General features: G+C 63.0%; 88 protein-coding genes, 2 pseudogenes and 1 riboswitch (1 of these 91 running past the window's edge). Of the genes and pseudogenes, 35 read left to right on the top strand and 55 right to left on the bottom strand.

Annotated elements, in window-relative coordinates; genetic code table 11:
- On the bottom strand, positions 1-360 hold the 5' end (the start) of the coding sequence (locus BBX50_RS02365; protein WP_065773714.1) for a sterol desaturase family protein. 558 nt of this gene lie to the left of the window's left edge; only the first 360 of its 918 coding nucleotides appear in the window; its start codon is at positions 358-360; its stop codon lies off the left edge, out of view.
- Positions 361-792: 432 nt separating this feature from the next.
- Between BBX50_RS02365 and BBX50_RS02360 the strand changes: the two genes are divergently transcribed.
- Complete coding sequence (locus tag BBX50_RS02360; protein ID WP_065773713.1) at positions 793-996, top strand: hypothetical protein; 204 nt, start codon at positions 793-795, stop codon at positions 994-996.
- Positions 997-1126: 130 nt separating this feature from the next.
- Here the strand turns inward: BBX50_RS02360 and BBX50_RS02355 are convergent, their stop codons facing one another.
- On the bottom strand, positions 1127-1789 hold the full coding sequence (locus tag BBX50_RS02355) for a sulfite oxidase-like oxidoreductase (protein WP_065773712.1): 663 nt from the start codon (positions 1787-1789) through the stop codon (positions 1127-1129).
- 89 nt (positions 1790-1878) lie between these two features.
- Entirely contained in the window at positions 1879-2634 is a 756-nt protein-coding gene (locus BBX50_RS02350) for an IclR family transcriptional regulator (protein ID WP_065773711.1), read from the bottom strand.
- Positions 2635-2811: 177 nt separating this feature from the next.
- Here BBX50_RS02350 and BBX50_RS02345 point away from each other — a divergent pair, with 177 nt between their 5' ends.
- From BBX50_RS02345 to pcaF, 3 genes are read left to right on the top strand one after another with little or no spacing between them, the layout of a single operon-like run.
- Positions 2812-3672 carry a CoA transferase subunit A gene (locus BBX50_RS02345; protein ID WP_065773710.1) on the top strand — a complete coding sequence of 287 codons (861 nt, stop codon included), beginning with the start codon at positions 2812-2814 and terminating at the stop codon, positions 3670-3672.
- Between the two features lie 10 nt (positions 3673-3682).
- Positions 3683-4465: a CoA-transferase subunit beta gene (locus tag BBX50_RS02340; protein ID WP_065773709.1), complete on the top strand. Its 783-nt coding sequence runs from the start codon at positions 3683-3685 to the stop codon at positions 4463-4465.
- A complete protein-coding gene (pcaF, locus tag BBX50_RS02335) occupies positions 4465-5670 on the top strand; it encodes a 3-oxoadipyl-CoA thiolase (RefSeq protein WP_065773708.1) in 1206 nt (401 codons plus the stop codon). The genes BBX50_RS02340 and pcaF overlap by 1 nt, the downstream gene beginning before the upstream one ends.
- 294 nt (positions 5671-5964) lie before the next feature.
- On the opposite strand, the gene BBX50_RS02330 is transcribed toward pcaF, so the two are convergent.
- From BBX50_RS02330 to BBX50_RS02240, 20 genes and pseudogenes are all read right to left on the bottom strand, one after another.
- On the bottom strand, positions 5965-7977 hold the full coding sequence (locus tag BBX50_RS02330) for a beta-galactosidase (protein ID WP_065773707.1): 2013 nt from the start codon (positions 7975-7977) through the stop codon (positions 5965-5967).
- A gap of 125 nt (positions 7978-8102) precedes the next feature.
- Positions 8103-9137 carry a LacI family DNA-binding transcriptional regulator gene (locus BBX50_RS02325; protein ID WP_065773706.1) on the bottom strand — a complete coding sequence of 345 codons (1035 nt, stop codon included), beginning with the start codon at positions 9135-9137 and terminating at the stop codon, positions 8103-8105.
- 29 nt (positions 9138-9166) lie between these two features.
- A complete protein-coding gene (locus tag BBX50_RS02320) occupies positions 9167-10873 on the bottom strand; it encodes a trehalase family glycosidase (RefSeq protein WP_065773705.1) in 1707 nt (568 codons plus the stop codon).
- Between the two features lie 4 nt (positions 10874-10877).
- Positions 10878-11690: a carbohydrate ABC transporter permease gene (locus BBX50_RS02315; protein WP_065773704.1), complete on the bottom strand. Its 813-nt coding sequence runs from the start codon at positions 11688-11690 to the stop codon at positions 10878-10880.
- A complete protein-coding gene (locus BBX50_RS02310; RefSeq protein WP_244513258.1) occupies positions 11683-12636 on the bottom strand; it encodes a sugar ABC transporter permease in 954 nt (317 codons plus the stop codon). The genes BBX50_RS02315 and BBX50_RS02310 overlap by 8 nt, the downstream gene beginning before the upstream one ends.
- 23 nt (positions 12637-12659) lie before the next feature.
- On the bottom strand, positions 12660-13889 hold the full coding sequence (locus BBX50_RS02305) for a sugar ABC transporter substrate-binding protein (RefSeq protein ID WP_065773702.1): 1230 nt from the start codon (positions 13887-13889) through the stop codon (positions 12660-12662).
- A pseudogene (gene ugpC / locus BBX50_RS02300) lies at positions 13882-15058 on the bottom strand (sn-glycerol-3-phosphate ABC transporter ATP-binding protein UgpC). Before ugpC ends, BBX50_RS02305 begins: the two are co-directional and overlap by 8 nt.
- Before the next feature lie 253 nt (positions 15059-15311).
- Complete coding sequence (locus BBX50_RS02295; protein ID WP_065773700.1) at positions 15312-18350, bottom strand: aminotransferase class III-fold pyridoxal phosphate-dependent enzyme; 3039 nt, start codon at positions 18348-18350, stop codon at positions 15312-15314.
- A 17-nt stretch (positions 18351-18367) separates the two neighbouring features.
- Complete coding sequence (locus BBX50_RS02290) at positions 18368-19054, bottom strand: SDR family oxidoreductase (RefSeq protein ID WP_065773699.1); 687 nt, start codon at positions 19052-19054, stop codon at positions 18368-18370.
- Positions 19035-20690 carry an amino acid ABC transporter permease gene (locus BBX50_RS02285; protein ID WP_065773698.1) on the bottom strand — a complete coding sequence of 552 codons (1656 nt, stop codon included), beginning with the start codon at positions 20688-20690 and terminating at the stop codon, positions 19035-19037. The genes BBX50_RS02290 and BBX50_RS02285 overlap by 20 nt, the downstream gene beginning before the upstream one ends.
- Positions 20691-20771: 81 nt before the next feature.
- Entirely contained in the window at positions 20772-21518 is a 747-nt protein-coding gene (locus tag BBX50_RS02280; protein WP_065773697.1) for a transporter substrate-binding domain-containing protein, read from the bottom strand.
- Between the two features lie 19 nt (positions 21519-21537).
- The gene (locus BBX50_RS02275) at positions 21538-22611 is read right to left on the bottom strand and encodes a LacI family DNA-binding transcriptional regulator (protein ID WP_065773696.1); all 1074 of its coding nucleotides are present in this window, start codon (positions 22609-22611) and stop codon (positions 21538-21540) included.
- 151 nt (positions 22612-22762) lie between these two features.
- Complete coding sequence (locus BBX50_RS29140) at positions 22763-23458, bottom strand: DUF930 domain-containing protein (protein ID WP_083225821.1); 696 nt, start codon at positions 23456-23458, stop codon at positions 22763-22765.
- A 182-nt stretch (positions 23459-23640) separates the two neighbouring features.
- Positions 23641-26499 carry a DNA translocase FtsK gene (locus tag BBX50_RS02265; protein ID WP_065773695.1) on the bottom strand — a complete coding sequence of 953 codons (2859 nt, stop codon included), beginning with the start codon at positions 26497-26499 and terminating at the stop codon, positions 23641-23643.
- A gap of 336 nt (positions 26500-26835) precedes the next feature.
- Positions 26836-27906 (bottom strand): plasmid partitioning protein RepB, encoded by a 1071-nt coding sequence (gene repB / locus BBX50_RS02260; protein WP_065773792.1) that lies wholly within the window; start codon positions 27904-27906, stop codon positions 26836-26838.
- Positions 27907-27911: 5 nt separating this feature from the next.
- A complete protein-coding gene (gene repA / locus BBX50_RS02255) occupies positions 27912-29171 on the bottom strand; it encodes a plasmid partitioning protein RepA (protein ID WP_244513257.1) in 1260 nt (419 codons plus the stop codon).
- Positions 29172-29421: 250 nt separating this feature from the next.
- Positions 29422-29898 carry an amidohydrolase gene (locus BBX50_RS30375; protein WP_162493763.1) on the bottom strand — a complete coding sequence of 159 codons (477 nt, stop codon included), beginning with the start codon at positions 29896-29898 and terminating at the stop codon, positions 29422-29424.
- A 3-nt stretch (positions 29899-29901) separates the two neighbouring features.
- Positions 29902-30266 (bottom strand): annotated as a pseudogene (locus BBX50_RS02250) (ABC transporter permease); the annotation flags it as partial.
- Positions 30263-31207, bottom strand: a complete 945-nt coding sequence (locus BBX50_RS02245; protein WP_065773694.1) for an ABC transporter permease — start codon at positions 31205-31207, stop codon at positions 30263-30265. The gene BBX50_RS02245 and the pseudogene BBX50_RS02250, both read right to left, overlap by 4 nt.
- A gap of 220 nt (positions 31208-31427) precedes the next feature.
- Positions 31428-34769, bottom strand: coding sequence for an adenylate/guanylate cyclase domain-containing protein (locus BBX50_RS02240; protein ID WP_065773693.1), 3342 nt, complete (start codon positions 34767-34769; stop codon positions 31428-31430).
- Between the two features lie 100 nt (positions 34770-34869).
- On the opposite strand from BBX50_RS02240, the gene BBX50_RS02235 reads away from it, so the two are divergent.
- Together BBX50_RS02235 and BBX50_RS02230 are read left to right on the top strand one after the other, a co-directional pair.
- Positions 34870-35232 (top strand): hypothetical protein, encoded by a 363-nt coding sequence (locus BBX50_RS02235; RefSeq protein WP_065773692.1) that lies wholly within the window; start codon positions 34870-34872, stop codon positions 35230-35232.
- A 37-nt stretch (positions 35233-35269) separates the two neighbouring features.
- On the top strand, positions 35270-36565 hold the full coding sequence (locus BBX50_RS02230) for a cytochrome P450 (protein ID WP_161490898.1): 1296 nt from the start codon (positions 35270-35272) through the stop codon (positions 36563-36565).
- 42 nt (positions 36566-36607) lie between these two features.
- Here the strand turns inward: BBX50_RS02230 and BBX50_RS02225 are convergent, their stop codons facing one another.
- From BBX50_RS02225 to BBX50_RS02215, 3 genes are all read right to left on the bottom strand, one after another.
- The gene (locus tag BBX50_RS02225; RefSeq protein ID WP_065773690.1) at positions 36608-37510 is read right to left on the bottom strand and encodes a LysR family transcriptional regulator; all 903 of its coding nucleotides are present in this window, start codon (positions 37508-37510) and stop codon (positions 36608-36610) included.
- Between the two features lie 129 nt (positions 37511-37639).
- Positions 37640-38374 (bottom strand): type II toxin-antitoxin system Phd/YefM family antitoxin, encoded by a 735-nt coding sequence (locus BBX50_RS02220; RefSeq protein ID WP_244513256.1) that lies wholly within the window; start codon positions 38372-38374, stop codon positions 37640-37642.
- A 131-nt stretch (positions 38375-38505) separates the two neighbouring features.
- Complete coding sequence (locus BBX50_RS02215; RefSeq protein ID WP_065773689.1) at positions 38506-38892, bottom strand: hypothetical protein; 387 nt, start codon at positions 38890-38892, stop codon at positions 38506-38508.
- Positions 38893-39308: 416 nt separating this feature from the next.
- Here BBX50_RS02215 and BBX50_RS02210 point away from each other — a divergent pair, with 416 nt between their 5' ends.
- From BBX50_RS02210 to BBX50_RS02185, 6 genes are all read left to right on the top strand, one after another.
- Positions 39309-39620, top strand: coding sequence for a YtcA family lipoprotein (locus tag BBX50_RS02210; protein WP_083213507.1), 312 nt, complete (start codon positions 39309-39311; stop codon positions 39618-39620).
- Positions 39617-40681 carry a multidrug transporter subunit MdtN gene (gene mdtN / locus BBX50_RS02205; protein ID WP_065773688.1) on the top strand — a complete coding sequence of 355 codons (1065 nt, stop codon included), beginning with the start codon at positions 39617-39619 and terminating at the stop codon, positions 40679-40681. The genes BBX50_RS02210 and mdtN overlap by 4 nt, the downstream gene beginning before the upstream one ends.
- Complete coding sequence (locus BBX50_RS02200) at positions 40659-42794, top strand: FUSC family protein (protein WP_065773687.1); 2136 nt, start codon at positions 40659-40661, stop codon at positions 42792-42794. The genes mdtN and BBX50_RS02200 overlap by 23 nt, the downstream gene beginning before the upstream one ends.
- Positions 42775-44304 carry a TolC family protein gene (locus tag BBX50_RS02195; protein WP_161490897.1) on the top strand — a complete coding sequence of 510 codons (1530 nt, stop codon included), beginning with the start codon at positions 42775-42777 and terminating at the stop codon, positions 44302-44304. The genes BBX50_RS02200 and BBX50_RS02195 overlap by 20 nt, the downstream gene beginning before the upstream one ends.
- A 323-nt stretch (positions 44305-44627) precedes the next feature.
- Positions 44628-45845 (top strand): SfnB family sulfur acquisition oxidoreductase, encoded by a 1218-nt coding sequence (locus tag BBX50_RS02190; protein ID WP_065773686.1) that lies wholly within the window; start codon positions 44628-44630, stop codon positions 45843-45845.
- Positions 45846-45923: 78 nt separating this feature from the next.
- Positions 45924-47321 carry an LLM class flavin-dependent oxidoreductase gene (locus tag BBX50_RS02185; protein ID WP_065773685.1) on the top strand — a complete coding sequence of 466 codons (1398 nt, stop codon included), beginning with the start codon at positions 45924-45926 and terminating at the stop codon, positions 47319-47321.
- A gap of 87 nt (positions 47322-47408) precedes the next feature.
- Here the strand turns inward: BBX50_RS02185 and BBX50_RS02180 are convergent, their stop codons facing one another.
- The 8 genes from BBX50_RS02180 to BBX50_RS02145 all read right to left on the bottom strand — a co-directional run bounded on the left by BBX50_RS02180 (position 47409) and on the right by BBX50_RS02145 (position 56117).
- Positions 47409-48635 carry an acyl-CoA dehydrogenase family protein gene (locus BBX50_RS02180; RefSeq protein ID WP_065773684.1) on the bottom strand — a complete coding sequence of 409 codons (1227 nt, stop codon included), beginning with the start codon at positions 48633-48635 and terminating at the stop codon, positions 47409-47411.
- Positions 48636-48757: 122 nt separating this feature from the next.
- On the bottom strand, positions 48758-49216 hold the full coding sequence (locus BBX50_RS02175) for an Rrf2 family transcriptional regulator (protein ID WP_065773683.1): 459 nt from the start codon (positions 49214-49216) through the stop codon (positions 48758-48760).
- Between the two features lie 314 nt (positions 49217-49530).
- Positions 49531-50226 (bottom strand): urea ABC transporter ATP-binding subunit UrtE, encoded by a 696-nt coding sequence (urtE, locus tag BBX50_RS02170; protein WP_065773682.1) that lies wholly within the window; start codon positions 50224-50226, stop codon positions 49531-49533.
- 133 nt (positions 50227-50359) lie between these two features.
- Positions 50360-51124, bottom strand: a complete 765-nt coding sequence (urtD, locus tag BBX50_RS02165) for an urea ABC transporter ATP-binding protein UrtD (protein ID WP_065773681.1) — start codon at positions 51122-51124, stop codon at positions 50360-50362.
- A gap of 5 nt (positions 51125-51129) precedes the next feature.
- Positions 51130-52290 carry an urea ABC transporter permease subunit UrtC gene (gene urtC / locus BBX50_RS02160; RefSeq protein WP_065773680.1) on the bottom strand — a complete coding sequence of 387 codons (1161 nt, stop codon included), beginning with the start codon at positions 52288-52290 and terminating at the stop codon, positions 51130-51132.
- A complete protein-coding gene (gene urtB / locus BBX50_RS02155) occupies positions 52287-53903 on the bottom strand; it encodes an urea ABC transporter permease subunit UrtB (protein ID WP_065773679.1) in 1617 nt (538 codons plus the stop codon). The genes urtC and urtB overlap by 4 nt, the downstream gene beginning before the upstream one ends.
- A gap of 287 nt (positions 53904-54190) precedes the next feature.
- Complete coding sequence (gene urtA / locus BBX50_RS02150) at positions 54191-55483, bottom strand: urea ABC transporter substrate-binding protein (RefSeq protein ID WP_065773678.1); 1293 nt, start codon at positions 55481-55483, stop codon at positions 54191-54193.
- A gap of 184 nt (positions 55484-55667) precedes the next feature.
- Positions 55668-56117 (bottom strand): helix-turn-helix domain-containing protein, encoded by a 450-nt coding sequence (locus BBX50_RS02145; protein ID WP_065773677.1) that lies wholly within the window; start codon positions 56115-56117, stop codon positions 55668-55670.
- A gap of 104 nt (positions 56118-56221) precedes the next feature.
- On the opposite strand from BBX50_RS02145, the gene BBX50_RS02140 reads away from it, so the two are divergent.
- Both BBX50_RS02140 and BBX50_RS02135 read left to right on the top strand, forming a co-directional pair.
- On the top strand, positions 56222-57496 hold the full coding sequence (locus BBX50_RS02140; RefSeq protein WP_065773676.1) for an MFS transporter: 1275 nt from the start codon (positions 56222-56224) through the stop codon (positions 57494-57496).
- Positions 57497-57726: 230 nt separating this feature from the next.
- Positions 57727-59022 carry an adenylate/guanylate cyclase domain-containing protein gene (locus tag BBX50_RS02135; RefSeq protein WP_065773675.1) on the top strand — a complete coding sequence of 432 codons (1296 nt, stop codon included), beginning with the start codon at positions 57727-57729 and terminating at the stop codon, positions 59020-59022.
- 69 nt (positions 59023-59091) lie between these two features.
- Here the strand turns inward: BBX50_RS02135 and BBX50_RS02130 are convergent, their stop codons facing one another.
- Both BBX50_RS02130 and BBX50_RS02125 read right to left on the bottom strand, forming a co-directional pair.
- A complete protein-coding gene (locus BBX50_RS02130) occupies positions 59092-61029 on the bottom strand; it encodes a DUF5054 domain-containing protein (protein ID WP_065773787.1) in 1938 nt (645 codons plus the stop codon).
- Positions 61030-61040: 11 nt separating this feature from the next.
- The gene (locus tag BBX50_RS02125) at positions 61041-62081 is read right to left on the bottom strand and encodes a LacI family DNA-binding transcriptional regulator (RefSeq protein WP_065773674.1); all 1041 of its coding nucleotides are present in this window, start codon (positions 62079-62081) and stop codon (positions 61041-61043) included.
- A gap of 228 nt (positions 62082-62309) precedes the next feature.
- Between BBX50_RS02125 and BBX50_RS02120 the strand changes: the two genes are divergently transcribed.
- The 7 genes from BBX50_RS02120 to BBX50_RS02090 all read left to right on the top strand — a co-directional run bounded on the left by BBX50_RS02120 (position 62310) and on the right by BBX50_RS02090 (position 72558).
- On the top strand, positions 62310-63671 hold the full coding sequence (locus BBX50_RS02120; RefSeq protein ID WP_065773673.1) for an extracellular solute-binding protein: 1362 nt from the start codon (positions 62310-62312) through the stop codon (positions 63669-63671).
- 122 nt (positions 63672-63793) lie between these two features.
- Positions 63794-64702 carry a sugar ABC transporter permease gene (locus BBX50_RS02115; protein WP_065773672.1) on the top strand — a complete coding sequence of 303 codons (909 nt, stop codon included), beginning with the start codon at positions 63794-63796 and terminating at the stop codon, positions 64700-64702.
- The gene (locus BBX50_RS02110; RefSeq protein ID WP_065773786.1) at positions 64702-65532 is read left to right on the top strand and encodes a carbohydrate ABC transporter permease; all 831 of its coding nucleotides are present in this window, start codon (positions 64702-64704) and stop codon (positions 65530-65532) included. The genes BBX50_RS02115 and BBX50_RS02110 overlap by 1 nt, the downstream gene beginning before the upstream one ends.
- A gap of 13 nt (positions 65533-65545) precedes the next feature.
- Positions 65546-66649: an ABC transporter ATP-binding protein gene (locus BBX50_RS02105; RefSeq protein ID WP_065773671.1), complete on the top strand. Its 1104-nt coding sequence runs from the start codon at positions 65546-65548 to the stop codon at positions 66647-66649.
- A gap of 7 nt (positions 66650-66656) precedes the next feature.
- Positions 66657-68060 carry a CehA/McbA family metallohydrolase gene (locus BBX50_RS02100; RefSeq protein WP_065773670.1) on the top strand — a complete coding sequence of 468 codons (1404 nt, stop codon included), beginning with the start codon at positions 66657-66659 and terminating at the stop codon, positions 68058-68060.
- Between the two features lie 192 nt (positions 68061-68252).
- Positions 68253-71642 (top strand): ATP-binding protein, encoded by a 3390-nt coding sequence (locus BBX50_RS02095; protein WP_065773669.1) that lies wholly within the window; start codon positions 68253-68255, stop codon positions 71640-71642.
- Positions 71629-72558, top strand: coding sequence for a response regulator transcription factor (locus tag BBX50_RS02090; RefSeq protein WP_065773668.1), 930 nt, complete (start codon positions 71629-71631; stop codon positions 72556-72558). Before BBX50_RS02095 ends, BBX50_RS02090 begins: the two co-directional genes overlap by 14 nt.
- 154 nt (positions 72559-72712) lie before the next feature.
- Here BBX50_RS02090 and BBX50_RS02085 read toward each other — a convergent pair whose 3' ends face one another.
- The gene (locus BBX50_RS02085; protein ID WP_065773785.1) at positions 72713-73615 is read right to left on the bottom strand and encodes a hypothetical protein; all 903 of its coding nucleotides are present in this window, start codon (positions 73613-73615) and stop codon (positions 72713-72715) included.
- Positions 73616-74131: 516 nt separating this feature from the next.
- On the opposite strand from BBX50_RS02085, the gene BBX50_RS02080 reads away from it, so the two are divergent.
- Entirely contained in the window at positions 74132-74635 is a 504-nt protein-coding gene (locus BBX50_RS02080; protein WP_065773667.1) for a hypothetical protein, read from the top strand.
- A 67-nt stretch (positions 74636-74702) separates the two neighbouring features.
- On the opposite strand, the gene BBX50_RS02075 is transcribed toward BBX50_RS02080, so the two are convergent.
- On the bottom strand, positions 74703-75314 hold the full coding sequence (locus BBX50_RS02075; RefSeq protein ID WP_065773666.1) for a glutathione S-transferase family protein: 612 nt from the start codon (positions 75312-75314) through the stop codon (positions 74703-74705).
- A gap of 93 nt (positions 75315-75407) precedes the next feature.
- Here BBX50_RS02075 and BBX50_RS02070 point away from each other — a divergent pair, with 93 nt between their 5' ends.
- Positions 75408-76127: a YafY family protein gene (locus BBX50_RS02070; RefSeq protein WP_065773665.1), complete on the top strand. Its 720-nt coding sequence runs from the start codon at positions 75408-75410 to the stop codon at positions 76125-76127.
- Between the two features lie 77 nt (positions 76128-76204).
- Here the strand turns inward: BBX50_RS02070 and BBX50_RS02065 are convergent, their stop codons facing one another.
- Positions 76205-77530 carry a dicarboxylate/amino acid:cation symporter gene (locus BBX50_RS02065; RefSeq protein ID WP_065773664.1) on the bottom strand — a complete coding sequence of 442 codons (1326 nt, stop codon included), beginning with the start codon at positions 77528-77530 and terminating at the stop codon, positions 76205-76207.
- A gap of 243 nt (positions 77531-77773) precedes the next feature.
- Between BBX50_RS02065 and BBX50_RS02060 the strand changes: the two genes are divergently transcribed.
- The 3 genes from BBX50_RS02060 (at position 77774) to thiC (ending at position 83131) form a co-directional block, all read left to right on the top strand.
- Positions 77774-79624: an ATP-binding protein gene (locus BBX50_RS02060; protein WP_244513263.1), complete on the top strand. Its 1851-nt coding sequence runs from the start codon at positions 77774-77776 to the stop codon at positions 79622-79624.
- A gap of 3 nt (positions 79625-79627) precedes the next feature.
- Positions 79628-80992, top strand: coding sequence for a sigma-54 dependent transcriptional regulator (locus BBX50_RS02055; protein ID WP_065773662.1), 1365 nt, complete (start codon positions 79628-79630; stop codon positions 80990-80992).
- A gap of 96 nt (positions 80993-81088) precedes the next feature.
- A riboswitch (TPP riboswitch) is annotated at positions 81089-81217 on the top strand.
- Between the two features lie 90 nt (positions 81218-81307).
- Positions 81308-83131: a phosphomethylpyrimidine synthase ThiC gene (gene thiC / locus BBX50_RS02050; protein ID WP_065773661.1), complete on the top strand. Its 1824-nt coding sequence runs from the start codon at positions 81308-81310 to the stop codon at positions 83129-83131.
- Between the two features lie 1111 nt (positions 83132-84242).
- On the opposite strand, the gene BBX50_RS02040 is transcribed toward thiC, so the two are convergent.
- Genes BBX50_RS02040 through BBX50_RS02030 form a run of 3 tightly spaced genes read right to left on the bottom strand, consistent with a single transcriptional unit; the run spans position 84243 to position 87895 of the window.
- Positions 84243-85481 (bottom strand): Zn-dependent hydrolase, encoded by a 1239-nt coding sequence (locus BBX50_RS02040; RefSeq protein WP_139108411.1) that lies wholly within the window; start codon positions 85479-85481, stop codon positions 84243-84245.
- 29 nt (positions 85482-85510) lie between these two features.
- Positions 85511-86686 carry a M20 aminoacylase family protein gene (locus BBX50_RS02035; RefSeq protein WP_065773659.1) on the bottom strand — a complete coding sequence of 392 codons (1176 nt, stop codon included), beginning with the start codon at positions 86684-86686 and terminating at the stop codon, positions 85511-85513.
- Positions 86687-86689: 3 nt separating this feature from the next.
- Entirely contained in the window at positions 86690-87895 is a 1206-nt protein-coding gene (locus BBX50_RS02030; protein ID WP_065773658.1) for a diaminopropionate ammonia-lyase, read from the bottom strand.
- A gap of 159 nt (positions 87896-88054) precedes the next feature.
- Here BBX50_RS02030 and BBX50_RS02025 point away from each other — a divergent pair, with 159 nt between their 5' ends.
- Positions 88055-88549 (top strand): Lrp/AsnC family transcriptional regulator, encoded by a 495-nt coding sequence (locus tag BBX50_RS02025; RefSeq protein WP_065773657.1) that lies wholly within the window; start codon positions 88055-88057, stop codon positions 88547-88549.
- A 12-nt stretch (positions 88550-88561) separates the two neighbouring features.
- Here the strand turns inward: BBX50_RS02025 and BBX50_RS02020 are convergent, their stop codons facing one another.
- Both BBX50_RS02020 and BBX50_RS02015 read right to left on the bottom strand, forming a co-directional pair.
- Positions 88562-89368, bottom strand: coding sequence for a zf-HC2 domain-containing protein (locus tag BBX50_RS02020; protein WP_065773656.1), 807 nt, complete (start codon positions 89366-89368; stop codon positions 88562-88564).
- Positions 89365-89907: an RNA polymerase sigma factor gene (locus BBX50_RS02015; RefSeq protein WP_065773655.1), complete on the bottom strand. Its 543-nt coding sequence runs from the start codon at positions 89905-89907 to the stop codon at positions 89365-89367. Before BBX50_RS02015 ends, BBX50_RS02020 begins: the two co-directional genes overlap by 4 nt.
- Positions 89908-90065: 158 nt before the next feature.
- Between BBX50_RS02015 and BBX50_RS02010 the strand changes: the two genes are divergently transcribed.
- The gene (locus tag BBX50_RS02010; RefSeq protein ID WP_244513254.1) at positions 90066-91457 is read left to right on the top strand and encodes a S8 family serine peptidase; all 1392 of its coding nucleotides are present in this window, start codon (positions 90066-90068) and stop codon (positions 91455-91457) included.
- Positions 91458-91571: 114 nt separating this feature from the next.
- Here the strand turns inward: BBX50_RS02010 and BBX50_RS02005 are convergent, their stop codons facing one another.
- Together BBX50_RS02005 and BBX50_RS02000 are read right to left on the bottom strand one after the other, a co-directional pair.
- On the bottom strand, positions 91572-92744 hold the full coding sequence (locus BBX50_RS02005) for a glycerate kinase (protein ID WP_065773653.1): 1173 nt from the start codon (positions 92742-92744) through the stop codon (positions 91572-91574).
- A 172-nt stretch (positions 92745-92916) separates the two neighbouring features.
- The gene (locus BBX50_RS02000; RefSeq protein ID WP_244513253.1) at positions 92917-94395 is read right to left on the bottom strand and encodes an SLC13 family permease; all 1479 of its coding nucleotides are present in this window, start codon (positions 94393-94395) and stop codon (positions 92917-92919) included.
- A 258-nt stretch (positions 94396-94653) separates the two neighbouring features.
- On the opposite strand from BBX50_RS02000, the gene BBX50_RS01995 reads away from it, so the two are divergent.
- Positions 94654-95103, top strand: a complete 450-nt coding sequence (locus BBX50_RS01995) for a pyridoxamine 5'-phosphate oxidase family protein (RefSeq protein WP_065773652.1) — start codon at positions 94654-94656, stop codon at positions 95101-95103.
- Between the two features lie 56 nt (positions 95104-95159).
- On the opposite strand, the gene BBX50_RS01990 is transcribed toward BBX50_RS01995, so the two are convergent.
- The 6 genes from BBX50_RS01990 to BBX50_RS01965 form a co-directional block, all read right to left on the bottom strand.
- Positions 95160-96404, bottom strand: coding sequence for a Gfo/Idh/MocA family oxidoreductase (locus tag BBX50_RS01990; protein WP_065773651.1), 1245 nt, complete (start codon positions 96402-96404; stop codon positions 95160-95162).
- 84 nt (positions 96405-96488) lie between these two features.
- The gene (locus BBX50_RS01985) at positions 96489-97505 is read right to left on the bottom strand and encodes a LacI family DNA-binding transcriptional regulator (RefSeq protein ID WP_065773650.1); all 1017 of its coding nucleotides are present in this window, start codon (positions 97503-97505) and stop codon (positions 96489-96491) included.
- Positions 97502-98458: an ABC transporter permease gene (locus BBX50_RS01980; protein ID WP_065773649.1), complete on the bottom strand. Its 957-nt coding sequence runs from the start codon at positions 98456-98458 to the stop codon at positions 97502-97504. The genes BBX50_RS01985 and BBX50_RS01980 overlap by 4 nt, the downstream gene beginning before the upstream one ends.
- Positions 98455-99444 (bottom strand): ABC transporter permease, encoded by a 990-nt coding sequence (locus tag BBX50_RS01975; protein WP_065773648.1) that lies wholly within the window; start codon positions 99442-99444, stop codon positions 98455-98457. The genes BBX50_RS01980 and BBX50_RS01975 overlap by 4 nt, the downstream gene beginning before the upstream one ends.
- On the bottom strand, positions 99444-100949 hold the full coding sequence (locus BBX50_RS01970; protein ID WP_065773647.1) for a sugar ABC transporter ATP-binding protein: 1506 nt from the start codon (positions 100947-100949) through the stop codon (positions 99444-99446). Before BBX50_RS01970 ends, BBX50_RS01975 begins: the two co-directional genes overlap by 1 nt.
- 164 nt (positions 100950-101113) lie before the next feature.
- A complete protein-coding gene (locus tag BBX50_RS01965; RefSeq protein WP_065773782.1) occupies positions 101114-102139 on the bottom strand; it encodes an ABC transporter substrate-binding protein in 1026 nt (341 codons plus the stop codon).
- 451 nt (positions 102140-102590) lie between these two features.
- Between BBX50_RS01965 and BBX50_RS01960 the strand changes: the two genes are divergently transcribed.
- From BBX50_RS01960 to BBX50_RS01935, 6 genes are all read left to right on the top strand, one after another.
- Positions 102591-103409, top strand: coding sequence for a DUF3100 domain-containing protein (locus BBX50_RS01960; protein WP_065773646.1), 819 nt, complete (start codon positions 102591-102593; stop codon positions 103407-103409).
- Between the two features lie 14 nt (positions 103410-103423).
- Positions 103424-103939 carry a hypothetical protein gene (locus BBX50_RS01955; protein ID WP_065773645.1) on the top strand — a complete coding sequence of 172 codons (516 nt, stop codon included), beginning with the start codon at positions 103424-103426 and terminating at the stop codon, positions 103937-103939.
- A gap of 118 nt (positions 103940-104057) precedes the next feature.
- The gene (locus BBX50_RS01950) at positions 104058-105215 is read left to right on the top strand and encodes a M20 aminoacylase family protein (protein ID WP_065773644.1); all 1158 of its coding nucleotides are present in this window, start codon (positions 104058-104060) and stop codon (positions 105213-105215) included.
- A 24-nt stretch (positions 105216-105239) separates the two neighbouring features.
- The gene (locus BBX50_RS01945) at positions 105240-106157 is read left to right on the top strand and encodes a LysR family transcriptional regulator (RefSeq protein ID WP_244513252.1); all 918 of its coding nucleotides are present in this window, start codon (positions 105240-105242) and stop codon (positions 106155-106157) included.
- A 203-nt stretch (positions 106158-106360) separates the two neighbouring features.
- Positions 106361-107254: an NAD(P)-dependent oxidoreductase gene (locus BBX50_RS01940; protein WP_065773643.1), complete on the top strand. Its 894-nt coding sequence runs from the start codon at positions 106361-106363 to the stop codon at positions 107252-107254.
- A 33-nt stretch (positions 107255-107287) separates the two neighbouring features.
- A complete protein-coding gene (locus tag BBX50_RS01935; RefSeq protein ID WP_244513262.1) occupies positions 107288-108814 on the top strand; it encodes an aldehyde dehydrogenase family protein in 1527 nt (508 codons plus the stop codon).
- Positions 108815-108893: 79 nt separating this feature from the next.
- Here the strand turns inward: BBX50_RS01935 and BBX50_RS01930 are convergent, their stop codons facing one another.
- From BBX50_RS01930 to BBX50_RS01920, 3 genes are all read right to left on the bottom strand, one after another.
- Positions 108894-111200: a TonB-dependent siderophore receptor gene (locus tag BBX50_RS01930; RefSeq protein ID WP_065773641.1), complete on the bottom strand. Its 2307-nt coding sequence runs from the start codon at positions 111198-111200 to the stop codon at positions 108894-108896.
- A gap of 615 nt (positions 111201-111815) precedes the next feature.
- Positions 111816-112775, bottom strand: a complete 960-nt coding sequence (locus BBX50_RS01925; RefSeq protein WP_065773640.1) for a 3'-5' exonuclease — start codon at positions 112773-112775, stop codon at positions 111816-111818.
- A gap of 332 nt (positions 112776-113107) precedes the next feature.
- Positions 113108-115009 carry a methyl-accepting chemotaxis protein gene (locus BBX50_RS01920; RefSeq protein ID WP_065773639.1) on the bottom strand — a complete coding sequence of 634 codons (1902 nt, stop codon included), beginning with the start codon at positions 115007-115009 and terminating at the stop codon, positions 113108-113110.
- Positions 115010-115343 lie beyond the last annotated feature (334 nt).

The following is a 115343-nucleotide window of genomic DNA, read 5'->3' as shown; positions in this document are numbered from 1 at the left end:
CGGCCATTCCGAAGGCCAGAGACCGAACTTCAAGGCGGCGAGCGGCTGCAGAATGTTGGCGGCGTACATGGGGAAAACCGCAGCGATGAGGCCCGCCAATTGCAGCAATCCCTTTGTCGCAAGGGTATGCCCGATATCGTTCGCGGTCTCGCCGTCGGATAGAAGCCAGCTTCTCTCGTAGGGAATGTAGCGCTCAAGGACAAACAGCACGAACACGGCCGCAGCATAGACGGCCGCGAAGACGCTCATCGGATGCCCGCTCGCAAACGCGAAAGAAGAGCCCAGAAGCCCGGAGAAAAACACAAGCGGCCAGGACAGGTAGCGAAGCATCTGCTTCAGCAGGCTTCCGTTCCTCGACATGGCGCTTCTGTGCTCAAATACCATCAACGACGCTCCATCCACTCCAGCAATTCTCGGCACGTTCGGGCGCGTCCATCGCTGACCCGCCCATCGGAGCAGGCATCCAGGCGATAGCCTTGCTCGGCCCATTCGTCCCATCTGCCGTGCCGGTACATGTGCCGGATCTCGGCACATGTACGCGGCGTTCCTTCACTTATCCGCCCATCACGACAGGGATCGTACAGTGGCTGCACGCTCCGCTGCGGTGTGTCCGCAATCCACAATCCTTGCTCATCGGCATCACCCGGAGCCACACCAAACAGCAACAGCCACATCGGCAAAACAGCCAGTCTCATCGACAACGTCCTTGTTTGAAACGTTGCGACGACTTTTGCGAAAGATGGGTTGCACAAGCATTGCAGGAGACCGGAGGATGCAATCAGACAGGCGCAGATGCAACCACCCATTGATCATGGCGCCGAAGGCACGCGCTATGCCGATGTCAGAGGCCTGATGATCGGTGAAATGGTTCGGCTTGCCTTGCGAATGGTGGTCGATACACGCAGCGAAGAGGCCCTTTCACCCGTGATGCGCTTGATGCTGGAAAGCACATTCGCCCGAACGGTCGACATCATCGCCGATACGCTTCACGCGTAACACGACGGACCATCCATTCAGTCCGCTGTCGCGCTCTTTGGCGTTACCAGTTGGCGGGCCTGCAATCGTTGCTGGCGCCACCGGAGCATTGACCTGGACGCACACGTACCGCTCGGCGGAGAAACAGCGGTCAGTCGCCCGAATAGCGCTCTTCGCGCCAGGGATCACCGCGCATGTGGTAACCGTTCCGCTCCCAGAAACCGCGCATGTCGCCAACGCGAAAATCGATGCGCGTCAACCACTTGGCGCTCTTCCAGAGATAAAGGTGCGGAACGACGAGGCGCATCGGACCGCCGTGAGTGCGACTGATCGGCTGCCCTTCCCAGTCGGTCGCCAGGATCGCATCCTCGGAGGCGAAATCAGCAAGCGGCATATTGGTGCTATAGCCGTCATAGCTTGTCAGCATCACATGGCTCGCCTCAGGCTTCGGCATCACTTGATCGAGCAGGTCGCGGGTCGCGACCCCCTGCCAGCGGTTGTCGTAGCGCGACCATGTGGTGACGCAATGCATGTCGGAAAGACGGTCGCTTTGCGGCAGCGCCTTAAAGGCCGTCCAGTCGAGCGACAAGGGATGCTCAATGTGGCCGGTGATATCGAGCCGCCAAGTCTCCGTACGGACCACCGGCTGCTGGCCGAGGTCGAGCACCGGCCAGTCCTTGACCAGATGCTGTCCGGGCGGCAGGCGTTCTTCTTCGGGCCGGGTTATCTTCCCCGTGAGAAACTTGCCGTCAGCGGCCCAGCGCCGCTTCGTCGTCGTCAGCTTGATTTCCGGCGGATGCGTGTCGTCGGTCATGATGCTCTACTCCCCAGCCCGAATTCACTCGCCAAGCGAAAATAAGAAGGGCGCCGATCCAGAACGTCAAGCGCTGGAGCAAGAAGTTGCTATCTCAGGACCTGACGCAAGGCGGCTTGCGTTTCCTTGAGCAGCGGCAGATAGCGCGCCACCATATCTGCGGCCGCCACATGGGCCGCCGGAGCGCCGATGTTGAGCGCCGCGACGATCCGGCCGCGGTCGTTTTCGAGCGGAACGGCAATCGAACAGAGGCCAAGCTCCAGTTCCTGATCGATGAGCGCATAGCCCTGGTCGCGCACGCGGCGGAACTCGGCAACCAGGTCATCCGGGTCGGTTTTCGTATAGGGCGTGTTCGCCTTCAGGTTCGATCGCGCCAGGATCGCGCGGGCCTCCTGTTCCGGCAACGCCGCCAGCCACACCCGCCCCATGGAGGCGCAATAGGCTGGCAGACGCGAGCCGGTCGTCAGGTTGATCGACATCACCCGTTTTTGCGAGGCGCGAGCGATGTAGACGATTTCTGTGCCGTCGAGCACCGAGGCTGACGCGCTTTGGCCGGCGCGTTCCGAAAGCTGGTCGAGATAGGGCTGGATGATCGTCGGCAACGGCGTGGCCGAGAGATAGGCGTGGCCGAGCCTCAGGATCTTCGGTGTCAACGCGAAGAATTTGCCATCGTAGTCGGCGTAACCAAGCTCGGAAAGCGTCAGAAGGGAGCGCCTGACCGTCGCCCGGTCGAGCCCGGTGATCTTCGATGCCTCGGCAATCGACAGCTTCGGACGCGTTTCGTCGAAGGCTTCGATCACCGTCAGCCCTCTCGCAAATCCACTGACGAAATCGGTCTCTCGCATCGCCGCCTCCGCAAATCTATCCGAACAATTTTGTGCGATATACGAACAAAAGTCAAATACCGCACAAAATATTTGACCCGTCTCTCCGATCGGCGCTTATTGGCATGCGGAAGAGCAAGCCGCCCCGCCGCCCGTCAGGCCGCAGGCGCCAACAAACAGCAGACGAAGAGAGGAAACATGGCGAAGATCGTTTCGCTCGCCGAGGCCGTCGGCGACAATGTCAGGGATGGCGACACCGTCGCCATGGAAGGCTTCACCCATCTGATCCCCTATGCCGCGGGCCATGAGGTCATCCGCCAGGGCCGCAAGGATCTCTATCTCGTGCGCATGACGCCCGACATTCTCTACGACCAGCTGATCGGCGTGGGGGCGGCGCGTGGCATGAAGTTCTCCTGGGGCGGCAATCCGGGCGTCGGCTCGCTGCACCGCTTCCGCGATGCGGTCGAAAACCAGTGGCCGCGCCCGCTCGAAATCGAGGAACATTCCCATGCGGCGATGGCCAACGCCTATGAGGCGGGTGCCGCCAACCTGCCGTTTGCGACACTGCGCGGTTACATCGGCGCCGACCTGCCGAAGGTGAACCCCAACATCAAGTCGGTGACCTGCCCCTTTACCGGCGAGGTGCTCGCCGCGGTGCCGGCAATCCGCCCGGATGTGACGATCATTCACGCGCAACGCGCCGACCGGCAGGGCAATGTCCTGATCGAAGGCATCGTCGGCGTGCAGAAGGAAGCGGTTCTCGCTGCCAAGCGTTCGATCGTCACGGTCGAGGAGATCGTCGACGAGCTGAGGCCGCCATCGCCCAACTCGCTTGTGCTGCCGAGCTGGGCCGTCACATCCGTCGCCCATGTTCCCGGTGGCGCCTTCCCATCCTACGCGCATGGCTACTACCCGCGCTCCAACGCCTTCTACATCGGCTGGGATGAGATCGCCCGCGACCGCGATAGCTTCAGCGCCTGGATCAAGGAAAACGTACTCGACGCCAAGCCGGATGACTTCGCCAAGCATGCCGGTAGCCGAGCGGCAAAAGCGGCCTGAGGAGGATAGGATGAGCGACTTCACCCCCACCGAGATGATGACGATCGCCGCAGCCCGGGCGCTTTCCAACGACGACGTCTGCTTCGTCGGCATTGGCGCGCCGTCTGCCGCCTGCAACGTCGCCCGGCTGACGCATGCGCCGGATATCACGCTGATCTACGAAAGCGGCACGGTCGGAACCAAGCCGGATGTGCTGCCGCTCTCGATCGGCGACGGCGAGCTCTGCGACACTGCCCTCTTCACCGTCTCCGTGCCTGAGATGTTTCGCTACTGGCTGCAGGGCGGGCGCATCACCACCGGCTTCCTCGGCGGCGCGCAGATCGACAGGTTCGCCAATCTCAATACCACGGTCGTCGGTCCGTACGATCATCCGAAGGTGCGGCTGCCCGGCGGCGGCGGCGCACCGGAGATCGCCTCCAATTGCGGCCGGATCTTCATCACCATGGCATTGTCGAAGCGCGGCTTCGTCGAAAAGCTGCCGTTCATCACCTCCATGGGCCATGGCAAAGGCGGCAACCACCGCGAACGCTTGGGCATGAAGACCAAGGGGCCGACCCGCGTCATCACCGATCTCTGCATCCTGGAGCCGGATCCGGAAACCAAGGAACTGACGGTCGTTTCAATCCACCAAGGCGTGACGCGCGAGCAGATCGTCGAGAACTGCGGCTGGGCGATCAGGTTCGCCGAACAGGTGATCGAAACACCTGTGCCGACCGAGCTGGAACTTGCGACCCTGCGCGACATCAATGCCCGCACCAAGAAGGCGCACCAGGGCGACAAGGAGGTTGCATAATGGCCGAGGCTTTTATCTGCGACTATGTGCGCACCCCGATCGGCCGTTTCGGCGGCTCGCTCTCCTCGGTCCGGGCCGATGACCTCGGCGCGATCCCGCTCAAGGCGTTGATCGAGCGCAATGCCGAAGTCGACTGGGACGCGGTCGATGACGTCATCTTCGGCTGCGCCAACCAGGCGGGAGAGGACAACCGCAACGTCGCGCGCATGTCGCTGCTCTTGGCCGGCCTGCCGGTCGGCGTGACAGGCACGACGATCAACCGGCTCTGCGGCTCCGGCATGGATGCCGTCATCACCGCCGCCCGGGCAATCAAATCCGGCGAAGCCGAACTGATGATTGCGGGTGGCGTCGAGAGCATGTCGCGCGCACCCTTCGTGATGCCGAAGGCCGACACCGCGTTTTCGCGCAACGCCGAGATCTACGACACGACGATCGGCTGGCGTTTCGTCAACCCGATCATGAAGAAGCAGTACGGTGTCGATTCCATGCCGGAGACCGGCGAGCATGTCGCCGCGGACTTCCATGTGAGCCGCGAGGACCAGGATGCCTTTGCTGTCCGCAGCCAGGCGAAGGCGGCAGCCGCCCAAGCCAATGGCCGGCTGGCGAAGGAGATCGTTTCGGTGACGATCCCGCAGCGCAAGGGCGAACCTGTTATCGTCGATCGCGACGAGCATCCGCGCGCAACCACCATGGAGGCGCTTGCCAAGCTTGGCACGCCTTTCAAGAAGGAAGGCGGCACAGTGACGGCCGGTAACGCCTCCGGCGTCAACGACGGCGCGACCGCGCTGATCATCGCCTCGGAAGCGGCCGCAAAGAAATATGGTTTGCGGCCGATTGCGCGGATCCTTGGCGGTGCGACCGCCGGTGTGCCGCCGCGCATCATGGGCTTCGGCCCGGCACCGGCCTCGAAGAAGCTAATGGCTCGTCTCGGACTCACGCAGGCACAGTTCGACGTCATCGAACTCAATGAAGCCTTCGCCTCGCAGGGGCTCGCCACCTTGCGTAATCTCGGCATCGCCGACGACGACCCGCGCGTCAATCGCAACGGCGGCGCGATCGCGCTCGGCCATCCGCTCGGCATGTCCGGCGCCCGCATCACCGGCACTGCAGCACTCGAACTGCGCGAGACCGGTGGACGCTATTCGCTCTCGACCATGTGCATCGGCGTCGGCCAGGGCATCGCCGTGGCGCTGGAACGGGTCTGACCGACGCGAGAGTCCGCGGAAAGCAAGGGCCCGGCTTCTCAAAGACCGGGCTTTTTGCGTGCGACGGCTGATAACCGTGCTGAAGGAGGCTGGGCATCACCAAGACCTCCGTCATTCCTGTGCTTGTCACAGGAATCCAGTCAGCCCAAAGTCCTTGGGCTGAAAGGTCTCATGACCCGACAGACGTCGGGTCGCTGGATCCCCGCCACAAGGGCGAGGATGAGGGAGATTGGGGGACCTCTTTCGCCAAATACCGTTGTCAGCGTTTGGAGCGGCCACTTTATCGACCCTGCGCTACTCCGACCAGATCGCCACGTCGACAGGCCCGAGCTTGCGGTCACCGACATGGAAGGTCGCACCGGCGGCTGCCGGCACCTCGACGGCAGCCTTGCCGTAGTTGAACGCGAAGGTGAGCTTGCCGCGGCGGGTGATGCGCAGATCGCCGAGATCGGCCAGCGCCTCGACCGAGGCCCAGCCGAGCGCGTCACCGATGATCTTGTTCAGGAGTTCGCCGCGGGCGCCAGTTGCCATATAGCGCGCCTTGTCATTACCGACGAGCGCCGGAGCACCATTGCGGTAATCGCCCTCGAAGGTCGCAAGCACGGTTTCGCTGGTCCTGACCGTTTCGCGCCACACGCCGGCCGGATAGGTTTCGTTGCCGTAGAGCACGCTTTCGGCGTGAAACTCCGGCAGCGACTCGACGCGGGCGACGCTGACATCGATCAGCGAGGCGAGCGGGCCCGGCGGCAGGCCCTCGGGAATGTGCATGTCCTCGGTCTTGCTGCCGCTGCGCGGTCCGAACAGAACCTTGGCGCTCGAGGCCGCAAGCTTTCCGACGAAGGCCTGATCCGGGATGACCAAGTCAGGCGCCAGCACCAATTGGTAGCCGTCGAGATCCGAGTGCTGGCCGATGATGTCGACGTCAACGCCGAAGCGGGCAACGGTCGAATACCAGTCGAGCGCGATCTGCGACGCCAGATAGGTGCGGCCCTGTGGCAGCGCACGGGTCGCCCAGCGCGAATTGTAGTCGAGCACGATCGCAACCTTGGCCTTCGCGCGGCGCTCGCCCTTCGGCAGGCGCTTCATCTCCTCGGCGACCTGCGCGACTTCGAGATAGCCCTGGTCAGCCTCGCTGTTCGGCAAGAGCAGACCCGCATGGAACTGCTCCTGCGCAAACGGCACCTGACGCCAGCGGAAATAGGAGACCATGTCGACGCCGTGGGCATAGGCGAGCCAAGTCCAGAGCCGGACCATGCCGTCTGCCGGCGACTGGTTGTGCGAAGCCCAGTTCACCGGGCCCGGCTGCTGTTCCATCACCCAGACGCGGCCGTTGCCGACGGCGCGGTAGAGATCGTGGTTGAAGGCCGGCTGGTCGGGGTCACCGACGCGGAGGTAGCGACCCTTGTCTTCCGACGAGAGACGGCCGTTGAGCAGTCCACCCATCGGATAGACGTCCCAGGAGGCGATATCGATGTCTTCGCCGACCTTGTAGTGATCGAAGTCGGTGTTCTGCGACATGAAGTTGTGCGTCACCGGGCGGCCCGGTGAGTGCTTGCGGATGATGTCGACCTGCGCCTTGTTGAAGCTCTTCACCTGGTCGGAGGAGAAGCGGATGTAGTCGACGATATGGGTCGGGCTCGGTTCTTCCACCAGATTGTTCGGAAGCTCGACTTCGTCGAACGTCAGGTAGTTCATCGCCCAGAAGGCCGTGCCCCAGGCGCGGTTCAGTTCCTCGACCGTGCCGTAGCGGTCCGCCAGCCATTCGCGGAAAGCGCACAGCGCTTCGTCGGAATAGCTGTAGATCGTGTCGTGGTCGCCATATTCGTTGTCGGTCTGCCAGGCGTGCACGAAGGCGTTTCTGCCGTAGCGCTCGGCCATGGCTTCCGAGATCCGCGCAGCCTCAATGCGGTAGCGGCGGCTGGAGAAGCAGTAGTGGCGACGGGCGCCGAACTTGCGCACAACGCCGTTGACGTCGACGGGCAGGATATCCGGATAACGGTCGATCAGCCACTTCGGTGGTGCCGCGGTCGGCGTTCCCAAGATCACCTTGAGGCCGGCCTTGCCAAGCACCTCGATCGCGTCGTCCAGCCATTCCCAATGGAACTCGCCAGACCGCGGCTCGATCTTCGCCCAGGCGAATTCGCCGATGCGCACCCAGGCAAGGCCGAGCTCGACCATGCGGCGGGCGTCCTCTTCCCATTTTTCGCGCGGCCACTGCTCCGGATAGTAGCAGACGCCGAGTTCCAGCATGTCGGTCTGCTGCTCTTTGGCGTTGAAGCGGTTCGATCTCGTCAGGGGCATGTGCACGGGTCCGGTCCTTCGTCATGTCATTCGGCCGGTTGGGTCCAGCCTCAGGTCTTGTAATGCGCGCCCTTAAATATAAACGTTTATATTCAAGAGCATGAAAGCGCCCTGCTCGGGCGAAAAAGTCGTCAACGGTTCGGGTTCAAGCGGTCGTCGCAGCGCTCGATCAGATCAGGCATCAGCAGCGTCTGCAGCGCTTCCGGCGGCTCGCCCTCCATGCGCCTGAGGATATAGGCACCGAGCAAGCTGCTCGGCTCGCTGATCGGCAGGTAATAGGTGGTGATCGGCGGCGCGAAATACTGGCTGACGTTGAGATCGTCAGTCGCATTGATCACGGCGTCGCGCCCATGCACCAGTCCACGTTCGTGGAAGCCGGAGAAGGCGCCGAGCGCCGAAGCTTCATTGGCGCAGATATAGGCTGTCGGTGCGTTGGCGAGCTCGGACATGGTCAGCACATTCTCGCGGCCGAAGGCCGGCGTCAGCCGGCCATGGGCGACAAGTGCCGGATCAAAGGAAAGGCCCGCGACTTCGAGAGCGTGTTTGTAGGCTTCGAGCCGGGTGATGCCGTAGCTCAGATCCGAGAGCGGGTTGAGCAGCGCGATGCGGCGATGGCCGCGCTCGACCAGACGCGCCATCGACACCCGGATCATCTGTTCGTTGTCGGCATCCACATAGGCGTGCGGTGCATTGTGGATGCTGGTGCCGTAGGTCACGAACGGGAAGTCCGCCGCCTGCATGGTGCGGATGCGCGGGTCGTCGGCGCGCGTGCCCGAGATGATGATGCCGTCGGCCTTCTTCAGAGAAACGATCTGCTTGATGACCGCCTGGCTTTCCTCGAAGTTGCGGACGGCATAGAGCGAGACGCGATAGGGACTGTCTTCGAGCGCCCAGGAAATACCGCTCAAAAGCTGGGCGTATTCGACGCCTTCCCACTCGTTCTGCTTCGGCCCCGGCGCGGTCATGATCGCGGCGACCTGATAGGTCTTGCCGGTGCGCAACTGCACGCCATGCATGTTGAGTTCATAGCCGACGCGTGTCGCCGCTTCGATCACGATCGCGCGCGTTTCCGGGCGAACCTGAGGCGAATGCTTCAGGGCCTTGGAAACGGTGGCGATGGAAAGCCCTGTCTCCTGCGCGATGGTCTTGATCGTCGGTCTCTGCATGGCGTCTCAGTTCGTCACGGGTTGCTAGATCACGATGATTTGGGTCGGCTGAGCGATGCCGCCAGCTGAAGATAGACTGCGGATGTCCAGGCGAATGCGCGATCGCGAAGGCCCCTCCCCGACCGCGCATCGAAGTTTTCGGCCATACCGCTTTTGCTGGCAAGTGAACAGAACTTTTCCGCGACCTCATGCGCAAGTTCAATCTTCCCTTGCCGGCGCAGACCATCCCAGAGGAGAAGCGTGGTCGGCGCCCAGATGGGCCCACGCCAGTAGCCGTCGTCCTCGTAGAAGGAACTCTGCGGGCTTTCGGTCGCTGGGCCCCATGCGGTGATGAAGCCGCCGGCCAGAAGCCTGGCAACGAGCTTTTCGCGCATGTCGGGTGCCAGGCGTGCACCCAGCAACAGCGGCATGAACTGGATGAGATTGTTTCCAGGCAGAACCCGCTCCGGATCTGCAGCAAGCCGCGCGCCGAAGGTTTCGCCAGTCCACAGCCGTTCAAACAACAACGCCTGCAGGTCGTCAGCCTTCTGCCGCCACATCGTCTGACGTTCCACATCATCTTCCAGCAGCGTCGCCAGCGTCTCGCAGGCAAGGATCAGGAAGACCGGCAAGTCCGGCGAAATCACCGGCCCGCCCTCGGCAAAGAAGGTGGCATTGTCCCAGCCGCTGTCGTTGCCGTGGAAATAGGACGGCAGGCTCGTCGCATCCGTACGGCCATAAGTCAGCCAATAGTCGACCTGCTTGCCGATCGCGTCACGCAGGTAGGACTTGCGCTCGCCCGTCAGGAAGGATGGGTCGGCAGCCGCAATCAGCGACACTGCCCAGCCGTGCACCGGCGGCTTGGTGAAGGCGAAGAGCACGTCGCGGTCGTTGATATAGTCCGGCAGCAAGCCGGACGCATCCTGATGATCGAAGATCACTGCCAACTGGTCGAAGGCAAGCTCCTGATCGACAGAGGCAACGCCGAGGGCGGAAAAGGCGTTGTCCCAGCTCCAGATGTTAATCATGTGGTTCTTGGACATGTAGATCGCCGGCCGCGTCAGAGTGCCGCCAGCGGGCACGCCGTTCGCCCAGAGCAGATAGCTTGCCAGCCGATGCGCTTCGTTCTGGCCGGTAACGCCCCTCGGAACGCGCGCGTACCACTCGGCGAATTCGTCCGTCGCACCCGAAAGGGCCTCGGCGAAATCGCCGGGTTGAGCGGCAGGCGGCACGGTGCGGAAGAAATCGACATTGCCCTCGAAGGCATCCGCGCCCGAGAAGGCAAAGGAAACGTCTTCCGAGTGATCGCGCTGCCAGGCGCCCGTGATCTTAAGATCACCTGTGATTGCCCGTGGGATGAACTTCACGTTCTCAACCGCGGCCACCAGGCAATCCTCGCCGTTGGGCGTGCGATAGACATAGTCATAGCGGGAGCCTTCGAGATGGAAGCGCACGCCGGCCCTCTTGCCGACAACATGCAGGCGTTCACCCTCACCGATGACGAAGGTGACCTCGCCTTCGCCGACGCGGGCGTCGAGCCGCTCCGGGGAGAGCACGAACACGGGCGTCACGGTCTCGCCAGCCGCATCGAGAAATTCGACACGGCAGAGGCGGCCGAGTGACGGCCGCTCGTCGCCGCCGGCGACATGACGGAGATAAAGCGCCCGCTCGCCATCGCGACCCGGAACACGCATCGTCGAGAGCGTCAGGAACCGGCCCCTGCGGCTGAAGGGGACTGTGTCGATATCGAACAGCATGCCGTTATCCCTTCACCGACGAACCGACCGCGCCATCCATGATGTAGCGCTGGGCGACGAAGAACAGCGCGAGCGGCGGCAGGCAGAGGATCACGGTGATCGCGGCGATCGAGGTCACGTCCACCTCGTGCAGGCCCTTGAACATCGAGAGGCCGAGCGTGAGTGTGTATTTCGACTGGTCGTTGAGAAAGATCAGCGGACCGAGATAGTCGTTCCAGGCGTTCATGAAATGGAAGGTGCCGACCAGCACCAGCGCCGGCATCATCAGTGGCAGATGGATGCGCCAATAGATGTCGAAGGCGTTGGCGCCGTCCATGCGCGCCGCCTCGTCGATTTCGACAGGCACGGTCATGATGTATTGGCGAAGAAGGAAGACGAAGAAGGCATCGGCGAAATAGGCCGGCACGATCAAGGGCTTCAGCGTGTTGATCCAGCCGAGCAGGTTGAACTCCATGTAGAGCGGGATCATCTTCACGTCCCACGGGATCATCATGGTGGCGAGCAGCAGAATGAACAGGGGATCGCGGCCGGGAAAGCGGAAGCGGGCGAAGCCGTAGGCGACGAGCGAGCTTGAGATCAACTGGCCGATCGTCGACAGCACCACAACGATCAGCGAGTTGGTGAGATAGGTGCCGAAGGGCTGCTTGTTCCAGGCGGCGGCAAAATTCTCCCAATGCCATTCGGACGGCCAGAAGACCGGCGGGAACTGGTAGAGTTCGGCGGTGCTTTTGATCGCCGTCATGAAGGTCCAGTAGAACGGCGCGATAAACAGCGCCGAGAGCAGGATGAGCGCGGAATAGAGCAGCGTCTTACGCATGGCCGTCTCCATCGTTCTGGCGGACTTCGCCTTCGTAATAGACCCAGGCAGCCGACCAGCGCATCACGCCGAGGCTGAGCAGCAGCACGATGATGAACATCACCCAGGAGCCGGCGGCGGCATAACCCATGTCGAAATACTTGAAGGCGTTGTCGTAGATGTACATGGCGAAGAAATAGGTGGAGCCGAGCGGTCCGCCCTTGGTCAAAAGCAGCGCGATCGTCAGTTGCTGGAAGGCGGAGATGATCGAGGTAATGAAGGTGAAGAGCAGCATCGGCCCGAGCATCGGAAGGGTGATGAACACCATCTGCGCCCAGCCGGGAACGCCCGAGACGGTCGCCGCCTCATAGAGTTCCTTCGGGATCGCCTTGAGGCCGGTCAAGAGGATCAGCATGGTGCCACCGAGCCCCCAGAGGCTGGCAATGATGATGGCGATGATCGCAAGGTTGGGATCGCCGAGCCAGTTCGGCCCGTCGATGCCGACGAAGGACAGCATGAAATTCAGAAGGCCGTATTCCCTGCTGTAGATCCAGCTCCAGATCGTCACAAGCGCGACACCGGAAATGACGCTCGGCAGGTAGAAGGCGGTGCGGAAGAAGCCGCTGGCAAAGCGGATATGGTGCAGCATGAGCGCCAGCAGGAACGACATGACGATGTTGAACGGCACGTAGATCGCCGCGAACTTCACCGTGATCCAGAGGCTCTCCCAGAACTGCTGATCCTCGAAGAGCATGGAGCGGTAGTTGTCGAGGCCGACGAAAGTGCGCTCGCCGACGACAGGCCAGTCGTAGAAGCTCATCGTCAGCGAGAAGACGAGGGGCCCGAGCGTGAAGAACAGGAACCCGAGGATCCACGGGGAGATGAACAGATAGGCCACGATGTGGCGCGCAAACGCCGAGCGCTTGCGTTTTGCCACGGTCGGCGCCGCCGCTGTTGCATAGGTCATGTCCATCTCCCAGGCTCCTTGTCCTACTTGACCAGCCGCTTCGAGCGGGCGACCGCATCGTCGAGATGCTGCTTGGCATTGCCCTGGTCGATCATCGTCGCCTCAATGGCGCGGGCGAGATTGTCCTGGACCTTGCTCCAGTTGGCGTTCTTCAGGAACGCGTGGGTCTCGGTGTTGGAGGTGACGAGAATGTCGAAGAAGGGCTTGTAGATCGGGTCCTTGGTCATGCCCTTTTCCTCCGCGACGCTGGTGCGCACCGGCAGGTCGTTGACGCGCATGACGACAGCTTCCGGCGAGGAGAAGAACTTGACGAATTCCCAGGCGAGATCAGGATGGGCCGCATCCTTGGCGATCGAGATCGCCGAGACGCCGAGTGCGGAATGGGCGGTCTTGTCGCCGAACTTCGGCAGCGGCGCCACGCCATACTTGATACCGGACGCATCGATACCGGACTTCGACCACATGGCGCTCTGGAACATTGCGATCTTGCCACCCTTAAAGAGCGTGCTGCCCGACGTGTCGTCGCCGAGATTGAGCGTGATCGCTTCCTGTTTCTTGGCCATGTCGCCGAACATATCGAGCACTTGCGCTGCCGCATCGCTGTTCATGTAGCCGTCGATCTTTTTGCCGTCGTCGGAGATGTACTTGGTGCCATTCGACCAGAGGAATTGCTCGAAGTCGTAAGGGTCGGGCTTGGCATCGACGGCGAAGCCATAGACTTTGTTCGGCTCGTCGCGGAACTTCGCCGCCTTGGCGCGCAGGTCGTCCCAGGTCCAGCCGTCCTTCGGCTCCTCGACGCCGGCCTTGGCGAACATGTCCTTGTTGTAGAAGACCACCTGCGTGGTGAAGCCCGACGGCATGCCGTAGGTCTTGCCCTCGACGCGAACCGTGTTCATCAGGCCCTTCGGGAAATCGTCCGGCTTGATCTCGGCCGCATCCTTGGCGATCAGATCGTCGAGCGGCTTCAGCGACGTGTAGTATTGCGGGAAGTTCCACATATACATGACGTCAGGCGGGTTACCGGCGCCGAAGGCGGCGATCAGCTTCTGATCGTAGCCATCCGCATAGGGTTCCACCTGAACCTTCACGCCCGGGTGCTTCTCCTCGAACTTCTTGGCGATTTCCTGCTGGATCGCCAGGCTCTCGTCCGTGTCCCAGGTCGCAAAACGCAAGGTCTCTTCCGCGCGGGCCGTGGCGGTTCCGGCGATCGCCAGAACCAGCAGCGAGCCGATGATCGACTTCCTGTTAAGCATGCTTCTCCTCCTCCTTCGGGTTACGCGACCCGCTTTGCCTTTTCCTGATTGATGAGCGCCTGGGTCTCGACATCGAGCCGGCGCGCGACCGCCTGACCGTCGCCATCGAACAGATGGCAATGCTCGGCGGCCAAGCGCAGATGCACGCGCTCGCGAGCCGAAACCGGATGCGTGCCGCGCACGACGGCGGTCATGTCGCCGCCGTTCTCAAGGCTGATATGGACGTGGCTTTCGGTGCCGAGCCGCTCGACCAGGCGCACGTCGCCGACGAGATGGCCTTCCTCGGCGGAAACCAGCTCGATCTTGTCCGGGCGAATGCCGAGTGTCACCGACTTGGGCTTGGCGACCGGCGCTGCAGACTGCATCTCGAGCGTCAGCGGATGGGCAAGACCGCCGCCATTGAGCGTCACTGACGTGTCAACCTGCCCTGTCACTTCGGTCGTGACGAAGTTCATGCGCGGCGAACCGATGAAGCCGGCGACGAACAGGTTTGCGGGTTGATAGAAGAGTTCGAGCGGCGTGCCGAACTGGCTGACCTTACCCTTGTCGAGCACCACGACGCGATCGGACAGCGTCATCGCCTCCACCTGGTCATGGGTCACATAGATCATCGTCACGCCGAGACGCTCATGCAGCGCTGCAAGCTCGACGCGCATGGTGACGCGCAGCCCCGCATCGAGGTTCGACAGCGGCTCGTCGAGCAGGAAAAGCTTCGGCTCGCGCACGATCGCACGACCGATCGCCACGCGCTGGCGCTGGCCGCCGGAAAGCTGGCGCGGCTTGCGGGCCAGCAATTCCTTGATGCGCAGGATGTCGGCGGCGTTGTCGACGCGGCGATCGATCTCGTCACGCTTCATGCCGTTGAGCGCCAGGCCGAAGGACAGGTTCTTGCGCACATTCATGTGCGGGTAGAGCGCATAGTTCTGGAAGACCATGGCGATGTCGCGTTTGGCCGACGCCACCTCGGTGATGTCGCGCTCGCCGAGGCGGATCGAGCCACCGTCGAGATCCTCAAGCCCGGCGATCGAGCGCAGCAGCGTGCTCTTGCCGCAGCCCGACGGGCCGAGGAAGCAGACGAACTCGCCATCGGCGATATCGAGGTTGATACCCTTCAAGACTTCGAGCGAACCAAAGCCTTTGCGCAAATTGTCGATGCGGATCGCTGCCAACGGGCCCTCCCTGCCGGCGGAGCGCTTAGCGGAGGCCAATGGCACAAGCCTTGCGCTTAGTTAAACGTTTATATGCACGATAAAAACGTTTAACTTTCTTGTAAAGGGAAAAATCGCGTCGATCCGACTTTGCTGTTGAAGTTCGTGGCCAACAGCAAAACGGCCACCCGAAGGCGGCCGTTTTGGTGTTTCTTGTCAGCGGGTTAGAGCAGTCTCAGGAAATGTGTGAAGCGGCATTCCGTCAGGAATTGCGTCATCTCAAATGATCCAGACGCCCGAGCGTCTCGTCGAGCGCGTTGAGGAAATAGTCGCAATCCTCAGCACTGAAGGGTGCCGGCGGCTTCACCTTCAGAACATTGTGGTGCGACCCCTCGCTGCTCAGCAGAATCCGGTGCTTGCGCTTCATCTCGGCGATGATGAAATCAAGCTCGCGGGCTGCCGGCTCCAGCGTGTCGCGGTCGCGCACCAGTTCGATGCCGTTGAAGAGGCCATGGCCTCTGACATCGCCGATGATCGCATATTTGCTCGCAAGTGCCCGGGCGCCGTCCATCAGCCGGTCGCCGACGACACGGCAATGGTTCATCAGCCGCTCGTCGCGAATGACGTCGAGCACCGCAAGGCCAATTTCGGCCGAAACCGGGTTGCCGCCGAAAGTGTTGAAATACTCCATGCCGTTGGCAAACGAGGCGGCGATGGCTTCCGTGGTGACGACGGCCGCCATCGGGTGGCCGTTGCCAATCGGCTTGCCCATGGTGACGATGTCAGGCACCACACCCTGCAACTCGTGCGCCCACATGTGGCTGCCGACGCGACCGAAGCCGACCTGCACCTCGTCGGCAAGGCAAAGGCCGCCTGCGGCGCGCACATGCGCATAGGCTTCGCGCAGATAACCTTCTGGCAGTGACAGTTGCCCGCCGGTGCCGAGAATGCCCTCGCTGAAGAACAGCGCCGGACGGCGGCCGTCGGCGGCAAGGGCCGCAACCTGGTTGCGCACGTCCTCGGCATACTTCGTTCCCGCATGCTCATCACCGTAGCGGTAGCGCCCGCGGTAGAGGTCAGGCATCTCGGCGACCTTCACATGTGCCTGCCGCCCTTCCCCGCCCTTGCCGGCGAACTTATAGGGGCTGACGTCGATGAGGCTCGAAAGATGGCCATGATAGGCATGGTCGACCGTGATGACATCGCGGTTGCCGGTATGGGCACGCGCCAGCCGGATGGCGAGGTCGTTGGCCTCGCTGCCGGAATTGACGAAGAAGCAGACGTTGAGCGTATCCGGGAACAGCGCGGCGAGCCGCCGCGAATATTCGACCAGCGAATCGTGCAGGTAGCGTGAATTGGTGTTGAGCCGCTGCATCTGCGCCTGCGCCGCCTTGACGACGCGGGGGTGGCAATGGCCGACGTGGCAGACATTGTTGACCATGTCGAGCCAGCGCGTCCCCTCCTCGTCGATCAGATGCGCGCCCTCGCCACCGACGATCTTCAACGGTGCTGAGCTATAGGCGATGCTCAGCGACCGACCGATACGGCGGTGGCGCTCGCGCACCAGGAATTCCTTGTCGCGCGGAACGATCACCGAGACCGGAACCGAGAGACCTAGCACAACGCTCGGGTCCGGGCTCACCTCGCGCCACACCTGCCACTGGTCGCGCACGCCGACCCCATGCATCTGCCCACCAAGGCCGAGGTGATCGGTAACGATCTGGAAATGCAGATGCGGCGCCCAGTTGCCGTTTTCTGCGGCCGCGCCGAAGGCGGCAAAGACCTCGCCCTTGGCGATCGCCTGCCCCTTGGAGAGCCTGGCGATGCTGTCGCGGGAGAGGTGACCATAGAGCGTCCAGAAGCGGAGGCCATCTGCGATCTCATGTTCTAAGAGCACCGTCGGGCCGAACCCGTAGGGAACGGCATCGTCGTGGATGAAGGCGACCTTGCCGGCAAAGGGCGCCGAAACCGGCTCCCCAGCCGGCGCGAAGATATCGACGCCGAGGTGCACCGAGCGCCGCGCACCTTCCACCGCCGTCTCATAGGCGTCGCCCTGGTAAATCCCTCGATCCTCACCATAGAGGCCGATGCCGAAGGCGGCGTGCTCGCTGCCGATCTGCGCCGCGATGCGGGCTTCAGCTTCCGCAGCGTCGAGTCTTGCCCATTGCGCCGCTTCCGGCCCGGAAGCGGAGAAGTCGAAGACTGCGACCTTTGGCTTGGCAGCTTCTGGCCGCACGATCGGCGCAAAATCATGCGCGCTCTTTTCGAGCCAGCGCACGACGGCGGCGGCATGCGGGATCGGCGCGAGGCCGCAGGCATCGCGGATACGGGCGATCGCGATCGTCCGGTTCTCGCTCTGGAGTCTCTTCAGTTCCCGCCAGACATCCTCCTGGCTGACAAGCAGGTAGGTATTGTCAGGATTGTCGCGGATCTGCTTGGCCGCCATGCACATGCTGACGGCGTAACGCGTGAGCACCAGATCGAAGACCAGTTCGATTTCGGTTTCATTCAGCGGGTTTACCTGATGATAGGCTCCGGCAAGCGCGGCGATGGTCCCGACGGGATCGGCGGATCCGATCAGCGCATAGGCCGAGGCGACAGCGACCTCGATCACCCGCCAGGTCTCGACCATGTCGCCGAAATCGAGCAGACCACTGACCTGACCTGCCTCGTCGAGCAGTACATTGTAGTCGTTGGCGTCGTTGTGAATGACCTGCATCGGGCAGGTCGTTAGGCGCGGCAGGACCGTCGAAGTGAAATGATCGAGGATCGTGTCGACCGTCACCCGCTTATCGGCGCCGTCAATCAGTTCCACGTGTTTGCGGTGCATGTCGGCTCGGCCGATATCCCAGGCATAGAGGCGCTTGGCGCCGGCATGGGAAAAATCCTCCAAGTTGCGATCGAGACCGGCCAGCAGACGGCCGAGGCTTTCGGCACTGGTGGCGCTGCGTACCGGCGCTTTTGCCCAGGTGTCGCCGGGCAGCCAGGAGAGAAGCCTTGCCGTCCGAGGTCCGCGAAGTTCGATCTGGCTGCTGACGGCGCCGGAGCGATCGCGCAACGCCCGCGAGACCGGCAGATCCGATGCCTTGGCGGCCATGTGTTCGAGCACCGCCATCTGCATGCCGAGCTCGTCGGCATCGCCGGCGGCATGCAGCTTCAGCAGATACTCTTGGCCGTCGGCGGCCGAGACCCGGTAATTGAGGTCATGTTCGCCCGGCAGTGGCGAGAGGCGTGCCTCGATCCCATAGCTGTCGCGCAGCCACGCCCGGATCGTTGCCAGTTCCCGTTCGATCTTCAAATCATGCTCTGCCATTGTCTCTGCCCGTCCTGTCACCACGAAACCCGTCGCCCGTCATAGGCGCGGAAACTGCCGCTAGCGGCCAAATCTGCCCTGTCGATGATCGCTTTCAGCCCGGCCGCACTGTCGGCGACAGAAACGACCGCCTCGCTGCCGCCCATATCCGTCTGCACCCAGCCGGGATGCAATGAGAGCACGGAGATCCCATCTCCCTTCAGATCCTGGGCGAGCTTGACCGTCGCCATGTTCAGCGCCGCCTTCGAACAGCGGTAGGCATAGTCGCCGTCATCATCGTCGAGCGTGCCCTCAGCAAGCGAGCCGGCACGGCTGCTGATATTGGCGACCACCCGGCGCTCGCCGGCCCTTAAATTGGCCAGCAGCGCCCGCGTCAGCAGAAGCGGCGCCAGCGTGTTGACCCGTATCACGTCGAGGAAGTCGCCGGCCTTAAGCGTTGCGAGGCCGCCGGTATCGCCGCGCACAGCCGCATTGTTGATCAGCACGTCGATCGCCACGCCCTGGAGCGCTTGCCCCAGAGCATCGATCGAAGCGGGATCGGCAACGTCGAGCGCCAGCCGGTCCGACGCGCCTGCGTGCGGGACCCGCGCGCAGGCGATGACACGCCAGCCGTCCCCGTCGTAGATCCGCGCCAGTTCGGCGCCAAGCCCGCGGGAGGCCCCTGTGATCAGGACCGTCGATCGCCTAGCGGTGCTTGATGTCATATTTCCGCTCGATCATGTTGACGAGGCTTGCGGCTGCAAGCGTCAGGAAGATGTAGAAGATCGCCGCCGAGTTATAGGGTGCGAACGGCAGGAAGCTTGCCGACTGGAACTCGCGCATGCGCTGGGTGATGTCGCGGATCGACAGGATCGACAAGAGCGACGTGTCTTTCAGGATCGCGATCAGTTCGTTGCCGAGCGGCGGAATAATGATGCGGAAGGCCTGCGGCAGGACGACTAGACGCGCCGTCTGCCAGCGATTGAGGCCGATGCTGCGCGCCGCCTCGACCTGACCGACCGGAATGGCATTGATGCCCGAGCGGAAGATTTCGGCGAGATAGGCCGAATAGGCAAGCGCCATGGCGACGATGCCGCGCATCAGGTTCGGCGGATCGAGCACGCCTTGCGTCGCGTCCTTGAGCGCCCCGCTCAAGGGCAGGCCGACATAGAGAACGATGACCAGCATCGGAATACCGCGGATCGTGTCGACGATGAATTCCGATCCGATCGCCAGAGGATGGCGCTGATGCAGGTAGCCACCGAAGGTCAAGAGACCGAGGATGATGGCGAGCACGGCGACGGTGACGCCGGCGGCGCGATCGCGATCGTTGAGCGCCTCGGTCTTCCAGAGTACCGGCATATCGGCCGGCGCGGACGCGGCCGGCAGCAGCGCTGCCGAGACGCCCTCGCCCTTGGCGATCGATGCCAACGCCTCCGTCGGCCCGACGAAGGTGCGCACAGGCGTTTCCGTCTGCGGCGCGCCATCGTACTGGCCGAAGCGCACGGCGCTGATGAGGCCCGCCGGCGTATTGGTGACGATCCCGACCTTGCCCTCGAGCGTACCGGCCAGCACATAGGTATCGCGTGGTTGCAGCAGGAACCAGCCGGCGGCAAGAGCCAGTACCAGCGTGGCAATGGCGAAATAGAGGCTGGTCCTGACCGTCGAATGCAGTTGCAGCAACCCGACCCAGACGAGGCCCATCAGCGCCGCGAGGATATAAGCGGCGATCGCCGCGCGAATGGTGGTCGCAACGCCTGCGGCAAAGGCGATATGGGCAAAGAAGAAAATGAAGACGAGACCGGCGCCGTTGACAAGGCCGAGGACCCAGCGGGCGACACGTCTTGCCCGTTCACCGGACGGTTCGCCGAAACGACTGCTCAGGAAATGAAGGCCAAGCCCCACCAGGGTTAAAGCGAAATAGGCGGGGAACAGCCAGCCTTCGACACCGCGCACCATCAGGTCGGCCGCCTCGGTCAGCTGCCGCGGCGTCACGCCCTTGACGATCAGCGTCGACTTGAACGGATCGACTCCGTTCGCCACCACAGAAGCGATGAACGGGTGGATGTTATGGCCGATGACGAGCACGGCGGCCGCGACAAGATTGAGCACGGCTGCAATGTTCGCCAGGCGCGGCCGCGGCGCTTTCGCGCGCGAGAACACGAGCACGGCGATGCCCGACGCGAACGCGATCGCCAGCGCCAGGAAGCCCGGCACGAAGGCCGACGAGCCGTTTTCGACGCCGAGGATTGCCCTCAGCGAGCGCTGATAGTCGCCGGAGGAAATGAAGAGATAGATGATGAAGGGCAGCGCGGTCAGGATGATCAGATTGCTCGGACGCACGCTTCTCAGGAACGACATTCATTCCTCCGGGGGCATAGAATTAGACTGACGGAGGACCCGGAGCGCGAGCACGTTCCGGGTCCGATCGGTAGTATGAGCTTACTTGAGGCCCCAGTACTTGTTGATCAGCTGGTCGAGCGTGCCGTCGTCCTTGATCATCTTCAGGCCCTCGTTGAAGGCAGCGACATTTTCATCGCCCTTGCGGAAAACGAGGCCGAGCGGGTCGGATTCGAGGTCCTTGATGGCGACGACGAGCTCACCGGCGAATTCGCGCTCATAGGCGGCCGCATTGGCGCCGTTGATGACGACGCCATCGACGTCCTTGTTCTTGAGCGCGATGATCGCGGCGCTGAAGGTGTCATAGGCGGCGACGTTCTCCTTGCCGACGACACTTTCGGCGACCTGGGCATCGGTCGTGTTTGCCTGGGCCGAGAGCTTTCTGCCCGCATCCTTGAAGCGGTCGAGCGTGATGCCCTGGTCTTCAACCCGCATCAGCACCGCCTGGCTGTTGACGATGTAGGGATCGGAAAAATCCATCGCTTTCTTGCGTTCCTCGGTGATCGAGACGCCCGACGCGACGAGGTCGAAGCTGCCCTGGTCGAGGGCGGCGAAGATACCGTCCCAGCCAGTGGTGATGAACTCGGCCTGGCAGTTGATCTTGGCGCAGACGGCGTTGACGACATCGACGTCGAAGCCAACAACCTGTCCGGTTGCCGGATCGATGCTTTCCATCGGCGGCGAGGTCGTGTCGGAGCCGACCTTAAGCAGTTTGCCGCCGAGATCGGCGGCGTGGGACACGCTCGAAGCAAGGGCTGCTACGGCCAGGGCAATCATCAGTTTCTTCATGGTTCTCCTCCTTGGATGGTTAACTTTGGATCAGGCGGCCGCCGAGATTGTCGGGCTGCCGCGCGATCAGTGTCGGCCTGAAAACCTGCCGAAGCGCCGCGGGGTCCTCCCCTTCCATGCGGCGAAGCAGGAACTGTCCAAGCGTGCGACCGAGTACCTCGATCGGCTGGTAGAAGGTGGTGATCGGCGGGGTGAAATAGGCGCTGACGTTGATGTCGTCATAGGCGATGACGTCGACATCGACGCCGACCTGGCGCCCGAGGCTGCCAAGCCCGGACAGCACGCCGAGCGTGGTGGATTCGTTGATGCAGACGAAGGCGGTCGGAGCGTCGTCGCGTTGCAGAAAGTCGATCACGGTCTGCCGACCGAAATGGGTGGAGAGATCACCCTCGGCAATCAACTCCATCGGCGCATCGAGACCCGCCTCGCGAAAAGCCCTGGCAAAACCGTCGATCCTGTCGAGCGCGTAGGAAAGCCGCCGCTCCGGATTGACGAGTGCAATGCGCCTGTGACCGCCGGCAATCAGCCGCGCAGTCGCCGCATGCGCCGCCCATTCGTTGTCGATGTCGACATGGGCATAATCGATATCCTTGCGGCAACGCCCCATCGAAACGAAGGGAAACTGCTCGGCGACGAGCAGATCGATACGCGGATCCTCGGCCAGGATACCGGAGAAAATCAGACCATCAGCAAGCCCCTGGTCGACGATCCGGCGCGCAGCCTCAGCGCCGTCGGCCGCATCGCGGATGACATGTACGGACATGCGATAGTCCGTGCCGTCAAGCGCCTGGCTGATACCGCTTAACGTCTGGGTATATTCGACGCCGTCCCACTCGTAATCTCGCGCAGCCGTCACCGGCATCAAGACGGCGGCCTGAAAGCTCTTGCCGGTACGAAGCGCCATACCGCGGGCGTTGGCCTGATACCCAACCTCGCGCGCCGCCTTGAAAATGAGATCGCGGGTCGCCGGCGCGACCACGGGCGATTCGCGTAGCGCCTTCGAGATGGTGGCAATCGAATAGCCCGTCATCTCGGCCAAGGTCTTGATCGTCGGCGGCGGTGCGCGCCGCGCCCTGTGCATCTCAGTCGCCATGCACCCTCCCAGGCGTCGGCATCTTCTTGAGCATAGAGGTAACAGCCAATAAAAACGTTTTCAAGAGAAATAAAAACGTTTTTATTTGTTCGCAGTGGATAGCGTCTCCCACGGCTCTCACCAGGCGTCAGGACACTGGGCTACACGGGGATCAATGGGATGCGCCGGCTCCAACCGAAAGGAAATGCTTGCTCCATTCGCTCTCGGGGATTTCGTCACCAGCTCGAAATTCGAACCCGACGACGCTCCCCACATCCGGCGCGACCTCGCAGGTGTACTTGATGACGTACCAGTGGCCGTTACTGCGAAAGGCGCCACCGTCAGCGCGAAGTTTCCGGCCGGCCAGCTTGGTATCCGCCATCGCGTAGGCGACAAGGAAGTCTGGAGCAAAACCGGGGCTCCAGCGATGAACCTGTTCCATTGCTTCGAGATTGCAAAGCTGCACGATCCGTTCGTCGGGAGCGAGCTGCGAGAGCCCCTCCCGCGCCTGCCTGCTGCGTGGGTTCGCCAATATCTCCGCAGAAAAGAACTGCTTCGCTTCTATAGTCGGCTGTTCGTCCGGAAGTGCTGTCGTGGCGACAGCCTGCTCGGGAGGCGCCTTTTGCGGACCTGTTGCCACGATTGGCGCGGCGTCGCGCAGCCCGGGCGTAGGCTGCTTCACCGCGTCAAGACCAAGTGGCGCCATGTCCAGTATTTGAACCGAAATGCTTTCATCCGGTACCGGGACCCGACTTTCCGGCGGCGGAAGAAGAAAGAGCGCCATGACCGCAATGGCATGTAGGATAAGTGCAAGCGCAAGGCTTCGCCCGATCGTTGTTTCACTACGACGACGCGTCTCTGCTTGCACCGATCAGATCATCCCATGCGCGACGCCCCAGATCGGGACCATTGCAAAGCGCTCCCATGGCCATGACCAGACTACCACCGGGAGCAAAACAAAAAGCCGCCGACAACAACTTGTCATCGGCGGCTTCAGTATGAGGCGCGGCAGCGTCACCAGTGACCTGGCGACACGTGGGCCGACCGATATCAATCCATGTCCTCGCTGTCGGGTGCGCTCATATGGTCGCGGTTTCCGTAGACGATTTCGCGCTTGCCCACATGGTTGGCGGGACCGACAAGACCTTCCTTTTCCATGCGTTCAACGAGAGAGGCGGCACGGTTGTAGCCGACGCCGAGGCGGCGCTGGATATAGGAGGTCGAGCACTTCTTGTCGCGCAGGACCACCTTGACCGCCTGGTCGTAGAGTTCGTTGCCGTCCTCCGACGCAAGCGCGCTCTTGTCGAAGACCGGCGTCTCTTCCTGCGGCTCCTCTTCCTCTTCTTCCGCCGTGACGGTCTCGAGGTATTCCGGGCGTCCCTGCGTCTTCAGGTGCGCGACCACGTGTTCGACCTCCAGATCGGAGACAAACGGGCCGTGGACACGGGCGATGCGGCCACCACCCTGCATGTGCAGCATGTCGCCCTGGCCGAGCAGCTGCTCGGCGCCCTGTTCGCCAAGGATCGTGCGGCTGTCGATCTTCGAGGTCACCTGGAACGAGATACGGGTCGGGAAGTTGGCCTTGATCGTGCCGGTAATGACATCGACCGAGGGGCGTTGCGTCGCCATGATCAGGTGGATACCGGCAGCACGCGCCATCTGCGCCAGGCGCTGGATCGCGCCTTCGATCTCCTTGCCGGCGACCATCATCAGGTCGGCCATCTCATCGACGATGACGACGATATAGGGCATCGGCGCCAGATCCATTTCCTGCTGCTCGAACAGCGGCTCGCCGGTGCCCTTCTCGAAGCCGGCCTGGACGGTGCACATCACTGGCTCGCCCTTTTCGCGGGCGGCCGCTGCGCGCTGATTGTAGCCGTCGATATTGCGCACACCGAGCCGCGACATCTTGCGGTAGCGGTCCTCCATCTCGCGCACGGCCCACTTCAGCGCCATCACCGCCTTCTTCGGGTCGGTAACAACAGGCGTCAGCAGGTGCGGGATGCCGTCGTAGACGGAGAGTTCGAGCATCTTCGGATCGACCATGATCAGCCGGCACTCTTCCGGCTTCAACCGGTAGAGCAGCGACAGGATCATCGTGTTGATCGCCACCGACTTGCCCGAGCCGGTGGTGCCGGCGACAAGCAGATGCGGCATCTTGGCAAGCTCGGCGATGACAGGCTCGCCGCCGATCGTCTTGCCGAGGCAAAGCGCCAGCTTGTAGCCGGTCTTGCGGAAATCGATCGATTCGATCAGCTCGCGGAAGTAGACGGTCTCGCGGGTCGCGTTCGGCAGTTCGATGCCAATGACGTTGCGACCGGGAACGACGGCGACGCGGGCAGAAAGCGCCGACATGGAGCGGGCAATATCGTCGGCGAGGTTGATGACGCGGGACGACTTCACACCGGGTGCCGGCTCAAATTCATAGAGGGTTACGACCGGGCCCGGACGAACATGGATGATCTCGCCCTTGACGCCGAAGTCTTCGAGCACGCTTTCAAGCAGGCCGGCATTTTGTTCCAGCTGCTCCTGCGTCATGAAGAAGCCCTGACCGACAGGCGCTTCCTGCAGGAGTTCCTCCGACGGAAACTCGTAGGCGTCCCCGCCAAAGGCGCGCTCAACCACACCGATCGCCGGCATTGCGCTCGGTGCGCGGGTGACCTGTGCCGGCATGGTGATCGCCGCCTTCGAGGCGACCGGCGCCGGCTGCTCGATCTCGACCGGCACCGCCTCGATGATTTCCGGCTCAGCCGCAGCCATGGCTGCAGGCGCATCGCCAACGGCAGCATGCGCCGGCTGGACGGCCGGAGCTTCCGCAGCCGCGGAAGCCTGCTCATGCGAAACCGCGACAGCCTCTGCCTTTGCGCCGCGGACGTCGACGACGCGGAACAGCGAGGTGATCGCCGTCGGCGGCATGCGGCGGATTTCAACCGGGCGTACGGGCTCCGGCGGAGCGACCGCAACGGAAGCAACAACAGCAGGAGCGACAACGGGCGTCATCGGCACCGATGCGGCGGCCTCGACAAAAGGCTTCGGACGGGCGGCGTCTTTTCCGACAACGTCGACATCATCGGCCGGACCGAATTCGAAGAAGGCAAAGTCCGACAGGAAGACCGATTGCTGGGTACCCTGATCGGCGGGCGTGCCGGCTGCTGACTGCGCTGCCGGGACCGGTTCGGAAACGGCGATCGGCGGCGTGACAACCGGGGCAAGTGCGACAGCGTCATCGGCCTCGACACGATCGAGCATTGCCGGCTCGATGGTGTTTTGCGCCGCGGTCCACGTCGGCAATTGGTTCGTCAGCATGCGCAACAGTTCGGACGGGCTATAGGACGGCAGTGCGACCTCGGCCTGCGGTGCGTCGTCAACGGCGAGAGCAGAAGCTTCCATCGGCACCGGCGCGACTGGAACCGTCACGACGGGTTCGGCGGCTTCCACGGAAACCGGCGCAGGCTCCGCCGCCACCGCGACGCTTGCCTCTTCGACTTCGATTGCCGCTTCGCTTTCGTCCACCTGCGGCGCGCGCCGCTTCATGAATTCGCGCTCCGGTGTACGGGTGAAGCGCACGTTCGGCGCCAGGAAGAAATGGCTCTCCCAGGTCGAGTCGCCATAGTGTCCGGCAATCTCCGAAAGGGTCGGCAAGGGTTCGCTGGTCGTGGTCGTCACCTGTGCGGGGGCATAGGCTGATCCCTGCCCATAGAGACGGGTCGCACGGTTCATCGTTTCTGCCTGCTGGTTGGCCGGTTTGCGGGGCGCCGCGGGCGCCTCGTACAACTGATAGGGGTCGGCGGTTTCCGCCTCATGGGTGGGCATACCGCTCAACGCATCATCCTGCGGACCATCGAAGTAGTCCGCCTGGTTTGCATCATGCAAAGCAGCCTGTGAGAAGTTTGTCCTGGGAATACGCATGGGTCCTGGAAGAGCTAGAGACATCGCCGAGGGGCCTTCTAAGCGATAGGAAATGAAGGTTAACAAGTCCCTTCCAACGCCCCGTTTCGAGCCGAGGCTCGAGGTCGATTGCCATCTTTCTGTGGGCCGAATGCAACGGCAAGGCCCGGCTCGCCAAGGCCGCCGCGACGTCCTGTCACCGGCCCCAGGCGGCCGAAAATATTTCTTTGAGGACGGGTCGTTACCGTCGTCGAGCGGGCTGCCGGCGACGACCGGCTAGCGCGCTTACCGTGAAAACGAATCGGGCCGACGTGAAAGCTCACGCCGGCCCGACAAGACCCGGAAAAACCGTCGCGATCAGCCGTCGCGGCCGGCAGCAAAGGCCGCATGATGCTTGGCCAGAAGTTCGACCGCCTCGTCGATAAAGGCTGGATCAATGTCGGCCGCAAACTCGATGCGCACGTTCCGGCCATCACGCTTGACCTTTGCGAAGGCTCGGCCGCCGGCATCGACAAGCACCTCCGGCTTGGTGCTTTCTGTCTTCGGCTTGCGCGACAGACGGGCAAAGACGACCTGGAAGCGGTGATCGCTTTCGGCCTCGAGAAAGCGGCGCGTGCGGCACTCCTCCTGCGCCTGTTCCACGGCGGCCATATCCTCAAGCAGCGCACCGAACGCCATCCAGCGCTCGCGGCCGACCTTCGGCGCCGGGCCGATGGCGCGGGCAATTGCCGGCGGCACACCTTCGGCCACCTGCAGGAGGCGCGAGAGCTCACTCTTTTGCACGGCAAGCGCCTCGCCGATCACCTTGCGGTCGAAACCGCGGTCGGCCAGCGCCGAGGCAAACATTGCCCGTTCGATGAAGGAGAGATTGCGTCGTTCGGCGTTTTCCTTGCCCTGGGCCAGCACCAGCTCGTCATCGGTGAGCGGCCGGACGATCGCCTTGACCTTGATGCCGAGGCTGCGGACAGCGTTGAGGCGCCGGTGGCCATAGGCCGTCTGGTAGCGACCTTGCTTTTCCGGATGCGGGCGCACCAGGATCGGCGACTGCTGGCCGCTGTCGCGAATACTGTCGGCGAGCGCCAGGAATTCAGGATCGTCGGTTTCGCCGTCGGTCAGGCGGTCTCCGACAAAGGAGGCATCGATCAGGTCCGGGTCAAGCTCGACGACGCGCTCAGCCTGTGTCAGCGCCTCGCGCAGCGCCCGCGCCTCCTCCGCTTCACGGGTGATGCTGCCGAGCGAAAGGCCCATGGCCTTGATTGCACCGGAGGCGGCGCGCGGCACGTCTGCAGCGGTGTTGACCGCCACCGGCTTCATAGGCTGGTGATTGATTGCTGCCGGCGCCTTATCGGCGCCTTCCGGGACTGAAGCCGCCGGCGCCACATTGCCGGAGAAGAGAGCGCGCAGTTCGTTCTTGCGGTTACCGGCCATGTCGATCAACGCCCCCATGCCGCGTGAATGAGTGCCTCGATCTCGCCGTTGACGGCGTTCAGCGATTCGATCGCGCGGTCGTAGGTGGCGCGGGTGAAATTCTCGCGCCCGACTTCATAGAGCGTCTGCTTCGTCAGGCCGGCGTCGGAGACCGCCGTCGATTTCACCATCGCCGAGGTCAGCACGCGATCGCCGAAGAGCGAGCGCATGAAGCCGACGATCTGCGCCTGCGGTCCGTCGTTCGGCTCGAAGCGGGTGACGAGGTAACGCAGGAAATCGAAGTTGAGTTCGCCCCCTGCCTCGCGCACGACGCTGAGCAGGTCCGACGTCATGTAGAGGAACTGGTTCATCGAAGCGACGTCGAGCATCTGCGGATGCACGGTCACCACGACGGAGGTCGAGGCGCAGAGCGCCGACAGCGTCAGGTAGCCGAGCTGCGGCGGGCAGTCGATGATGACGACGTCATAGTCGTCGGCGACGCTGGCAAGGGCTGCCTGCACGCGGGCGAAGAACAGCGGGCCGGCGTCGGCGCCGTTGTGGCGGGCGCTGAGTGCCTGCGGCGTGGTGTGTTCGAACTCCTGAAGCTCGAGATTGCCGGGCACGAGATCGAGACCGTCGAAGTAGGTCGGACGGATGATGTCCTTCAGCGGCCGTGCTTCGGCGTCGTAGCGGATTGCGCCATAGAGCGTATCGTTGCCAGTGAGGTCGAGCTCCGGCTGGTAGCCGAAGAGCGCTGAGAGCGACGCCTGCGGGTCGAGATCGACCGCGAGCACGCGGTGGCCGGTCATCGCGAGATATTGCGCGATATGCACCGACGAGGTGGTCTTGCCGGAGCCGCCCTTGAAGTTGGTAACCGAGATTACCTGCAGATGCTCGCCCGCTTCCCGGTCGCGCCACTTCAGGTAGCTGCGGGCCTTGACGGCATTGCCCTTGGCAAGCGCCTGCTCGGCGAGGTGGCGGCGAAGCGCGTTGATATCCGACAGCGAATAGGAGCGACGGCCGCCGAGCCCTGTGTCCGGCTGCGGCCCTTCGCCGGCAAGCGACAGCTGGCGCAGATAACCGTCGGAGACACCGATGAGCTTGGCCGCTTCGCCTGACGTGAAGCTGCGAAGCGTCTTCATCGCTGTCGGCGGAAACAGCCGTTCGCGCATGGCTTTCAACTGTTCCGAAAGTGCGCGCGCATCGGCTGCGATCGCTTCGTCGGCCGGACGACGGCCCTGAGGGAGGTCCGCGTCCTGTCTTGCCTGCGTTGCCGTCATTGTCATTCCGCCATACTCCTTGCATGCATCAACAGCCCAACAGAGCGGCGACGCACTAACAGAGATTCAATCCAAATACGGCCAATCAGCACTTATTCGAAAAACTCCGTAACAGAGATGCCGAAGCTTCTGATTCGCGTCAAGAGTCGGACGGACGATCGGACGTGTGCACCGGGCACGCGCGGCGTTCACAATGTCGCAAACGAAACGCCCGCGACACTGGCGCGGGCGTTCGGCAGCAGGGATTTGAAAACTATCAGACCTTGGGGCGGATATGATCCGGGATCGGGCACTGATAGGGCTTACCGTCAGTCTTTTCGCGCCATTCGGCCTTCGCCCGTGCCAGCAAATCCGGGTTTAGGATCAGGTCAAGCCCCGTAGCCGCAAGCGATTTCGCCGCATGGGCGAAGGCCTTGTGGGCCGCCGGGCTCTTGCCTTGCGCGACCACCTGCCAGGTGTGCGGCGCGGTGCCGATCGCCCAGGCCGGCGCCCAGCATTGCGCCGTTGGGGTGATCCAGCTGACGTCGCCGACATCGGTCGAGCCGGCGCGAAAATGCGACTGTCCTTCGAAGTCGCGAAGGCCGAGGTGAAGGCCGGTCGCACCGTCCACGCGACTGTTGGCAAAAACATCGCCCTTGATCTGGTAGAGCCGTATGCTGCTGGAGATCGTCTCCGGCGTCAGCGTCTTCTGGATCTCCTTGGCAAACGCAATATCCGCTTCGTCGAAAGGCACCGGGCCGAGCGCCACCATGTTCTGATGGAGGCGAGCAGCGCGTTGTTGATCGCCATGATCACGCCGTCGATCCAGCCGCGGGCATAACCGCTGACAACGCCGATGAAGGTGCCGCAGACGACCGCGAAGGCGACGGTCAGGAAGCCGATCCAGACACTCGCCCGGGCCCCGACCATCAGCCGGCTGGCGACATCGCGGCCAAACTCGTCGGTGCCGAGCCAATGCGCAGCGCCCGGTGCCGCGAGACGTGAGGTGAAGCCGAGCGCCATCGGATCATAGGGCGTCCAGATGAGGCCGATGATGGCGATGAGGACCAGCAGTGCGATCAGACCGCCGCCGATGGCGCCGTTGAATGTGAGCTTTCTCATTCTGCCACCACCCGCGGATCGAAGAGAGGATAGAGAAGGTCGACCACGAGGTTGACGACGACATAGGAGAAGGCGACGAGCAGCAGGCAGCCCTGGATGACCGGGTAGTCGCGCTGGAAGATCGCGTCGACCAGCAGTCGGCCAAGACCTGGGATGGTGAACACTGTCTCGATGACTGCGATGCCGCCGAGCAGGTTGCCGAGGATCAGGCCGATCATCGTCCATGTTGGGCCGAAGGCATTCTTGAAGGCATGACGCCAGAGAACCGCACTTTCCGAAAGCCCCTTGGCACGGGCATGGGTGATGTAATCGAGCCTGAGCACTTCGAGCGTGGAGGCACGCGCCATGCGGATGATCACGCCCATCTCGTGGATGACGAGGGTCATGACCGGCAGCACCAGATAGAGAAGGCCGGCCTTCCAGTTCTCCGTAATCGGCACGTAGCCGAGCACCGGCAGCCAGCCGAGCTTGAGGCCGAAGGCCAGCAGCAGCAGAAGGCCAAGCCAGAAGGTCGGGATCGACAGAAGCACGGTCGCCGTGCCGACGAGCGCGAGGTCGGTCAGGCTGTTCTGCCGCCAGGCAGCGATCACGCCGGCCGGCACCGCAATGAGGCTCGCGAGAAACACGGCGATCACGACGATTTCGGCGCTGACCATGAAGCGGCTGAGGACCAGGTGCAGTACCGGTTCGCCGGTGACAATCGACTGGCCGAAATCACCGGAGAGGATATTGCCGGCCCAGACGACGAATTGTTCCGGAATGCTGCGATCGAGACCGAGCACGTTACGCATTTCGGCGACCTGCTGCGGTTCGGCCATGTCGCCGAGCATCAGCGCTGCCGGATCGCCGGGAATGAGGCGGATGAGCGTGAAGACGGCCACCGAGACAATAACGATCGTCGGTATCGCCATCACGAGGCGATTGAGAATGAACTTGATCATGGGTTCCCCGTACTGAGGCTGGCCGCACGCGTTACCGCGATTCTCCCGCCCGTCGGCTCTTGTTAGGGAAACTATGACCGAATGAAAAAAATGGCGCAATATTATGAGTAAACGTCATACATCTATGACAAGGACATGACACGCCAGGCGGGCGTGAAACAACGTCAACAGGCCCGGGATCTGGAGGGGAAGGCGCCAATCCCCAGGTCTTGAAGAACGATCAGGTCCGCTGTTCCGCCTGCGCTTCCAAGAGGAGGCTCCACGCGGCCTTTAGACGATCGAGCTCGCTCCTGTCAGGCATTTCGCGGCCCAGCTCTCGCATCTTTGCGGCTGCGGCCGAAGCGGCACACCCAACTGCCGCCGAGGCCGCATACGCCCGAAGTTCGAGGAGGTGCGCACCCATCTTGCTGGCAGTTTCGGCCGAGAGGCTGAAATGCGCTTCGCATTCCTGCTGGTAACGCTTGCCAAGCTGGCGCAAGCATGTCGCGCGAACGAGATGAACCGAGGGCGCGAAAAAATGTTGGGCGGTGGCCGTAAGATCGCTCAGAGCTTCGCCACTTTCTTCTAGTGCCGCCTCGGGTTCTCCATTGAGTGCACACACTTCCGCCAGAACCGATCGAAACAGAGGAAGACCAAGAGATGTACGCGATCGCGCGTTTGCAACGGTTTCGCGCAGGTCCTCGACACTGACGAGGGCTGCGCCCCTTAAAACGGCCGTAGCCCAGGTTTCAAATATTCTGCAGTGAAGTCCCCAGACAGGGACAGCGTGCGCAGTGCAGTATTCCCGGCCTTCGCTCGCGAGATCGAGGGCACGTTCGGCATCACCCAAGAAGTAGTTCAAGAAGCATGCGGCAGCGTAGGCCCAACCGAGTGTGGGCGGATGATTGAGATGCCGGCCGTAGGCGAGGTTTTTCTCGGTAAGACTGGACGCGAATTTGACCTTCCCTTGCGCCCCAACGGCAACAGAGCGAAACGCGCGCGACGCCACCAGGCAATCAGCTCCGTATCGTGTGGCCATTTGCGCATGCTTGTCCGGGTCGTACATGCTGTCCAATGCTTCGAAGTGTCTCAACGCATCCGCCAGATCGCCATCAAAGAAGCTGAGATATCCGAGCATCCTGTGGGCTTGGCACATGTGGCCAGCGTCGTCGGCTTTGACCGCCATCTCCATCATCTTTTCCGCCGGCTCCCGCGCAAGGCCGAATTTGGAGGCGAAGTGGTAGCCGGAGAAAATACCATAGGTCAGGTCAAACCGTTGCTGGCTTGCGCCGACGGTGTCGATCAATTCCAGCGCGCGGGAATAGGCGCTGATCGTGTCGGCCGCCGCAGGGCCACTTGCCACGTAGGACGTTTGGCCGAGGCACAGACAAAGCTCAAATTCGAGCCGCAGCGTTTCAGGGTCATTCTCGTTCGAGGAGATCCACTTCTTGCCCTCGCGCAGCTGACTGACCGCCTCGGGGTAAGCGGATCTTCGTAGCGAGTTTCGGCCCGCCGCCAGCCAATACTGCGCCGATTTCTGTGGCTCGTCCGACATCGCAAGGTGCGCCGCAACGACTTCGGGTTCGGTAGCGACCTGCTCCGGAAATTTCGAAATCACGACCTCGGCTATTCTGCCGTGCAGTTGCCGCCTTGCCGCCAGCAGCATGCTTTCATAAGCGGCCTTCTGAATAAGGGAGTGCTTGAAAACGTATCGTTGAACCTCGGCCGTGCCACGTTCAAAAACCAACCCGGCGGTCTCAAGCTGGTAGAGCGCCCGGCGCACTAGGCGTGGAGGCAGCATCGACACCAGAGACAACTGATCCGAACTGAATTCCCGTCCGAGCGCTGCGGCGATTTGCGCCACCGACTTTGCTTCGGGCAACCTGTCCAATCGAGCGGTGAGACTATCTTGAAGGCTGGTTGGGATTTCTCGCTCGGGGAGAGCACCGACAGACTCGTACCTGGTTCCGACAAGCCGAACGCAACCGCTCTCCACCAATGTCTTGGCAAGCTCCTCGACAAAGAGCGGCACTCCGTCTGTTCGCAGGACGATCTCGTCTGAGACCATTGGCGGTAAGGTTCCGCCGGCGACCCGATCGGCCAGCTCTCTCGCATCGCGTTCGTCCAGCCCCCGAATGGTGCAATGATGCACATGCGGCAACTGCCGCCACGCTTCCGGAAATACATAGTCGGGCCGGCCGGTGACGATGAGCAACGCAGATTCGCGAGCGATCGAGTTGACGATCAGGTCGAGATACTCTGCGGTCGTCGGGTCAATCCAGTGTGCGTCCTCGACGATGGCTAAAACCGGGATTCGTCTCGCCAGTCGCGTGAACTGTTCCGCCAGGGCTGAAAACAGCCTGTCTCGTTTCTCGGTAGGCGTAATTGGCATCAGCGCCGCGTCACCGGGCATTGGAAGCGCCAGCAGTTCCGCAATCAATGCGACTGCCTCGCTACTGGAATCCGTCACTTTCAAGAGTGAACGAAGCTTTAGCGTCTTTTTCTCGTCGTCATCCGACACGGTGAACCCGGCAGCTTCCTGCAACTGCGCGATCATTGGCCTCAGTGCGCTATTCTGATGGTACGGCGAGCAGTGATAGCGCAACCCAATGTGAGGCTCCGCGTGAATCCGGTCGGTTAGCGCCCTGATGGTCCTGGTTTTTCCGATCCCGGCTTCGCCGTCGAGAACAATGACCTGTCCCTGGCCACTTCGCGCCATCTGCCACACCGACCAGAGAAGCGCTGACTCCTCGTCGCGTCCCACAAAAGGGCTTACATGTCGGGCAGAACGGGGCTGAAAGCGCGCCTTCTGCTGAACTTCGGCGACTTGGTAGGCGCGAGGCGGCGAAGCGAAGCCCTTGAGCGTCTGCGGCCCCAGATCAACAAGGACGAAATCGTCGCCGAGCAGTTCCGCAGCCGAAGAAGACACAACGGTATGCCCCGGAGACGCTACGCTTTGGAGGCGCGCGGCGAGATTCGGTGTTTCGCCAACCACCTCACTTTTTGAGACACCAGTTATATTCCCCAGCACGACCCACCCCGTGGCGATACCTGCCCGCGCTCGCAGATTCTTGCCGATAGGGTCCCGCAACTCGCGCAGCGCTTCGTGGACCGCTTCTGCAGCGACCACAGCCCTCTGCGCATCATCTTCATGCGCTTGAGGCCAGCCAAAATAAGCCATCAGCCCATCGCCGAAAGACTGTGCGACATAGCCTTCCAACCATCGGATTTTGGACGCGGCGACGCGATGAAACTGCGCGATCGTGAGACTGAGCGTCTCGGGATCGGTGACGGTGGCGAGAGCCGTGGAGTCGACGATATCGAGAAACAGGATGGTAAGATGTCGACGTTCAGCGGCGGCATAGGATTCGAAATCCGATTGAATATCCGCGCTTCCAGCCATCGAGCCGCCGGAAGCCGCCGCCTTGAGGATCGCGCGCCGATCCCCCAAGGCTGAAATGCCGATCTCCTTAAGGTCGGCGTCCGTCAACTCTGCAAGCTGTGAGACATCGATTTGGTTTGCCTCAAATGCATCGACGTAGTTGACCATGCCAATCGCGCGAAGCCAGTCCGCGACGTTCATCGGAGCCTCCCCGCCGCACCGCAATGCAGAATTGTCTAATTTAGCGTGATATAGTTTAATTGTCATGCAACCTGAGAGGTGGTCTGAGGGGGGCATAAAAATGCACGCCGGGCTGATTTCTTACCGATTGAACAAGTTTCCAAAGTTCAGGCAGTTCGTAAGCGGCTTTCCGCTTCTCCAGCGGTTGCTGAACCGCTTCTTGAGCAACGGGATCTTCAAAAGCGGGAGACCGCAATCCTACCCATTTTCTCGATGGGGACCGGCAGCCGGCGTCGACGCGTTTTCGGAGGCGCTGATGCCTCGCCTGCTTCCGGGCAACACGTTTTCCGAGGAGCGCTTTTCAGCTCCCGCGCTCGCAACGCTCCGAGAAACGAGCAATCTGCAGACCCTTGCCCACCGACACGTCACCGATCGGCGCGGTATGGTTTCCTTCCCCAGGATCACGGAGGCCGGCAATGGCTAGGGATCGCAGGCCTCCCGGAAGACGTGGACTTCCGGGTTTGGGCAAATTGTTTGACATGGTCGATTTTATGTACCTGAGCGGATGGCAGAAGTTTTTTGAACGCCGCCTGCAGCGTTATGGAAGCACCGTGTTCACCACGCCGTTGTTTACGAAAACTGTCGTCGCAACGGACCACAAGGCCATCTCAGCGCTCTTCGACACCATACCTTTCATACAGGACTATGGATTTGGCTCGGCCGTCCCTCCCAAACCGCTCGTGGGTGATGTCGCCCCCAGCGTCTTCGAGACCGGCGTCCTGCATGACAACCCGAAGGCATTCTACTTTTCTCTCCTGAGACATCGGGCCACAAGCCTGCCTGCTGTCTTCGAGGAGGTCCTGCGCGAATATGAGGTACGCTGGGCAAGCCGCGGCCGCTTCGCTTGGCGTGATGAAATCGAAACCTTCACAATGGACTTCGTGCTCAGGTGGATCCTCGAGCTTAAGTTCGATACCGCGAAGGTAAGATTGATCTACAACAACATTTTCACCAATCATCTTTGGCGCGTCGCGCGCTTTTTTCCATGGACACGCTACTCGCGGTCGCTCCGGTATTATGGGGAGTTTGTGCGCGCGATCGAAGAAGCGAGCAGTTTCGAAGCAATCATGGAGATCGCGCGTACGTTTGGTATATCCGACCGCGCATACGTGGCAAAGCAGATCGCGTTCCTGACGGGAATGAACTCGTATCTGGGGCTCCAGAACCTGTTCAAGTCGATAGTGGGCGAACTGAGTTCCAGAGCCGACATCCGGTCTGACCTTGACCTTCAGCTTCGCGACGCTGCCCCAGGGGCCCTCTTTTCGCCGAGGGTGCGTGCCGTCGACGAGTTCGTCATGGAGGTTCTGCGTCAGCACCCGCCGGTCTTTTTCATATTTGGGCGCGCGATTGAGGATGTGGTTCTAGAATCCGCGAGCGGTTCGTTCGACATCGCCAAAGGCGAACGCCTCATGGGCGTCATTCCTTTTGCGCACGACGACCCGGAAGCGTTTCCGGATCCGGCTTCCTTCCAGCCTGAGCGTTTCCAAGACGACGAAGCGCGAGCAAAGCTCATTTGGCCGAGAGGGATCCAGGAAAGACCGGCCGACACCGCAGACCGGACCTGTCCGGGAAAGGACGTCGCGTTGCTGCTCGCACACGCATTCTGCACGGCCCTCGTGACACGCTATCAGTGGACGGTCGTAAAACCGATAACATGGGACAAACACCGCTACAGCCTGAACGTTGCGGCACCCATGGGCGAACTGGAGGTGGCTGGTTTCACAATTCGGGATGAGCGCGCGGGCCGCCCCGTGTAAACGGGGCTGCGCCCACGCAGCCAGGTTGAGGCGAGCCGTCGCTTAGAGCTCGTGGAGAACCGCGACCTGTCGTTTAAGGCAGCCGATCATCGCCTGGGCCGCAAGCGACAGCGGAACGCTGGCCGCAGTCGCCACGCCGAAATCCTGGGTGAGGTGCGGCGAAAACGGCCGGATCTCGATCGGCAGGTGGCGATGCAGGTTGGCGAAGAAACTGCTGATGATGGCAACGCCGAGACCGTAGGCGGCATAGGCGCAGGCGGAACTGTTGCTGTGGGTCTCGATCTTGACCTTCTGCGGCACGCCCGCCTTGCGGAAGATCTCGTCAAGCATGACCCGCGTTGGCCGGCGCCGGCCGACCAGGATCAGCGGCACGCCTCGCAGTTCCTTGGGCGTGACGGCCTCAAGCGCCGACAGGCCATGCCCCTTTGCCATCACACAGACGCTGACGCCGGTTGCCACCGGCTGCATCTCGATGCCGGCACTCAGTTGCCCCTCGTATCGCAGGAAACCGAAATCGATGATGCGCTGTTCCACAAGGCGAGCGATCGCGACCGTCGTGTCGAAGAAGGTCTCGACGCGCACGCCGGGAAAATCCTTGGCATAGTCGGCAAGCATCGCCGGCGCAAAGGTCTCCGACATGCTGTTCGGCAGGCCGATGCGCACAACCTCCGGACCGACGGCGCCGCTGCGCAGGTCCTGCGCCAGATTGGTGAAACGATCGATACCCAGGAGGATATGCTCGGCATCCTCGGCAAGCTTCATTGCTTCCGGCGTCGCAATCAGCCGGCCCTTGTCGCGGGCAAAAAGAGTAAGCGACAGTTCTTCCTCGAGTTGCTGCAGGAGCCGACTGACGCCGGACTGGCTGAGCCCCATGGTCTTTGCAGCGGCGATCGTCGATCCGGTCGCCAAGAGCGTGCGCAGCACTTCCAATTGTCGAAAATTCACGCCGCCCTCGCCCGCTCGAACTGTTCCCCATGTTTACGGGAAGGCGCTCCTTCAAGGAAGGGGTGACAGGGCATTGGCGCGCCGGGCGCCTCCCGCAAAGAGGCCGTGGTCAGAGCCCAGCCGACGATTTTAGGACTTCAAACGGATGGCGCCGTGCGGATTGTACTTGAAATCGTCTTCTTCATAGTCGTCGATGGGCAGCAATACGGCACCGCGACGGGCCAGGACCACCTCCACGCCTTCGGCGAAGACCTCGTCGGCGACCTCATCGATGATCGCGCTCAACGCTCGTTCATCGTCCGACAGGCTCCGCGGCACGAAAACCTCGGGTATCCCGACCAGATGGAAGCCGACGCTAAAGAGGAAATCACCGTCGCTCAACGGCCGCTTGCTGAAGGTGAGACGGCAGAGACGCGCCGAAGCGACACCTTCTGCGTGATTGTCCGCTTCGCGACCAAGCTGCTTCCAACGGGCGAGCCCGTGCGCAACACCGGCACTTTCCCCCTTGGCGGCGACCGCGCCGTTGCCGAGGGTATGGACAACCAGCCGGAGCGCCTTTGCCGACGTCTCCACCGCGTTTTCAGCGGTCATCGGAGGACCAGGAACATAAATCACGCAACCATGCTCGCGCACAGCCTCTTCGTCCTCGTCGGTCCATGCTTTTGGATGCACACGATCCCAACACACATCGAATGACGCGGGCATACGATCGTCAGGCGCATCCTGCGAGAACATCTCGTCGACCTCAAAGCCCGGAGCAAATCCGTCGATTGCCGACTGGATCACGCGGCGAAGTTCGACAAAACGTCCTGGTTGCCCCAAGAAGCAGAGCACATGGCGCGGCTGAATTTCGGAAAAACGCATCGCTCCCCCTCGACGGCACATGTCTGCTCAAGACGCGAGCGGCCGCTTAAGGAGTGCTTTTGGCAGACTGATTCTGTCAACGGACCCCGGACGGGGAGCGCGCGAACGCGCTCCCCAGAGGTCAATCACGGTCAAGCACCCGCGCGCAGCGGATGATTGAAGCGTTCGACAAAGACGTCGATCGAGCCGCGACCGAAGTCGCGAAGCTGGCGCCTGGTCAGGACAGACATGACCCGCGCCGCAGTCGACACGGTCATTTCGTCGAGCGGCCCCTCACCGCTCCAAGGCTTGTTCAGCCGATCCGTCACGATGCCGATGAGGTTCGCCGGCATGATGTCGGTGCAGGGTTTCATCCAGTCGAAGACTTCGCTGATGGCAATGCGCTTGCCTTCGAACGCAACGACCGGTTCGGGCATGTTCGCCCCCCAGTCGTCATAGGCCTCCAGAGCATCGCGAAACAGATTCTGCAGCGTGATGGAGGCGTGCCCTTCATGTAGAGCAGGCAGGAAATTCGTCATTTGTGTCTCCTTCAGTGGATAAGGCCGGGAAACGCGAATGGCCAATTCTGTCAGCATGTATGTGTGCTCATGCCGGGTGGCCGTTACTCTGTCGGCCACGCGACTGGTTAAACTGCAGGCGATGACGCAATGCGCAAGTCGGGCGATGGTTCCCTGAGCCGCAGTCGATTTTGGCAGGATGTTTGCGTGCCAATACGCCGCACGCCTCGGCCAAGGTGGTGTCCCGTGGCCGTCCCCCTTGCGCGATCTTACCGATCCATTCTCGAAGGTAAACCCACGCCCGATGGTGCCGGGCTGTTACTGCTCGCATGTCGAGAGCCCCTGTCCTTTGCTCCACCATGCGCGGTAGAATCACATCTGCTATTCCAGCAATATCGATTCGGTCGGGCGCGAATGACACGAGAGGCGGGGGCTTTATGAAAATGCTGTTTCGCATCGACGCCTTGAGGCGGCTGTTGTGGCCCGCTCTTTCCTGCACGACGATGCTGGCGGCGGGAGGCTGCGCACGCGGGCCCTTCGCGCCTTCGGTCGTGGTGTTCGGATCGTATTTCCCGGCCTGGCTGCTGTGTGCGGCTCTGGGCATCATCACAACCGTTGTCGCAAGACTGGTCCTGGTTCACGCCGGCATCGACGAACACCTGCCCGTTCCGCTTCTCGTCTATCTCTCGCTCGCCCTTACCAGCAGCATTGCCTGTTGGTTCCTGGCGTTCGGAGGAACGCCGCATTGAGTTATGGCGATCTTTTTCGACGCACGCTGGCCCGCCTTCTGGCACCGGTCGTGATCGCGAGCGCGGTCGTGGCGGTATATTTCGCTTTCTGGCAGGTCGACCGCAGCCCTCGCACCGACGTCGCAGAAGTCGATGCCCCGACAGTGGCGATCGCTGCCAGCGTGCCTGGCAAGGTGATCAGCGTCGATGTGCACAACAATGCCAGCGTGAAGAAGGGTGACGTGCTTTTTCGGCTCGATCCGGAGCCCTATCGGCTGCGGCTGGAACAAGCGCGCGCAGAGCTCAGGGCCGCGCAATCCGAGGTGGCGCAGGGCGAGCGCAATCTGGACCTCGAGCGGGCCAATGCCGATGTGGCGGACCGCCAGATCGCGCGCGCTCGCAACAATGCCCGGCTTGCCCGACAGACACAGGAGCGGCTGGAGCCGCTCTTGCCGAAACGGTTCGTCACGGAACAGCAGGTCGCCGAGGCGCGAACGGCGGCGGCGGATGCCGAGGTCAGCCTCGCCCAGGCGCTGCAATCGGCCCATGGCGCCAACCGGGTCGTCGGCACGCTCGATACGCGCAAGGCACAGGCCGACGTTGCCCGCGCCACCGTTGCGCTTGCGGAACGGGATCTGGAGAATACCGTCGTCAGGGCACCTTTCGACGGCAAAATCGTCGGCCTGCGGATGGTGGTCGGCAAAGTCGTCGTCCCCGCAGAAACCCTGTTCACGCTGATCGACACCGCCGAGTGGGAGATCGTCGCCTTCTTTCGCGAGACGGAACTAAAGGCGATCGGCGTCGGCAGCAGGGCCGATGTGTTCGTGATGGCCGATCCCGAGCGCCGGATCTCCGGCACCGTCGTGGGCGTCGGCTGGGGGGTGCGCTCGGAGGAGTCCGCAACGATCCTCGGCATTCCCATCGTTTCCAATTCGCTGAACTGGGTGAAGGTCGCGAAACGTTTCCCAGTACATGTGCGACTTGAGGGCCCGCCCGAGGACCTGATGCGTGTCGGCGCCTCGGCCGTAGTCACCATTGGCCCCACGCGGAACGACGCCGATGCTGGTCAAGCCGCGAAGTAGCGTGAGCTACGTCTCCATTCTTCGGGACGAGTTGCTGCCCTATCCCGGGCGTCTGGATCGTTCGCTGCGCATGGCGTTCGTCTGCATGCTCGTGGTTGTCACCGCGATGGCGCTTGAAGTCCCGGAAGCGGCGATTTCCTGCTACCTCGTCTTTTTCGCCTCGAGGGCCGATGCCGGCTCCGGCATTGTGACCGCTGCCGGCCTTCTCGTCGGCGCATCGCTCGGCATTCTCATCGGCATCCTCTGCCTGACGGTCGTGGCCGACGAACCGGCGCTGCGCATGGCGCTGGTGGTCTTTTTCACCTTCGGCGGCATGTACCTGACGCAAGCGAGCAGGGCCGGGCCACCGATCGGCACCGTCGCGATGGTGTTTGCCTTCGTCATGACGCTTTACGACATCGTGCCGATCCCCGAATTGCTGATCCGCGGTCTCGGCTGGATGTGGGTCGTCGTGTTCTTCCCGATGATCTATCTGATCGGGCTCAATGTCGTGGCCGGCCACAGCCCCGCAAGGCTGCTGCGGTCGGCACTTGCCGAACGGCTCGATGCGGCCGCCTGTCTCTTGTCCAAGAGAAGCGAGGCGACCGAGCGGCGCGCAGCCAAGCTGCTCGCCGAGGGCAATGGCGAACTTGGGAAATATCTTGGTTTCTCCAGGCTTTTGGCATTGATGAACGGGCGCGAGACCCAACGAATGGCTGCGTTGATCGCTCCGACCTATGAGCTTCTGACATTTGCGCTTGCCGACGCCATTGGCGCACAGAGGCAAGAAGCGGATGGCTCGGCAAGTTCTGCGCTTCTTCGCCGCGTGGCGGGATCGATCCGCCAGGGGCAGCCCTCTGGTCCGGCCTTGCTCCATTCGGCCGAGCTGCGGGCGCTCGGGGCCAGCGACCCCGTCGTGGCGCGCCTGGTAAGGACGATCGTCGCGATCCTCTCGGGAAAAGCGGAACCCGTAGCCCCGCCCGCCGCGCAGGCGCGTGGCTTCTTTCTGCCCGACGCCTTTACCAACCCCGCCTACACGCAGTTCGCGCTGAAGGCGCTGCTGGCCGTGATGATAACCTACATCACCTATACCGCACTCGACTGGTTTGCGATCCACACGGCGATGATCACCTGCTTCATGGTGGCTCTCGGGACAACGGGCGAAACGATGCACAAGCTGGCGCTGCGCATCGTCGGCTGTCTGCTCGGAGGCGCTGTCGCGGTCGGCTCGACGGTCTGGCTCGTGCCACATATGACCGATATCGGTCAGCTCGCCTTGCTTGTCGGTGCTGTCAGCCTCGTTGCCGCCTGGATCTCGACCGGATCCGAGCGCATTTCCTACATGGGCTGGCAGATGGCGCTGTGCTTCTTCCTTGTCGTGCTGCACGGTTTCGGGCCAAGCCTCGACCTGGCCGAAGCCAAAGAGCGCATCATCGGCATCGTGTTCGGCAATGTCGTTGTCTCCGCCGTCTTCTCGACGATCTGGCCGGTCAGCATCGGCGCGGCCGTTCGAGAAAGACTTTCCTCGGCCGCCTCGACACTTGCGGATCTGCTGAAGGGAGGCCGCGAGGTTGCTGCCCCCTATGCCGATCTCGTGAGCGGGCTCGCCGAGGCTCTGCGGCAGAGCGAGATGCTGCGCTTCGAGCCGTCAAGCGTCCGGCGGCATGAAATCGATGCACCAACAACAGAGCATATTGTCGACGGTCTGCAGACGCTTGCAGCGTCGATCATCATGTTGCGCGAACACGACCGGACATTCGGTCTGTTGCATGGCGCGCCACGGCCGCTGAAGTCCGCAGCGCTCTCTTTTGAGAACGCCGTCAGGCAGTGGCTGACGAAACAGGCCGACGAGATGAAAACGGAGGGCCGACGAAGAAACGAGAACCTGTCTGCCGCCCTCCGACAGTCGAAGACACGGATCGCGCGCGTGCAGCGTCGGAGCGAATATACCAGAGGTTTTCCCCGACGAATTCGCGATGAGCTGACCTGGAGGCTTGAACTGTACGAGAAGATCGAGACTGTGATCAGGCAGATGGAACGTGAGGTGTCCTGGGGTGAGACGGCAGGCGTCAGCGATAGGCATTCCAGCGGGGCCAAGCGGCCCGCGCGGACGCTTGCTGCGCGCAGCCCGTAGCCTTCTCCTCGTCGGCGCGCTCTGCGTACCCGTTGCCTGCACATCGTCCGCCCTCGACGACCTTGCCCCGCCAAGTGCCGACAAGCCGGCCGCCACGGGCGGGAACACGACCGCGCCGACGTCGACCACGGGCAAGCCGGACTTTGCGCTTGCTCCCGATCCTGCGATCCCGATCACGATTGCCACGCCGACGATCGATCCGAAGCACGCTTACACCTTGCCGGAATTGATCGACATCGCGCAGTTGACAAACCCGGTCACGCGGGCCGCCTGGCAGCGCGCACGTCAAGCGGCAATCGCCGTCGGCATTGCAGAAGCGGTCTATCTTCCGATCCTGACCGCGGACGTGCTTGCCGGCGTCGAGCAGACGTCGGCGACCGCGCCCGGCATACCCGGCCCGATTCCGGTCTCTCCGGGGACGCTAACCACGACCGGCGCACAGTTCATCCCGTCTCTGACGGTGAAATGGCTGCTGCTCGATTTCGGCGGCCGGGACGCCGGCCGCGAGGCTGCAACCCAACTGTCACACGCGGCGAATGTCACCTTTAATGGCACACACCAGAAACTGATCTTCGACGTTTCCAACGCCTATTTCATCCTGACGGCAGCGCGGGTTCAGCTGAAGATCGCCCGCCAGACGCTGCAGAATGCCGAACTGGTGCAGGAGGCTGCCAAGGCCCGCATGGGCCGCGGGCTCGCGACGTCGATCGAGACTGCACAGGCCAATCAGCAGGTGGCGCAGGCGCGCTTCAACCTCACGCAATCGCAAGGACACGAGCGCAGCGCCTACATGACACTGCTGGAAGCCGTCGGCGTATCGCCCACGCTCGACATCCGTATTGCCGACGGCAGCGATCGCGCCCTTCCGAAAGCCGTGCCGCAGGACCTCGACCGGCTGATCGCAACATCGCTTCAGCGCCGTCCGGATGTGCAGGCGGCGTTCGCCCGGCTGCAGGCCGACCGCAACGGCATCGCTGCCGCACGGGCCGAGTTCATGCCGAAGGTGGCGCTGGTCGGAAACGTCAACCGCAACATCGGCTCGCTCAGTGTCGACGATTCACGCTTCGATCTGCGCTCGACGATCCGGGTAAACCAGCCGAATGCCAACCTGATGATCGGGCTCAGCGTACCGATCTTCGATGGAGGGCTGCGCGACGCCCGCCTGCAATCGGCGATCGCGCAGGCGGGTGCGGCGGAACAGGAGATGGCCCAATTGCAGAACACCGCCGCCCGCGAGGTGGTCGTTGCCTACGATCTGCTGCGCACAAGTCTTGCAGGGCATGCGGCAGCAAGCGAGCTGACGCGGGCGGCGCAGACCACCTACGATGCCGCGGTCGTGTATTACAAACAGGGCCTCGGCACGATCACGGATGTCAGCATCGCGCAATCCGCGTTGCTGCAGGCCAAGGTCGCCAGAGCCACCGCCTACAGCGATGCGCTCGTTGCTGCGGCAACGCTTGCTTTTGCGACCGGAACGCTCACGAACCGCGACGCCGTCGGCCGCTTCTGATCCTTTTTCTTGAGGGTGGTTCGGTGCGGTGCCTTGTTCCCGCAGCGTGCGGGCCAGCGCCGATACCGCCACAGACGAAGTTGGCTTGGCCCCAGCCAAAGGTTGTGCTCTCCCGCCTCTTTCCACCGCCCGCAACACCTCGATTACGGCGGGGCTTGCCGAACGGGCGTGAAAGCCCACAATTTAAGGGACTGACGAAAATGGCGATGGCGGCGCCACGGGTACGAAATACTCAAATCGATAATTTCTATAGAATATACTATCTTACCCGCTTGCGCCGGATACTTCACTGATATGCACCTCAATGCACAGGGAGCAGTCACATGGGAACGATTTCGCGGCTTTCCGAGAAAACACGGGCCCCGGCACACCGGATCGAAAGCGAAGAAGAAGCGCTGTCGATTGCGCGCGACTTGGCCGCGGAATTCGCGGGCAATGCCAATGAACGAGACACCGATCGCATCCTGCCCTTCGATGAACTCGATACGCTCGCCCAATCCGGCCTGCTCGCGATCACCGTGCCGCCGGAGTATGACGGCATCGACGTGTCGAACGCCGTGCTCGCCGAAATCACCGCGATCCTGTCTGAAGCCGATTCCTCGATCGGCCAGATCCCGCAGAACCATTTCTACATTCTGGAAGCGCTGCGCACGGACGGGACGGAAGAGCAGAAGCAGTTCTTTTTCGGCCGGGCGCTTGCCGGCGATCGCTTTGGCAACGCGCTATCCGAGCGCGGAACGAAAACAGTCGGCGACTACGCAACGCGGTTGACGCCCGAGGGGCCCGGCTTTCGGCTCAACGGACGCAAATTCTATTCCACCGGCGTGCTCTTTGCCGAATGGGTGGTGGTCTTCGCACTCGATCCGAACGAAAGGCTGACCATGGCCTTCGTTCCCAGAGGCGCTGAAGGACTGCAGATCATCGATGACTGGGACGGCTTCGGCCAGCGCACGACCGGCAGCGGCACGACGGTGTTGCAGAACGTCTATGTCACGGCCGACGCGGTGGTGCGCCATCACCGCGGTTTCGAGCGTCCGACGACGATCGGCTCGGTCGGCCAAATCATTCACGCCGGCATCGACCTCGGGATCGCACGGGCGGCCTTCGCCGAAACACTCGACTTTGTCCGCAACCACGCGCGCCCCTGGATGGACAGTGGCGTCGAGAAGGCGGCAGACGACCCGTTGACGATCGCGCGCATCGGTCAACTCGCGATCCGCCTCGAGGCGGCGACCGCCATTGTCGAACGGGCCGGAAAGAAGGTCGATATCGCCCAGGTCAACGGCACCGAGCAGAGTGTGATCGAAGCGACCCTTGCGGTTGCTGCCGCCAAGGTCCTGACGACGGAGATCGCCCTCGACGCGAGCAACACATTGTTCGAACTGGCGGGGACCGCCTCGACCCGGATCGGCCTCAACCTCGACCGGCACTGGCGCAACGCCCGCACCCATACGCTGCACGATCCGGTGCGCTGGAAACATCACGTTGTCGGAAACTACCATCTGAACGGCATCGCGCCGCCGAAGAACGGCGCACTTTGACCCCCGTGCCACCACGCCGGCCGCCTGACGCGTGAACGGCGCTTCGGGCGAGCCGAACTTTGCCCGAAGGAGAGCCAAATGAGCCGCGAAATCCGGCTGAATGCCTTTGACATGAATTGCGTCGGCCACCAGTCGCCGGGACTTTGGACCCATCCGCGCGACCAGTCCTGGCGCTACAAAGATCTCGATTACTGGGTGCATTTGGCCAAGACGCTTGAACGCGGCAAGTTCGACGGCCTGTTCATTGCCGACGTGCTCGGCGTCTACGACGTCTTGAACGGAAACACCGCAGCAGCCCTCCGGCACTCTGCCCAGGTACCGGTCAATGATCCGCTGCAGCTGGTTCCGACCATGGCCTATGAAACCGAGCATCTCGGCTTCGGCCTGACGGCGTCGCTCTCCTTCGAGCATCCCTACACCTTTGCGCGCCGGATCTCGACGCTCGATCACCTGACCAAGGGTCGCATCGGATGGAACATCGTCACCTCCTATCTTAACAGCGGTGCGCTCAACATCGGCCAGTCGCAGCAGACGCGCCATGATGACCGCTACGATCTCGCCGAAGAATATCTCGAGGTCTGTTACAAGCTCTGGGAAGGAAGCTGGGAAGACGGTGCGGTCGTCCGCGATCGTGCGACCGGCATCTTTACCCATCCGGAGAAAGTGCACCCGATCAACCATCACGGCCGGCACTTTACGGTGCCGGGCATTCACCTGAGCGAGCCGTCGCCGCAACGCACCCCGGTGCTCTATCAGGCGGGTGCGTCGAGCCGCGGCAAGGATTTTGCCGGCCAGCATGCCGAGTGCATCTTCGTTGCAGCGCCGTCAAAAACCGTGCTCAAACGCTATGTCGCCAACGTCCGCGAGGCGGCAGAGCGCGCCGGACGAAACCCGCGCGAAATCCTCGCCTTTAATTTGCAGACGGTCATTCTCGGCGAGACCGATGCCGAGGCGAAGAAGAAGTTCGACGAGTACCGCAAGCACGTCTCCTATGAAGGCGCGTTGACGCTGATCTCCGGCTGGACAGGCATCGACTTCGGTCAGTTCGCGCCCGACGAACCGCTGCGGCACCGCCACACAAACGCTGTGCAATCGGCGGTCGAGACCTTCACGACGATTGACCCGGACCGGCTGTGGACCGTGCGCGAAATGGCCGACTGGGTAGGCATCGGCGGCTTCGGCCCCGTCTTTGTCGGCTCGCCGTCGACGGTCGCCGATCTGTTGCAGGAATGGGTCGAGGACACCGATGTCGACGGCTTCAACCTCGCCTATGCGGTGACGCCCGAGACCTTCGAGGACGCGGTCGACTTGCTGGTTCCGGAACTGCAGAAGCGTGGCGTCTACAAGACCGATTATCGCCAGGGCACGCTCAGGGAAAAACTCTTCGGCGCCGGACCAAGGCTTGCAGCACCCCATCCGGGAGCCGGCTATCGCGACCTCGTCGCACAACGACAAGCAATCGCAGCTTCCGCTTAAAGCGAAAATGTCAAAGAAACGCCGCCGGGACCAGGTCCAGGCGGCGTTTCCTTGGGAGGCGGCGCAATTGCGCCTGCGGGTTGTGGTTCAGCTATAAAGGCTTACCGGCGGGATCCGCCCATTCAATGTGAAATCACCCACCTCGCGCGCCTTGTAGGCGACCGGATCGTGCAGCGTGTGGGTGCGGACATTGCGCCAATAGCGGTCAAAGCGATGCTGCCCTGCAGTGGCACGTGCGCCCATCAGTTCAAAGACCTTCGTCGTCACATCGAGCGCGACATGGGTCGCGTTCACCTTGGCGGCATAAGCCTCGATTGCCGCTTCTCCACGCGTCGCAGCCGTCACCGACCGCCCCTGCGAGAGGGCAGCCTCGACGGCAGCCGCAGCGACATCGGCAAGCGCGACCGACGCTTTCAACGAAGCCCGAAGCTCGCCGATACGTTCGAGAATGTAGGGATCCTCGCCGGCGCGTTCCACGCCGGACGTAATCCAAGGTCTCGTCGTGCTGTGGACATAGTCGAGCGCCGCGGCAAGCGCGCCTTCGGCGGTGCCGAGGTAGAAATTGACGAAGACGAGCTGGATCAGCGGCGTGTTGAAGGTCGCCTGGACCGGTGGCGGATCGGAGGGATCGGCGAGCGGCAGGATGAAATCGCGCTCATAGACGGGGAAATCATGGAACTCGACGCTGCCGCTGTCTGACAGCCGCTGTCCGATATTGTCCCAGTCATCATTGGCGATGTAGCCCGGTCGATCCGTCGGCACCACGAAGCTCGCGATCCTGCCCTCGACCGTGGCATTGGCGTTGATGCGGTCGGAGACATGGGCGCCTGTCGAAAACGTCTTGCGGCCGTTGAGCACATAGTGGCCGCCCCGTCGTTCCAGCGTCAGGCCTGGATCGCGCGGGTTGACCGCAGCGCCCCAATAGAGCTGACGCTCGACGGTTTCGGCCCCCAGCACCCAGGCTTGCTTCGGGTCGGCGGCGGCCCAATAGACATACTGGCTGTTGACATAGTGATAGCCGAGCAGTTGGCCGATCGAGCTTTCGCCCCGCGCGATGATGCGCACGAGCCGCAGCCCGTCGACCCAGCTCAAGCCCGCGCCGCCGACCTCCGGCGAATGCAGCGCAGTCAGAAGACCCGCCTGCCGCAGCGCCTCGATCTCTTCGCGCGGCGGCGCGCCTATGCGATCGAGCGCAGCACCACGCCTGGCAAGATCGTCAGACAGCGCCTCGGCGCGCGCAAACAAGTCCCGCCGCCTTTCGTCATGTTCGGTATTGGCCGGCGCCGGCTCTCTGAGAAAATGTACGTTGCTCATCCGCCTCTCCATTGGTCGAGGCAGGATAATGCACTTATTCTATAGACAATGACAGCAATGAAGTTCCGCGATGAGGCAATCGACAGAAATGTCCATCCCCGTGCCCGTTTCCATCCGTTGTCTCAGCCGGCCTCTGCGTCGCGCAACGCCACGATCTCGGACGCGTTGTCATTGGCCGCGAACTGCTCGAGCGTCATGTTGTCGAGGATCGAGGCGATCGCATCGCGCACGTCACTCATCGACTTGCGCACATGACAGTTGACCGGGTCGGCGCAATCGTCGCAGGCCTCGAAGGCGGTGCGGCTGGCGCAGCGGATCGGCGCCAACGGCCCGTCCAGCGTCCGGATCACCTGGCCGATCCTTATGTCGGAGGCTGGCCGCGACAAGGAATAGCCGCCGCCCGGCCCCTTCTTCGAGCGCAGGATGCCAGCATTGCGCAATTCGAGAAGGATCGCGTCCAGAAACTTCTTCGGAATATTGTTCCGCGTGGCGATCTCGGTGATGAAGGCGGTCTCTCCTGGCCCCAGTTGAGCCAGGTCGACAAGGGCCTTGAGCCCGTATTTTCCCTTTTTGGTCAACATTTCACTTCGCTTTCCTGAACAACGAAGGCCGCCACAAGTCCGCTCCCCGCGGCATTCACCGGAGGTAACGGGTTGTGGCGGCCGCACTCTTTCGCTTAGGATGTCCTACACCCAAACTGCACCATTCTCAAGAAATTACGTCAGTTACTGCATAGATTTAGTGATTTTAGTTGGCGCTTTTATGGCGCAGCGAGATTTTCGCTGGTCACAGGCGACATTTGCTGCCGATCAGGGCGCCCGTATCCGCCAGACAAGCGGACGAAAGCGCCAGCCTTCCTGGCGATGGCCCGCGCCACAATCCCGTCGCGGTGCGCTTAAACCGTAAGGTGCCGGCGGGCCTCGGGCGTATCCAGCGTTTCGGGCGCACCCTCGTGGACCACGGCGCCACGATCCATGATGTAGACATGGTCGGCGAGCTCCCGGCAGAAGTCGAGATACTGCTCGACCAGCAGGATCGCCATGCCGGTCGAATCCCGGAGGTAACGGATCGCCCGGCCGATGTCCTTGATGATCGAGGGCTGGATGCCCTCCGTCGGCTCGTCGAGCACCAGGATCTTCGGGCGCGTGACCAGCGCCCGGCCGATCGCCAGTTGCTGCTGCTGGCCTCCGGAGAGGTCGCCGCCGCGCCGGCCAAGCATGGAACGCAGAACCGGGAACAGATTGAAGACATCCTCCGGTATAGAGCGATCACCACGCTTCAGCGGCGCGTAGCCGGTTTCGAGGTTCTCCCTGACCGTTAGCAGCGGGAAGATTTCACGGCCTTGCGGGACGTAACCGATGCCTTCTTTTGCCCGACGGTAGGGTGCCATGCCGGCGAGTGCGACGCCGTTGAAGCCGATCATGCCGGCGCTGACGGCATGCTGGCCGGTGATTGCTCTTAGCAGGCTCGACTTGCCGACACCGTTGCGTCCGAGGACGCAGGTAATCTTGCCCATCGGCGCCGTAATCGACACGTTGCGCAGCGCCTGCGCGGCACCGTAGTGGAGATTGACGTTTTCGACGCTCAGCATGCTGCGCCCTCCTTCGACGTTTCCGGATCACCTGTCGTCCCCTTGCAACGAGGAGCGACCTATCCCTTTGAAATCACGCAAATCCGGGCGGGAAATCGTGTCCCCTTCTCCGCAAATTGGGCTGGTGGAGACATCACCGGCCAAGATAGTTCTCAATCACTTTCGGATCGCTGCTGACGAAATCGATCGAGCCTTCCGCCAGCACCGCGCCTTCGGCAAGGCAGGTGACCTTGACCCCCAATTCGCGGATGAAGCCCATGTCGTGCTCGACGACGACGACGGAACGGGTCTTGGCAATCTCCTTGAGCAGAATGGCTGTCTCGGCGGTTTCCGCGTCCGTCATGCCGGCGACCGGCTCGTCGACAAGCAGCAGCTCCGGCTCCTGCGCAAGCAGCATGCCGATTTCCAGCCATTGCTTTTGCCCGTGCGAAAGATTGGCGGCGAGATCGTCACGGCGCGACGACATGCGGATGGTCGAAAGGATTTCCTCGATCCGGGCCTTGTCGTCCCCGGACAGCCGGTAAAAGAGCGTCGGAAACACGCCCCGCTTCCGGTTGAGGGCGAGCTCGAGATTGTCCCAGACGGTGTGGCTTTCAAAGACCGTCGGCTTCTGGAACTTGCGACCGATGCCGAGCGAGGCGATTTCCGCCTCGTCCTTCTTGGTAAGATCGATCTGCCCCTTGAAGTACACCTGTCCCTCGTCGGGCCGGGTCTTGCCGGTGATGATGTCCATCATCGTCGTCTTGCCGGCGCCGTTGGGGCCGATGATTGCCCTGAGTTCCCCCGGTTCGATGACGAACGAAAGCGCGTTCAGCGCCTTGAAGCCGTCGAAAGAAACGGAAACGCCATCGAGATAGAGCAGGCTTGTGGGTTTCGTCTGGCCAATGGTCTGGTTCATGTCATCTACTCCGCAGCCATGGGTTCGGCGACCAGATTGTCCGGCTCTTGGTCAGCCCGCGCCTTGCGCGCCGCACGCCGGCGGACAAAATAGGCGCCGACGGTTCCGACTACCCCCTTCGGCAGGAACAGGGTGACGAGCACGAACAGGCCACCGAGCGCAAACAGCCAGAATTCCGGGAAGGCCGCCGTGAAAATGCTTTTCCCGCCGTTGACGAGGATGGCGCCGACGATCGGACCGATCAGCGTGCCGCGCCCGCCGACCGCCGTCCAGATCACCACCTCGATCGAATTGCCTGGCTCAAACTCGCCGGGATTGATGATGCCCACCTGCGGCACGTAAAGTGCACCGGCAATGCCCGCCATCATCGCCGAGACGGTAAAGGCGAAGAGCTTGATGTGCTCGACCCGGTAGCCGAGGAAACGCGTGCGGCTTTCCGCGTCGCGCACCGCCACCAGCACCTTGCCGTATTTGGAGCGAACGATCGCCGAAGTGAGGACGAGGCAGAGCGCCAGCATCAGCGCCGAGACGGCAAAAAGCGTGGCCCGCGTACCGTCCGCCTGGATGTTGAAGCCGAGAATATCCTTGAAATCGGTCAGGCCGTTGTTGCCGCCGAAGCCCATATCGTTGCGGAAGAAGGCAAGCAGCAAGGCATAGGTCATCGCCTGGGTGATGATCGAGAGATAGACGCCGTTGACGCGCGAGCGGAAGGCGAACCAGCCGAAGACGAAAGCGAGCAGCCCCGGCACCAGCACCACCATCAGCGCCGCGAACCAGAACATGTCGAAGCCGTGCCAGAACCAGGGCAATTCCTTCCAGTTGAGGAACACCATGAAGTCCGGCAGCAGCGGATTGCCATAGGAGCCGCGCGGGCCGATCTGGCGCATCAGATACATGCCCATGGCATAACCGCCGAGCGCGAAGAAGGCGGCATGCCCGAGCGAAAGGATGCCGCAAAAGCCCCAGACGAGATCGAGCGCCAGCGCCAAGAGCGCGTAGGTCAGATACTTGCCCAACAGCGACACCAGATAGGTCGGCACATGCAGCGGATGGTCGGGCGGCATCAAAAGGTTGAGCGCCGGAACGAGGATGGCGAGGCCAATGAGGATTGCCACGACAAGGAGGATGTCGCGGTCCAGCGATTTCATGAGAAACGAGGTGATCATGCTTCGACCGCCCTTCCCTTAAGCGCGAAGAGGCCGCGCGGTTTCTTCTGGATGAAGAGGATGATCAGCACCAAGACGAGGATCTTGCCGAGCACGGCGCCGGCATAGGGTTCGAGGAACTTGTTGAGGATGCCAAGCGAGAAAGCGCCGACGAGCGTGCCCCAGAGATTGCCGACACCCCCGAAGACGACGACCATGAAGCTGTCGATGATGTAGCCCTGGCCGAGATTGGGTGAGACGTTGTCGATCTGCGAGAGCGCCACCCCGGCCATGCCGGCGATGCCGGAGCCGAGCGCGAAGGTGAGGGCATCGACCCAGGACGTGCGGATGCCCATGGAAGACGCCATGCGCCGGTTCTGGGTGACGGCACGCATGCGAAGGCCCATCGACGTCTTCTTGAGCAGGAACAGCAGCGCCGCAAATACCGCCAGGGCGAAGACGATGATCCACAAGCGGTTCCACGTGATCGTCAAGCCGCCAAGGTCGAAGGCACCGGACATCCAGGAGGGATTGCCGACCTCGCGGTTGGTCGGTCCGAAGATCGAGCGCACCGATTGCTGCAGGATCAGCGAGATGCCCCATGTGGCAAGCAATGTTTCCAGCGGGCGGCCATAGAGAAAGCGGATGACGCCGCGCTCGATCGCCAGACCGACGGCGCCGGTCGCAAGGAAGGCGAGCGGCAAGGCGATCGCCAGCGACCAGTCGAAGAGTTCCGGGTAGGAATTGCGCACGACCTCCTGCACCAGAAAGGTCGTATAGGCACCGAGCATGACCATCTCGCCGTGCGCCATGTTGATGATGCCCATCACGCCAAAGGTGATCGCGAGCCCGATCGCCGCCAGCAGCAGGACGGAGCCGAGCGACAGCCCGTACCAGACATTCTGGCCGGCATTCCACAGGGCCTGGGTCTGCTCGATGCGCGCAATTGCTGCTTCGATATCCGGTTTGAGGGAGGCGTCGGCAGTGGCGAGCGCGGAGGTCAGAACAGCGAGGCCGGTGCGCCCGTGGCCCTCGGCAAGGAGCGCGATCGCCTGGCGTTTTTCGTCGTCCCCGCGCTCCGAGACGAGAAGCGTGACGGCGCGCGCCTCGTCGAGCACCGTGCGGACTGCCGCATCCTTCTCGGTGGCAAGCGCCGTCTCTATTGCCTCAAGCGCATCGGCGTTCGGCATCTGCAGCATGGATTGTGCCGCCTTCAGCCGCGCGCCCGCGTCATCGCTAAACAGTGTCAGGCCGCCAAGCGCGCTTCGAACCGCGCGGCGCACGGCGTTATTGACCTTGACCTTCTGCATCGCCGACTTCGGCGCCTCGCCCGCCTCCGTCCCTGTGACGGGATCGACGAGCAGCAGGTCCGCGCCTTGCGCTTTGACGAGGAAGACCTTGCCGTCGGACTTGCGCTGGTAGAGTTCGCCTTCGCCCAGCGCCTGAAGCACGGGAATGACCTTCGCGTCGCCGGTTTTAGCGAGGTCCGAGATGTGCTCGTCCATGTCCGCAAGTTTCGCTGCGCCGAGCTTATCGACCAGCGCGCCAAGGTCGTCCGCCGCACGAGCTCCGACCACATGGGCCGAGACCAACAGGCACAGCGCAACAAACAGGGTCTGCAGAATTCGGTACATCGCCCCTCTCAATCGGGTCTTTGGCCAGGACTTGGGCCGGGTCTTTCCCGGGTCTAGAGCAGGCCGCAGGCAAGCTCCCTTCGTTCGTGCGCGCCGCCGAACGAAGGGCATGCTTGCCTCAAGATTTCGTCATGCAAGCACTGTCCGGGCGGCTTGCCCGCCCGGCTTAAGACTAGAGCATCCCGCTCTCAGGTGGATTCACGTGAGGCGGAAAGATGCTCTAGAATCAAAGTGCTAGAGCGTCCTTGGTGCGTTCATATGAACGCACGGCGCTCTAGGTGATGAAATCAGGAGCCCTTGCCGCCGCACTTGCCGGTGGCGACGTTGAAGTTGCCGCACGACATCGGCGCGCGCCAATCGGAGATCAGGTCCTTGGAGTCCGGCAGGTAGTCGGACCATTCGTCGCCGACGACGAGGCCGGGCGTCTCCCAGACGGTCTCGAACTGGCCATCACCCTGGATTTCGCCGATCAGCACCGGCTTGGTGATGTGATGGTTTGGCATCATCGTCGAATAGCCGCCCGAAAGGTTGGGCACGGAGACGCCGATCATCGCATCGAGCACGGCATCCGTATCCGTCGTGCCGGCCTTTTCGACCGCCTTCAGCCACATGTTGAAGCCGATGTAGTGCGCTTCCATCGGGTCGTTGGTCACGCGTTTGTCGTTCTTGGTATAGGCCTTCCAGGTCTTGATGAACTCGGCATTGGCCGGCGTGTCGACCGACTGGAAGTAGTTCCAGGCAGCGAGGTGGCCAACGAGCGGGGTTGTATCGAGACCGGCAAGCTCTTCTTCGCCGACCGAGAAGGCGACGACCGGAATATCCTCTGCCTTGACGCCCTGGTTTGCCAGTTCCTTGTAGAAGGGCACGTTGGCATCGCCATTGATGGTCGAGACGACGGCGGTCTTCTTGCCGGCCGAGCCGAACTTCTTGATGTCGGAAACGATCGTCTGCCAGTCGGAATGACCGAAGGGCGTGTAATTGATCATGATGTCCTCGGGCTTTACGCCCTTGGAGATCAGATAGGCCTCGAGGATCTTGTTCGTCGTACGCGGATAGACGTAGTCAGTACCGGCCAGCACCCAGCGTTCAACGCTCTCGTTCTCCATCAGATAGTCGACGGCCGGGATCGCCTGCTGGTTCGGGGCAGCACCCGTGTAGAAGACGTTGCGCTGGCTTTCCTCGCCTTCGTACTGGACCGGATAGAAGAGAATCGAGTTGAGTTCCTCGAACACCGGCAGCACCGACTTGCGCGAGACGGACGTCCAGCAGCCGAAGACGGCCGAAACCTTGTCGACCGAGACCAACTCGCGCGCCTTTTCGGCAAAGAGCGGCCAGTCGGACGCCGGATCGACGACGACGGCTTCCAGTTTCTTGCCGAGCAGGCCACCCTTCTTGTTCTGCTCGTCGATCAGCATCAGCATGGCGTCCTTCAGCGTCGTTTCCGAAATCGCCATGGTGCCGGAGAGCGAATGCAGGATGCCGACCTTGATCGTGTCGTCGGCGGCGAAGGCGCCGTTGAACGCCGTGGTGGACAGGACGGCTGCGAGGAATGCGCCGGTGACGCTTGCCTTGATATTCATCTGATTGAACCCCTCTCGTTCTGAAGCAGCGCGGCCTTCGTGCTTTTTAGCCGTTGCTTCACGGGATCATCAGGCAGTCTCGCTGCACTGCACATACGTCATTCTACGTAGATGCCGGGGGCAAAGAGGAAGCTCCGCGGACAGTCGCCACGATCGGCATCGTGGGGTGCAACCGGCCCCGAGGTCATTCCTCGGGCACCTTGATCAGGACTGTCTCCCCAGCATCGATCGGCCGGCCGCCTTGCGTGCGGATGTCGAGCCTCACCGGAAGTCCCGTTTCCTTTTCGACGAGCAGGGAATGCTCTTCGCCCGGCATGAATAGATGCTTTTCACCGAACTGGCGAAGCGCGACCATGACCGGGAACAGGTCGCGCCCCATCGGCGTCAGCTGGTATTCGACCCGCGTCTTCGCCTCGCCGACGGGGACTGTTTCAAGAATGCCTCGCTCGACGAGCGTGCGCAGGCGATCCGTCAAGATGTTCTTGGCGATGCCGAGGCTCTTCTGAAAATCGCTGAAGCGGCTGATACCGTCGAACGCATCGCGCACGATCAGCAACGACCACCAGTCCCCGATCGCATCGAGAGACCGGGCACTGGGGCAATAGTCTCCCTTGAGCCGTCGGCGGGCCACCATGCGCACTCTCCTTCGCGCAGCATCAAAATTTGGTTGCATAATGAAACCAAATCAGCAATCCTCAATTTGGTTTCATTATAAAACTAACTTGAGGAAGAAGTCCAATGGATGGCAGAGTTCCTGCGGCGCCGGTCGGTGCCGCAAACGACGACGTGCGCCCAGTTGTTGCGGAATCCCCGGCGTCGCCCCTGACGCGCCCGATGCTCACCCTGTTTGCCTTTGCCGCGGGTCTTGCGGTCGCCAACGCCTATTTTGCCCACCCGTTGCTGGATGTCATGGCAGCGGACCTCGATCTTTCCAACACCAGCGCCGGCCTGATCGTCGGCGCGACGCAGCTTGGTTATGCCCTCGGCCTGATCCTGCTTGTTCCGCTCGGCGATCTCTTCGACCGTCGCAAGGTCATCATCGTCCAATCACTGTTTTCGGCAGCAGCCCTCGGTCTTGTGTCCCTGGCAAACAGTGCCGCAATGCTGATGGCGTCGATCGCGTCGGTCGGCATGCTCGCGGTATTGACGCAGGCCTTCGTCGCCTATGCCGCCAGCCTGTCTCACTCCTCCGAGCGCGGCCAGGTGGTCGGATTCGTCACCAGCGGTATCGTCATCGGTATCCTGTCTGCCCGCGCCGTGGCGGGTTTCCTGACCGATCTTTCAGGTTGGCGATCGGTCTATCTTCTGTCAGGCATACTCACGCTGTTGATCGCAGGCTTGCTTTACAAGCTTCTGCCGCGCCAGACGAAATCGACACAAAGGCTCGGCTACCTCCGACTTGTCGGCTCTACCTTCAAGCTCATCATCGAAGAGCCCGTGTTGCGCACGCGCGGTGTGCTCGCGCTGCTGATCTTCGCGAATGTGACGACACTGCTCACCCCGCTCGTTCTGCCGCTGGGCGCGCCGCCCTTTTCTCTGTCGCATAGCCAGGTGGGGCTCTTCGGCCTTGCGGGCGTTGCCGGAGCACTGGCTGCGTCGCGCGCAGGCCGATGGACCGATCGCGGTTTCGGCCAGGCGACGACGGGAATTGCGCTGGCACTGATGCTGGTCGCGTGGCTGCCGATCTCCTTGCTGGAGCACTCACTCCTGTGGCTCATAGCCGGCGTCCTCGTTCTCGACTTCGGACTTCAGGCCGTCCATGTCGCAAACCAGGCGCTGATCTATCGCGTTCGCCCAGAGGCGCAGAACCGGCTGACGGCTGCCTATATGCTGTTCTACTCGCTGGGCAGTGCTGCCGGGTCGTCCTTTTCGACGGTCGCCTATGCGCACGCGGGCTGGAAAGGCGTCTGTCTGATGGGGGCGGCGATCAGCCTGGCCGCCTTGCTCTTCTGGCTTGCCACAAGGCGTCCAGGTTCGGCAGCCTCCGAAGACGGTGCCGCGCTTAACGCATAGGGGTCACAGGAATCCGCGCCGCAGGCATATCCGGGCATACTGGCGGCACGCATTCTCTCCCCCTTGACCTTGCCATCGTTGTAACCCCTAGAACCAATCCCGCTCCTCAGGCTGACCGTCGCGCCGCGCCACAGATTCGGCGCGAACCGACTGTCAGCAATGCCGGCATGCGATAACGACGGTCGCGCTGGCACCGAGGGCAGGATGTTTCAAATCTCAGGGCCGACAGCATGACGTCTTCACTGCACCCACACTGGGACTTCGCCCGCGAGATGCGGTCGATCCTGCTTCGTTTCGTCGCCTTTGCCATCCTGCTCGCAAACCTCCTGCTCGGCGGCAACGAAGGTGCCGAGCATATGCACTGGATCGTCGTTGTCAGCTACCTCGTGATCAGCATCGCCTCCGTGGCAATGGCACGCTACCTGCCCGACCGCTCGTGGCTGAAGACGTTTTTCGTCGTTCTCGACGCGCTCTTGGTCGCGCTGCTGCTCTCCGCCCACATCCTCGCCGGGCCGGTGACGGAAAACCACAACCTGACGACCACCAGCCTCGTCGTCGCCTTCATCCTGCTCGTCCACGTCGGCCTGAAGCTCGAACGGCGGCTTGTTCTCATTTTTTCAAGCATCGTGCTCGTTGCCTGGGTGGCAATGCTCGCAATGACTGCCGCGCGGCATCAGGCCGCCGGCACGCTTTCCCTGCTCGGATCGTTCTTCAACCAGGATCTCGGCCTGACCGTCAGCTTCGGCTTCACCGCCTTTGCCATCTATCTTCTGGCACGCGACCACGACCGCACCCGCAAGGAGGCGCTGAAAGCCGATCAGCGGCGCCAGAACCTCTCCCGGTTTTTCTCGCCGCTGGTGGTTTCGGCGCTACAGGAAAAAGGCGATGCACTCGGCCTCGAACGCCGAGACGCGGCGATCATGTTCGTCGACCTGCGCGATTTCACCCTGTTTGCCGAGGCGGCACCTGCTCCTGAACTCGCCTTCGTTCTCGCCGAGTATCGCCAGCTCGTCTCGCAGACGATCTTCGAACATGGCGGCACCGTCGACAAATTCATCGGCGACGGCGTGATGGCCGTTTTCGGTCAGCCAAGGCCGATGGACGACGACGCGGATCGGGCGATGGCCTGTGCGCTGGATCTGGTGGACGCACTCAACGACTGGAAGAACCACAGCGCGCGGCACGGCCACCCCGCCCTCGATGCCGGCATCGGGCTGCATTACGGCAAGGTCGTCGGCGGAGTGCTCGACAGCGGCTGCCACAGCGAGTTCACCGTCATTGGCGACGCGGTCAACGTCGCCCAGCGCCTGGAGAGCCTGTCCAAATCGCTCGACGCGCCGCTGGTGGTGTCAGCCGCGCTGATGGCCCGGCTCAGAGCCCCGGTTCCGCCCGCCAACTGGACGATGCAGAACGATGTTTCCCTTCCCGGACGCAGGCTCCCGGTCGATGTCTGCTATCTGCCCCGCGGCACCGGCATATCCGCCGCGCATGAGATCGGCTCTGCGCAAGCCGCCCACGAGCGGTGACCGCTGCACGTCACCGTCGCGCGGTTCCCAGAACGCACGCAATACCGACGCCGGGCCCGGCGGCGCATCCTATCCCGGTTCGCTGACGCTGAGCTTGAAGCGCGTGGTGAAGTCGCCGCCCCACCACATCGGGAAATTGGTACCCCATTTGTTGTTGTGGATGTTGAAGCGGATACCGGCGGAATAATCGGGCAGGTCCTTGCAGAAGGCCATGAACGGCCATGTCTGCGGCGCGACCAGCGGCGTGTCGAGGTTCTCGACCAGCAGTTCCGCGCCCCCTTCCGTCTGCCCGCGAACAGCCGTGACCGCCTGCAGCTGCGCACCGCCGGCACGGGCGAAATTGTCGGTTGCGTGCCACAGCCCCATCTTGCGCACGCGCCAGGCGGAGCGCCCTTCGGGCGTGAACGACAGGAAGCTCGCCTCCGGCATGCGGTTGGCGCTCTTGCCATAAAGCGTCAACCGGATGTCGAGGCCGTTTTCTGCCGCCGAGAACGCCAGTGCAATCTCCGCCGGTGCACCGAACCGCTCCACCGCTTCGGCCGGCATGGCCGCAAGGATGGACGTGGCCGTCATGCCACGAAGCTCCGGGCGATAGGCTTGCGAGCGTGCCTCGGCAACCGCAGCGAGACCCGGCTTGTCGTGGTCGAGCACCGCCCAGTCCATCCACTGGGTCAGGTAGGTGTCCATGTGGCGGCGCACGTCGCCGGCGTCATAGCTTTCATAGCGATAGGCGATCAACGAACCGTCGGCGCCACGGATCGTCCGGCCGTCCGGCGCTGTCAGCGCGGCGACGTCGCCTGTTGCCGGATCAAGATCGATGATCCAGCCGCCGACATCGAGCCGCGTGACGGCGTGGGTGGGTTCAGGTCGCGCCGGGATGGCAAGATCACCAAGCGCCGCTCTAGCGCGCGCCGCATCCTCGCCGTCCAGTTCCGCGACCGCCTGGTCGAGATAGGCGCGCTGCTCCGCCCAGGACGCTTCGGTATAGTGGAAACGCGGGTCCGTCTTTCGCGCCGCCTCGAAAGCCGGACGCGCCCAGGCCTTTTCGTCGCGCAGGAAGGATTTGATGTCGACACCGCAGGTGTGTTCGGCGACAAGCGTCAGCTTGCGTCCGAAGGCCTGCCGGCTCGCCGTCATCCGCTCCTCGGCAAAGCGACCATAGAGCCGCTGCAGCGCCAGATAGCGGGCGATCTTTTCCGGATCGGTGCCGCTGCCGTGGATCCAGCTGTCGCCGAGTTCCTTTTCGACGATCGGGAAGCGCTCGCGCGCCTCCCACATCAGTTTGCCGTAGTCTTCAAGCGTCGCGGCGCACACGGTGGCGCCAGGCTCATGCCTCAAGATATCGCGGTAAGCCTCTGCCGCCTGCGACACGCTCTGCGGGCCGATATTGTCGCTCGTATGGGCAAAGCTCAGGCCGTCCGAAAGGCCTTCGGGGAAATAGGTTTCGCCATAGGAGCGCTGGTACATGACGACGATTTCCGCGCCATCAGGCGCCCGCCAGCGGAAAACGTCGGGAATTTCCGGCGGCGGCGAGGCAGAGTTCACGCCGATATGCAGGAAGCGCACCCCCGCTTCCGCAAGCAGCGGCACCATACCGAGCGTGTGGCCGGGCACGTCGGTCATCTTGGCGGCGATCGTCTTCAGGCCGAAGCGCCGATCGAGTTCCTGCGCATAGGAAAGCCCTGCCCCAAACAAGTCTGGCGACATCAGCTCCGTATGCGTGGTGAAGGGAAGCGCGTGCCAGCGGATCAGACCGCGCTCGATCGCCTGCTCCAGCCGCGCGACCTCTTGCTTCGAGCGCGAATGAAGATGGTCCCAGATCAACCAGGCGCCGGTCGTCCAGATGAACATCGGTTCGTCCGGGTTCTCGTTATGGAAATGCGCGCCGGTCTCGATCGCCTGCGGAATGAAGCGCTCGTGATATTGCTGGCGGATCTTCTCGGCGTGATCGGTAAAGCCGATGTCCAGATGAGTCTTGAAGACGACGTGAATGCGCTTTTCGGTCATGTTCATTACCTTCAGCCGACGGTGCCCCGCACGATCAGGCGGGTGTTGAGTGTCTCGGTCAGCGGCTCGGCATCGGGTGCCCGAAGCCGCATGAGGATCAGGCGCACGAGTGCGCGCACGCGCTCGTCAAGATCGATGCGCACGGTGGTGAGGTTGTAGCTCTTCCAGTGCGCCTGCGGGATGTCGTCGAAGCCGACGACCTTGACGTCGTCGGGCACGGAAAGGCCAAGCTCGTGACGCAGCGCATCGATCGCCCCGAAGGCGCCGACGTCATTGGCCGCGAAGATCGCGTCAGCCCCGTCGCCAATGCGGAAGAGATCGAGCGTCGCCTGATAGGCGGTGTCATAGGTGTAGTCGCCCGCAAGCACGATCGGCGCGTCCATGCCGCGTTCGGCAAGCGTCTCCTTCAGCGTGCGCTCGCGCTCGGCATTGGCCAGCGACTGCGCCTTGCCGCCGAGATAGGCGATGCGGCGCGCGCCATAGCCCTGAAGCAGCGCCACGGCCTGCGCGATGCCGTTCTTCTGCCGAACGAGCAGCCGGTCGTAGAGCGTGCCGGAAGCAGCCCCCGCGAACTGTTTCACGTCGTCATAGATCACGTAGATCGGCACGGCGCGGTCGAGAAAACCGCAGAGCACATCCGGCAAAATGTTCTCGGTAAAGGCGATCACTGAATCCGGATTGAAGCCGCGCATGTAGGTGAGCAGGCGCGGGTCCATGCTGAAATCGGCCTTCACCTTGAAGAGCAGCGTCGCGAAGCCCTCCGCCTGGAGCGCCGTCGTCAGCGCATCGATTTCCTGGCTCTCCCAGGGGCTGCAGACGTCGGGCACGATCATGCCGACGAGATGCGAGCGACCGGTAACAAGCGAACGGGCCGCCATGTCCGGGGTGTAGTTCAGTTCCCGCGCCACCTGCAGGATACGGTCGCGCTTTTCCGGCTTCAGCGAAGCGTTCGGATTGAAGGCGCGGGACACCGCGACACGGGAAACATTGGCTTCGCGCGCCACCTGGTCTGCGGTGGCTCGAGCGGCTTTCTTGTCGGCGCGATCGTTCATCTATTCGTCACAAAATGAAAACGTGTTCATTCACAAAAGAGAGCAAGTCGGCGAATTCGTCAAGTGGAATAGGAATTCTCGCGACGATCACAGAAAGAACGGATGATCCATGTTGACAAAAATGAAAGCGTGTTCATTCTTGATCATCGTCGGGACGCCGGACCTGGAGGAGGGCCGGACTGTCGCACCAGACATTGGGTCCGAAGAGGACCACCGGGAGGAGAAAACATGCGTACCAGGTTTCATTCCCTATTGCTCAGCGCCGCCGCGGCCATTGCCTTTGCCGCGCCGGTGAGCGCCACCGAACTCAACATCACCTGCCGCTGCGTCATCGGCGGCGTCAACAGTGGCATGGCCGAGTGGATCGAGCAGAAGGTCATTCCGGCCTTCACCGAGAAGATGAAGGCCGAAGGCAAGGACGTGACCGTCAAGCTCACCCAGTTCGGCGGTGAAGACGAGCAGCTGACGCAGCAGCTCGCGCTCGACTTTTCGACCGGCGCCGGCCCTGATGTCTCCGGCTTCGACGGCTTCCTGATCCCGAGCTTCGTTCAGGGCAATCTCCTGAAATCGCTGGAAGAGGTTGCCGGTCCCGACGTTCCCAAATGGGAAGGCTGGCAGCATATTTCCGACGGCACGAAAGCCCTTATGAGCTACCAGGGCAAGCCCTACGGCATCGCGCTCGGCACGGATGCGCGCATGATCTTCGTGCGCAAGGATCTGTTCAAGGCGGCAGGCCTCAACGCCGACGACTGGCAGCCGAAGTCATGGGACGAACTGCTCGACGCCGCCCGCAAGATCAAGGCGGCAGCACCTGAGAGCTTCCCACTGCAGCTCAATGCCGGTGTCTCGATGGGCGAGGCGACGACGATGCAGGGCTACTGGATGGCGCTGCTCGGCACCGGTGAGCAGGTCACCGACGACAGCGGCAAATACATCGTTTCGAGCCAGGGCATTCTCGACACGCTGAAGCTCTACAAGACCATCTATGTCGACGACAAGCTCGGCGACCAGCGCGCCCAGCTGCTTGCCGACGGCCGCAACCGTACTTTCGCCAATTTCCGCGACGGCAAGACAGCGATGCTCGTCGAAGGCGACTGGTTCTATCGCTCGGTGACCGCCCCCGGGGCCGAATTCGCCGTTGCCGATCGCGACAATGTCATGACCTGGAAGAAGATGCCGGCGGCGGCACCCGGCAAGGGTCTACGCGGCCAGGACTTCGTCACCATGTCGGGCGGCACCGGCTTCGTGATCAATCCGCATACCGATGCACCAGCCGAATCCTGGGCGCTGCTCTCCTTCATGAACAGCAAGGACCAGCTCACCGCATTCCAGCAGATCCAGCCGGCCATCCGCATCCGCGATGACGTCGCGATCCCGAACTCGCCGTTCCTGACCGAGACGGCAACGACGCTTTTGCCGATCACCACCGCGCGTCCCAACGACGCCAACTACAACAAGGTCTCGACCGAGATCCAACGCATGACCGAAAGCGTCGTCTCCGGCGAACTCTCGCCTGAGGACGCAATGGCGCAATACAAGGCAGCGGTCATCGCCATCGTCGGCGAAGAAAACACCGTCAGCACGCTCTAACGCCATTGCGGGATGAGGGCGAAGACATACCGCCTTCACCTTGTCCCGCTTGATCCAACGACAGAGCGCCCGGCTGCCGTCAGCGGCCGGGCTCCCGATCCAGGACACGGGCATAAACGCGCATGAAGAAATTCTCCCTGCTTTCGACGCGCGCCGGCGCGCTTTTCCTGGCACCAGCAACCGCCCTCGTCGGGGTCTTCGTCATCATTCCCTTCTTCTGGGTGATCATCGTTTCCTTCACCAACCGAACGCTGCTCGGGCGGACGGCCGTCGACCCTGACTTCGTCGGCTTGCAGAACTATTTCGCGCTCTTCAATCCCGCCACCTTCTTCACCCGCGGCCAGTTCGGCTTTTCGCTGATCCTGACCATCCAGTTCGTGCTGCTTTCGGCACTGATCGGGCAGGCGCTTCTCGGTTTGCTGCTTGCTTGGCTCAGCCAATCGGTGACGCCGACGCTCAAATCCTTCCTGCAGACCGCCGTCATCGCCGCCTGGATCCTGCCGGAAGTGGTGATCGGCTTCGCCTGGTTCGCCTTTCTCGACTACGACAACGGCACCTTGAACATGATCATGCGCGGCCTCGGCCTGCCGCCCGGCGACTGGCTGCTGCAGCAGCCGTTCTGGGTGATCGTGTTTTTCAACACCTGGCGGGGTGCCGCCTTCTCGATGATGCTGTTCAACTCGGCCTTCCAGTCGATCCCGCCGAGCTACTTCCAGGCCGCCGACGTCGCCGGCGCCACCTCCTGGCAGAAGCTGCGCGACATCGCGCTGCCGCTGATCCGCGGTCATGTCGTCACGGACCTGATCCTCATCACCATGTGGACCTTCAACGTCTTTACGCCCTTCCTGCTCACCCATGGCGGACCGTCCTACCGCACCGAGATCCTCTCGATCTACACCTACCGCATCGCCTTCAAGGACTTCGAGTTCGGCAAGGGTGCTGCCGTCGGCGTCGTCATCATGCTGATCAACCTGGCGTTCGCACTCGTCTACCTTCGCCTTGCCCACAAGAAGCCGGTGGAGGCGGAATGATGCGGAAAGCTCCCAATATCTTCATGCGGCGCACAGTCTTTTCAGCCGCCGCCACCTTCCTCGGCACCGTGTTCGCGCTGCCGCTCGTCTGGTTCGTCTTCGCACCTTTCAACGCCCGCGCGGAACTCGGTCTCGCGATCCCCTCGCCCTTCACGCTGTCGAACTTCGCCACCGTCTTCCAGAACACCTTCGCCATGCAGGCGTTGCTCAACAGCCTGATCCAGGCGGCAGGCGGTGTGGTTCTGGTCGGCGCGGCGGCAACGCTTGCGGCTTATGCGCTGTCGCGATCGCCGATCCCCGGCAAGGGCGCCGTCACCTACATCCTGCTGCTCTTCTCCTCGGTGGTTTCAGGTTCGGCTGCAATGGTGCCGATCTTCCTGATCATCTCGGCCGCAGGCCTGATCGACACCCATCTCGCCGTCATTCTCGTCTTTGCCGGCGGGCTCTTGCCGACCGCGATGTTCATTCTTCGCGATTTCATCGACGCCATTCCACGGTCATACGAAGAAAGCGCCATGGTCGCCGGCGCCTCGCCGCTGCAGGCCTTCTTCGACGTCGCGCTGCCGGTCATCCGGCCCGGCATCGTCGTGGTCCTCGTCTGGGCCTTCGTCAACATCTGGGGCAGCTTCCTCATCCCCTTCATCCTCTTGCGCAGCGACAAGCTGATGCCGGCGTCGGTCGCCATCTACTCCTTCTATTCGGAGGCCGGCACGCCGATCGTCACGCTGCTTGCCGCCTATTCGCTGATCTACTCCCTGCCCGTCGTTGCCCTCTATCTTTTCGTGAATTGGAAATTCGGTTTCCGGTTCTTCGGTGGCATCAAGTCGTAATCGGAAACCCGCCATGGCCTCTGTCGAATTCCAGAACATCTCCAAGAGCTTCGGCGCTTTCGTCGCCGTGCCCGACATCAGTTTCCAGATCGCCGACGGCGAATTCATCTGCCTGCTCGGCCCCTCCGGCTGCGGCAAGACGACGAGTTTGCGCATGATCGCCGGCCTGGAAACGCCCTCTTCCGGCCGAGTGATGATCGGCGGCCGCGACGTCACCTATCTGCACCCGAAGGATCGCGGCATCTCCATGGTCTTCCAGGACTATGCGCTCTATCCGCACATGAACATCGCCGACAACATCGCCTACCCCTTGAAGGTGCGCGGCGAGCAGGAAACCAGGCGCCACGCCCGCGCCAAGGAAGTGGCCGACGTCTTGAAGATCGGCGACCTCCTGAAGCGCCTGCCGAGCCAGATTTCCGGCGGCCAGCAGCAGCGCACGTCGCTGGCCCGCGCGCTCGTGTACCCGAGCGAGGTCTACCTCTTCGACGAGCCGCTTTCGAATCTCGATGCGAAATTGCGCCTCGAAGCCCGCGGCTTCCTCAACCACCTGCAGCGCGACATGGGTATGACCGCCGTCTACGTCACCCACGACCAGGCGGAGGCCATGGCGCTTGCGACCCGCATCGCCGTCATGGACAAGGGCCGCATCGTGCAGTTCGCGCCGCCGATCGAGATCTATCGCCGGCCGGCGACAACCTTCGTCGCCAATTTCGTCGGCAACCCGCCGATGAACCTGGTCCCGGTTGAAGTATCGATCGGCGAAGGCGCCCTGCTTCTCAGAGCCAACGGCCTGCAGCTTGCGCCGATCGCGCTCACCGACGTGATCGCCAAGGCTGCGAAATCAGGCAGGATGACGCTCGGGGTGCGCCCCGAACATCTGCGCATTGCAGTGGCGGGCGACCAGAACGTGGTTTCCGGCGAACTCTTCGCCAACGAAAACATGGGGCCGGAAAGCCTCGTGACCCTCGAGCGCGGCGACAATGGCCGCGTCACCGCGCGCATCTTCACCGATGATGAGATCAAGGTCGGGACCTCCGTGCATCTCGCCTTTGACGCCAGACACATCACCCTCTTCGACGACAGCGGCGCGCGTATACCGGCAGCCGACGAGCGCTGAGGCCACCATGCAGACCTTCACCGTGCGGATCAGCCGCAAGGACCAAGCCGAAAATCCGTACTTCTACGTGCCCTTCGACGTGCCCGAAGGCGTGACGCGCATCGACGTGACGCTCAGCTATCCGAAGTCTGAGCAGTGCATCATCGACCTCGGCGTGCTCGATCCGAGAGCAATCGATTATCCGACCGACCAAGGCTTTCGCGGCTGGAGCGGTGGCGCGCGCGACCGCTTCTTCGTCGCCACCGACGACGCCACCCCCGGCTATATCCATGGCGAGATACGGTTCGGGCGATGGAAGGTCATGCTCGGCCTCTACAAGATCCCAGAAGGCGGCGTCGAGGCGCTCGTGACCGTTGACTACGACAGGAGCCCGCGTGAAGTCGCACCGCAGCCGGCGCGACAGTTTCCGGTCCGAATGGGGGCCGGCTGGTATCGCGGCGACCTTCACTGCCACACGTTCCACTCGGATGCGGCGGGCTCCCCTGAGCTGCTGCACGCTGCCGCACGGCAGGCAGGCCTCGATTTTCTCGCGGTCGCCGACCACAACACCATCACGCAGCGGCGCTACTTCCATCCACATTCCTCCGCCGAACTCGTCTTCGTGCGCGCCACGGAAATCACCACCGCCGTCGGGCACGCCAATGTGTTCGGCGTCGATGACTGGATCGATTTCCGCATGACGAAGCCCGAACACGCCCATACGCTGGCGCGGCTGGTGCACGAGCGCGGCGGCCTGCTGTCGATCAACCACGACAAGCCGACGATCCCCTGGGACTACGACCTGCCCGAGATCGACTGCATGGAGGTTTGGCAGTCGCACTGGCTTGCCTGGAACTGGGTGTCGCTGGAGCGCTATCAGCAGCGCCTCGCCTCCGGTCTGAAGATCTCGGCCATCGGCGGCAGCGACTTTCACCAGCCGGCGCGTCTGATGCCCGAAGGTCCGCTGGTGCTCGCGCGCCCGACGACCGTCCTTTACATGGAAGAGCTCTCGGAAGAGGCGACGCTCGGCGCCATGAGAGCCGGCCGCGGCTATGTGACGGAGGGCCCGACAGGGCCGCATCTGGAGCTTACCGCCAATGGCGCACCGATGGGAGCGACCATCACCGGCCCGGTAACCGCAGAGGCATTGGTTCGCGGCGCCAAGGGCGACACGCTCGTATGGCTCGATGCCTCCGGCATCGTTGGCGAGCAGACGATCGAAGCCGATGATTGGACCGGCCGCTATGCCGGATCGCCCACGCTTTTCCTTCGCGCCGAGATCGTTGCTGTCGAGAACCGGAAGGTGATCATCGAGACATTTCGGGAGGCGCTTCCCGGAAAGGCCTTGCCCTGGCAACTCTCGGAGAACGACCTCTCAAGCCGGATCATCCGGCGCGCGATCAGCAATCCCGCGTATTGCCAGCCCAACTAGCGGCGTGCGGCGTTCGAGGCTCCCCGATACGGTATGAGCGCCCATCCCGCTCGGTGCATTGACGGCCGAAGCCGGGTGGCGCGGATTTTCCGTGCTGCAACGCACGTTTTCTCGATTGCAGCAATTTTAAGCAGAAAACTTCCGTGCTAAGAAAAAAGGCAGACTCTCTCTCGACGGCACGTTAGGAACCCCATGGCGGCACGCCAGCGCATCATTCCCGTCAGGCGGGAATACAATCGTTGGGTCGCCAACCAGACACTGGAAGACTATGCGCTGCGCTTCACCGCCAAGAGCGCGCGGCGCTTTTCCTCCGAACGCATCTCGCAAACAGCGATCGGCGCGATCTCCTTTCTGGCGCTGGAAGCCATCGGCGGCGCCATCACCATGTCCTATGGCACGACCAATGCGATCATCGCGATCCTGGTCGCGAGCCTGATGATCCTGACGGTCGGGCTGCCGATCAGCCGCTACGCCATCCGCCATGGCGTCGACATCGACCTGCTCACCCGCGGCGCAAGCTTCGGCTATATCGGCTCGACGCTGACGTCGCTGATCTATGCGAGCTTCACCTTCATCCTCTTTGCCATCGAAGCGTCGATCATGTCGGGCGCGCTCGAGCTGGCGCTCGGCATCCCCTTGTGGATCGGCTACATCGTCAGCGCCGTCATGGTCATCCCGCTCGTCACCCATGGCGTGCGGCTGATCAGCAAGTTCCAGCTGGTGACACAGCCATTCTGGATCGTGCTCAACATCCTGCCCTTCGTCTTCATCGCCTTCGCTGATTGGGAGAAGGTCGGCGCGTGGCTTGCCTATTCCGGCATTCATCACGCGTCGGGGCCGCCGGGCACGATCGCGCCTTTCGATCTCGTCGAGTTCGGCGCGGCGTCTGCCGTGATCTTCGCGCTGATGGCACAGATCGGCGAGCAGGTCGATTTCCTGCGCTTCCTGCCGCCGGACGGCCAGCGCAAGTTGCACCATCGCATCGCCGTCTTCCTTGCCGGTTCCGGCTGGGTGATCGTCGGTGCGCCGAAACTGCTCGCCGGGTCCTTCCTTGTGGTGCTGGCGCTCTCGGCCGGTGTGCCCTCGACCAGGGCTGCCGATCCGGCGCAGATGTACTACACCGCCTTCGGCTACATGATCCCGTCCGAAACGGCCGCACTGCTCCTGATGGTCGCCTTCGTCGTCGTGTCGCAGCTGAAGATCAACGTCATGAACGCCTATGCCGGGTCGCTTGCCTGGTCGAACTTCTTCTCGCGGCTCACCCACAGCCACCCCGGCCGCGTCGTCTGGCTGGTCTTCAACGTCGCGATCGCGCTGCTTCTGATGGAACTCGGCATCTACCGGCTGCTCGAGGAAACGCTCGGCGTCTTCTCGATCATCGCCATGGCCTGGCTCTGCACCATTTCGGCTGATCTCTTCGTCAACAAGCCGCTCGGCCTATCGCCGCCGGGCATCGAGTTCAAGCGCGCCCACCTCTACGACATCAACCCCGTAGGACTCGGCGCCATGGCGATTTCGGCGACGGTGGCGCTGACAGCGCATTTCGGCGCCTTCGGCGATATCGCCGCCTCGCTCGCCCCCTACATTGCCCTCGTCGTTGCCTTCGTCGCCTCGCCGCTGATCGCCTGGTTGACAGACGGCAAATTCTATCTCGCCCGCAAACCGCGCCGAAGCTGGGCAAACCTGACCGAAATTACCTGTTCGATCTGCGAACACCCGTTCGAACCGGAGGACATGGCCTGGTGCCCGGCCTATGCCGCGCCGATCTGTTCGCTCTGCTGCTCGCTCGACAGCCGCTGCCACGACATGTGCAAGCCGAAGGCGCGCTTCAACGCCCAGGTCGCAACCGTCGCCAACACACTGCTGCCGCGCACCGTTACGGAGAAGCTGGCGACGCGCCTCGGCCGTTACGCAATCTCGGCGATCCTCTCGATTGCCGGCATCGGCCTGATCCTGGCTATGATCGCGCATCAGACGGGGGGCTCATCCCCCGAGGTCGCCGCGGTGGTCGAACGCACGGTGGCGGTCGTCTTCTTCGTCTTTGCGGTGCTTGCCGGCATCGTTTCGTGGTTCTACGTGCTGGCGCACGACAGCCGCGTGGTCGCCGAGGAAGAATCCTCGCGCCAGAACACCCTGCTGCTGAAAGAAATCGCCGCCCACAAGAAGACCGATGCCGCCCTGCAGCAGGCAAAGGAGACGGCGGAAGCCGCCAACCGCGCCAAGAGCCGCTATGTCGTCGGCCTCAGCCACGAGCTTCGAACGCCGCTCAACGCCGTGCTCGGCTATGCCCAGGTGCTCGAGCGCGACGAGACCATCCCGCCGGCGCGCCAGGGCGCAATCAAAGTGATCAAGCGCAGCGCCGATCATCTCTCCGGCCTGATTGACGGGTTGCTGGATATCTCGAAGATCGAGGCCGGCAAGCTGCAGGTCTATTCCAACGAGATCAACATACACGACTTCCTCGACCAGATCGTCGAGATGTTCCGGCCGCAGGCGCAGGCCAAGGGCATTACCTTCGAGCACCAGCGCGCGACCAGCCTGCCACGTTATGTGAAGACGGACGAGAAGCGCCTACGCCAGATCCTCGTCAATCTGCTGTCCAATGCGCTGAAGTTTACCGAGCGTGGCGGCATCCGCTTCGACATCGCCTATCGCAGCCAGGTCGCGACCTTCACGGTTGCCGATAGCGGCCGCGGCATAGCGGAGAAGGATCTGCCGCGCATCTTCGACCCGTTCCAGCGTGGAGAGGCGGAGCACCTCCGCAGCATGCCGGGCCTCGGCCTGGGCCTCACGATCACCCGGCTCCTGACGCAGACGCTGGGCGGCGAAATCGCCGTGACGAGCACACTCGGCGAAGGCACCAGCTTCCGCGTCCGGCTGATGTTGTCGGCCGTCGACCGCCCCGCCCCCGCAGCGCCCGTGCGGCGTATCACCTCCTATCTCGGCCCGCGGCGCACCGTCATCGTCGTCGACGACAATGCCGACCACCGCAACCTGATGCGCGAGATCCTCGCGCCGATGGACTTTGCAATCATGACTGTGCCATCCGGCATCGATTGCCTCTCGCTCGCCCAAGACCTCAGCCCTGACCTGTTCCTGATCGATATCTCGATGCCGGGAATGAGCGGCTGGGAACTCGCTGAGCGGCTGCGCGAACAGGGACAAATGGCGCCGATCATCATGCTGTCGGCCAATATCGGCGACGGTTCGGCCATGGGCTCCTTCCGCGGCCACAATGACACGCTTGCCAAACCCTTCGCCGTCGGGCAACTCGCCGACAAACTCTCCTTGCATTTGGGCCTGACATGGGTTCACGAGGGCGACGAAACGCAAGCACAAATCACAACGCCAAAGACTTCGCCGCTGATCCGCCCCGAGACCCGCCACGTGGAGGAGCTGATCCGCCTCGGAGAGATCGGCTATATCAGGGGCATCGAAGCCAAGCTGACGGAGATCGCCCTGGAACCCGACCACCAGCCTTTTGCCGAGGCGGCCCGCACCTATGTGCAGGCCTTCGATCTCGCCGGCTACGACGCCTTCCTGAAAAGTCAAACGGCAGCAGGAGACGATGCACGTGACTGAGGCATACGACCGGCGCGACATCGTGCTTCTGGTAGACGACTCGCCGGAGGCGCTTGGTTTTCTGACCGAGGCACTGGAGCAGTCGGGCTTTTCCGTGCTGATCGCCACCTCGGGCAATGCCGCCCTTTCGATCGCGGAACGCATCACCCCGGATGTCATCCTGCTCGATGCCGTCATGCCGGGCATGGACGGCTTCGAGACGTGCCGGCGGCTCAAGGCCAACGCCGCCGTCGGCCAGACACCGGTGCTTTTCATGACCGGCCTGACCGAAACCGAGCATGTCGTTCACGCGCTTGACGCCGGCGGCGTCGACTATCTGACGAAACCGATCAACATCGACGAACTTAGGGCACGCATCCGCGTGCATCTCTCCAACGCGCGTTCGGCCCAGAGTGCACGCGTCGCCCTCGATGCGGCCGGTCGTCATCTGCTTGCCGTGCGCAGCGATGGCGGCGTGCGCTGGTCGACACCGCAGGCGACCCGTCTCGTGAACGCCGCAACCGGCCGCGACGATGGCCTGACGACCGTCACCAAACGCATAGCGACCTGGATGGAGACCCGCCACCAGGCGGCTGCATCGCGCGAAACCAGCTTCACGCTCGATCAACCTGGCCAGTCGAACCTGCAGATATCGTTCCTCGGCGCCATCGGCCCGAACGAGTATCTCTTCCGGCTGACGGCGGAAAACCGGCTGACCGACGACGAGATGCTGCGGCAGCATTTCTCTCTGACCCAGCGGGAATCGGAAGTGCTGCTGTGGATCGCCAAGGGCAAGGCAAACCGCGACATCGGAGAGATCTTGGGACTTAGCGCCCGCACCGTCACCAAACATCTCGAGCAGATCTATGTGAAACTCGGCGTCGAGAACCGGGCATCGGCCGCTGTCAAGGCAACCCAGGTGCTGCACGGCCTTTAGGCTGCAACGGTCGTGCACGGATCGTGCCCGACCACATCACCCGCTTCTGCACACCAAAAACGGTGCTGGTCGAAGCAAAGCCGGCTTCAAATAAGCGGCCATGGAGCATAGTTTTTTCGTCGGCGAGAAGGCTACCCCATCACGACCGCGGACTTCATCTTGTCTGCGTCGTTGCCCAGGCGAAAGCCTCATCGAGAGCCGCAAACTTTACCGCCTGCCAGTGACGGTAATCGTCGATCAGTCCGCGCGAGATCCAAAGCGGGCCGCGGTTGCCGAAACCCTCCCATCCGAGAACTCCAAGTTCGCGCGCGCGTGCGAAGATCCTTTGCGCATGGCTGCGAGAAATGAGGTAGCGGTTGGTGATGTCGCTGAGTTTCAGCGGCCCAACCAGGATCCGCCCGTCGGGCAAAACACCTGTCGGCAGCCGCGCCACCAGGTCATGCAGGATATTGCTACCCGACTCCGCCCAGACAAGCGTTGCCACGCTTTCGGGTGGATCGCGCCAGGCGCGATCACCGATGAGCCGCCGTGTCGCGCGTGGCAAGGCATAGTGCATCAAGGCTGGCTCGCTTTGCGACTGCGCCAGCCGTCCCCCCTGGTCAAGCGTGTCGAGTGACGAAAGGTGTCCGTCGAACCATTGCCGGATCAGATCCTCGGCGAGGTCTGAGAGAATCAGCGGCCTCGTCCGCTTGTCGGCATGCTGTTTCGCGTCGATCAGCAGGCGATAGTTGCGCATCTCTGCAAGGTGCGCAACGGCGGTGTTCTTGCTGGCAACGTTGCTGGCGACAATGAAGTCGACGAGCTTGGCTGCCGTCAGCTCGGAGCGAGAAGGATCGATCCGGCGCTCGAAGTGCAACGCCAGGATCGCCTGGGTGATGAGCCATTTTCTCAAGCTGGCGGTATAGCGCACGATGCGCGGGGTGGCGTCGTGCATGGCGACCATATGGACGGCGGCCCGGCGCAATGCCTCGGCAAAGAGTGGATCTGCGACGAACTTCGCAGGCGTCGACGGTGAAGGACTGTCCTCCGGTCGGACAATTTCCAGTCGAGCCGTCACGCGCAAAGCCCCCACGGCGCTTGCCTCGATCGCGCCGCCTCGTCGCTGGGGATGAGCCGGTGGCTTTTATTGGCCTCGACGCGGAGTAGATGGTGGCGATCACTGAAGACAAGAAACAAACATGCGGCATCGAACATTAACCAGCTCCCCTCGCTCCCCTGCGGACAATACCTACACCAGAAATGGAGTGAAAATCGAGATCTATACTTTCAAAGTAACAACGTGTTTACCGATTTTACGAACCATCACCATCGCAATCAGGGCATTTTTGATCAAAATCAAGACTGGGAAGATGAAAACGCCCGGGAGACCGCACGCAACCTGATCTTATTGCGCGCATAATTCTACCTTTGATTGCTGCCAACACAGCAATGTTCGGCGCTTTTGACGGCAATCCAGGAGGACGCCGCCGCAATGACAGGACGGTTGGGGAACTTCGATGCCGCATTTCGCGTTGACGCTCGTGTGCGACGACGGGGTTTTGTCGCATCCACTCAAGGACGGGAGACCCACGGCATGTGGCGATGGTTGTTGCTGGCCGCATTCGCATTGGCGGGGCCTACGAGCGGCTCCAGCGCGGACGAGGACGCGTTCCTGAAAACGCTCGGCGGCAACTGGGCCGGCACCGGAACGGTGCGTATCCGCGCCAACATGTCGCCGGTCAACATCTCCTGCAACTTCAGTTCCGAGGCGAGCGGGCGTGCTTTGTCGATGGAGGGCGTCTGTCGCGGCATGCTGCTGATCTCGCGCTCGATCGACGCGAAACTGCGCTACACCGGTTCGAGCTACAGCGGCTCCTATCTCGGTCCGCGCGGCGGCCGCGCCGGATTGAACGGTCGCCGGCGTGGCGACGCGATCAACCTCACCATTCGCTGGGCAAAGGAGGTCAATGGCGACCGCAGCGCCGACCTCACCCTGCGCAGGGTCGGCGCCAACGGGATGCAGTTGAAGACTGTTGACGTCGACCCCGCTTCGGGCAAGCGGATCGTGACGAGCGAGATCAACCTCAAGCGAAAATGAGCTGGAAGCTTGTCTCGCCCGGTTCGCGGCCTAACGGCTGCGCGCGCAGGCCATCCGTTGTCGCCCGTCAGGCAGCGGCCACGGTGCGGGCATCATAGTCCGCCGCCCATTGCAGCGACGGCCGCTGGCCGCAACGTTCGACCCACGCCTTGACGCGTGGGCTGTCCGGGGTCGCCGCGGGATACCAGGCAAAGGGTGAATGCAGCAGCAGGTCTGCCGCCGTGTAGTGCTCACCCATCAGATAGGGGCTGTCCTTCAGCGCGTTATCCAGTCGCTCCGCCATTTCTGCCGGGCCGCGGAAGGTGGCATCGAGATAGGGGTGCGACAAATCCGCTGCCTGCGCGATCAGCACCGGCTCGACGACACCAGCATACCAGGCAAGCCAGCTGAGATACCGGCCGCGCTGCGGGTCTCCGGCAAGCGGCGCCATGTTCTTTTCCGGAAAGAGGTCCGTCAGGTACTGAATGATGGCGATACTTTCCCAAAGCACGACGCCGTCATGGACGAGCAGCGGCACCTTGCCTTCCGGATGCGGGTTCTTCGGGTCCTTGCGGCCACTGCCGTCGCCACGGGTAATGTCGACGATCTCGATCTCCACCCTGTCGATGGCGTCGAGTTCGCGGAGCAGCGCGATGATGCGCGACGAGCGCGAGCGCGGGGCGTGAAAGAGTGTCAGCATGGTCTGGTTCCTCGGTTGCGTTTGGTAATGCGGATCTTATACAGTCGCCCAACTGCCAGTTTTCGTCAGTAGGTTTCCTCTATCCTCTTCGTCATGGCTCGTAGCGATCGTCTGTTCCGCCTGCTCCAGGCGCTCCGCACTCTCCCATCCCCGGTGACGGCCGCCCGCCTTGCCGAGGAGACCGGTGTTTCGTTGCGATCGCTCTACCGCGACATCGACAGCCTGCGCGCCGCCGGCGCCGTCATCGATGGCGAGCGCGGCTTCGGCTATCGGCTGACGGAGGACATCGCCTTGCCGCCGCAGACTTTTACCCGACTGGAAATCGAAGCACTCGTGCTTGGCCTTGCCGAGGTGCAGCACATGGGCGAGCCGGATCTCGCAGCCGCGGCAGGTGCCGTGCTTTCGAAGATCACGGCGACACTGCCCGACCGGTTGCAGCGCCAGGCGCTGCACGCGGCGTCGCAGGTCTATCGTTTCGAGCGCCGGGATCCGCCGGTCGCCGATGTCGGTGTTCTCCGTGAGGCCTGCTGGCAAGAGCGCGCCGTCGTGATCGGCTATGTGGACGCGGGCCAGCAGCGGACGGACCGGCAGGTGCTGCCGCTGGCGATCGTCTATCTGGAGCGCGTGCTGGTGCTGCTCGCCTGGTGCTGCCTCAGGCAGGACTTCCGCAAGTTCCGCGTCGACCGCATTGCCGATGTCAGCATGACGGACGAGAGTTTCCGTCCGCGCCGGGTGCCGATGCTGAGGGACTTCGTCGCCTATCTGAACGCCGGCGCGCCCGAGAACGCGAAGATGACGTTGAGCGGTCGGTAAGCCCAAACGACGACGCGGCCCGTGTTGCCACGGACCGCGTCCAGACTGCGTTTGCAGTCATGCCTTGGGAGGCAACTTTATTCGGCCGGCTGCAACGCCGGTTGCGGAAGGGCTTCCGGCGTGCGCCCGCCAAGGACGGCCGCCAACTGCGCCTCGTCCAGTTCGCCTTCCCACTTCGCCACGACGATCGTTGCGACCGCATTGCCGACGAAGTTGGTGAGCGCCCGGCATTCCGACATGAAGCGGTCGATGCCAAGGATCAGCGCCATGCCGGCAACCGGCACGGCAGGCACGACCGAAAGCGTCGCAGCGAGCGTGATGAAGCCGGCACCGGTGATGCCGGCAGCGCCCTTGGAGCTCAACATGGCGACGAGCAGCAGCAGCACCTGATCACCGAGCGACAGCGGAATATCCATCGCCTGGGCGATGAAGAGCGCGGCCAGCGTCATGTAGATGTTGGTGCCGTCGAGGTTGAAGGAGTAACCGGTCGGGATGACGAGGCCGACGACCGAGCGCTTGCAGCCGGCCTTTTCCATCTTGCTCATCAGGCCCGGAAGTGCGGCTTCCGACGAGGACGTGCCGAGAACCAGCAGCAGCTCTTCCTTGATGTAGCGGATGAGCGCGACGATCGAGAAACCGCTGTAGCGGGCGACGGCGCCGAGAACCACGAACACAAACAGGAACGATGTGATGTAGAAGGTGCCGATCAGCATCGCCAGGTTAGCGATCGAGCCGACGCCGTATTTGCCGATGGTAAACGCCATGGCGCCGAAAGCACCGATCGGGGCGGCCTTCATCAGGATGCCGACGAGCTTGAAGACCGGCAGCGTCAGCGCGTGCAGGAAGTCGACGACCGGCTCGGCCTTCTTGCCGACCATGGCAAGCGCCAGACCGAAGAGCACCGAGATGAACAGCACCTGCAGGATGTCGCCATCGGCAAAGGCACCGACCAGCGTCGTCGGGATGATGCCCATCAGGAATCCGGTGATCGTCTGCTCATGCGCCTTTTCGGCATAGGTCGTCACCGCCTTGACGTCGAGCGAGGCGGGATCAATGTGCATGCCAGCACCCGGTTGCACGACATTGGCGACGATCAGGCCGATGATGAGCGCCAGCGTCGAAAAAGTCAGGAAGTAGATCATCGCCTTGCCGGCGACGCGGCCGACCTTGGCAAGATCGGTCATGCCGGCAATGCCGGTGGCGACCGTCAGGAAGATGACCGGCGCGATGATCATCTTGACGAGACGGATGAAGGCGTCGCCGAGCGGCTTCAACTCGGTGCCGAGCGACGGATAAAAATGACCGAGCAGGATGCCGGCTGCGATCGCCGCCAGCACCTGGACATAGAGATGACGATAGAAAGGTGTCTTGCCGCGCGGTTCCGCGGATTGGTCGATAATCATGAGATCCTCCACTGGACCCAGTCCGGCGTCATGCCGGGCCTCCCGGGTCAATTTCCGATGCGCGACAGCTCGGGCTGTCATGAGGATGTCATTTGCAATGACCGTGCCAGTTCGCGGCAGAAGAATACAAGCTATTGAAATAATGGGAATATTTGGTGCACGTGATATCGGACGCACGAAGATTTGAGCGGGTTTCCGCACAAGTCGTCTGGAACTCCGGGCGGAAAGATGCACAATCCCGCTATGCCCAAGCCGACCACCCCCCTCGATCTGTCAGAGCTAGACCAGCCGATGCGCCGCGCCTGGCTCCTGTTCGCCGCCCTCGCTCTGGCCCTGCTCGCGGTCGGGTTTCTGCTCGCCGGTTCCTACGGCCGTAACCAGGCGCTTGAGACGGTCGGCGCCCAGAGCCGGATCGACGCCAACCTGAAGGCGTCGCTGTTGCGCGCCGTGCTCGAACGCCAGCGCGCGACGCCGCTGGTGCTCGCAGACGATGTCGAAGTGAAGGGTGCGCTTTCGACCCGCAGTGCCGAAGCGCTGCAACGGCTGAACGAGAAGCTCCAGGCGCTGGCCGCCAACACCGACGCCGCTGTCATCTACGTGATCGGCCCCGATGGTGTTGCCGTTGCGGCCAGCAACTGGCGCGAACCGACAAGCTTCGTCGGCAACGACTACGCCTTCCGCGAATATTTCCGCATGGCGATGCGCGACGGCAAGGCGGAGCATTTCGCCATGGGCACGGTCAGCAAGCGGCCGGGCCTCTACATCTCGCGACGCGTTCAGGGCCCCGACGGCCCGATCGGCGTCGTCGTCGCCAAGCTCGAATTCGACGATGTCGAAGCGGAATGGCTCGCCTCCGGCAAGCCGGTCTATGTTACCGATCGGCGCGGCATCGTGCTCATCACCAGCTTCCCGTCCTGGCGTTTCATGACGACGAGAGCCATTCCGCGCGATCGCGTCGCCGCCATCCGCGACAGCCTGCAATTTGGCGACGCCTCGCTGTTGCCGCTACCTTTCCGCGATATCGAACCGACCGCGGACGGGTCGAGCGAGCTGCGCGCGCTGCTGCCGGGCGACAGCGAGCGGCGGTTCCTGCGGGTCGAAACCATGGTGCCAACGACGAGCTGGCGGCTGGAGCAACTGGCGCCGCTCGATGGCGCGATCGCGGCTGCAACCCGCGAGGCGCGGCTGCTCGCACTTGCCGCCCTCGTGCCGCTCCTTGCTCTTGCGGCCTTTCTGCTGCGCCGGCGCCAGACTCTGGCACTTGCCTCCGCGCGAGATCGCGCTGCCCGCGACGAACTGGAGCGTCGCGTGACGGAACGCACCCGCGACCTCAGCCTTGCCCGTGATCATCTTGAAACGGAGATCGCCGATCACCGGCGAACCGGTGAAAAACTGCAGACGGTGCAGCAGGAGCTGGTGCAGGCGAACCGTCTGGCGATCCTCGGCCAGGTGGCGGCCGGCGTCGCCCACGAGATCAACCAGCCGGTCGCCACCATCCGCGCCTATGCCGACAATGCCCGCACCTTCCTCGACCGTGGCCAACAGGAAACAGCGGTCGAAAACCTTCTCAGCATCGCCGAGCTGACCGATAGGGTCGGCACCATCACCGACGAGTTGCGCAGCTTCGCCCGCAAGGGCCGCTTCGTCGCCGAACCGACGCCCTTGCGCGAGGTGATCGAGGGCGCCCTGATGCTGCTGCGCAGCCGCTTTGCCGGCCGCATGGACGCAATCGTGATCGACCTCCCGGCAGACGGCCTCAGTGTACTCGGCAGCCGCATCCGGCTCGAACAGGTCCTGATCAATCTTCTGCAGAACGCGCTCGAAGCGCTTGGCGATCGCGCCGATGCCGAGATCCGCGTGCGCTGCGAAAACGGCCCTGACGACAGGGTTTCACTCGTCGTTGCCGACAACGGTCCGGGCATCAGGGCAGACATCCGCGAAGACCTGTTCACCCCGTTCAACACCTCCAAGGACGAAGGGCTTGGGCTCGGCCTTGCGATATCCAAGGAAATCGTCGCCGACTATGGCGGCGAGATCTCAGTCGAAACCAATGACAGGGGCACCGTCTTCACGGTCCGCCTGAAGAGGGCCTGAGCGATGCAGCCGTCCGTGTATCTGATCGACGACGACGCCGATCTCAGAAAGGCGATGAAGCAGACGCTGGAACTCGCGGGTCTTGGCGTTACCGCGCATGCGGGAGCGGCCGAGGCCCTGGCGACGCTCGACCCCAATTTTGAGGGCATCGTCGTCAGCGATATCCGCATGCCGGGGATCGACGGACTGGCGCTCTTTCGCCGCATCGCCGCCTTCGACAAAGACCTGCCGGTGATCCTGGTGACCGGGCATGGCGATATCCCGATGGCGGTGCAGGCGTTGAAGGACGGCGTCTACGACTTCATCCCCAAACCCTTTGCCGCCGACCGGCTGGTGCAGAGCGTGCGCCGCGCGCTCGAAAAGCGCCAACTCGTGATGGAAAACCGCGCGCTGAAGCATGCCGCCGAGACCGCCGGAGACAGCCTGCCGCTGATCGGCCAGACGCCGGTGATCGAGCGGCTGCGCCAGACGATCCGCCACATCGCCGACACCGACGTGGACGTGCTCGTCGCCGGCGAGACCGGCAGCGGCAAGGAAGTGGTCGCGACGCTGCTGCACAACTGGAGCCGGCGGCGCAACGGCAATTTCGTGGCGCTGAACTGCGGTGCGCTACCGGAAACGATGATCGAAAGCGAACTCTTCGGCCATGAAGCGGGCGCCTTCACCGGCGCCTTGAAGAAACGCATCGGCCGCATCGAGCATGCGAGCGGCGGCACCCTCTTCCTTGACGAGATCGAGGCGATGCCGCCGGCGACGCAGGTCAAGATGCTGCGCGTGCTCGAGGCCCGCGAGATCACGCCGCTTGGCACCAATCAGGTGCGCCCCGTCGATATCCGCGTCATCGCTGCTGCCAAGATCGATCTCGGCGACCCGGCGCAGCGCGGCGACTTTCGCGAAGACCTCTACTTCCGATTGAATGTCGTGACCCTGTCGATCCCGCCGCTGCGCGAGCGTCGCGACGACATTCCGCTGCTTTTCTCGCATTTTCTGACGCGCGCGGCCGAGCGCTTCAAGCGCGACGTCCCCGGCGTTTCGCCGGCCGTAAGGCAGCACTTGATGACCCATGCCTGGCCCGGCAATGTGCGCGAGCTCTCGCACTTTGCCGAACGGGTCGCGCTTGGCGTCGAAGGCCCGCTTGGGCAGCCAGTTGTCGCAGTTGAGCAGCCCGGATTCGCGCTGCCGGAACGGCTAGAACGCTACGAGGCTGAGATCCTGAAGGAGGCGCTGCGCGCCCAGCGCGGCGACGTCAAGGCAACCATCGAGGCGCTCGGCATTCCGCGCAAAACCTTCTACGACAAGCTCCAGCGCCACGGCATCAACCGCGCCGACTATGCAGAACGCGGCGCACCGGAGAAGAGCGGTCGCTAGGCCCTCCAACGCGATCAAGATACACCTATAGAGTGTATCTTGATCGCCAGGCGAATTCACGCTTGACGACGCAGGCCGATCGATGGCTATCTCTTGGGCATTCACCAGGGGGGTCCCGCAAGGGGCTGAGATACTGCTGGATGGTCGGCTTGCCGGCTGTGGCGCAGTGACCCGTTGAACCTGATCCAGTTCATACTGGCGTAGGGACGGTGCAGATATCGAAGCCAGGACTCCGCGCGTCGGCCGTCTGGCGGCGCGTCTTTCATCCTTCCGGCATCAGAACTGGGTCTCCAATCGCAAACTTGGAGCCTCGTCATGAACATTGCCACAAAGCCTACCCCTCTCTCGGTCACCCAAGGCCCGCTTCCCGCCTCCCGCAAGGTCCACAAATCAGGCGTCATGCATCCGGATATCCGCGTGCCGATGCGCGAGATCGCGCTGCACCCGACCTCGGGCGAACCGCCAGTCACGGTCTATGATTCCTCCGGCGCCTATACGGCCGACGATGCCGAGATCCGCATCGAGGACGGTCTGCCGCGGCTGCGCCGCAACTGGATCGTCGCCCGTGGCGACGTGGAAACCTACGAGGGACGCATCGTCCGTCCCGAAGACAACGGCTTTGCCAGCGGCGACCGGCTGACGCCGACCTTCCCCTTCCAGCACGTGCCGCTGAAAGCGACCGGCGGCAAGGCGGTAACCCAGCTTGCCTATGCTCGCGCCGGCATCATCACCCCGGAGATGGAGTTCGTGGCGATCCGCGAGAACCTCGGCCGCGACGCGGCGCGCACAAAGCTTCGCGACGGCGAGAGCTTCGGCGCCCACATTCCCGATCACGTGACGCCCGAGTTCGTCCGCCAGGAAATCGCCAGCGGCCGGGCGATCCTACCCGCCAACATCAACCATCCGGAATCCGAACCGATGATCATCGGCCGGAACTTCCTGGTGAAGATCAACGCCAACATCGGCAATTCCGCCGTCACCTCGTCGATGGCCGAAGAGGTCGAAAAAATGGTCTGGGCGACCCGCTGGGGCGCCGACACCGTCATGGACCTTTCGACCGGGCGCAACATCCACAACATCCGCGAATGGATCATCCGCAATTCGCCGGTTCCGATCGGCACCGTGCCGCTCTACCAGGCGCTGGAAAAAGTCAACGGCATTGCCGAGGATCTCAACTGGGAGGTCTATCGCGACACGCTGATCGAGCAGGCCGAACAGGGTGTCGACTACTTCACCATCCATGCCGGCGTCAGGCTGCACTACATTCCGCTGACCGTCGACCGTGTCACAGGCATCGTCTCGCGCGGCGGCTCGATCATGGCCAAGTGGTGTCTGCACCACCACCGCGAAAGCTTCCTCTACGAGCATTTTGAAGAGATCTGCGACATCTGCCGCGCCTATGACGTCTCCTTCTCGCTCGGCGACGGCCTGCGCCCCGGCTCGATCGCCGACGCCAACGATGCGGCACAGTTTGCCGAGCTGGAAACGCTCGGCGAACTCACCAAGATCGCCTGGGCCAAGGATTGTCAGGTGATGATCGAAGGCCCCGGTCACGTGCCGATGCACAAGATCAAAGAGAACATGGACAAGCAGCTTGCCGTCTGCGGCGAGGCGCCGTTCTACACGCTCGGGCCGCTGACGACCGACATCGCGCCCGGCTACGACCACATCACGTCCGGCATCGGGGCTGCGATGATCGGCTGGTTCGGCACCGCCATGCTCTGCTACGTGACCCCGAAAGAGCATCTGGGTCTGCCCGACCGCAACGACGTCAAGGTGGGCGTCATCACCTACAAGATCGCCGCCCACGCCGCCGATCTTGCCAAGGGTCACCCGGCAGCCCAGGTGCGCGACGACGCCCTGTCGCGCGCCCGCTTCGAGTTCCGCTGGGAGGACCAGTTCAACCTCTCGCTCGACCCGGAGACGGCCCGCAACTTCCACGACGAGACCCTGCCGAAGGAAGCGCACAAGGTCGCGCACTTCTGCTCGATGTGCGGCCCCAAGTTCTGCTCGATGCGGATATCGCACGACATTCGCGCCGAGGCGCAGAAGGAGGGACTGGAGGCGATGGCGGCGAAGTATCGCGAAGGCGGCGACCTCTATATGCCCGTGGAAGGGTCAGTTGGCGCGACCGATTAGGCGTCGCAAAGCCCTAAAGAAGGGGCCGGCAACGACCCCTTCTCCTCACCTGGCGCTTCGCGCTCTTCACCTGCAATTGGAACGCAGGCTATCGCCAGTAGCCTCTCCCTCCGTCATGCTCGGGCTTGACCCGAGCATCCGTACCCAGCCCCTAAAGCCTCGTCCGGCACCCGAATAGCTTGTCCACGCATCGATTGAGCGATATGCAAAGCTCACGCAAAAGTCGCTGTCGGCGAAACTCACTCGCGACAATCTGCCGTCTTCTGCCGCGCAGAAGGTCTTGCAAGACGACGCTGTTTGCACAAGGAGAGAGACTTGAGGACACGCCTGCTGAGACTGACGGCCCTGTCGATAGGAGGCCTTGCGGCACTCGCCGGAGATCTGCCACGCCTCGGCGACGGCAGAAGTTTTGCCGCGGGCCTTTCCTGGATTTCCGCCGCCCATGCGGACGACGCCGATGCCGGAGGCGGGAATGGTGAAAATGGCGCAGGCGGCAGCGACCAAGGTGGCGAAAACGTCGGGAGCGGCGGAAGCAACGGCACAGAGGGTGGCGGCGATTGGGGCACCGGCGATGGCAGCGGCTCGGGCGGAGTGCCCGGCGGAACCGGCGCAGGCGGCGGAGGTGGCGCCATCGACGGGAACAGCGAGCGCCACTCATCCCCGCCGGGCATCGACGGGCATAGCGCGCGCCACTCGTTGTCGCGGGACACGCGGGATTACGGACCAAGCGGCAACGTATGGCACGGCGGCAGCAATTTCCTCAACCTTTTCCGCCAGGCACCGGAAACGCGCCCCGAACGGAGCCGGCCAGAGTCTTCTTCCGGACAAAGGACCGATGCAGGATCACGCAAAAACGCAGTTCAGACGAGAAGAGAGCCTTGAAGCGACGTCTGCTTCGTCGCGACGAAGGGTGACGTGCTGTTTCTCGCAACCGCACACCGGACGCGCGTGTAGCTCCCGGCTCCAGGCGATCATCGCGAGAGCCAGCTCAACTGGCGTCAGAGCTTAATTCGAGAAATGTCTATCCCGATCAAGACCTGCCAAAGTGTGGCGGCGCGAATACGTATACAGAACATCGCGCTTCTCGCCGCGAGTATTCCCGACTGCCTCGCTAGCCGCTACGAGCCATCCGCTCGACCACGTCGAGCAGCACATTCGCCCCGGCGACAAGGTCGGCGGGCTCGGTGTGTTCGCGCGGATTGTGGCTGATGCCGTCGCGGCTCGGGACGAAGATCATCGCCGTCGGGGCGATGCGGGCGATCATCTGGGCATCATGGCCGGCGCCCGAGGTCATGCGCCGACTCTTGAGGCTACGTGTGCTCGCCGAAGCCTCGATCATCTCGACGATGCCCTGATCGAAGGTCACCGGTTGGAAACGTGCAAGGCGCTCGACCGAGATCTCGACACCCTCTTCCGCGCCTATACGGACAAGGAAATCCGCAAGCGCCATTTCGAGCGCCTGTAGCCGATCTTCATCCGGATCGCGCAGATCGACGGTGAAGACCGCGCGCGACGGGATGACGTTGATCGCGTCCGGCTCGAAACGCATGGTGCCGATAGTTGCCACGCTCGGCCCATTCGACCGGGTGATATGTTCGCGCAGGAACAGGCCGACGCGGGCAGCAGCAAGCCCGGCGTCGCGGCGCATCGCCATCGGCGTCGTGCCGGCGTGATTGGCGACGCCATCGACGGTGATCCGCTGCCAGGAAATACCCTGCAGGTTTTCGACCGCGCCAATTGCGAAGCCCTCGCGCTCCAGCGCGGGCCCCTGCTCGATATGCAGCTCGACATAGGCATGCGGCCTGGCGAAGCCCGGCTCGGTGCTACCGGCATAGCCGATCCGTTCGAGCTCTTCTCCGAGAGTCGTGCCGTCGGTACCGACGATTGAGAGCGCTGCCTCAACGGAGAGACCGCCAGCATAGACGAGCGAGCCAAGCATGTCGGGCGCATAGCGTACGCCCTCCTCATTGGTGAAGGCGGCAACGATGACCGGGCGCGCGGGCGTCGCGCCGCGCTCCTTCAACGTCTCGATCACTTCCAGCGCGGCAAGCACGCCATAACAGCCGTCATAGACGCCGGCATTGATCACCGTATCGATATGCGAGCCGAGCATGAGCGGCGCTTCGCCAGCATTGGTCTCGTCTCGCCAGATGCCGAAGATATTGCCGATACGGTCGATCACGACCTCCAGCCCTGCATCCGTGAGCCAGCCGACCAGCCGGTCGCGGCCGGCCCTATCGCTGTCGGACCCGGCCAGTCGCGTCAGCTGTCCCTGCGGATCGCGACCGATTTCGCCAAGCGCAAGGATACGCCCGATCAGCCGCGCGGCGTCGATGGAATGCAATGGCATGTCTTTCCTTCCTTCATGCGAATGCCTGCTCATGGCCGCGCGTCGGTCGGCGCCAGTCTCTGTCTGACGATTTCCGCGTGGTAGCGCGCGCCGAAGATCAGCGCATCGTCATTGAAGTCGTAACGCGGATTGTGCAGCGGTGCAGACGCCTCGCCGTTGCCGATGAAGACGAAGCAGCCCGGCACGTGTTCGAGGAAGCGCGCGAAATCCTCCGAGCCGGTCATCGGCTCGGCGGCCGTCGCGATATTCCCGGCGCCGAACACCGCTTCCGCCGCGGCAAAGGCGTGGCCGGTCAAAACGGGATCGTTGATCAACGGCACGAACTCGCGCGTATAGATGACCTCGACCTCGCAGCCATAGGCGTCCGCCGTACCCTTGGCGATCACGCGCATCTCCGCCTCGATCTTGGCGCTGACCTCGGGACGGAAACTGCGGGCATCGCCGAGGATGCGCGCGAGGCCCGGCAAGGCATTGCGCGTGCCGTCTGTCAGAAGCTCGGTAACCGAGACGACGCCAATATCCGTCGGCGAAAGGCGGCGCGAGACGACCGTCTGCAGATTGACGACGGTGGCGCAGGCGGCGACCAAGGTCTCGTTACCCCAATGCGGCCGCGCGGCATGGCCGCCAACGCCCTTGAGCACGATTTCGAAGTTGTCTTCCGCCGACATGATCGGGCCGATGCGGGTTTCGAAGCGGCCGACCGGCAGCCCCGGCATGTTGTGCAGACCGTAGATCTCGTCGAAGGGGAAGCGCTCCATCAGCCCATCGTCGAGCATCGCGAGCGCGCCCTTGCCCCACTCCTCCGCCGGTTGGAAGATGAAGCAAACCGTCCCGTCGAAGTCGCCGTCTTCGGCGAGCATTTTCGCAGCACCAAGCAGCATCGCCGTGTGGCCGTCGTGGCCGCAGGCATGCATGGTGCCGGGCTTTGTCGAGCGATAGGGCACATCCCCCTGTTCCGGTATCCGGAGCGCATCCATGTCGGCGCGAAGGGCAATAGCGCGATTACCGCTGCCGCGCTTCAGCCGGCCGACGACGCCGGTACCGCCGATGCCTTCCACCACCTCGTCAAGGCCGAAATCCCTGAGCTTCGCCGCGACGAAGGCGGAGGTACGCTGCTCCTCGAAGCCGAACTCCGGATGTGCATGCAGGTCACGCCGCCAGGCGGTCATTTCCTCGACTAACCGGTCAAAATCCGTTCCCGCCATCTCTCACCCTCTTTCGCTCGTTTGGTCCGCGACGGTCTCAGCGGTCAGTCCCACCAGGGCGGCATAGCGCTCGGGATCCGTGGCCCCCTCGGTATTGATGACGAAGACACGCGACTGCGCGGTCAATCCGAGTGCTTCGCCAAGCACAGGATCACGGGCAACGGCCACCAGACCGGCCAGTCCGACGCCGCCGCTTTCGCCGGCAACGATCGCCGGATCGCCGCCGACCGGACGCGCCAACCGGTTCATGATCGAAACTGCATCCTCCTCATCGACCGTCATGAACGCATCGGCAACTCGGGACAGGATACGCCAGGCAACCAACGACGGCTCATAACATTCGAGCATGGCCATGATCGTCGGCTCGCCGTGCTGCACCTTGATGGGATGCCCCGCCTTGGCGCTTTCGTAGAGGCAGGCAGCGCGCGCTGGATCGACGACGACGAAACGCGGGCGATCGTCCCCGTAGCGAAGCGCCAGATGCCCTGCAGTGGCGGCCGCGATGCCGCCGACGCCGGCCTGCACGAAAACATGGGTCGGCGGCTGATCCATCTGCCGAAGCGCCTCACACAGAAGCGCGGTGTAACCCTGCATCACCAGCCCAGGGATGTATTCGTAACCGGGCCAGGACGTATCGGAGACGACGGTCCAGCCACGTGCCTCGCAGACCCGCGCTGCCTCCGCGACGGAATCGTCGTAGGTCCCGGCGACGCGGACGATTTCGGCGCCATAGCGGGCGATCGCCTCGATGCGTTTCTCGCTGACGCCCGCGTGGACGAAAATCACCGATTTCGCGCCGACAAGTTCTGCACCCATAGCGACGGAGCGACCGTGATTGCCATCGGTGGCGCAGCCGAAGGTCATGCCGGCCGCAACAGCGCGAACCTCGGGCCGGTCGAAATCGTCGAGACCGAGGCCGCGACCAAGGTGCCGTTCCGCCTCCTCGATCACCAGGCGGATCACCGCATAGGAGCCGCCAAGCGCCTTGAAGCTGCCAAGCCCGAGGCGATGGCCCTCGTCCTTGACGAAGACGCCGGCAACGCCGAGCTCCTTGGCCAGAGCGGGCAAAGCATGCAGCGGCGTCGGCCGGTGATCCTGCCTCTGAGAGAAATGGCGTTCGACATCTCCGGCAGCCGCGAGCGAAAGCATCTCGGCATCTTCGATCAGCAGGGGAGCCCCGAAATCGGCGTGGGTATTTGCTAGGAACATGGTGCATTCTCCGTATCCGAACGAAAATCTATTTCATCCGCCACGAGAAATGCGCTCTAAATGGCCAGAGCAGATGAAAGTTTGTAAAGGTGAGCCGGGACGGAAGTGAGCGCAGGTTCCAAGCGTCCCACCCCAACCAAAGGAACCGATGAACACCAGATGGCCGTTTCAAAAAAGCCGCCTGTAGACTTGGACCGCTTCGATCTTGCGATCCTCGCTATCCTGCAGAAGGACAACACGACGCCGCAGCGCCAGATCGGCGAAGCGGTCAATCTCTCCGCGCCGGCGGTTCAGCGGCGGATCAAGCGCATGGAGGAAAGCGGCGTCATCCGCGCCAATGTCGCTGTGATTGATCCGGTCAGCGTCAACCAGGCGCTGACGATCCTGGTCGAGGTGGAGGTGGAGAGCGAGCAGATCGCCCTGCTCGACGCGGCAAAGGCGGCCTTCACTGCGGCTCCGGAAGTGCAGCAATGCTACTACGTCACCGGCGACGTCGATTTCATGCTGGTCGTCATCGTGCCGACGATGGCCGACTACGAGGCCTTCACGCGCCGCATGTTCTTCGGCAATGCCAACATCAAGCGCTTCCGGACCTTCGTGACGATGGATCCGGTCAAGGTCGGCCTGTCGGTGCCGATCGAGAAAACGCGCTGAACGGGTTCCGATCTACTTCGAGCCGGCAAGCGCCTTCCTTTCCGCTTCCGCGTCGAGCGGCTGCCCGGCGCCGATCGACGTCAGATAGGCGTCCATGGTTTCGAGCGAAGAGGCCGGCGCGTAACCGTCGCCGGATCGCGGCCTGACGACGGCAAGCCGCGTCTGCCAGACAGAGGCGTCCCGGCAGGCGACCGAAACAAGGTCCGGCTGTCCGGTCCGGGTCAGTTCGTATTCGCGGCAGAACTGGCCGCTGCCGAGTTCGAAAGACGACACCAGGCGCACGGTCCCGGATCCGCCACTGACGGGAACCTCCTCGCCCGAGGGCGAATGATCGAGGATCGCCGATAGCCGCGCATCGATCGCGCCGGCGACCTCAATGCTGCCCGCGCCCTCAAACGCGCCACCGCGCAAGAGATAACCACCCGCGGCACCGGCAACGATCAAGAGGGAGGCAGCCATCGCCATCATCGGCCTTGAAACACTGCGCACGGGGGCCGCTTCCCGATCGGCCGGACGGCGAAACGCAACGACGTTTTCATCCGTATAAACAGGTGCTTCGGGGCGCTGCGCGCCATTTGCCCTATCCGCAGCGGCGGCCATGGCACGCACCTTGCGCACCAGCTCGTCCGGCACGGGCTCGTCGAGAACCGGCTTCAGGGCCTCGCTCGCGGCGGCGCGCGTTTCCATGAACATCGCGACGCGCGCCATCAGTTCGTCATCGGTCTCAAGCGCCGCTTCGACGCGGCGTGTCGTCTCCTCGTCGAGTTCGCCATCGGCAAAGGCCATCAGGATCTCGTCGCTGAATTCTGTGTCGCTCATCTCGTCCCGCCTCTCATGTCCTGTGAACGCGCGACCGGCGGTTCTATTCCCGCTGCCTCGGCAAGATTTTTGCGCGCCCGAGCGAGCCGGCTCATGACCGTGCCGATCGGGATGCCGAGCACGTCGGCCGCCTCCTTGTAGGAAAGCTCCTCGACACAGGTGAGCATCAACACCTCCCGCTGTTCCGGCACAAGGCCGTCGATCGCGGCAGCCACGCTCTTCAGCGCCATGCGCGCCTCGGCGCCGGCCTCGCCGGAGGGAACGGCGAGTGCCGGCTGCGCCTCGATTTCTTCCGTTGTGCCCGCCGTCTTCTGACGGCGGAGCTGGTCGATCCACAGGTTGCGCAGAATTCGGAACATCCAGGCATCGAAGCGTGTGCCTTCCTCGAACCGTTCAGAGGCGGCTATCGCCTTTTCGCATGCGGCCTGCACCAGATCATCGGCAACGTCCCGCGACCGGCAGAGCGAAATGGCAAAGCGCCGCAGGTTCGGCAGGAACGCGACGAGGCGTTCGCCGAATACGGTGGTGTCGTCCGTCATGGGCGCTCCCTCCTGGGCTCTTCCTCATCCACGGGGGGAATAATTTGTCCATTCATCCGTTGAGCGATATGTGAAGCACACGCGAAAGTCACCACCGATGGTCCTTTCGTTCACGGTAAGCTGCCGCCAGAAGACGTCACTGGCCGATGGAGAGACCCTTGAAGAAACGCCTGCTTCGATTGACCGCCCTGTCGATATGCGGCCTGGCAACGGCTTTGGGCGACCTGTCGCTCGGTGAGGACCGCAGCCGCGATGGCTCCGGCCTTTCCTGGATCTCCTCCGCCTACGCGGACGACGACGATGATGATGACGATCGCGGCGGAGGCGGGTCGTCTCGCGGTTCCGACGATCGTGGTTCCGGCGGCACCTGGCGGGGGGGCGGCAACTTGCTCGATCTCTTGCGACAAACGCCGGAAAGGCGCGCCGAGGCGCGCCGTACGCCGGTGCGGCGCCCAAGCCATGCGCCGGGCGAGATCATCGCCCTCGGCCTGGATAATGCTGCCCTTCAGCGTCTCGCAGCGAATGGCTTCACGGTCAGAGCCCGCGAGCCCCTGGGTCTCTCGGCAAATGAGATCGTCAAGCTCGGCGTGCCCAAGGGCATGTCGCTTGAGGACGCACGCCGGCAAGTCGGCGACGCCACGCCCGGAACGATCGCGGACCTCAACCATTATTTTGAGCCGAACGAAGGTGCCACTTCGCCACCCCCCTGCGCCGACGGTGGTTGCGCGCTCGTTCGCGACGCCATCGGCTGGCCGGCGCCGGACGGGGACGCTGCCTGCACGGCAGCCGGTCCGATCGGCCTGATCGACACGGCAATCAACCCCGCCCACCCGGCACTGAAAGACGTCAAGCTCGATATCGTCAGGTTGACGACTGAGGAGGTGCCTGCCTCCGGGAAACAGCACGGAACGGCGGTCGCAGCCCTCATTGCCGGCCGTCAGGACAGCCGCGCGCCGGGGCTTTTGCGCAACGCCCATCTGATTGCCGTCGACGCGTTCCAGCGCACGCACGGCGAGACCGACATGGCCGAGACCTATGATCTGGTGCGGGCGATCGATCTGCTGGCGTCACGCAATGTCGCCGTCATCAACATGAGCCTGTCTGGCCCGCACAACCTGCTGCTCGAGAAGACCGTTTCGCTCGTTGCCGAACGGAACATCATCCAGGTGGCTGCCGCCGGCAATGACGGCCCGCGCGCAAGACCCGTCTATCCTGCCGCCTATCCTGCGATGATTGCGGTGACCGCGGTCGATCGCAACTTCAAGCCCTATCGCCGTGCAGCCCGTGGCGACCACATCGATGTCGCCGCCCTCGGCACCAGCGTCTGGACCGCCGCCTCCGTCGAAGGCGCGGCCCCCCGGACCGGCACTTCCTTCGCCGCGCCCTTCGTCACCGCCGCCGTCGCCATTCTCAGGAAGTCCCATCCCCGGATGTCGGCGGATGAGATCGCCAAGCTCGTCGCGCAAACGACCGAGGATCTCGGCGCTCCCGGCAAGGACCCGGTGTTCGGCTGGGGCGTGCTGAACGCGCGCCAGCTCTGCAGGTCCTGATTTACGCTCTGAATTTTTTAGGATTTTCATCCGCCAGGCAGCCATGGCAATCATCGGCGCTCTGGCGGGACGCGGCGACCGCGCCGCAGTCCCGCCAGACCATTGGCCGGGTGATCAGGCCGCAAGTCCGCGCTCGGTGAGCAGCATGCCGACCCGCACCATGCGCACCGCATCCTCCGCCGCGCGGACCAGCAATTTCGGCGCAGCACTGATCGCATCGTCGAGGGTGCACGGCGCCTTGAGGATGGAGGCGAAAGCGTCGATGCCGTGGTCAAAATTGAGGGCGACGCCCTTGCCGATCGTGCCGGCGAGCGCGATGACGGGGCGTCCCGCCTCCTTTGCCCGATGGCCGACCTCAGCCGGCACCTTACCGAATGGCGTCTGCCCGTCGAGGCTGCCTTCGGCTGTGATCACGAGATCGGCCTTCGCAATCATGCCGTCGAGGTCGAGGTAGCGCATGACGATATCGTAGCGCGGATGCAGAGCGCCCCCAAGAAGGCCGAGGATCGCTGCCCCGAGCCCGCCGGACGCGCCGGCGCCAGGCGCCTCGCCGACCGCGATACCGGTCGTGCGATAAATGGCGGCGGCATAGGTTTCCATGGCACCTGCCAGAAGCTCGATCTGCTCTGGTGTCGCCCCCTTCTGCGGCCCGAAGACGCGGGCGACGCCGCGTTCGCCGAGCAGCACATTGTGCCAGTTGACGGCCGCATCGATGCGGACATCGGCAAGCCGCGGGTCGCGTCCCGACAGATCGATGCGTGCGAGCGAGCCGAGCACTGCTCCGCCTGAAAGCAACGGCTTGCCTTCCTGATCAAGAAGCTTCACACCAAGCGCCTCCGCCATGCCGGCGCCGCCATCATTGATACCACTGTCGCCGCAGCCAAGCAGGATGCGCCGGGCACCGGCATCAAGAGCGGCACGGATCAGCTCGCCGACACCATAACTGGTCGTGATGCAGGGGTTGCGGCAATCGCGCGGCACCAGCCGCAAGCCGGCCGCCGCTGCCATTTCGATGACGGCAGTCCGTTCACCCTTTCCGCCGAGGAAGCCGAAATGGGAGGCAACGGGCTCGCCAAGCGGACCGGTCACCGTCAACTCATGCAGGCTGCCGCCGGTGATCCCGACAAGCGCCCTGGTGAAGCCTTCGCCGCCATCGACCATCGGCACCTTGATAACCTCGGCCTGCGGGCAGGCGCGCAGCACGCCCTTCTCGATGCAATCGGCGGCTTCCTCCGCCGACAGGCTTTCCTTGAAACCGGATGGTGCAACCAGAATGGTAAGTGTCATGTGACAGTCTCCTTGCACTTTTGTGACAATGCGGATGCAAAGGAGAAACGGGCACCCGCGGACTTTATTCCGCGAAAAATGACGAATCCGCCGCTTTCGGAAAAGAAAAACAAATGAGCCGGAGCGACTGTCGCACCGGCTCTGGAATAATCGCTGTTTCAATGACTTATGGTCACGTTGCGAGACCAAACGCTGGCCAGATCACGAGCGCCATCAAGGCCAAAAGTGTGATGAACGGAGCGGCCAGCATGAGCGCGAGACGCAAGAGATCGGAAGGACTGAAAGCCGGTGGCTCCATGCCGCCGAAGAGTGCGACGGGCTTGGCCGAAACCATCAAAGTCTGGCAGAATCCACTACCTATAGCTGTGATCATGATCAGAACTTCGGGACTGACGCCGAAGCCCGCCAGCGGCAGCGCAACCGCCGGAATGAGCACGGTTGCCCGCGCCGTTCGCGAAGCAATCACGATATGCGCGAAGGTGGCGACGATGATGGCGACGAGCACGACCAGCCATGCCGGCGGCTTGCCGATCAGACTGAAGGCGCCGATCAGACGCTCGGCAAGCAAGGTCGCAGCACCGGTCGAAAGCAGAGCTTCGCCGATGACGAGGGTGCCGGCGAGGAAAAGCAGGAGGTTCCATTCCACGCCCTTCAGCGCCTTGCGAAACGGCATGCCGGAAACCTTTTCCGACGCCATCGCCAGGGCTCCGACGAGGGCAACGACCGGCAGCGCGACGCCATGCAGGTCCGAGGTTGCGAGCGCCACGACAATGATCGCGGTCACGGCAAGGATCGCCTTGTCCCGGACGGACGGTGGGCGCTTCTCCGTTGGCACGGCTGGAACATCCAGGCGCCAGCGACGGTCGGCATCGTCCAGAAAGAAGCGCAGGATCAGGCCGCAGGCAATCAGGCTCGTCAGCAGTGCGAAGGGGGCCGCAAGCAGTGCCCATTCAAGAAATCCCGGCGCCTCGCCGCCGGTGCGGCGCATGAAGTCGGCCGCGACGAGATGCGCCCCGGCACCGGTCAGCGATGCCGCGGCAGAAAGCAGGATGATCGACGGAAACAGGAGGGCAAGCGCCCGCGTGACACCAGGACGGCCAATGGTCGAGGCGAGGCCTAGAAAAACGGGCATGAAGATCGCCGCCCGCGCCGAGGTCGATGGAATGACGAAGGCCGTTGCAAAGATCGTGAGCGTCACCACCCAGAACAGTCGCCTCACATCCCGGAACCGGGCGAGCAGCCGAAAGGCGAGCCGCTCCACCAGCCCCGACGCCTGCAGCACCGCCGCAATCACCGAGGCCGCCAGCATCAGCCAGACAATGTCGTTGCCGAGCGCGGCATAAACCGCCTCTTCTTCAACGGCGCCGGTGATGGCAAGCGCCGCCGCACCACCCAGGGCCACCGGCGTTTCCGGCAGGTCGAAAATTGTCCAGCAGACGAGCGTCGTCGCAAACACCATGAGCGCAAGCTGCATCGGCAGCGCCAGCCCATCTGCAGCGAGGAAGATCAGGACGCTCGCGAAGGCCACGAGCATTGCCCCGACGAGCAGACGCACGTGGCTCACGGGCATGTGGCCATCGATGCGGTCCGTTCCCACCCTTGTCATGGTGATGAGGTCTTTTTCCGAAGCGATCACCGGGCTGGCGGTCATAGCTGCGCTCCCTTGCTGGCGCCGACACTTGCGCACGGCAACCCCGCCGCACGAAAGCCATCGGGCTGATTTCGTGGGAGGAAGAACGGGGCTTGGGGACGTTTATTCCGGGCCGCCGGAATTTTTCAGGCTTCCTCGAAGCACACCTTCGCCGAACGGCGGAAAACCTGGACCGGACCGAACTTGAGCGAGATCAATGCGAGGCTGCCCCTTTGGCGGAGACTGACGGCTGGATGACCTCTTTTTAAAGGAGAGCCCATGTTGATCAGGGAAATGACACGACAGGAGTGCATCGACCTCGTCGCTGAGAACCACATCGCCCGCCTGGGCTGCGCCAGCGATGGTCAGCCCTATGTCGTCCCGATCCAATATGCCTTTGCTGCCAACCGGCTCTACGGCTTTTCGATGCCCGGGCAGAAGATCGACTGGATGCGCGCCAATCCGCGTGTCTGCGTGCAGATCGACACGGCAACGGACCGACAGCACTGGCGAAGCGTCGTCCTCTACGGCCGCTATCAGGAACTGCCGGACACGAAGCAATGGCATCGCGAGCGGATGAATGCCTGGTCGCTTCTCGAACAGCGCGTCAACTGGTGGGAACCGGGCGGCCTGAAGCCGGGCGAGCAGCCGCTTGCAGGCGCATCGCCGCATCTCTTCTTCGAAATCGAGGTCGATGATGTGACCGGACGTGCCGCCTCGGCCACGTGACAGGTGAGCGGCGGCGAAGGCTGAAGCGCCCTCGCCGAGACTGCGCGCGGTAGCAGTCACGCGCTCCGGCGCGCGACGACAGGCACGTAGTGCTCGAGCTCCGGTGCCGGAAACTGAAGCGTCGCGTTGATTTCCGCGGAGCGGTAAAGGCCCATCAGCATCTCGACGACCGCGAGCCCGTCCTCGAAGGTTTCGAGCGGCTTCTCCCCCTTGCGGAAGCACTCGACCATGTGACGGTTCTCATCCGTGTAGCCATAGACGCCGGCTTCGTCCTCAAGCACCGGCATCAGGCCCTGCTCGGCATTCTGCTTCTCAACGAGATCCTCGCCTTCCGATCCCTTGACCTCGCGCGACATGAAGATCTTCAGGCCGGTGCTGAGCGAATTGTATTCGAGCGCATATTCCGGCCCGAGCAGCTCCAGCTGGATGCGCAGTCCGGCGCCGACATAGGCCCAGGAGGTGGTCGCCTCGATCATCAGCTCGTTGCCGTCCTGATCCTCAAGCGTGACGGTGGCGCGGGCGAAATCTTCCGACGGCCGGTTGCGATAATCGACCTCGCTGCCGAAACGCTTGCGCAACTGCTCGGCATAGTTCGGCCGCGTCCATTTGAGGTTGGCGACAGTGCCGTTCACCGCCTTAATCTTCAGTGAATTGCGCGGCGCACCCGGCGCCGTCAGCAGGTAGCGGGCCACCTCGACGCTGTGGCACATCATGTCCGAGAGCACGCCGCCGCCCTGCTTGTCGCCCTGCCAGAACCAGGGCTCGTGCGGGCCGGAATGCTCCTCCGCCGCCCGCGCCAGATAGGGCCGGCCGGTGCTGGAGGCGGCACGCCGCCAGATGATCTCCTTGCCGCGCAGCACCGGCGTGCAGAAGACCTGGTTTTCAAGGTAGCCGTGGTTGAGGCCGGCATCTTCGGCAAGCGTCAGCATCTCGCGCGCCTCGGCAACGGTGCGTGCCAACGGCTTCTCGCAGGCGACTGCAAAGACCTTGCTACGGCCCTCCTTGACTGCGCCGTACAGCGAACGCATCACGTCGAGCCGGGTGTAGTTGGGCGAAAGGATCCAGACGGCGTCGACATCACCGGCCGTCAGCAACGCTTCCAGGCTCTCATGCGTACGGCAGGAGCCGAGGCCGAGTGCGGCGACCTCCTTGGCAAACTTCTCCCGGTTTTCAGGCTTGCGGCTGAAGACACCGGTGACCTCGACATTGCGCACACCGATCATCGACTTCAGATGGAAATGGGCGATGAAGCCCGATCCGACGAAACCCACGCGCAACGTCTGCTTCGGTAGCTGTGTCATTCTGTTCTCCCGGGTTATCGATTTTCATGAGTTAGAGCGGAATGCGGGCGGGAAACCGCCTACACTTTCCTCATCCCGCCCTGGTTATCGACGTGGCGGCGCGGTGCTGCCGCGAACACTGAGAGCGGTCGGCAACACGACCGTCGGCGCGGCGATATCTTCGCCAGAAAGGATATTGAGAAGCAGCGACATGGCCGTCCGCCCGATGTCGGCACGCGGCTGGCTGACGGTTGTCAGCGGCGGGTAAAAGGCCTTGCTCAGATATAGATCGTCGAAGCCGACGACGGAGACATCGCCGGGTACGTCGTGCCCAAGCCGCCTCAGCGCATGGATCGCGCCGTATGCCATCTCGTCGTTGGCGGCAAAGATCGCCGTCGGCGGCTCAGACAGGGCGAAGAGCTGCGCGACGCAGGTCTCGCCGGTTTCGAGCAGGTAGTCGCCGCGCACCTCATAGCCGTCGGGGATCGAAAGGCCAGCTGCGTCCATCGCGGCGCGGTAGCCGTCGCGCCGGTGCGTCGCCATCAGCTCCGGCAATGGACCGGCGATATGGGCGATGCGGCGGTGGCCAAGCGCGATCAGATGCTCGACGGCATGACGCGCCGCCGCGATGTTGTCGATCTGGACATGCGGAAAGCCTGCGGTTTCGATCATTTCCAGAGCGACGACGACGGGCAGACTTGAAAAGTCGACACTTTCGCCCGGCTGCTGCGCCGGCAGTTTTCCGGTCATCAGGATCATGCCGTCGGCATGGCCGTCACGCAGCATGTTGAAATATTCAACCTCGCGATCCGGGTCGTTTTCTGTGTTGCCCATGAGAACGGCGTAACCCGCTTCGCGGGCCGTCGCCTCCACGCCCTTCAGAATATCGAGATAGAAGGGGTTGCCGACATCGCGCACGACGAGCAGCACCGACATCGATCGGCGGGTTCTCAAATTGCGCGCACTGACGTTTGGCCGATAGTTGAGTTCGCGGGCAAGCTCGTGGATGCGCTTTCGCGTCTCGTCAGTCACCAGGCTGGAACCGCTGAGCGCGCGGGAAACGGTGGCGACCGAGACGCCGGCGCGCTCCGCAATGTCCTTGATCTTCGGCCGCTCGCTCATGCCCGCATCGCCCGTCCGCGGCCATAGAACAGCATAAGCAGAAGCAGTGTCGCACCAAACACCATCTGGCGACCGGACTCATCGATATTGACCGTCGTCAGGATGCCCTGGAGGATGACGAGCAGAAGCGCGCCGGCCATGGTACCGGTATAGCCGCCCTTGCCGCCGGCAAGCGAGGTGCCGCCGAAGACCACCGCGATGATCGAGGAGAGCATGTATTGCTCGCCGACATTGGCGAAGGACGAGCCGGAGTAGCCGAGCAGGCAGAGCCCGGCGATCGCCGCAAACATGCCCGATATCATGAAGAGACCGATGCGCATGAGGCGCACCGGAACACCGGCCATATAGGCAGCGTGCTCGTTCGAGCCGATTGCATAGATGCGGTGGCCGAAGACCGTGCGGTTGAGCATGAAGGCCATGAACACACCGATGGCGATCCAGAGCCAGATGATGCCGGGAACGCCCAGGACCAGCGGCTGGGTAACGAAGGCAGAAAGACCGGGTGCGGCGCGGCCCGACGGTATGCCGTTGCGGATGACGACGAGCAGTCCCTGCAGCACGCCGAGCATGCCGAGCGTCATCACCAGTGGCGGGATGCGCAGCAGCGTGATGCCAAGGCCGTTCAACAGGCCGAAGAAGGCGCCGGCCAGGAGGCAGGCAAGCACCGCCGGAAGGATGCCGCTATCCGCACCGTTCATGACGTTGCCGGCGATGATTGCCGAAAGCGAGACGACGCCGCCGACGGATAGATCGATGCCCTCCCGCCCACCGAGAATGACGACATTCTGACCGGCAGCGACAATGCCGAGCAATGAGGCGACGATCAGCAGACGCAGGATCTGATCGGCGGAGGCAAAGCCCGGCGAGAGGCTCTCGCCGAGGTAGAGCAGGGCCACGATCAGAACGAGCGCGACGACCAGCGGCTGCTTGAGGAACAAGGCAACGGACCTCATGCGCGTGCCCTCCGGCCGGCCAGCACGCCGGCCATCAACACCAGGAGGATGGCGAGGCCCTGGACGAAGTTCTGCCATTCCGACGGCGTGCCCATGAAGAAGACAAGCGAATTGACGAGGCCGATCGTCAGCGCACCGAGGAGCGAGCCGACCACGGTCGTCCAGCCGCCGGCAAGTGCGCTGCCGCCGAGCACGACGGCGGCGATGCTGTAAAGCGTCATCTTGCCACCGACGAGCGGATCACCGCTGGCCGTATCGCCGGTCAGGCAAAAGGCGGCGAGCGCCGAGAACAGACCGCACAGCAGATACCCCTTGATGCGCGTCGCAACGACAGGCAGGCCCGTCTGGTAGGCCGCCTGCTGGTCATCGCCAACCGCCAGAAGCTCGGTGACGATGCGCGTGCGCGACAACAGGAAGAGCAGCACGGCAAGGGCCACGAGCACGTAGAAGACGAAGGGCACGCTGAGCAGGCGACCGCCATAGGTGCGCCAGAAGAGCGCCGGCGCTGGCGTGCCCGCAACGGGCATGACGTAGAGGGCAAGGCCGGTGAAGAAGATGCTGGTGGCGAAGGTCGCGACGATCGCCTGGAGCCGAAGGGCCGCAACGACGATGCCATTGACCAGACCGCAGGCAAGCCCGATCAAGACGCCAAGCGCAAGCGCGAGCAGGACCGCACCGGCCCCGCCACCCCAACGCTCCATCAGGATGACAATCGCCACGTTGACCAGCGACAGTGTCGCACCGGCGGAAAGATCGATATCGCCGGCGGAAACGACATAGGTCTGGGCGATCGCCAGCATGATCAGCGCCATATAGGTGCTGAAGAGACCCGTCAGCGAGCGGAAGCTCAGGCTGTTGGGCGAGAAAACACCATTAAGCGCCAGCAGGGCGACAACGATGACCAACGCCGGCAGGAAAGGGTATCGCTCCAGCCAGGATCGCAGGCCGCCCTCCGAGGATCGAATGTCTGTCGTCGTCGATGTCATCACGCGGCCTCGTATGCAGCCTGGTAGAGATTGTAGCGGGTGCGATCGTCGCCGGTCAGTTCACGCGTCACCGAACCGCCGTTGAAGACCAGGATGCGGTTGGCGTTGCCGAGCAGCTCGGCATCTTCAGACGAATAGAGCAGAATGCCGAGGCCCTCGCCCGCCAGCTCGCGGATCAGCGCGAAGAGGTCGGACTTGGCCTGGAGGTCGATGCCCTTGGTCGGATCGTCGAGAAGCAGCACATCGGGCCGGTCGATCAGCCAACGGGCGATGATCACCTTCTGCTGGTTGCCGCCGGAGAGCGAATTGATCGGGTGGAAGAGGCTCGCGAACTTCGTATGCATCGCTTCCAGCGCCGGCATCGCCTTGTCCCGGAGGCTCGACGGACGCGCGATCATCAGCCGGTCGCGAAGATAGTGGATCGGCGTGACGTTTTCGATGATCGGGCGACCGCTGATGACACCGTCACGGCCGCGATCGCCGGAGACATAGGCGCAACCGCGACGGATGGCATCGCGCGGGCTCTTCGCATTGTACCGCTCGCCGCCAATCGTCACCTCGCCGGATGTGACCGTGCTTGCGCCGAAGATCGCTCTCAGCAGGGCCGATTGTCCCTGACCGTGCAGACCGCCGAGGCCGAGGATCTCGCCCCGTGCCACCTCGAAACTGATGTCGCGAAAACCCTTGCCCGTCAGTTTTCGAACCGACATTGCCGCCTCCTCCTGAGTCGCTGCGACTGCCGGCGCCGACGACCGTGCCGACGGCATGTCGCTGGCGCCGCCGACCATCAGCCGGATCACGGTTCCCGGGTCGGTCTCGGAGAGCTTAAGCGTCTCGATCGTCTCGCCGTCGCGGATGATCGTGACGCGATCGCCAATCGCTGTGATCTCGTCCATGCGGTGCGAGATGAAGATGATGCCGCGCCCCTGGGCCTTCAGACCACGGAGAATTTCGAAGAAGCGGTCGACCTGGGCCCGGTCGAGCGCCGAGGTCGGCTCGTCGAAGATCAGGATCGGCGCTTCGCTCGCAAGCGCCTTCATGATTTCGACCAGTTGCCGCTGGTCGGCCCTGAGATTGCCGACGAGCGCTTCCGCGTGGAAGCCTTCCCCGGCGACCTCGGCGAACAGCGCGATGTAGCGCGCCGCCCGCGCCTTCAGCGCCGCGCGGTCGACGAAGAGCCCGCCTTTAACCGGCAGGGCGGAAAGACAGATGTTCTCCTCGACGGACCGATGGCTCGCGAGGCTGAGTTCCTGATAGAAGATGCCGATGCCGGCGGCGCGCGCCGACTGCGGCCCGGATATCGACACCGGTTTGTCGTCGATCAGGATCTGGCCGGCATCCGGACGCACGCTGCCGGCGATGATCTTGCACAGCGTGCTCTTGCCGGAGCCGTTGGAGCCCATCAGCACATGCACCTCTCCGCCAGCAATCTCGAGGTCGCCGCGGCGTAGCGCCAGCGTTGCGCCGTAAGCCTTGCTCACGCCGTTCAGTCTCAGTTTCGACATCAGCTGTCGTCCGTCATCTCGGTTGCTTGCCGCATGCACTCGGCTCACGCCTCCGCGCGGACCTAGGTGCTGCGATTTTTCATGTCCGGTGCGGCCCTGCCTTGGCAGTCAATGGCGGCGCCGGTCGCCGGGCAACTGTTCGAGCTGCCCGGCGGGACCAGATCTTACTCAAACAGCGCCGTCGCGTCGTCGATCGACAGCGAGCTGGTGTAGGAATAGTAGCCTGGCTTGCCGTCGAGCTGCTTGGCCGCGTCTGCAAGGTTCTTGGAGTCGATGAACGGGATCGGCAGATACATGGCGTTCTTGTACTGACCGGCCGTTGCCGGCGCCTTCAGCTCCTTGCCCTGCAGCATCAGCACGGCGACGTTGAGCGCGCTTGCCATGACGCCTGGCGGGTTGACGGTCGCGCCGGAGTTCAGCTTGTCCTTCATCCAGAGATCGATGAAGTCCTTGCGGATTTCGCCGGTGGCGGCGATCTGGCTGGTCTTGCCGGCGTCCATGATCGACTTCCAGGCACCAGCCGCCATGCCGTCCTGTACGACGACGCCGTTGATGTCAGGATAGGTCGCAAGGATGTTCTGCATCGCCTGCTGGCCCTGCGCCTGATCCCAGTTGGCGTTCACCTCGTTTACCACCTGGATATCCGGATGATCCTTGAAGACGCTCTTGTAGCCGGCAACGCGCATTTCGTTGGCCGGGTGGCCGGCGACGCCGTTGATCGCAACCACCTTGCCCTTGCCGCCGAGCGTGTCGGCGAGCCACTTGGCACCAGCCGCACCCCAGGCGGTCTGATCGATCCCGACATAGGTCGCATCCGGCGAGGAGACCTCGGCGTCCGTTGCGATCACCAGGATGCCGGCTTCCTTCGCCTGGGCGAAGATCGGATCAAAGGCCGTCGGGCTGTTGGGGTTGATGATGATGGCGTTCACGCCCTCGGCGATGAAGTTGCGCACGTGCGCAATCTGCCCGGGCACGTCGACATTGGCGCTCTGGACCGAGACTTCGACGTCGACGCCTTTTTCCTTCCACTTCGCCGCGGCCTCCTTGGCCTCGTCGATCATCTGCGTGCGCCATTCGCTTCCGACCCAGCCGTTGGAGAGACCAATCTTGAAGGTCTCGGCATTGGCGAAAGAAGCGGAAATGGCGATGGTAGCGACAGCGCCAAGCGCTGCGGCGATAAATTTCCTCATAAGACCCTCCCAAATCTTGCGAAACCTATGAAGCCAGAAAATGTAATCGATTTCAATGAGATTTTCAGTGAATTTTACAGGGCTTTCAATTTCTGCGGCGGAGCTGTGCCCGCCGTCTTTGGCAAGCGACAACGGACCGGTCCCCGACCTTGCCGGTAGAATGGCAAAAGGAGAGCGAATAGCGCTTGGCTCCCCCTTCCCGCCATGCAACAGCAAGGAAAGAGGCGGCGACGATTCGTTGTGCCGCCAACTGGAATGAAATGCAGGAATAGAGCCATGACATGAAGGCGCTGCGGGATCGATCCCGATGGCCGCCCGAGCAACGGCCGGCCCGTTGCTCAAAACGCAACACTTCGTTGCTTGCCGGCCGGCTAGCCGCAATTTGCCCTCTCCCCCTACTGTGAAAGCTGGGCAAAGAACAACAACTGGCTCCCAACCAGAGGAGAACATCATGACCGGGAAAACCGGAGCCGCCTCGGGCGCGCTCTATCTGCATCTCATTGTGCTGGCGATCGTCATCGTCTCCGAACTGATCGGCATTCAACGTCTTCCGATCGGCATCGGCACCGTCATCTTCCTGCCGATCCTCTACGCCTTCGCACTCGGCATCCTCGTCAATCCGGCCATTTTCAAGGCCAGCGCCAAATTCCTGTCGCGCGATGCGGTCAAGCTTTCGAGCGCGATGATCACCGTCGCGATCATGCCGTTCATCGCCAAGTTCGGAACGACCGTCGGCCCGCAGATCTCGAAGATCATCGAGGCCGGCCCGGCGCTGGTGCTGCAGGAACTGGGCAATCTCGGCACGATCCTCGTCGCCTTCCCGGTCGCGGTGTTTCTTCTCAAAATGGGCCGTGAGGCTGTCGGCGCCACCTATTCGATCGACCGCGAGCCGAACCTCGCGCTGATCGCCGACAAGTATGGCCTCAACTCGCCGGAAGGCGCAGGCGCCATGGGCGTCTATGCCACCGGCACGCTGATCGGTACCTTCGTCTTCGCCATCATGCCGCCGATCGTGCACGGCCTCGGCATCTTCGACGTGCGCGCGCTCGCCATGTCCTGCGGCGTCGGCTCCGGCTCAATGCTGGCGGCCTGCACCGGCGGTCTCGTCGCCGCCGTGCCGGACCAGAAGGACATCATCCTGGCGCTCGCCGCCGCCAGCAACATCCTGACCTATGCCACCGGCCTCTATGTCGGCATGTTCGTCGCGCTGCCCCTCACCGAGTGGCTCTACAACAAGGCTCGGCCGTCCGAGCGTCGCGCTCAAGCCTGATCGGGAGAGATATCATGGCCAACCAGACCAACACCTCCGCCAACTACGCAGACGACCTCGCTCTCAACGCCGAAGACGAGCGCAAGATCGATGTCGTCGGCCATGCCGGCCTGCTATTGATCGCCTGCGCCATCGGGCTTATCGCCAACTGGGTCGGCACCGGCACGTCGCCGCTGACGGCGCTGCCGGGCATGGCGACGCTCTACGTCGCCTGCATCATCGGCCTGGCACTCGCCCGCTTCGTGCCCTTCTATCTGCCTGGCGTCGCCTGGGTTTCGCTGATCGCGATCCTCATCACCATCCCCGGGGTTCCGGGTGCTGCCTGGGTCAGCGAAAAGGTCGAGCACCTCAACTTCCTCGCGCTCGCGACGCCGGCGCTCGCCTATGGCGGCCTGGCACTAACGGCGAGCGAATTTGCGATCGCCCGCCGCTCGGGGTGGAAAATCGTCATCGTCGCGATCTGCGTGATGGTCGGCACCTATATGGGCTCGGTGGTCGTCGCCGATCTCTTCCTGCGCCTCGGGCAGTAATCGGACGCAATTCCAGGAAAGGCGCGAAGCGGTCTTCGGTCCGGAATTACCAAATGACAACGAGATCGGCGGGCCGCATGGTCGGCCGATCCGTCCTTCAACGAACAGGATGCATGCCATGAAACGCCACGATATCAGCCCCGAGCGCATCGAGGAAACGATCCGCTGGCGTCATCATCTGCACGCCTATCCCGAGCTTGCCTTCGAAGAGCGACAGACCGCGGCCTTCGTCGCCGGCAGGCTGGCCGAATGGGGGATTACGGTGAAGGACGGCTACGGCGGCACAGGCCTTGTCGGGACGCTCACGCGCGGCACGTCGAACCGCAGCATCGCCATCCGCGCCGACATGGATGCGCTGCCGATCATCGAGACGAGCGGCGTCGCCCACGCCTCGAAAACGCCGGGCAAGATGCACGCCTGCGGCCATGACGGCCATGTTTCGATGCTGCTTGCCGCCGCGCGGCAGGCGAGCGAAATGGATTTCGACGGCACGGTTCACTTCATTTTTCAGCCGGCCGAAGAGGCCGAAGGCGGTGCGCGCGCCATGGTCGCTGACGGGCTCTTCCGCGATTTTCCAGCCGATGTCGTCTATGCGCTGCACAATTGGCCGGCGCTCGATGTCGGCTCGGTGGTCGCCCGCGACGATGCGATGATGGCCGCCTTCGGCGTCTTCGAAATCACCATCACCGGTCGCGGCGCCCATGGCGCCATGCCGCACGAGGGCGCCGACCCGCTGGTGGCCGCAGCCCAGATCGTTACCGCTTTGCAGACGATCGCCAGCCGCAACGTCTCGCCGCTCGAGGCAGCGGTCGTCTCCGTCACGCAGATCCACGGCGGCGATGCCTGGAACGTGATCCCGGAGAAAGCCGTGATCCGCGGCACGACGCGCTGGTTCGACAACTCGGTCGGCGACACGCTGGAAGCCCGCATGCGCGCGCTCGTCACCGCGCTCGCCGAAGGGCTCGGCTGCAGAGCTGATCTCGATTATCAGCGGCGCTATCCGGCGACGATCAACGACCCGGCTGCCGCCGCCCTCGTGCGCTCCGTTGCCGCCGAGAACAACGCATTGACCGTTGTCGACGCAGCCCCGAGCATGGCGGCCGAAGACTTCGCCTTTATGCTCGACGAACGCCCCGGCTGCTACCTGTGGCTCGGTGCCCGGCGCGAGGGCCTGAACCCCGGGCTGCATTCGCCGCATTACGATTTCAATGACGCGATCATCGGTGAGGGCGTAAACCTCTGGACACGCCTCATCGCAACCTCGCTTGGTCGTTGACCCCAAGGGGATTCCGTCGCATCCATGACCGCCATGGACGTACTCGACGCGAAAGCGCTCAGGATCTTTATGGCGGTTGCGCGCATCGGCTCGATCCGGGGTGCTGCGGAGCATATGGGGCTGGCGCCATCCGTCGTCAGCCGGCAGATCGCCGACACGGAACGTGACATCGGCCTTTCGCTTTTCGAACGCACCGCCCGCGGCACTGTTCTGACCGATGCCGGCGAACTCGTGCTCGAACACGGCAAGCGGGTGCTGGAGGACAACGGGCTGCTCGCCGAGCAGCTCGACCAGATCCGCGGCGTACAGCAGACCCGCATCCGCGTTCGCTGCGGCGAAGGTTTCATGGCCGATCTGGTGGAAAACGGGCTTTCCTCGTTCTCCAGGGCGCATTCCTATGTCCGCTACATCGTCGAGCTCGGCAGCACCGAAGACGTGGTCGACGCCATTGCCAACAGCGATGCCGATATCGGCATCGCCTACACCCCCTTCACCGACCCGCGCATCCGGGCACTTGCCATCGCCCGCCAGCCGCTCTGCGTCATCGTGCCATCCGGTCATCCATTGTCGGAACGCCGCGACCTGAAGCTTGCCGATTGCCTCACCTCGCCTTGCGCCCTGCTCGGCAAGGGCAATGGCGTGACGCAACTGGTGGCGCGGGTCGCGGCCGATGCGGGGCTGGCGCTGGCGCCGCTGCTCGAAACCCATTCGATCGAGGTGCTCCGCCGTTTCGTCGCTGCCGGCCTCGGTGTCACCTTCCTGCCGCGCACGGCGGTTGCCGTCGAAATCGCGCGCGGCGCGATGCAGGCGATCGATCTTGCCGATCCGCTGTTGCGGGAAGCAAGCGCCCACCTCATGGTTCGGGCCCACCGCCGCCTGCCGCTTTCGGTCGAAAAGCTCGGCCAGCACCTGGCAGCCGAAATGCAATCGTTCCGGGGCTGAGCTGCGACACGCTCTCTTCCGTGCCCCGGTGAATGTCCGCCCCGTTCTCAACGGGCGTGCGGCACCGCCCAACGGCACCGATTGGCAGCTTTGAGACGTTGCCACGCCAGCAACGCATTGTACCAGGCACGCCGTCTACCGGCTCACCCACCCGCATGCCACCTTCGTCCGATCATCAAGATCATACGAGGGTAGAGCGGATCATGACGGCGGAACGAACAAGTGTTGGCGTGGTGGGATTGGGCGCCATGGGGCTCGGCATGGCGACGACGCTCGCCGGCAAAGGTTTTGCCGTCAAAGGCTTTGACCTTTCCGAGGCACGGCGCGCCCTTGCGGCGACAAGCGGCGTTTCTCCCGTCGCGTCGCTCTCCGAGGTCTTCTTCGATACCGACTTCATCGTCTTCTCGCTACCGACCGCCAAGGATGTCGCGGCCGTCGTCGAGGCCAATCTGGAGGCATTGAAGTCAGCAGGACGGCGCGTCGTCATCATCGACACCTCGACGTCCGAACCGGATGTCTCGCGCGATCTCGCGGCCGCCCTTGCCGGCCTCGGTCACGGCTTCATCGACGCGCCTGTTTCCGGCGGACCAGCCGGTGCGGCAAGCGGCAAGCTGACGATGATGATCGGCGGCAGCGATGCCGACGTCGCCCTTGCCGGTCCGGTCATCGATGCGATGTCGGCCAAGGCGCTGCATGTCGGCCCGAGCGGCGCCGGCAACGTCGCCAAGCTCGTCAACAACCTGCTCGCCGCTGCCCATATGGTGACGACGGGCGAGGGCCTGAAGCTGGCGCTTGCCGCCGGGCTCGACGCGGACGAAGCGCTGAAAGTGCTGAACGCGGCCTCCGGCAAGTCGATGATCAGCGAGGTGCATTTCCCGACCTGGGTGATGAACGGCCACTTCGACAGCGGCTTCACCATGGGCCTGATGCGCAAGGACGTGCGCCTGGCGAGCGAACTTGCGGCGCGCACCGGCGTCGACCTGCCGCTCTCGGGCGCGGTCGCAAAACTGTGGGCCGAAAGCCCGCTCGACAACGCCGACGACTTCACCCGCATGGGCGCCTTCCGCCCCACGAGCAGCAAAGCCAACGACAACTGAGACATGAAGGGAACGACGATGAACGACATGACCATGCCCGCCAAGGCCGAGCGCATCCGTGCTTTGTTTCACGGCATCATTCCCGGCAACGAGATCGGCAGCTACGTCGATGGCGCGCTGGTGCCCGGCTCCGGCGACGAGCAGAAGCTGACCGATCCGGCAACCGGCGAAGTCTTCGCCACCTTTAGGGATGCCGGCAAGGATGTGGTCGACGCCGCCATGCAGGCGGCGGCGCGCGCCCAGCGCGAATGGATCTCGATGACCGCTTCCGGCCGCGGCCGGGTGATGAACGAGATCGCCCGCAAGATCCGCGAGCGCGCCGGCGAGATCGCCGAACTCGAAAGCCGCTCGGCCGGAAGGCCGATCCGAGATATCCGCGGCGAGGCCGTCCGGGTCGCCGAGATGTTCGAATATTATGCCGGCTGGTGCGACAAGCTGCATGGCGAGGTCATTCCGGTTCCGACCTCTCACCTGAACTACACCCGCAACGAACCGGTCGGCGTCGTCGCGCAGATCACCCCCTGGAACGCCCCACTGTTCACCGGTGGCTGGCAAATCGCCCCTGCGATCTGCGCCGGCAACGGCGTCGTGATCAAGCCTTCGGAACTGACGCCGCTCAGCACCCTGGTGCTCGGGGCGCTCTGCGAAGCCGGCGGCGCGCCGCGCGGTCTCGTCAACGTCATTGCCGGCCAGGGCGTGACGGCGGGCCAGGCGATGGTCGCCCATCCGAAGTCGGCACTCGTCGTCTTCGTCGGCTCGGCGCTGGCGGGCTCGGCCATTGCGGCGGCGGCGGCAAAGAACGTCGTGCCCTGCATCCTCGAGCTCGGCGGCAAATCCGGCAACATCGTCTTTGCCGATGCCGATATCGACCGGGCCATCGTCGGGGCACAGTCGGCGATCTTCTCCGGCGCCGGCCAGAGCTGCGTTGCCGGCTCGCGCCTGCTCGTTCACCGCTCGGTGCACCATCAGTTCGTCGAGCGTTACGCTGAAGCCGCCGCACGCATCCCGGTCGGCGACCCCTATCTCGACACCACGCAGATCGGCCCGATCAACAACGCCCGCCAATGGGCGAAGATCGAGGAGATGGTGCGCCAGGGCGTCGCCGAAGGTGCGACGCTTGCGACCGGCGGCGCCAAGCCTTCTGCTCTTCAATCGTCAGGAGGCTTCTATTTCGCGCCGACCATTCTCGACAACGTCAAGCCTGATATGACGATCGCCCGCGAAGAGGTCTTCGGCCCCGTCGTCGGCGTCACCGTCTTCGACGATGAAGAAGAAGCGGTGGCGCTCGCCAACGACAATCCCTACGGGCTTGCCGGCGCGGTCTGGACCCGCGATGTCGGTCGCGCGCATCGGGTCGCGTTGAGGGTGCGGGCCGGAACCTTCTGGATCAACGGCTATAAGACGATCAGCGTCATGTCGCCCTTCGGCGGCTTCGGCCGCTCCGGTTATGGCCGCTCGTCCGGTCGCGATGCGCTGATGGCCTATACGCAGACGAAGAGCGTCTGGGTCGAGACCGCGGAAAACCCGGCCGTCGTCTTCGGCTATGCGCCGGAGGCCTGATCAACACACCCCTGAAACGAGAAACGGCCGGCGAATGCCGGCCGTTTCTTTTTGCGACTGCAGTCCGGGGGCCGTAGCCTCAGAAGTCAAACGAGCTGGAGATCATGAACGTGCGCGGCGCACCGGCGGCTAGGAAGCCACGGGCAGAAGAGGCCCAATAGTTTTCGTCAAACACGTTCTGGACCGTCGCGCGGATTTCCACCGGCTTGCCGCCTTCGCGCTCGAAGGAATAGCGCGCGCCGAGATCAACCCGCGTCCAGTCAGGAACCTTCTGCGTGTTCTTCTGGTCGTAATAGGTGCTACCGGTATAGACGAGGCGGCCCGTCAGCGTCAGGTTCTCGACCCAGGGCGTATCGTATTCACCATAAAGGCTGATCGCTACATTCGGGACGCCGGGGACTCGATTGCCATCGAACCGCTCTCCTGTCCTCGAGTTTTCTGTTTTTTCCAGCTTGGCGTCCATCAATGTGATGCCACCCAGCAGACGAACGCCGTCGATTGGCTCGCCATATGCCGACAATTCAAGACCACGATTGACCTGGAGGCCATCCACGGCGAAGACGGGCTTCAAAGGTGGCGGCATGACGGTTGTCAGACCGTTCGGCTGCCTGATCTCGAACAGCGCTGCGCCGAGCATCACCTCGCCGAGGTCATACTTGATACCGATTTCCTTCTGCTTGTTCACGACGGGAGCAAATATCTGGTTGCTGTTCTCGACGGTAGACGGCGGGGTCGGTCCCTCGGTCAGAGCTTCGACATAGTTGGCGTAGACCGAGAAACTGTCAGTGACATTCACAAGAGCAGCGACGGCGGGGCTGAACCGGGAGTCTTTGACGAAGTAGTTCCGCACGCCGACTGGCGCCAATGGAAATCCCGGGCGGGTGTTGAAGCTTTGCGAGCGTATATGTTGATAGCGTCCGCCAACGGTCAGCTGGAACCGGTCGTCGGCGAACGAGAGCGTATCCGAGATTGCAAGGCTGGTGGAGAGCAGGTCTGCAAATGGATAGAGGTCGTTCGAGCGCGGTAACCCGCTCGTATTTACCCAATCGCTCGGCACGTAGACCGGATTGTAGATGTTGGTCGTGTAACTCCGGAACCCGAGGGTACGAGGATTGAAACGGCCGCGGTTGTTCTCGTTATGCGTTCTGCTCAAGGAGACGTTGAGCTGATGGCCGACCGGGCCGGTGTCGAACTCGGAACGGACCCCGACTTCGCCCGAAAGCCCCTGGATCTCCTGAGGGTTGTAGCCAAAATCGGCCCGCGCATCGCCGTTCGGATTGAGAATGGTGTAGGACGTCGACAGGAAGTCCTCGCGGTAGCGGCTGATGCCGCCGGCGGCGTAGATCGTGGTGTTGTCCAGCACGTCGAACTCGATGCGACCAGCGACCATATTGTGCTCGCTGTCATGATACTCGAACGGATTGGACGTGTTAATCCGGCCGTCCGGTGCTTCCGGTATCTTGATGCCCGCATCTGCCGCGTTGAACAGCGAGGTCGGTGCATCGATGTTCTGCTTGGAATGGTTGAGATCGAGCGAGGCACGCACCCGGTCGCCGCGATAGTCGAGCCCGAGCGAAAGCACGCCAATCTCATTGTCGTTATGGTCAAGGGCAGTTTCGCCGCCGCGATACGAACCGTTGAAGCGAACGCCCCACTCGCCTTCCGGTCCGAAACGACGGCCGACGTCAAGGTGCGACCACAGTTGCGAGTCCGAGAGATAGGTGGTCGTCAGCCGCGTCAACGGCTCGTCGGTCGCTCGCTTGGGAACGAGATTGATCGTGCCGCCGACACGACCGAGGCCGCCATTGACCAGTGTGCTTGGGCCTTTGAGGATTTCGACACGCTCGATACCCTCAAGGAAACTGCGGCGCGGATTGACGAGGTAGAACAGACCGTCATAGGCGGTATCGAGATTGGTGACGGAGAAGCCGCGAATGAAGAAGGAGTCGCGCTCGCTGAAGGACGGCGCATCCATGCGTACGGATGGATCATTGAGCGTGATATCGGCGATCGATCTGGCCTGCTGATCGCGGATCAGCTTTTCCGTGTAGCCGGTGAGGCTGAACGGCGTTTCCTTGACGGAGCGGTTGCCGAGAGCGCCGAGCCGCGCACCCGTTGCCATCTGACCGCCCGCATAAGGAGCAGATGGCTGGCCGATGGTGCCCGTTTCGGGCGGTTGGCCGCCCGTCTGCCCGACGGCCACGATGGGTGCCAGCTCCGTCGCGCCGCCCGAATGGCGTTCGGCCTGCACCGGGCTTTCGACCCGTTTGGTTTTGCGCGCCTCTTGCGCCGACGCCACCACAGCGGACATCGCCAGCAGCGATGCGCCCGCCAGCACCACTTTGCCTCGCCGACGCGAAACCGAATTGAACCTGCCCCTTGCCATACTCTAACCCCTGTAACTTCGATTAACGTGAATTCCGTATCCGCCACGGTTGTCGGACGAACTCAGCCGACGCTCGGAACGCGACGCACTCGCCGTGCCCGTTGCAAAAACGGCGCAGGGCATGCCCCGGACATTGCGTTCAGTTGCGGCTATTTCGACCGACAGACGGGTCTCGTTCGGAGCAGTTCGCTGCGGCAAAGCGGGAGCGCTACGGGCCCCTCGGTCACGGCAAGTTCGGCCGCAGCCATGCGGACCGGTCGCCAGATAAAGTGTCGGCGATGACGGGACATCCCATCGTTGGGAGCATGCTCGAAACTGGACGACAGTGCAATCATCGGCCTTGAAACATCAACTATAACAACGGCATAAAACTTGAATTATTAAGTCAAGTCTGTGCACCTATAGTCGGATTCGGCTGGGCGTCCACGCTTTTTGTGCGTGAGTTCAACGGTTAACGGTAAACCGGACGTTGTCGGCCAGGAACGGAAAGACGAGCAGATCAGGCTTCAGTCAGCCTTTGGCTTGCATCGGGTGCGGCCGAACAGAAGGGCTGAGCCGAAGCCAACGCCAAGCCTCAAGGTCTGCCCTTTCGAACCCGAGCAGCGCGCGCGACTGTCAGGCCCGGAACCGATCGAAAGCGGTCAAGCGCTTGACCGGCGGATCAGCCTCTTTCCAGCGATAGATCTCCGAGCGCAGATAACGGAGCTCGTCCTCGAGCGCAGCGTCAGCGACCTCGATCCACCAGGATTTCGGACGGCCGTCGCTTCCGTCAGACCAGCGGTAGCCGCGCGCTTTGAGCTGATCCTTCATGTCGAACGGGCTGTTTTCCGCGAAAATGCGAACACGCGATCGCCGGCTTGCCTCGTAGAGCTCGGCAAACGGCGTGCTCCCGGAGCCACCGTCCTTCGCAAGGACTTCGAGCAGTGCGAAACAATCGTCCACCGCCCTGTGGCCATCATGGAAATAGCCGGCCTGCCCGATCAGATAACCGAGTTTGGTGCCTTCGAAGCCGCGAGAGGACCAATCGACTTCAGAGACGGAACAGGCCCATGCCTTTCCTTCGAAAGCCGGGGAAAAGGCTTCGCAGAAGGGACGGTCGAAGCCGGCGTTGTGGGCGATGACAAGGTCCGCCTTTTCCATCAGCGTCCGTATCTCGGCGATGTCGATCGTCTTTCCCGCGACCATCGCATCGGTGATGCCGGTCAGACGGGTAATTTCGGCAGGGATCGGATTGGCCGGCTGTCGCAAGCCGCCATAAACGCCAGTCACGTCCCCCAGCTTCCCGTTCTCATCGAAGGTAAAGGCGATCAGGCCGATCTCGATGATCTCATCCTTGCGGTGGTTGAGCCCCGTGGTCTCGGTATCGAGGATGACGCCCTGTAGCGGAAAACCAGGGCGAGCAGCGGGCACCACTGAGCGCGGCACAAGCCGCTGCAGCAGGCGGTAGCGGCCCGTCGCCTGAAGGTGCCGGACCATATCTTCCTCGTTCAACGAGGTCCTCTTGACCGTTGATCCGCGGCCTTCCTTTCCGGAAGGTGCCTCGTTCGAAACAAACAGATCGAACTGCTGCGTCATTCGGTAGTCCCGCATATTCACGACTCACATTCGGTGCGCTCGAGAATACCCGCTATCGGGAGCACGTCCCAGCAATTCGGGAAAATGGATGGTGGCATCGCTTGCGCGATCCACAGGGCCGAGTGGATTTATACCTGCAAACGGCCCGGCCGAGTCTAACCGGTGCTGTCGGCCAGCGAGCAAGAAAAGCGTCTCGCCCGTCGGAAAGCCGAGAAAATGGGCATCGCGCCTCACCAAAAGCCAGCGGCAGCGTCCGCGTCCTGGTCTCGCCAACGAGATAGAGGACACATACGCTGCCGCCGGATATCACTTAACCTGAGCAGGCGCTTCGATCAGGCCGCGCGGCCCCAGCTTTCGCGCGCCGCGGTACCTTCCAGCTTGAACTTCGCCAGCATCGTGCGCAGCTGGCGGCTTTCTTCGGCAAGCGTGCCGCTTGCCGCGGTGGTTTCTTCCACCATCGCCGCGTTCTGCTGGGTCATCTGGTCCATATGGTTGACCGAGGTGTTGATCTCCTGGAGCGCGGTCGCCTGTTCGCGGGCAGCCGTCGCGATCGTGTTGACGTGGCCGCTGACATTGTTGACCAGCGTCTCGATCTCCAGCAGAGCGTCACCGGTGGAGCGCACCAGCGCCACGCCGTTCTCGACCTCCGACGCCGAGCTGTGGATCAGCGTCTTGATCTCCTTGGCGGCGTTGGCCGAGCGCTGCGCCAGTTCGCGCACTTCCTGGGCGACGACGGCAAAGCCGCGACCGGCCTCGCCGGCACGCGCCGCTTCAACGCCGGCGTTCAGCGCCAGAAGGTTGGTCTGGAAAGCGATCTCGTCGATGACGGAGATGATCTGGTTGATGCGGTTGGAGGAATCCTCGATCCGGCCCATGGCGTCGACGGCACTCCTGACGATCGCGCCGGAGCGGCCGGCACTGTCCTTGGTGGCGCGCACCATCTCATGCGCCTCGTTCGCCCGCTCGGACGCCGTGCGCACGGTTGAGGTGATTTCGTCGAGCGCGGCAGCGGTCTCTTCGAGCGCAGCGGCCTGCTGTTCCGTCCGCTTCGAGAGGTCGTTGGCAGCCGAACTCAGCTCGGCGGAGTTGTCGTTGATGGTGCTTGCGGCCGTGCGCACGTTCTGCATCGTCGAGCGCAGCGTCACCATCGTCTGATTGACGTTCTTCTGCAGTTCGGCAAAGGCGCCATGGAATTCGCCGCGCATGGTCTGCGTCAGGTCGGCATCGGCGAGTGCGGCGATCACGCGGCGGACTTCGTTGACCGTCTGATCGACGCTCGAGACGAGCTCGTTGACGCTCGACGCGAAGCGGTTGAGGTCGTCGTTTTCATAGTCCTTGGTGATGCGGCCGGTGAAATCACCGGCAACGGCGGAAGCAACAACCACGCTGATGTTCGACTGCAGGTCGCTGCTGCGGGCATGCAGTGCCGCCTCCTGCGCCTTCATCGCGCGCATGGCGATGCCGTTCTTGCGGAACACTTCGACCGCACGGGCCATTTCGCCGATTTCGTCCTGGCGCGAGACATCGGTGCCGTTGCCGTCGAGCTTGCCGTCGGCAAGTTCGCTCATGGTTGCGGTCAGTTCGCGCACCGGCACGACGATGCCGCGGCGGGCGACGACGAGGCTGACGCCGACGCCGAAGAGAACGCAGGCTGCAGCCGCGGCTGCGAGGATCGTCATCGCGACGGAGGACGAGTTGAGCGCTTCGGCGCGGGCGGCGGCGAGCGCATCGCCGGAATAGGTGCTGTAGGCCTTGACCGTCGTCGTCACCGTCTTCTGGGCGTCAAGCGCCTTATCGAGGGCCGCCTTGACCGCGCCGGCCTCCGTGCCCTTGTCGGCGGCAACGGCCACCATCGCGCGGATCTCATCGAAATAGCTGTTCAGCGTAATGCGGATATCGTTCAGCAGCTTGTCTTCCGCATCGTCGGCAACCGCCTCGATCTTCGTCAGACGGCCGAGCATTTCGGTAGCACGCTTCTCGGTTTCCTGGCCGAAGTCGGCCGCTTTCTCGGGTGCTGCAGCCAGCTGATAGGTCATGCGGCTGATGGCGATGATATCGACGCGCAGGTCCATCGCCTCGCGCGCCGCCTCTTCGCGTGCGCCGACGTCGATGATCGTCGCACCGAGCGAGGAAAGTCCACGCGCACCGGCAAGCGCGATCAGAATGGAGGAAATACCCATGACCACGACCACAAGGCCGACCTTGGTCAATATCGAGAGGTTCTTGAACGTCACTGCCGTGACTCCTGTGATGTCGCGATCGCGTTGTTGGGAGAGGACATGGTCAGCCAAACCGGCGGGAGGAGGACCGGATGTTTGCATGCGCCGCGGAGGGAGGAATTCGGGCGCGCACTGACCGATAAGTACTTAGTAATTTTGAATTTAAATTAGGGTTAAAAAAGCGATCGCGTCTTTTCGCACGTGCAGCAAAAGCAGATGCGCATATCCCAAAAAGTCATGACCTCCACCAGAGGTGGAGGTTTGAAACGCTGCGCTTGAACCGCTAGAAGCGGTTTTGCTATAGGTTAGTAGCTACGGTTAAAGAGGTCGGCAAAGTCGGAAGCTTTGT

The sequence above is a fragment of the Ensifer sp. LC11 genome (genome assembly GCF_001695835.1).
Classification (GTDB): Bacteria; Pseudomonadota; Alphaproteobacteria; order Rhizobiales; family Rhizobiaceae; genus Ensifer.
The sequence above is the reverse complement of the archived record's forward strand: the minus strand, read 5'-3'. Positions and strand labels throughout refer to the sequence as shown.

Coding starts and splice junctions, on each gene's coding strand:
- BBX50_RS02000 (WP_244513253.1), bottom strand. CDS start 94,395: ATGACCGCCAGCCCGGTGATCGCTTCGGAAAAAGACCTCATCACCATG.
- BBX50_RS02105 (WP_065773671.1), top strand. CDS start 65,546: ATGGCCTCTGTCGAATTCCAGAACATCTCCAAGAGCTTCGGCGCTTTC.
- BBX50_RS02350 (WP_065773711.1), bottom strand. CDS start 2,634: ATGCGAGAGACCGATTTCGTCAGTGGATTTGCGAGAGGGCTGACGGTG.
- BBX50_RS01945 (WP_244513252.1), top strand. CDS start 105,240: ATGACCGCCATGGACGTACTCGACGCGAAAGCGCTCAGGATCTTTATG.
- BBX50_RS02005 (WP_065773653.1), bottom strand. CDS start 92,744: ATGACACTTACCATTCTGGTTGCACCATCCGGTTTCAAGGAAAGCCTG.
- BBX50_RS02015 (WP_065773655.1), bottom strand. CDS start 89,907: ATGACGGACGACACCACCGTATTCGGCGAACGCCTCGTCGCGTTCCTG.
- BBX50_RS02135 (WP_065773675.1), top strand. CDS start 57,727: ATGACGTCTTCACTGCACCCACACTGGGACTTCGCCCGCGAGATGCGG.
- BBX50_RS02120 (WP_065773673.1), top strand. CDS start 62,310: ATGCGTACCAGGTTTCATTCCCTATTGCTCAGCGCCGCCGCGGCCATT.
- BBX50_RS02070 (WP_065773665.1), top strand. CDS start 75,408: ATGGCTCGTAGCGATCGTCTGTTCCGCCTGCTCCAGGCGCTCCGCACT.
- BBX50_RS02220 (WP_244513256.1), bottom strand. CDS start 38,374: ATGCGTTTTTCCGAAATTCAGCCGCGCCATGTGCTCTGCTTCTTGGGG.
- BBX50_RS01965 (WP_065773782.1), bottom strand. CDS start 102,139: ATGAGGAAATTTATCGCCGCAGCGCTTGGCGCTGTCGCTACCATCGCC.
- BBX50_RS01995 (WP_065773652.1), top strand. CDS start 94,654: ATGTTGATCAGGGAAATGACACGACAGGAGTGCATCGACCTCGTCGCT.
- BBX50_RS01940 (WP_065773643.1), top strand. CDS start 106,361: ATGACGGCGGAACGAACAAGTGTTGGCGTGGTGGGATTGGGCGCCATG.
- BBX50_RS02210 (WP_083213507.1), top strand. CDS start 39,309: ATGAAAATGCTGTTTCGCATCGACGCCTTGAGGCGGCTGTTGTGGCCC.
- BBX50_RS02140 (WP_065773676.1), top strand. CDS start 56,222: ATGGATGGCAGAGTTCCTGCGGCGCCGGTCGGTGCCGCAAACGACGAC.
- BBX50_RS02305 (WP_065773702.1), bottom strand. CDS start 13,889: ATGCTTAACAGGAAGTCGATCATCGGCTCGCTGCTGGTTCTGGCGATC.
- BBX50_RS02025 (WP_065773657.1), top strand. CDS start 88,055: ATGGCCGTTTCAAAAAAGCCGCCTGTAGACTTGGACCGCTTCGATCTT.
- BBX50_RS01930 (WP_065773641.1), bottom strand. CDS start 111,200: ATGGCAAGGGGCAGGTTCAATTCGGTTTCGCGTCGGCGAGGCAAAGTG.
- BBX50_RS01985 (WP_065773650.1), bottom strand. CDS start 97,505: ATGAGCGAGCGGCCGAAGATCAAGGACATTGCGGAGCGCGCCGGCGTC.
- BBX50_RS01955 (WP_065773645.1), top strand. CDS start 103,424: ATGGCCAACCAGACCAACACCTCCGCCAACTACGCAGACGACCTCGCT.
- BBX50_RS02295 (WP_065773700.1), bottom strand. CDS start 18,350: ATGGCAGAGCATGATTTGAAGATCGAACGGGAACTGGCAACGATCCGG.
- BBX50_RS01950 (WP_065773644.1), top strand. CDS start 104,058: ATGAAACGCCACGATATCAGCCCCGAGCGCATCGAGGAAACGATCCGC.
- urtB (WP_065773679.1), bottom strand. CDS start 53,903: ATGTACCGAATTCTGCAGACCCTGTTTGTTGCGCTGTGCCTGTTGGTC.
- BBX50_RS02360 (WP_065773713.1), top strand. CDS start 793: ATGCAACCACCCATTGATCATGGCGCCGAAGGCACGCGCTATGCCGAT.
- BBX50_RS02130 (WP_065773787.1), bottom strand. CDS start 61,029: ATGACCGAAAAGCGCATTCACGTCGTCTTCAAGACTCATCTGGACATC.
- urtA (WP_065773678.1), bottom strand. CDS start 55,483: ATGAATATCAAGGCAAGCGTCACCGGCGCATTCCTCGCAGCCGTCCTG.
- BBX50_RS02185 (WP_065773685.1), top strand. CDS start 45,924: ATGAGCCGCGAAATCCGGCTGAATGCCTTTGACATGAATTGCGTCGGC.
- BBX50_RS02115 (WP_065773672.1), top strand. CDS start 63,794: ATGAAGAAATTCTCCCTGCTTTCGACGCGCGCCGGCGCGCTTTTCCTG.
- BBX50_RS02090 (WP_065773668.1), top strand. CDS start 71,629: ATGCACGTGACTGAGGCATACGACCGGCGCGACATCGTGCTTCTGGTA.
- BBX50_RS02180 (WP_065773684.1), bottom strand. CDS start 48,635: ATGAGCAACGTACATTTTCTCAGAGAGCCGGCGCCGGCCAATACCGAA.
- BBX50_RS02235 (WP_065773692.1), top strand. CDS start 34,870: ATGCACGCCGGGCTGATTTCTTACCGATTGAACAAGTTTCCAAAGTTC.
- BBX50_RS02315 (WP_065773704.1), bottom strand. CDS start 11,690: ATGCGTAAGACGCTGCTCTATTCCGCGCTCATCCTGCTCTCGGCGCTG.
- BBX50_RS02340 (WP_065773709.1), top strand. CDS start 3,683: ATGAGCGACTTCACCCCCACCGAGATGATGACGATCGCCGCAGCCCGG.
- BBX50_RS02310 (WP_244513258.1), bottom strand. CDS start 12,636: ATGACCTATGCAACAGCGGCGGCGCCGACCGTGGCAAAACGCAAGCGC.
- BBX50_RS02240 (WP_065773693.1), bottom strand. CDS start 34,769: ATGAACGTCGCGGACTGGCTTCGCGCGATTGGCATGGTCAACTACGTC.
- BBX50_RS02040 (WP_139108411.1), bottom strand. CDS start 85,481: ATGCCATTGCATTCCATCGACGCCGCGCGGCTGATCGGGCGTATCCTT.
- BBX50_RS02280 (WP_065773697.1), bottom strand. CDS start 21,518: ATGAAGAAACTGATGATTGCCCTGGCCGTAGCAGCCCTTGCTTCGAGC.
- BBX50_RS02060 (WP_244513263.1), top strand. CDS start 77,774: ATGCCCAAGCCGACCACCCCCCTCGATCTGTCAGAGCTAGACCAGCCG.
- BBX50_RS01980 (WP_065773649.1), bottom strand. CDS start 98,458: ATGAGGTCCGTTGCCTTGTTCCTCAAGCAGCCGCTGGTCGTCGCGCTC.
- BBX50_RS02020 (WP_065773656.1), bottom strand. CDS start 89,368: ATGAGCGACACAGAATTCAGCGACGAGATCCTGATGGCCTTTGCCGAT.
- BBX50_RS02245 (WP_065773694.1), bottom strand. CDS start 31,207: ATGATCAAGTTCATTCTCAATCGCCTCGTGATGGCGATACCGACGATC.
- pcaF (WP_065773708.1), top strand. CDS start 4,465: ATGGCCGAGGCTTTTATCTGCGACTATGTGCGCACCCCGATCGGCCGT.
- repA (WP_244513257.1), bottom strand. CDS start 29,171: ATGACAATGACGGCAACGCAGGCAAGACAGGACGCGGACCTCCCTCAG.
- BBX50_RS02110 (WP_065773786.1), top strand. CDS start 64,702: ATGCGGAAAGCTCCCAATATCTTCATGCGGCGCACAGTCTTTTCAGCC.
- BBX50_RS02190 (WP_065773686.1), top strand. CDS start 44,628: ATGGGAACGATTTCGCGGCTTTCCGAGAAAACACGGGCCCCGGCACAC.
- BBX50_RS01960 (WP_065773646.1), top strand. CDS start 102,591: ATGACCGGGAAAACCGGAGCCGCCTCGGGCGCGCTCTATCTGCATCTC.
- BBX50_RS02055 (WP_065773662.1), top strand. CDS start 79,628: ATGCAGCCGTCCGTGTATCTGATCGACGACGACGCCGATCTCAGAAAG.
- BBX50_RS02095 (WP_065773669.1), top strand. CDS start 68,253: ATGGCGGCACGCCAGCGCATCATTCCCGTCAGGCGGGAATACAATCGT.
- thiC (WP_065773661.1), top strand. CDS start 81,308: ATGAACATTGCCACAAAGCCTACCCCTCTCTCGGTCACCCAAGGCCCG.
- urtE (WP_065773682.1), bottom strand. CDS start 50,226: ATGCTGAGCGTCGAAAACGTCAATCTCCACTACGGTGCCGCGCAGGCG.
- BBX50_RS02065 (WP_065773664.1), bottom strand. CDS start 77,530: ATGATTATCGACCAATCCGCGGAACCGCGCGGCAAGACACCTTTCTAT.
- BBX50_RS02215 (WP_065773689.1), bottom strand. CDS start 38,892: ATGACGAATTTCCTGCCTGCTCTACATGAAGGGCACGCCTCCATCACG.
- repB (WP_065773792.1), bottom strand. CDS start 27,906: ATGGCCGGTAACCGCAAGAACGAACTGCGCGCTCTCTTCTCCGGCAAT.
- BBX50_RS02175 (WP_065773683.1), bottom strand. CDS start 49,216: ATGTTGACCAAAAAGGGAAAATACGGGCTCAAGGCCCTTGTCGACCTG.
- BBX50_RS02200 (WP_065773687.1), top strand. CDS start 40,659: ATGCTGGTCAAGCCGCGAAGTAGCGTGAGCTACGTCTCCATTCTTCGG.
- BBX50_RS02145 (WP_065773677.1), bottom strand. CDS start 56,117: ATGGTGGCCCGCCGACGGCTCAAGGGAGACTATTGCCCCAGTGCCCGG.
- BBX50_RS01970 (WP_065773647.1), bottom strand. CDS start 100,949: ATGTCGAAACTGAGACTGAACGGCGTGAGCAAGGCTTACGGCGCAACG.
- BBX50_RS02265 (WP_065773695.1), bottom strand. CDS start 26,499: ATGCGTATTCCCAGGACAAACTTCTCACAGGCTGCTTTGCATGATGCA.
- BBX50_RS02100 (WP_065773670.1), top strand. CDS start 66,657: ATGCAGACCTTCACCGTGCGGATCAGCCGCAAGGACCAAGCCGAAAAT.
- BBX50_RS02345 (WP_065773710.1), top strand. CDS start 2,812: ATGGCGAAGATCGTTTCGCTCGCCGAGGCCGTCGGCGACAATGTCAGG.
- BBX50_RS02030 (WP_065773658.1), bottom strand. CDS start 87,895: ATGTTCCTAGCAAATACCCACGCCGATTTCGGGGCTCCCCTGCTGATC.
- BBX50_RS02035 (WP_065773659.1), bottom strand. CDS start 86,686: ATGGCGGGAACGGATTTTGACCGGTTAGTCGAGGAAATGACCGCCTGG.
- BBX50_RS02320 (WP_065773705.1), bottom strand. CDS start 10,873: ATGCTGTTCGATATCGACACAGTCCCCTTCAGCCGCAGGGGCCGGTTC.
- BBX50_RS02075 (WP_065773666.1), bottom strand. CDS start 75,314: ATGCTGACACTCTTTCACGCCCCGCGCTCGCGCTCGTCGCGCATCATC.
- BBX50_RS01935 (WP_244513262.1), top strand. CDS start 107,288: ATGCCCGCCAAGGCCGAGCGCATCCGTGCTTTGTTTCACGGCATCATT.
- urtD (WP_065773681.1), bottom strand. CDS start 51,124: ATGAACCAGACCATTGGCCAGACGAAACCCACAAGCCTGCTCTATCTC.
- BBX50_RS02275 (WP_065773696.1), bottom strand. CDS start 22,611: ATGGCGACTGAGATGCACAGGGCGCGGCGCGCACCGCCGCCGACGATC.
- BBX50_RS01975 (WP_065773648.1), bottom strand. CDS start 99,444: ATGACATCGACGACGACAGACATTCGATCCTCGGAGGGCGGCCTGCGA.
- BBX50_RS02285 (WP_065773698.1), bottom strand. CDS start 20,690: ATGTCGTTCCTGAGAAGCGTGCGTCCGAGCAATCTGATCATCCTGACC.
- BBX50_RS01925 (WP_065773640.1), bottom strand. CDS start 112,775: ATGACGCAGCAGTTCGATCTGTTTGTTTCGAACGAGGCACCTTCCGGA.
- BBX50_RS02355 (WP_065773712.1), bottom strand. CDS start 1,789: ATGACCGACGACACGCATCCGCCGGAAATCAAGCTGACGACGACGAAG.
- BBX50_RS01990 (WP_065773651.1), bottom strand. CDS start 96,404: ATGACACAGCTACCGAAGCAGACGTTGCGCGTGGGTTTCGTCGGATCG.
- urtC (WP_065773680.1), bottom strand. CDS start 52,290: ATGATCACCTCGTTTCTCATGAAATCGCTGGACCGCGACATCCTCCTT.
- BBX50_RS02325 (WP_065773706.1), bottom strand. CDS start 9,137: ATGCAGAGACCGACGATCAAGACCATCGCGCAGGAGACAGGGCTTTCC.
- BBX50_RS02290 (WP_065773699.1), bottom strand. CDS start 19,054: ATGACATCAAGCACCGCTAGGCGATCGACGGTCCTGATCACAGGGGCC.
- BBX50_RS02080 (WP_065773667.1), top strand. CDS start 74,132: ATGTGGCGATGGTTGTTGCTGGCCGCATTCGCATTGGCGGGGCCTACG.
- BBX50_RS02125 (WP_065773674.1), bottom strand. CDS start 62,081: ATGAACGATCGCGCCGACAAGAAAGCCGCTCGAGCCACCGCAGACCAG.